Origin of the sequence: Burkholderia sp. Bp9012 (genome assembly GCF_003853825.1) — a bacterium.
Taxonomy (GTDB): Bacteria; Pseudomonadota; Gammaproteobacteria; order Burkholderiales; family Burkholderiaceae; genus Burkholderia; species Burkholderia diffusa.
In genome coordinates, this window is sequence record NZ_QTQA01000024.1 from 1 (window position 1) to 114,786 (window position 114,786).

106 protein-coding genes, 1 tRNA gene and 1 pseudogene (1 of these 108 only partly in view) are annotated in these 114,786 nt (G+C 63.4%); 31 read left to right on the forward strand and 77 right to left on the reverse strand.

The window, feature by feature from the left end:
• Positions 1-257, forward strand: a 257-nt coding sequence (locus DIE11_RS36745; protein WP_221622470.1) for a hypothetical protein, incomplete at its 5' end; no start/stop codon positions are given.
• Here the strand turns inward: DIE11_RS36745 and DIE11_RS27555 are convergent.
• The 3 genes from DIE11_RS27555 to DIE11_RS27565 form a co-directional block, all read right to left on the reverse strand.
• Positions 250-1,554 carry a tetratricopeptide repeat-containing protein gene (locus tag DIE11_RS27555; RefSeq protein ID WP_124486316.1) on the reverse strand — a complete coding sequence of 435 codons (1,305 nt, stop codon included), beginning with the start codon at positions 1,552-1,554 and terminating at the stop codon, positions 250-252. The two genes, DIE11_RS36745 and DIE11_RS27555, sit on opposite strands and share 8 nt — an antisense overlap.
• A 40-nt stretch (positions 1,555-1,594) precedes the next feature.
• A complete protein-coding gene (locus DIE11_RS27560; protein WP_124486317.1) occupies positions 1,595-2,008 on the reverse strand; it encodes a TIR domain-containing protein in 414 nt (137 codons plus the stop codon).
• A 173-nt stretch (positions 2,009-2,181) separates the two neighbouring features.
• A complete protein-coding gene (locus tag DIE11_RS27565) occupies positions 2,182-4,305 on the reverse strand; it encodes a DUF4062 domain-containing protein (protein WP_124486318.1) in 2,124 nt (707 codons plus the stop codon).
• Positions 4,306-4,630: 325 nt separating this feature from the next.
• Between DIE11_RS27565 and DIE11_RS27570 the strand changes: the two are divergent.
• Positions 4,631-5,238, forward strand: a pseudogene (locus DIE11_RS27570) (transposase); the annotation flags it as partial.
• Here DIE11_RS27570 and DIE11_RS27575 read toward each other — a convergent pair.
• From DIE11_RS27575 to DIE11_RS27590, 4 genes are all read right to left on the reverse strand, one after another.
• Positions 5,215-5,442 carry a transcriptional regulator gene (locus tag DIE11_RS27575; RefSeq protein ID WP_260430299.1) on the reverse strand — a complete coding sequence of 76 codons (228 nt, stop codon included), beginning with the start codon at positions 5,440-5,442 and terminating at the stop codon, positions 5,215-5,217. The pseudogene DIE11_RS27570 and the gene DIE11_RS27575 overlap by 24 nt on opposite strands.
• Before the next feature lie 14 nt (positions 5,443-5,456).
• Positions 5,457-5,885, reverse strand: coding sequence for a DNA-binding protein (locus tag DIE11_RS36570; protein WP_185633829.1), 429 nt, complete (start codon positions 5,883-5,885; stop codon positions 5,457-5,459).
• Positions 5,882-6,223 (reverse strand): nucleotidyltransferase family protein, encoded by a 342-nt coding sequence (locus tag DIE11_RS27585; protein ID WP_124486319.1) that lies wholly within the window; start codon positions 6,221-6,223, stop codon positions 5,882-5,884. Before DIE11_RS27585 ends, DIE11_RS36570 begins: the two co-directional genes overlap by 4 nt.
• A gap of 142 nt (positions 6,224-6,365) precedes the next feature.
• A complete protein-coding gene (locus tag DIE11_RS27590; protein WP_124486320.1) occupies positions 6,366-6,581 on the reverse strand; it encodes a hypothetical protein in 216 nt (71 codons plus the stop codon).
• A gap of 338 nt (positions 6,582-6,919) precedes the next feature.
• On the opposite strand from DIE11_RS27590, the gene DIE11_RS27595 reads away from it, so the two are divergent.
• Complete coding sequence (locus DIE11_RS27595) at positions 6,920-7,753, forward strand: DUF932 domain-containing protein (RefSeq protein ID WP_124486321.1); 834 nt, start codon at positions 6,920-6,922, stop codon at positions 7,751-7,753.
• Between the two features lie 1,018 nt (positions 7,754-8,771).
• Positions 8,772-9,203, forward strand: a complete 432-nt coding sequence (locus DIE11_RS27600; protein WP_124486322.1) for a hypothetical protein — start codon at positions 8,772-8,774, stop codon at positions 9,201-9,203.
• 254 nt (positions 9,204-9,457) lie between these two features.
• Here DIE11_RS27600 and DIE11_RS27605 read toward each other — a convergent pair whose 3' ends face one another.
• The 28 genes from DIE11_RS27605 to urtB form a co-directional block, all read right to left on the reverse strand.
• On the reverse strand, positions 9,458-10,471 hold the full coding sequence (locus tag DIE11_RS27605) for a relaxase/mobilization nuclease domain-containing protein (protein ID WP_124486323.1): 1,014 nt from the start codon (positions 10,469-10,471) through the stop codon (positions 9,458-9,460).
• Position 10,472: 1 nt separating this feature from the next.
• On the reverse strand, positions 10,473-10,964 hold the full coding sequence (locus tag DIE11_RS27610) for a plasmid stabilization protein (RefSeq protein ID WP_260437188.1): 492 nt from the start codon (positions 10,962-10,964) through the stop codon (positions 10,473-10,475).
• A 53-nt stretch (positions 10,965-11,017) separates the two neighbouring features.
• Positions 11,018-12,541: an LPD7 domain-containing protein gene (locus DIE11_RS27615; protein WP_124486325.1), complete on the reverse strand. Its 1,524-nt coding sequence runs from the start codon at positions 12,539-12,541 to the stop codon at positions 11,018-11,020.
• A gap of 56 nt (positions 12,542-12,597) precedes the next feature.
• Positions 12,598-14,451 (reverse strand): PriCT-2 domain-containing protein, encoded by a 1,854-nt coding sequence (locus DIE11_RS27620; protein WP_124486326.1) that lies wholly within the window; start codon positions 14,449-14,451, stop codon positions 12,598-12,600.
• A complete protein-coding gene (locus DIE11_RS27625; RefSeq protein WP_124486327.1) occupies positions 14,448-16,166 on the reverse strand; it encodes a type IV secretory system conjugative DNA transfer family protein in 1,719 nt (572 codons plus the stop codon). The genes DIE11_RS27620 and DIE11_RS27625 overlap by 4 nt, the downstream gene beginning before the upstream one ends.
• Positions 16,163-16,537, reverse strand: a complete 375-nt coding sequence (locus DIE11_RS27630; RefSeq protein ID WP_124486328.1) for a hypothetical protein — start codon at positions 16,535-16,537, stop codon at positions 16,163-16,165. The genes DIE11_RS27625 and DIE11_RS27630 overlap by 4 nt, the downstream gene beginning before the upstream one ends.
• Before the next feature lie 9 nt (positions 16,538-16,546).
• Entirely contained in the window at positions 16,547-17,665 is a 1,119-nt protein-coding gene (gene virB11, locus DIE11_RS27635; protein ID WP_124486329.1) for a P-type DNA transfer ATPase VirB11, read from the reverse strand.
• Positions 17,662-18,888, reverse strand: a complete 1,227-nt coding sequence (gene virB10, locus DIE11_RS27640; protein ID WP_124486330.1) for a type IV secretion system protein VirB10 — start codon at positions 18,886-18,888, stop codon at positions 17,662-17,664. The genes virB11 and virB10 overlap by 4 nt, the downstream gene beginning before the upstream one ends.
• Positions 18,881-19,705: a TrbG/VirB9 family P-type conjugative transfer protein gene (locus DIE11_RS27645; protein ID WP_124486331.1), complete on the reverse strand. Its 825-nt coding sequence runs from the start codon at positions 19,703-19,705 to the stop codon at positions 18,881-18,883. Before DIE11_RS27645 ends, virB10 begins: the two co-directional genes overlap by 8 nt.
• Positions 19,702-20,397 (reverse strand): virB8 family protein, encoded by a 696-nt coding sequence (locus tag DIE11_RS27650; RefSeq protein WP_124486332.1) that lies wholly within the window; start codon positions 20,395-20,397, stop codon positions 19,702-19,704. Before DIE11_RS27650 ends, DIE11_RS27645 begins: the two co-directional genes overlap by 4 nt.
• A 203-nt stretch (positions 20,398-20,600) precedes the next feature.
• Positions 20,601-21,296, reverse strand: a complete 696-nt coding sequence (gene virB5 / locus DIE11_RS27660; protein ID WP_124486334.1) for a P-type DNA transfer protein VirB5 — start codon at positions 21,294-21,296, stop codon at positions 20,601-20,603.
• Between the two features lie 16 nt (positions 21,297-21,312).
• The gene (locus DIE11_RS27665; RefSeq protein ID WP_124486335.1) at positions 21,313-22,476 is read right to left on the reverse strand and encodes a type IV secretion system protein; all 1,164 of its coding nucleotides are present in this window, start codon (positions 22,474-22,476) and stop codon (positions 21,313-21,315) included.
• A complete protein-coding gene (locus tag DIE11_RS27670; protein WP_124486336.1) occupies positions 22,473-24,941 on the reverse strand; it encodes a VirB4 family type IV secretion/conjugal transfer ATPase in 2,469 nt (822 codons plus the stop codon). The genes DIE11_RS27665 and DIE11_RS27670 overlap by 4 nt, the downstream gene beginning before the upstream one ends.
• Before the next feature lies 1 nt (position 24,942).
• Positions 24,943-25,263 (reverse strand): type IV secretion system protein VirB3, encoded by a 321-nt coding sequence (locus DIE11_RS27675; protein ID WP_124486337.1) that lies wholly within the window; start codon positions 25,261-25,263, stop codon positions 24,943-24,945.
• 17 nt (positions 25,264-25,280) lie between these two features.
• The gene (locus DIE11_RS27680; RefSeq protein ID WP_254601399.1) at positions 25,281-25,550 is read right to left on the reverse strand and encodes a TrbC/VirB2 family protein; all 270 of its coding nucleotides are present in this window, start codon (positions 25,548-25,550) and stop codon (positions 25,281-25,283) included.
• Positions 25,551-25,669: 119 nt separating this feature from the next.
• A complete protein-coding gene (locus tag DIE11_RS27685; protein ID WP_124486339.1) occupies positions 25,670-26,347 on the reverse strand; it encodes a lytic transglycosylase domain-containing protein in 678 nt (225 codons plus the stop codon).
• A gap of 357 nt (positions 26,348-26,704) precedes the next feature.
• On the reverse strand, positions 26,705-27,550 hold the full coding sequence (locus DIE11_RS27695) for a ParA family protein (protein WP_185633830.1): 846 nt from the start codon (positions 27,548-27,550) through the stop codon (positions 26,705-26,707).
• A 463-nt stretch (positions 27,551-28,013) separates the two neighbouring features.
• Positions 28,014-28,307: a hypothetical protein gene (locus DIE11_RS27700; RefSeq protein ID WP_124486342.1), complete on the reverse strand. Its 294-nt coding sequence runs from the start codon at positions 28,305-28,307 to the stop codon at positions 28,014-28,016.
• Positions 28,294-28,545 carry an AlpA family transcriptional regulator gene (locus DIE11_RS27705; RefSeq protein WP_124486343.1) on the reverse strand — a complete coding sequence of 84 codons (252 nt, stop codon included), beginning with the start codon at positions 28,543-28,545 and terminating at the stop codon, positions 28,294-28,296. The genes DIE11_RS27700 and DIE11_RS27705 overlap by 14 nt, the downstream gene beginning before the upstream one ends.
• 264 nt (positions 28,546-28,809) lie before the next feature.
• A complete protein-coding gene (locus DIE11_RS27710) occupies positions 28,810-29,226 on the reverse strand; it encodes a hypothetical protein (RefSeq protein WP_254601398.1) in 417 nt (138 codons plus the stop codon).
• Positions 29,227-29,420: 194 nt separating this feature from the next.
• Positions 29,421-30,413, reverse strand: a complete 993-nt coding sequence (locus DIE11_RS27715; RefSeq protein WP_409364585.1) for a porin — start codon at positions 30,411-30,413, stop codon at positions 29,421-29,423.
• A 106-nt stretch (positions 30,414-30,519) separates the two neighbouring features.
• Positions 30,520-31,074, reverse strand: coding sequence for an amino acid synthesis family protein (locus DIE11_RS27720; protein ID WP_124486345.1), 555 nt, complete (start codon positions 31,072-31,074; stop codon positions 30,520-30,522).
• The gene (locus tag DIE11_RS27725; RefSeq protein ID WP_124486346.1) at positions 31,071-32,483 is read right to left on the reverse strand and encodes an amidase family protein; all 1,413 of its coding nucleotides are present in this window, start codon (positions 32,481-32,483) and stop codon (positions 31,071-31,073) included. The genes DIE11_RS27720 and DIE11_RS27725 overlap by 4 nt, the downstream gene beginning before the upstream one ends.
• Positions 32,484-32,535: 52 nt before the next feature.
• The gene (locus tag DIE11_RS27730; RefSeq protein ID WP_124486347.1) at positions 32,536-33,714 is read right to left on the reverse strand and encodes an ABC transporter substrate-binding protein; all 1,179 of its coding nucleotides are present in this window, start codon (positions 33,712-33,714) and stop codon (positions 32,536-32,538) included.
• 8 nt (positions 33,715-33,722) lie between these two features.
• On the reverse strand, positions 33,723-34,493 hold the full coding sequence (locus DIE11_RS27735; protein ID WP_124486348.1) for an ABC transporter ATP-binding protein: 771 nt from the start codon (positions 34,491-34,493) through the stop codon (positions 33,723-33,725).
• Positions 34,480-35,214 (reverse strand): ABC transporter ATP-binding protein, encoded by a 735-nt coding sequence (locus tag DIE11_RS27740; protein WP_124486349.1) that lies wholly within the window; start codon positions 35,212-35,214, stop codon positions 34,480-34,482. Before DIE11_RS27740 ends, DIE11_RS27735 begins: the two co-directional genes overlap by 14 nt.
• Entirely contained in the window at positions 35,214-36,287 is a 1,074-nt protein-coding gene (locus DIE11_RS27745) for a branched-chain amino acid ABC transporter permease (protein ID WP_124486350.1), read from the reverse strand. Before DIE11_RS27745 ends, DIE11_RS27740 begins: the two co-directional genes overlap by 1 nt.
• Before the next feature lie 3 nt (positions 36,288-36,290).
• Positions 36,291-37,166, reverse strand: coding sequence for an urea ABC transporter permease subunit UrtB (gene urtB / locus DIE11_RS27750; RefSeq protein ID WP_124486351.1), 876 nt, complete (start codon positions 37,164-37,166; stop codon positions 36,291-36,293).
• 178 nt (positions 37,167-37,344) lie between these two features.
• Between urtB and DIE11_RS27755 the strand changes: the two genes are divergently transcribed.
• From DIE11_RS27755 to DIE11_RS27765, 3 genes are all read left to right on the forward strand, one after another.
• Positions 37,345-37,695, forward strand: a complete 351-nt coding sequence (locus DIE11_RS27755; RefSeq protein ID WP_124486352.1) for a helix-turn-helix domain-containing protein — start codon at positions 37,345-37,347, stop codon at positions 37,693-37,695.
• Positions 37,696-37,759: 64 nt separating this feature from the next.
• Positions 37,760-38,086, forward strand: a complete 327-nt coding sequence (locus tag DIE11_RS27760; protein ID WP_124486353.1) for a helix-turn-helix transcriptional regulator — start codon at positions 37,760-37,762, stop codon at positions 38,084-38,086.
• A gap of 345 nt (positions 38,087-38,431) precedes the next feature.
• A complete protein-coding gene (locus DIE11_RS27765; RefSeq protein WP_311767599.1) occupies positions 38,432-39,868 on the forward strand; it encodes an amidase family protein in 1,437 nt (478 codons plus the stop codon).
• A 41-nt stretch (positions 39,869-39,909) separates the two neighbouring features.
• On the opposite strand, the gene DIE11_RS27770 is transcribed toward DIE11_RS27765, so the two are convergent.
• On the reverse strand, positions 39,910-40,746 hold the full coding sequence (locus DIE11_RS27770; protein WP_124486490.1) for a FadR/GntR family transcriptional regulator: 837 nt from the start codon (positions 40,744-40,746) through the stop codon (positions 39,910-39,912).
• A gap of 231 nt (positions 40,747-40,977) precedes the next feature.
• Between DIE11_RS27770 and DIE11_RS27775 the strand changes: the two genes are divergently transcribed.
• From DIE11_RS27775 to DIE11_RS27830, 12 genes are all read left to right on the forward strand, one after another.
• Positions 40,978-42,237: an acyl-CoA dehydrogenase family protein gene (locus DIE11_RS27775; protein WP_124486354.1), complete on the forward strand. Its 1,260-nt coding sequence runs from the start codon at positions 40,978-40,980 to the stop codon at positions 42,235-42,237.
• 31 nt (positions 42,238-42,268) lie between these two features.
• On the forward strand, positions 42,269-42,547 hold the full coding sequence (locus tag DIE11_RS27780; RefSeq protein WP_124486355.1) for an acyl carrier protein: 279 nt from the start codon (positions 42,269-42,271) through the stop codon (positions 42,545-42,547).
• Between the two features lie 121 nt (positions 42,548-42,668).
• A complete protein-coding gene (locus DIE11_RS27785; RefSeq protein WP_254601397.1) occupies positions 42,669-43,568 on the forward strand; it encodes a 3-oxoacyl-[acyl-carrier-protein] synthase III C-terminal domain-containing protein in 900 nt (299 codons plus the stop codon).
• Positions 43,565-44,512 (forward strand): 3-oxoacyl-[acyl-carrier-protein] synthase III C-terminal domain-containing protein, encoded by a 948-nt coding sequence (locus DIE11_RS27790; RefSeq protein WP_124486357.1) that lies wholly within the window; start codon positions 43,565-43,567, stop codon positions 44,510-44,512. The genes DIE11_RS27785 and DIE11_RS27790 overlap by 4 nt, the downstream gene beginning before the upstream one ends.
• Before the next feature lie 50 nt (positions 44,513-44,562).
• Positions 44,563-46,182, forward strand: a complete 1,620-nt coding sequence (locus DIE11_RS27795) for an acyl-CoA ligase (AMP-forming), exosortase A system-associated (RefSeq protein ID WP_124486358.1) — start codon at positions 44,563-44,565, stop codon at positions 46,180-46,182.
• Complete coding sequence (locus tag DIE11_RS27800; RefSeq protein ID WP_124486359.1) at positions 46,179-47,387, forward strand: pyridoxal-dependent decarboxylase, exosortase A system-associated; 1,209 nt, start codon at positions 46,179-46,181, stop codon at positions 47,385-47,387. Before DIE11_RS27795 ends, DIE11_RS27800 begins: the two co-directional genes overlap by 4 nt.
• 28 nt (positions 47,388-47,415) lie before the next feature.
• On the forward strand, positions 47,416-48,525 hold the full coding sequence (locus tag DIE11_RS27805; RefSeq protein WP_124486360.1) for an acyl-CoA dehydrogenase family protein: 1,110 nt from the start codon (positions 47,416-47,418) through the stop codon (positions 48,523-48,525).
• Between the two features lie 38 nt (positions 48,526-48,563).
• Positions 48,564-49,115, forward strand: a complete 552-nt coding sequence (locus DIE11_RS27810) for a GNAT family N-acetyltransferase (protein ID WP_254601396.1) — start codon at positions 48,564-48,566, stop codon at positions 49,113-49,115.
• Between the two features lie 8 nt (positions 49,116-49,123).
• Positions 49,124-50,152 carry a 3-oxoacyl-ACP synthase gene (locus tag DIE11_RS27815; RefSeq protein WP_185633831.1) on the forward strand — a complete coding sequence of 343 codons (1,029 nt, stop codon included), beginning with the start codon at positions 49,124-49,126 and terminating at the stop codon, positions 50,150-50,152.
• Positions 50,149-51,075: a 3-oxoacyl-ACP synthase gene (locus tag DIE11_RS27820; protein WP_124486363.1), complete on the forward strand. Its 927-nt coding sequence runs from the start codon at positions 50,149-50,151 to the stop codon at positions 51,073-51,075. Before DIE11_RS27815 ends, DIE11_RS27820 begins: the two co-directional genes overlap by 4 nt.
• A gap of 419 nt (positions 51,076-51,494) precedes the next feature.
• On the forward strand, positions 51,495-52,235 hold the full coding sequence (locus tag DIE11_RS27825) for a LuxR family transcriptional regulator (RefSeq protein WP_260430300.1): 741 nt from the start codon (positions 51,495-51,497) through the stop codon (positions 52,233-52,235).
• A gap of 208 nt (positions 52,236-52,443) precedes the next feature.
• The gene (locus DIE11_RS27830) at positions 52,444-53,094 is read left to right on the forward strand and encodes an acyl-homoserine-lactone synthase (protein WP_174937186.1); all 651 of its coding nucleotides are present in this window, start codon (positions 52,444-52,446) and stop codon (positions 53,092-53,094) included.
• A gap of 64 nt (positions 53,095-53,158) precedes the next feature.
• Here DIE11_RS27830 and DIE11_RS27835 read toward each other — a convergent pair whose 3' ends face one another.
• Complete coding sequence (locus DIE11_RS27835) at positions 53,159-53,725, reverse strand: hypothetical protein (protein ID WP_174937184.1); 567 nt, start codon at positions 53,723-53,725, stop codon at positions 53,159-53,161.
• Positions 53,726-54,408: 683 nt separating this feature from the next.
• Between DIE11_RS27835 and DIE11_RS27840 the strand changes: the two genes are divergently transcribed.
• Positions 54,409-54,702: an H-NS family nucleoid-associated regulatory protein gene (locus DIE11_RS27840; protein WP_059620058.1), complete on the forward strand. Its 294-nt coding sequence runs from the start codon at positions 54,409-54,411 to the stop codon at positions 54,700-54,702.
• A 345-nt stretch (positions 54,703-55,047) separates the two neighbouring features.
• Here DIE11_RS27840 and DIE11_RS27845 read toward each other — a convergent pair whose 3' ends face one another.
• The 8 genes from DIE11_RS27845 to fdnG all read right to left on the reverse strand — a co-directional run bounded on the left by DIE11_RS27845 (position 55,048) and on the right by fdnG (position 65,693).
• Entirely contained in the window at positions 55,048-56,301 is a 1,254-nt protein-coding gene (locus DIE11_RS27845) for a site-specific integrase (protein ID WP_124486365.1), read from the reverse strand.
• A 170-nt stretch (positions 56,302-56,471) separates the two neighbouring features.
• Positions 56,472-56,567 (reverse strand) — tRNA-Sec (locus DIE11_RS27850).
• Positions 56,568-56,595: 28 nt separating this feature from the next.
• Positions 56,596-58,521, reverse strand: a complete 1,926-nt coding sequence (gene selB / locus DIE11_RS27855; RefSeq protein ID WP_124628449.1) for a selenocysteine-specific translation elongation factor — start codon at positions 58,519-58,521, stop codon at positions 56,596-56,598.
• Positions 58,518-59,957, reverse strand: coding sequence for an L-seryl-tRNA(Sec) selenium transferase (gene selA, locus DIE11_RS27860; RefSeq protein ID WP_124628450.1), 1,440 nt, complete (start codon positions 59,955-59,957; stop codon positions 58,518-58,520). The genes selB and selA overlap by 4 nt, the downstream gene beginning before the upstream one ends.
• Before the next feature lie 73 nt (positions 59,958-60,030).
• Entirely contained in the window at positions 60,031-60,966 is a 936-nt protein-coding gene (fdhE, locus tag DIE11_RS27865) for a formate dehydrogenase accessory protein FdhE (RefSeq protein WP_174920224.1), read from the reverse strand.
• Between the two features lie 107 nt (positions 60,967-61,073).
• On the reverse strand, positions 61,074-61,700 hold the full coding sequence (locus DIE11_RS27870) for a formate dehydrogenase subunit gamma (RefSeq protein WP_039370262.1): 627 nt from the start codon (positions 61,698-61,700) through the stop codon (positions 61,074-61,076).
• Positions 61,697-62,611, reverse strand: a complete 915-nt coding sequence (fdxH, locus tag DIE11_RS27875; RefSeq protein ID WP_059679246.1) for a formate dehydrogenase subunit beta — start codon at positions 62,609-62,611, stop codon at positions 61,697-61,699. Before fdxH ends, DIE11_RS27870 begins: the two co-directional genes overlap by 4 nt.
• A 10-nt stretch (positions 62,612-62,621) precedes the next feature.
• A complete protein-coding gene (gene fdnG, locus DIE11_RS27880) occupies positions 62,622-65,693 on the reverse strand; it encodes a formate dehydrogenase-N subunit alpha (RefSeq protein ID WP_148093058.1) in 3,072 nt (1,023 codons plus the stop codon).
• 142 nt (positions 65,694-65,835) lie between these two features.
• On the opposite strand from fdnG, the gene DIE11_RS27890 reads away from it, so the two are divergent.
• The 3 genes from DIE11_RS27890 to DIE11_RS27900 all read left to right on the forward strand — a co-directional run bounded on the left by DIE11_RS27890 (position 65,836) and on the right by DIE11_RS27900 (position 69,283).
• Positions 65,836-66,756 carry a YihY/virulence factor BrkB family protein gene (locus tag DIE11_RS27890; protein WP_124628458.1) on the forward strand — a complete coding sequence of 307 codons (921 nt, stop codon included), beginning with the start codon at positions 65,836-65,838 and terminating at the stop codon, positions 66,754-66,756.
• 424 nt (positions 66,757-67,180) lie between these two features.
• Positions 67,181-68,338 carry a porin gene (locus DIE11_RS27895; RefSeq protein WP_124628460.1) on the forward strand — a complete coding sequence of 386 codons (1,158 nt, stop codon included), beginning with the start codon at positions 67,181-67,183 and terminating at the stop codon, positions 68,336-68,338.
• A 471-nt stretch (positions 68,339-68,809) separates the two neighbouring features.
• Positions 68,810-69,283 (forward strand): VOC family protein, encoded by a 474-nt coding sequence (locus DIE11_RS27900; RefSeq protein WP_059599529.1) that lies wholly within the window; start codon positions 68,810-68,812, stop codon positions 69,281-69,283.
• A 139-nt stretch (positions 69,284-69,422) separates the two neighbouring features.
• On the opposite strand, the gene DIE11_RS27905 is transcribed toward DIE11_RS27900, so the two are convergent.
• Together DIE11_RS27905 and DIE11_RS27910 are read right to left on the reverse strand one after the other, a co-directional pair.
• Entirely contained in the window at positions 69,423-69,914 is a 492-nt protein-coding gene (locus DIE11_RS27905; protein ID WP_260437189.1) for an aminoglycoside adenylyltransferase domain-containing protein, read from the reverse strand.
• 174 nt (positions 69,915-70,088) lie between these two features.
• Entirely contained in the window at positions 70,089-70,538 is a 450-nt protein-coding gene (locus DIE11_RS27910) for an HU family DNA-binding protein (RefSeq protein ID WP_011548077.1), read from the reverse strand.
• Positions 70,539-70,849: 311 nt separating this feature from the next.
• Here DIE11_RS27910 and DIE11_RS27920 point away from each other — a divergent pair, with 311 nt between their 5' ends.
• On the forward strand, positions 70,850-71,968 hold the full coding sequence (locus DIE11_RS27920) for an acyltransferase (protein ID WP_124628466.1): 1,119 nt from the start codon (positions 70,850-70,852) through the stop codon (positions 71,966-71,968).
• A 323-nt stretch (positions 71,969-72,291) separates the two neighbouring features.
• On the opposite strand, the gene galU is transcribed toward DIE11_RS27920, so the two are convergent.
• Positions 72,292-73,179 (reverse strand): UTP--glucose-1-phosphate uridylyltransferase GalU, encoded by an 888-nt coding sequence (galU, locus tag DIE11_RS27925; RefSeq protein ID WP_047901323.1) that lies wholly within the window; start codon positions 73,177-73,179, stop codon positions 72,292-72,294.
• 228 nt (positions 73,180-73,407) lie between these two features.
• Positions 73,408-73,551, reverse strand: a complete 144-nt coding sequence (locus tag DIE11_RS36575) for a hypothetical protein (protein ID WP_006479318.1) — start codon at positions 73,549-73,551, stop codon at positions 73,408-73,410.
• 213 nt (positions 73,552-73,764) lie between these two features.
• On the opposite strand from DIE11_RS36575, the gene DIE11_RS27930 reads away from it, so the two are divergent.
• Positions 73,765-74,940 (forward strand): acyltransferase, encoded by a 1,176-nt coding sequence (locus DIE11_RS27930; RefSeq protein ID WP_124628468.1) that lies wholly within the window; start codon positions 73,765-73,767, stop codon positions 74,938-74,940.
• Between the two features lie 419 nt (positions 74,941-75,359).
• Here the strand turns inward: DIE11_RS27930 and DIE11_RS27935 are convergent, their stop codons facing one another.
• The 3 genes from DIE11_RS27935 to DIE11_RS27945 are packed head-to-tail and all read right to left on the reverse strand — an operon-like array spanning position 75,360 to position 81,524.
• The gene (locus tag DIE11_RS27935) at positions 75,360-77,825 is read right to left on the reverse strand and encodes a glycosyltransferase family 4 protein (protein WP_170296471.1); all 2,466 of its coding nucleotides are present in this window, start codon (positions 77,823-77,825) and stop codon (positions 75,360-75,362) included.
• Positions 77,822-79,288, reverse strand: a complete 1,467-nt coding sequence (locus DIE11_RS27940) for a flippase (protein WP_124628472.1) — start codon at positions 79,286-79,288, stop codon at positions 77,822-77,824. Before DIE11_RS27940 ends, DIE11_RS27935 begins: the two co-directional genes overlap by 4 nt.
• 43 nt (positions 79,289-79,331) lie before the next feature.
• Positions 79,332-81,524, reverse strand: a complete 2,193-nt coding sequence (locus DIE11_RS27945; RefSeq protein ID WP_185633832.1) for a hypothetical protein — start codon at positions 81,522-81,524, stop codon at positions 79,332-79,334.
• 492 nt (positions 81,525-82,016) lie between these two features.
• Between DIE11_RS27945 and DIE11_RS27950 the strand changes: the two genes are divergently transcribed.
• The 3 genes from DIE11_RS27950 to DIE11_RS27960 are packed head-to-tail and all read left to right on the forward strand — an operon-like array spanning position 82,017 to position 85,124.
• Positions 82,017-83,081, forward strand: coding sequence for an acyltransferase (locus DIE11_RS27950; RefSeq protein ID WP_124628476.1), 1,065 nt, complete (start codon positions 82,017-82,019; stop codon positions 83,079-83,081).
• A gap of 35 nt (positions 83,082-83,116) precedes the next feature.
• Entirely contained in the window at positions 83,117-84,163 is a 1,047-nt protein-coding gene (gene gmd, locus DIE11_RS27955) for a GDP-mannose 4,6-dehydratase (RefSeq protein ID WP_059524769.1), read from the forward strand.
• Positions 84,150-85,124, forward strand: a complete 975-nt coding sequence (locus DIE11_RS27960; RefSeq protein ID WP_124628478.1) for an NAD-dependent epimerase/dehydratase family protein — start codon at positions 84,150-84,152, stop codon at positions 85,122-85,124. Before gmd ends, DIE11_RS27960 begins: the two co-directional genes overlap by 14 nt.
• A gap of 97 nt (positions 85,125-85,221) precedes the next feature.
• On the opposite strand, the gene DIE11_RS27965 is transcribed toward DIE11_RS27960, so the two are convergent.
• The 18 genes from DIE11_RS27965 to leuC form a co-directional block, all read right to left on the reverse strand.
• A complete protein-coding gene (locus DIE11_RS27965) occupies positions 85,222-86,412 on the reverse strand; it encodes an O-succinylhomoserine sulfhydrylase (protein WP_124628480.1) in 1,191 nt (396 codons plus the stop codon).
• 258 nt (positions 86,413-86,670) lie between these two features.
• Positions 86,671-88,203, reverse strand: a complete 1,533-nt coding sequence (gene purF / locus DIE11_RS27975; protein WP_059599539.1) for an amidophosphoribosyltransferase — start codon at positions 88,201-88,203, stop codon at positions 86,671-86,673.
• Between the two features lie 51 nt (positions 88,204-88,254).
• Positions 88,255-88,749, reverse strand: a complete 495-nt coding sequence (locus DIE11_RS27980) for a CvpA family protein (protein ID WP_059524763.1) — start codon at positions 88,747-88,749, stop codon at positions 88,255-88,257.
• Between the two features lie 6 nt (positions 88,750-88,755).
• Complete coding sequence (locus tag DIE11_RS27985) at positions 88,756-89,577, reverse strand: SPOR domain-containing protein (RefSeq protein ID WP_124628484.1); 822 nt, start codon at positions 89,575-89,577, stop codon at positions 88,756-88,758.
• Between the two features lie 29 nt (positions 89,578-89,606).
• Positions 89,607-90,917, reverse strand: a complete 1,311-nt coding sequence (folC, locus tag DIE11_RS27990) for a bifunctional tetrahydrofolate synthase/dihydrofolate synthase (RefSeq protein ID WP_059599541.1) — start codon at positions 90,915-90,917, stop codon at positions 89,607-89,609.
• A 101-nt stretch (positions 90,918-91,018) separates the two neighbouring features.
• A complete protein-coding gene (accD, locus tag DIE11_RS27995) occupies positions 91,019-91,891 on the reverse strand; it encodes an acetyl-CoA carboxylase, carboxyltransferase subunit beta (protein ID WP_044843820.1) in 873 nt (290 codons plus the stop codon).
• Positions 91,892-91,955: 64 nt separating this feature from the next.
• The gene (gene trpA / locus DIE11_RS28000) at positions 91,956-92,771 is read right to left on the reverse strand and encodes a tryptophan synthase subunit alpha (RefSeq protein ID WP_059599542.1); all 816 of its coding nucleotides are present in this window, start codon (positions 92,769-92,771) and stop codon (positions 91,956-91,958) included.
• 88 nt (positions 92,772-92,859) lie between these two features.
• Positions 92,860-93,711, reverse strand: coding sequence for a site-specific DNA-methyltransferase (locus tag DIE11_RS28005; protein ID WP_059524755.1), 852 nt, complete (start codon positions 93,709-93,711; stop codon positions 92,860-92,862).
• 9 nt (positions 93,712-93,720) lie between these two features.
• Positions 93,721-94,914 (reverse strand): tryptophan synthase subunit beta, encoded by a 1,194-nt coding sequence (gene trpB / locus DIE11_RS28010; protein WP_059599544.1) that lies wholly within the window; start codon positions 94,912-94,914, stop codon positions 93,721-93,723.
• Between the two features lie 55 nt (positions 94,915-94,969).
• A complete protein-coding gene (locus DIE11_RS28015; RefSeq protein WP_124628486.1) occupies positions 94,970-95,671 on the reverse strand; it encodes a phosphoribosylanthranilate isomerase in 702 nt (233 codons plus the stop codon).
• Positions 95,668-96,480 (reverse strand): tRNA pseudouridine(38-40) synthase TruA, encoded by an 813-nt coding sequence (gene truA / locus DIE11_RS28020; protein ID WP_059599546.1) that lies wholly within the window; start codon positions 96,478-96,480, stop codon positions 95,668-95,670. Before truA ends, DIE11_RS28015 begins: the two co-directional genes overlap by 4 nt.
• Positions 96,480-98,525 (reverse strand): FimV/HubP family polar landmark protein, encoded by a 2,046-nt coding sequence (locus DIE11_RS28025; protein ID WP_124628488.1) that lies wholly within the window; start codon positions 98,523-98,525, stop codon positions 96,480-96,482. Before DIE11_RS28025 ends, truA begins: the two co-directional genes overlap by 1 nt.
• Before the next feature lie 514 nt (positions 98,526-99,039).
• Complete coding sequence (gene asd, locus DIE11_RS28030; RefSeq protein ID WP_059466419.1) at positions 99,040-100,161, reverse strand: aspartate-semialdehyde dehydrogenase; 1,122 nt, start codon at positions 100,159-100,161, stop codon at positions 99,040-99,042.
• Between the two features lie 82 nt (positions 100,162-100,243).
• On the reverse strand, positions 100,244-100,363 hold the full coding sequence (locus DIE11_RS37105; RefSeq protein WP_124628490.1) for a 3-isopropylmalate dehydrogenase: 120 nt from the start codon (positions 100,361-100,363) through the stop codon (positions 100,244-100,246).
• A 120-nt stretch (positions 100,364-100,483) separates the two neighbouring features.
• Entirely contained in the window at positions 100,484-101,551 is a 1,068-nt protein-coding gene (gene leuB / locus DIE11_RS28040) for a 3-isopropylmalate dehydrogenase (protein WP_124628492.1), read from the reverse strand.
• Between the two features lie 77 nt (positions 101,552-101,628).
• Positions 101,629-102,279, reverse strand: coding sequence for a 3-isopropylmalate dehydratase small subunit (gene leuD, locus DIE11_RS28045; protein ID WP_059599548.1), 651 nt, complete (start codon positions 102,277-102,279; stop codon positions 101,629-101,631).
• A gap of 64 nt (positions 102,280-102,343) precedes the next feature.
• On the reverse strand, positions 102,344-102,490 hold the full coding sequence (locus DIE11_RS28050; RefSeq protein WP_059450800.1) for an entericidin A/B family lipoprotein: 147 nt from the start codon (positions 102,488-102,490) through the stop codon (positions 102,344-102,346).
• Positions 102,491-102,493: 3 nt separating this feature from the next.
• On the reverse strand, positions 102,494-103,903 hold the full coding sequence (gene leuC / locus DIE11_RS28055) for a 3-isopropylmalate dehydratase large subunit (protein WP_057923944.1): 1,410 nt from the start codon (positions 103,901-103,903) through the stop codon (positions 102,494-102,496).
• A gap of 274 nt (positions 103,904-104,177) precedes the next feature.
• On the opposite strand from leuC, the gene DIE11_RS28060 reads away from it, so the two are divergent.
• Together DIE11_RS28060 and DIE11_RS28065 are read left to right on the forward strand one after the other, a co-directional pair.
• The gene (locus DIE11_RS28060; RefSeq protein WP_124628493.1) at positions 104,178-104,510 is read left to right on the forward strand and encodes a cupin domain-containing protein; all 333 of its coding nucleotides are present in this window, start codon (positions 104,178-104,180) and stop codon (positions 104,508-104,510) included.
• Positions 104,511-104,637: 127 nt separating this feature from the next.
• On the forward strand, positions 104,638-105,363 hold the full coding sequence (locus tag DIE11_RS28065; RefSeq protein ID WP_124628495.1) for a glutathione S-transferase: 726 nt from the start codon (positions 104,638-104,640) through the stop codon (positions 105,361-105,363).
• A gap of 14 nt (positions 105,364-105,377) precedes the next feature.
• Here DIE11_RS28065 and DIE11_RS28070 read toward each other — a convergent pair whose 3' ends face one another.
• The 5 genes from DIE11_RS28070 to DIE11_RS28090 form a co-directional block, all read right to left on the reverse strand.
• Positions 105,378-107,075 (reverse strand): NAD(P)/FAD-dependent oxidoreductase, encoded by a 1,698-nt coding sequence (locus DIE11_RS28070; RefSeq protein WP_124628497.1) that lies wholly within the window; start codon positions 107,073-107,075, stop codon positions 105,378-105,380.
• A gap of 39 nt (positions 107,076-107,114) precedes the next feature.
• On the reverse strand, positions 107,115-107,597 hold the full coding sequence (locus tag DIE11_RS28075; protein WP_124628499.1) for an aromatic-ring-hydroxylating dioxygenase subunit beta: 483 nt from the start codon (positions 107,595-107,597) through the stop codon (positions 107,115-107,117).
• Entirely contained in the window at positions 107,575-108,921 is a 1,347-nt protein-coding gene (locus DIE11_RS28080) for an aromatic ring-hydroxylating dioxygenase subunit alpha (protein ID WP_124628501.1), read from the reverse strand. The genes DIE11_RS28075 and DIE11_RS28080 overlap by 23 nt, the downstream gene beginning before the upstream one ends.
• A 156-nt stretch (positions 108,922-109,077) precedes the next feature.
• On the reverse strand, positions 109,078-109,476 hold the full coding sequence (locus DIE11_RS28085; protein ID WP_059679274.1) for a hypothetical protein: 399 nt from the start codon (positions 109,474-109,476) through the stop codon (positions 109,078-109,080).
• 8 nt (positions 109,477-109,484) lie between these two features.
• Positions 109,485-110,867, reverse strand: a complete 1,383-nt coding sequence (locus DIE11_RS28090; RefSeq protein WP_124628503.1) for an MFS transporter — start codon at positions 110,865-110,867, stop codon at positions 109,485-109,487.
• 138 nt (positions 110,868-111,005) lie between these two features.
• On the opposite strand from DIE11_RS28090, the gene DIE11_RS28095 reads away from it, so the two are divergent.
• Positions 111,006-111,911, forward strand: coding sequence for a LysR family transcriptional regulator (locus DIE11_RS28095; RefSeq protein WP_124628505.1), 906 nt, complete (start codon positions 111,006-111,008; stop codon positions 111,909-111,911).
• A 32-nt stretch (positions 111,912-111,943) separates the two neighbouring features.
• Here DIE11_RS28095 and iaaH read toward each other — a convergent pair whose 3' ends face one another.
• Both iaaH and DIE11_RS28105 read right to left on the reverse strand, forming a co-directional pair.
• Positions 111,944-113,365, reverse strand: coding sequence for an indoleacetamide hydrolase (gene iaaH / locus DIE11_RS28100; protein ID WP_124628507.1), 1,422 nt, complete (start codon positions 113,363-113,365; stop codon positions 111,944-111,946).
• A 122-nt stretch (positions 113,366-113,487) separates the two neighbouring features.
• Positions 113,488-114,786: the 3' portion of an amino acid permease gene (locus tag DIE11_RS28105; RefSeq protein ID WP_124628509.1), read on the reverse strand. 219 nt of this gene lie beyond the right edge of the window; the window shows 1,299 of its 1,518 coding nt (coding positions 220-1,518); its start codon lies off the right edge, out of view; its stop codon occupies positions 113,488-113,490.

Consider the following 114,786-nt stretch of genomic DNA (forward strand, 5'->3'; position numbering starts at 1 on the left):
GCAAAAGGCTGACTGTACTGAAAGGTGGCTCAGATTTACTTCGCGCGAAGTGGCTCATTATTACTTTGCGCCCAACAGCAGTTCAGCTCACTACTGGGGGCGTTGGTTCTCAGCCCACTGATCCGCTTGGGTTTCCCGGACCAGGTCTAGCCGGCGAAATGGAACTGCATTTCGCTGACGAACCGTGGGACCGTCGCGCTAGCTGCAGTCTGACGGCACCTCAAAGAAAAATTAACTGTCCAGAATCGATTATTTAGCACTAGCTTTCTTGCCGCGCCGACCTGCAGGTTGACCGGTTACTCGTAGAACCTCTCGCTTCCCTTGCTCATAGGTATCACGCTCCCATTGCGCAAGATCACCATGTTCGACATACTCGTAAAACCGCTGTTCATACTGAACCGCCTCCGCCTCACGATTCAAACCAAACAGCGTATTGGCCAGCGTCGCGACGACCCATTTTTGATCCGCTCTTTCACCAAACTGGGGAGATTGGACAATTCCAGTTAAAATATCAACGATCTGCTCACGTGCCTTGCGCGCACCCACTTCGTAATACCCCCTTTCCCCCTTACCCCCCTCAATTTCAGCGCGATAATTCATACATAGCGCATAATTTTCACCATTATAATAATCTCTTCTGAACTCAAATCCACGACCATAATACTTGATAGCCAAATTCAATTCAGCCGGATCCTTCGTGATATTCCACAGCCGCTTATGGATAGCCCCTGCTATTCCCAGCGTCTCGGGATCATTAGAATCATCCGGCCCCAGATCATTGATAACCTTCAGCGCGTTAACGAGCGAAGCAATCTCCGACGGGTCCTTGCTCTTGTACGTCGCCAACGCGAGCTGTTGTTTCAGATAGGTCTCATCTGGCTTCATCTCGACTGCGCTCGATAAAAATCGCATCGCATCGACATAACGATCCTCTCGCAACGCGCGCGCCCCCTGGCTCATCATTTCCGAAAACTGCTCTTCACTTGCCTCCGATCGCTGAATCAACGCCTCAAATTGTTCGTCCGACAAGTGCGGCTGAATCAACTTCGGAATAAAGGTATATACGGGACTATCCGGCAGTGGGTTCTCCAAAATTCTCTGGATTAGCAAAGACAATTCGCCGACTGCCCGCCTCGCCTCCTTAGCGCCGATATCCTCCCCCATGTGTTCGTAAGAGAACGTACTCGTATGATTCAAATCGAAATAAAATTTCCCCTTGCTCTCCCTCATGATGATCGTCGAATACGGCCTCAAGGCATGGCGAACACCGAGTTCATAAAGTGCATTTGCATTGCCTGTCGAGATGTCGGCAATCACCAGATCAGCCCTCAGAAGCATCTCGTACATCTGCAAGTCGATATGGCCAGAATGTGAGATCTCGTCTGCTCGCACACACCGCAAACCGGCCTGCTCGGCAGCCGGTCGAATGATTTCCTGATAGGTCGCATTCAGATCGAGCGTGCGCCCTGACTCATAGTCAGTCTTTCTTCCGAACCCCATTACCACGAAGCATAGCTTCGCGTCGCCATCCTTCGTCGCCCCACTCTTTGACATGATTATTTTCCTGTTATTCTTTTCTCACTTACCCCGTACATCAGAGCGCATACTGTCGAATCGACGAGACGATGGAATCCGTATTCCACCGAACCATTTCCTTTGCAGCCAACTGAACCACTTGCGGGGTGCGCTGCTGGCCCCAAGGAACGACACCGATTATCGGCTTACGATAAGCCGCTGCGATTTTAATTTCAGCCTCAATCCAGTCGCTGTGAGCAGCATACATTCCACCAAGAATCAATACGATATTTGAGACGCGAATTTGCTCATCCAGCGCATTAGTCAGTTGCTGCGTTGATCGCACACCAAGAATAGGATTGGTGCGAGGCACAGATGAATTTCTGAATAAGAAATTAGGCGCACCTCGCAACATCTGCTCCAGTCGAGCATATTCGTCGTGATAGCTCCAAGCATGCGAAATAAATCCAACATAGGTTTTCAAAGCTGGCATCATGGTCTCCTTTTAAAATCACCCGTCATCGACAAATAGTTTTCATCAAAAATCCATCGACGCTCGCATATTACACAAAGAAAAATATTATTTTTATCCGGTTTCCTGTCGTACATCAACCGCATGGAGCCGAGTGATCAGGCAACCGTACCTTTCGTTCGAGAACGCTCTTGCTATTTCGCTTCACTCGCATAGGCGGCCGCCCGACTGAGCACTACCTTCTTAGATTCCACCCGTTCCAGTCGGAACAAGCTCACGCCCGATCGGGCGAACTCGCCCTGCTCCTCCAACCACTCCGGTAATGCTTGCGACTCTTCAATCGTTCGCCCTGTTTGCTCGCTAAACCAGTCCCTTTGACTGGCAATCACACGAACCAGGTCCCCCTGACGACCAGAAAACAGGGATGCAAACGGAAACAACAGCCGATTCGATTGCGAAAGCGTACCCTTCTCAAACAGACGCAACGCTTCACGTGCTCGTTCTGTCGAGTGCTTCGCCGTGTGCTGCCATTCCACAAGTTGCCGCCCCAATGCCGCTTGTCGATTGCCGAACCGAGACAGCTCCGCTTTGAGCAATCCGATCTTATCGCGAGTTCCCGTAAGGCGCAGCCGGTACCTACGATGCGCACGATAACCCAAATACATTAACCCGGCGCTCACGAGAAGCATCAGAAAGCCATTGAGCTTACTGCCATATGACCACGAGCGGATTGCGATCAAAAAACCAACCAGTGCGCCGGCGATGCTCCAATAGGTACCCAGTCGAGCGCTCCATCCGACAAGATGACCGTGGTCGACCTCCTGAGCCGCCAGCATGGCCGAGTTGACGCGAACCCTTTCATCCAGTATCAGAATTTCACTATCCAGCTCGAATCGCACCGATCCATTGGTTGGTGTCAGCTTGGCAACGTCCGCCTCTGCTTGCCCAATTAAACTGCGCACCCATTCCTGTTGCCTGGCCACCGACGCCTTCGCTACGTCGATCGCCCGCTTACGCGCGGTGTCGTCCGGCAAGTATCCCGTGGCCAACTGGCCAACCATGGTAGCCAGCTGTCGCTCAGTGACCAATATCCGGACGGCCCCATCGATCAACTGACGACGCAGACTCTCGATGAGTTCATTCGTCTGGGTACGCACCGTCGAGAATAGCGGGTCGACAAACACTTCGCGCAGGCTGGGAAAATACAAACTAGCCGCGCGCTCGATTTCCTTCATCGCCTGGTCTTGCACACCAGTAGCCAGCCAGTTCCGGGCCAGTTCGATTCTCGCCTTTGCATAGCTCGGCGCAGCCTCCACCGCCTGTCGAGCATAGGCCAAAGCCTCATCAGGCTGCCCGGTAATATGCCCTGCACGGGCAGCAAGCATATATGAAGCAGCGGCTCGAAATGGCGCGCCCTCGCCCAATGCTATACGAGCAGCTCGCTCGCTCAGTTCTTTCGCCCGCTCGCAGTCGGGCTTACGCCCCAGATTCACGTACAACGACGCCAGCCAGAAATTACTCATCAAATCCAGCGGGCGGTGCTCCAACGCTCGCTGCAAATGCCGTATCGCACAGCCGTAATCGGCCAGCCCAATTGCTCGATGCGCTTCGACTCGCTGTTCATACGCGGCCACGGCCGCAGGCTGCAGCAGCGCAGCAAGAGGCCCGGAACATTGCGGTGCATCGTCCAGCAATGAGGGACCTGTTTGCTCAGCATCACGAGACTCAAGTGTCGTCACATCAGAGTCATCGAGCGCTTTTCCGTCGGATATTGCATCGAACAGATCGCGATGTTGATCTTCCGGCTCGTAACGGATCTGACCAAACTCCATTGCAAAATGCGCCGCCAGAAAGCTCTCAAAGATCCGATGTGCCATCAGATCCACTGGAATATCAGGCTCCACGAATCCGATCGTATGGCGCTTCTCGATTTCTCGTTGCCATTGCCCGAAGGGCGTTTCGGGATCAACGAACTGAATCTGCCCCCCTCGATAGCGCTCTCCAATGCAAAAAACCAAGATCCGCGTTCCAGCGCCATCGCGAACGGCTTCCTCATATTCGAGATGAGTAAACGACTTTGCACTATCTGGTGCTAATCCACCGTACTCATCACCAAGCAACAAAATCATGTAGTTGGATCGACGCACGTGTGCAAGGCACTCCACGAGCGGCGGATAGTGGTTCACCCGACCATCGTCCAGATCAATCGCGGACAGGTTAAGGTGAGGATAGTTTGTAATTTTTTGTTTTAATTGTGCTCGAAGTTCACTGAAGGTCTCGAATCGCGAAGCAAGAAAAACAGTTTTCTTGATCAACATATATCCCCGGTCTCAATCTCAATTCACACACATCATCACTTTCTTTTTCCGCATTCGATATCGCCACCCCATCCGACAACTGAACCCTTGCGCATAGCGTCAGAATCGAAGCCTCGTCATATAGTAAATATTAACCGCAAATTCGTTCACGCGAAATCTTATCCTTACACAGATGACCTACGGCAGCCGCTCCGACGAGCTAAACTATTTCACGAATTAATGTCACGCACTGGTGTATGTGCACGCAGAGCATGATCAAGCAGCAAGCGGTTGCTGAGCCCACCGACGTCCGATCACCGAGATACTATCTTCGAAGGGAATGCTCGGCTTTGACACCCTGCGATCAGCCTATATGCGCGGAATGAGCGTGCGCGAGACTCAGGGCCATCTGCTGGAACTGTATAGGCTACAGGTGCTGCCCGACGTGATTTCCACGGTCATCGACGAGATGCTGACCGACGTCCAGCAGTGACAGCAGCGCCCACTCGAGGTAATGTATCCGATCGTGTACTTCGACGCGCTGCGACTGAAGTTCCGCGGCGAAGGCACAGTCGAGAACAAGGTCTATCTGCGCTGGGCATCCGTGCCAACGGCCCCAAGGAAGTGCTGGTTCGTGGATCGCGCGGACAGAGGGTGCCAAATTTTGGCCGAAGATCTTCTACGAGCTGAAAAACCACCCCTTGCACGATATCCTGATCGCGGTGGTCGACGGTTTGTGCAACTTCCCCGAAGCGGTCGAAGTGGCCTATCTAGTCGCCCAAATCCAGACCTGCATCGTGCATCTGGTCCCCAATTCGCTGCATCTGGCGAGTTGGAAGAATCATAAGCCGCTGACTGCCTCAAGCAAGCCAATCTACCAGGCCCGCCACGGCCGAGGTAACTGCGTTCAGCGCTTTTGCACAGGACGAGTCAGGTCGTTTTTTTCGTCCAGTCCAAAACCTCTCGAACATAGGCCCATACCACATCAGGCATGTTCCGAAAATCGCTTGTGCTCGCCGGTGCCAACCACTTGTCCAGCGTCTTGATCGGAACGCTGATACGCTCCGCGAACTCCATACGCGTCATGCCGAGTGACGTCATCGCACCGCGGAGAAACACCTGCTGCGTGATCCCAGGAGGCAACTTATTGGCGGCCACTCGTATCTCCTCGCTTATAAGTCCAGATCGGGCGCCGGAGACGCATCTGGATCATCGGGCCTTTGCTCCTGATCAGGCGTCAAAAGCTGCCGCACGACTGCGACGAAATCTTCCGCCTGCGTAACCGCCCAACGCCCCTTGTCAATGGAGATATTACCGGCGCCATAATCTGCGATCCCGCGCAAACTCTCGACTTGTCTGAATGATCGGCCGTATTCGGGCCGCACGAGCCCCTGATTCACAAGCTTTAGACCAAATGCCGCGATCACGCCGCTATGGGTCGCCGGCGATTGCTCAACGACTCCAACACCAAGCAATGCGGCATGAGCGGCGCCAAACATCGCATAGTACGCGCCCTCGCGCCCACCGACTTGCAGCAATACATGGGCCTCTGCCAACGCGCGTACGGCTTTTGCCATATAGTCTGCGGAAGTCATCCTCATAGCGGGATTCCTTCGCGTCGGATGTTCTCGATCAAGACCGGATTGCTGAACCGTTCCGGGTGCTCCAGTTCGTCCTCCCAAATCGGCAGGGCGCCGACCAGCACTCCCGTTTCCAGCAATACGTCAAACGACGTGCCCGCCATGTCCAGCACGATGTCCGTGCGCTCGCCGTGACCGCCGCTCAGGATGACTGCGATATCAGCATCGCTTTCGTCGGTATGCTCGTGACGCGCTCGGCTGCCAAAGAGGATCGCCCGGCGGACCGGGTAGCGTTGCGCGATACGTTTCAGGAACACATCGGCCGCATGAGCGGTTTCAGGATCGACAGCCACGTCCATGTTGCTCTCCTCGACGGGACTTACTGTTATACCCCCCAATGGGGGGGCTTGCAAGACAAATCCCCTGCCGTGACAAATCTCTGTACCTGCAGCACATGAGGGTGTCGACGCCAAGGTCGATGCGCGGTCATACCCCCGGGAACTACTCCAATACAGCCACGCGATACTTCGAGCGCAGCAACAGGTCCGGAACCGGCGCGAGCACATTTGAGTTGAACTGAAGTTCGACGCAAGCATCGATGCCGTATTTTGGTGCTGCGCGATTGACCGCCGCGCATGCCGTGTTCAATTGCGCCTTGTCACCCGACGCCACGGCGCGAACGTCCACTTGCTCGGCTTCGGAAAGAATTTCGCTCACTTTGATCTCCTGGATTCGCCGAGCCCATCTCTCTACGCAGCCCCCAGTCACCCCTGGACATGGCATACACGTGACTCCCGGGTTCCCGCCCTTGACCCGCGACCGTAGCCGATAGCGAACCGGCATCAAGGGGCGCGGGACCGTGTTGCCCGCACCCCTCCCTCGCCTATCTCCTTGACGCCGGTTCGCTATCGACTCCTTCAGTCGCACGGGCGGGAACCCGGGAGTCAGGCGGCAGCAAAGCCAACCCCGAGTTCCACCGGGAGGTGTCTAGCCGCAACGGCAAGGCACGCCTCCATGCCCGGTTCAGGTCCTCAACCTTGACTGTGGAGATTGCCATGCGACTCGCTTCCTCATTCCATTACAGCGCACCGATGCTGCGTGCGGATTCACCGCTCTCGGACGATCAGATTCGCCGCGTCGCCCCGTCCATCTTCGCGGACGGCAAGCACGAAAGCCGCTCCGAGCGCTACACCCACATTCCCACCATCGAGGTGCTGCGCGGGCTGCGCAACGAAGGCTTTCAGCCATTCATGATCTGCCAAACGCGCGTGCGCGATTCCGGCAAGCGCGAATTCACCAAGCATATGCTCCGACGGCGCCATGCCGACCAGATCAACGGCGAGGAAGCCGATGAAATCGTGCTGCTGAACTCGCACGACGGCACCAGCAGTTACCAGATGCTCGCCGGCACATTCCGCTTTGTCTGCCAGAACGGCATGGTCGCGGGCGAGAACATCGCCGATATCCGCGTGCCGCACAAAGGCAACGTGGTGCAGAACGTGATCAACGGCGCGTTCGATGTGCTCGACGGGTTCGAACTGGTCCGAGAACAGAAAGACGGCATGCGCTCGGTTGCACTCGACCGCGACGAACAGCATGCGTTCGCCCGCTCCGCACTGGCGCTGCGGTACGACCCGACCGACGCCGACGCCCCGGCTCTCGTCAGCGAAAGCCAGTTGCTGGCCCCGCGCCGCTTCGAGGATCGCCGCGACGACCTCTGGACCGTCTTTAACCGCGTACAGGAAAACCTGACCAAGGGTGGCCTGCACGGCCGCTCCCGCTCGGGCCGCACGATGTCGACACGCCCCATTACCGGTATCGACCCGAACGTGAAGCTCAACCGCGCGCTATGGATGCTCGCGGACGCCATGCGCCAGATGAAGGCGTAACGACGGGCGGGCGGCGCTTCCGCGTCGCCCGGCTATTCGATTCTGCAGGCAATGGCGGTCGTTAATGTCTAAAAACAAGCCAAACTCGAAATTTCGGCACCCGTCAGAATGTGCTGGACTTGCCTGGAATCCGAAATTCCTTTGTCTCCGCGTGCGAGTAAGCGCGCATTCAAGTGTGTGCGCCCATAAGCACCGAGGTCACACCGCCGATCACGCGATCGATACGTTTCTAAGTAAGACACCGAACCACGCTGAAGTTTGATGCAATCGGGCGTACGCGTTTTTACCGACGCTCACGCAGGAACTCTAATCGATTGATTTAATCCTCGCGGCTTGTCTGTCCTTCCACTTCGATACTGGCGCATCTGATTTGCGTTCGGACGATCGTCCTTTTTGCGCGACACGCAACCTGTGCACTCGGTGCGATTGCTCCCAGCATTCGGTTTTCCTATGGCAACAGATCAACCGATTGCCACGGATCCGCACATGCGGCACGCGCGCTTTTCGCATCGTTGAGTTCGCTTTGCTGTATGGCTCGCACAATTTTCCTGCGCAGGCCGATTCGCCCTTTTTGCAGCCGAGCTCTGTTTTTCCCGTGCAGCGAAACTCACCAAGCCCGTGGGATTAGCGAACCGCAAAAGCAAAGACATGAAAAGGAGGTAACGCAGGATAGGCTTGCGCCGGTTTTGGGCACCATTGCGATGCTCCCCGAAAAATCAAGGCCGATCCGATGTCCCAGGTGTTTTCTAGATCAACGCCCGCAGCGCACGCTACCAAGCACACCAGTGTTGTCCCCATTCGTCCACGGTTTCCCTCACAGCGGGGACCTGATCTCCTCAGCACGCGGAGATTCGCCAACCAACGATCCGCGGACATTTTCGAAGTCGAGATTGTTCGTTCACAGCCTAGCCGTCTATATTGGAAGGAAGGGCAGTCGACACATCACATTTCCCGGTGGCGCCCTTCATGTCGGCAAAGGAGGCGTCCTGATCGGGGCGACAGTCTGGAGGAATGTTCCGTGGAATTTCTTAAACTTGCGATCATCTTTGGTACAGTCATCGCGATTGCAAAGAGCATTCGGCTTTTTAGTCGTCACTCGCGACACCAGTACGGTTACAGCTTCTTCACGGCACGTGGATTTTGGCTTGCCGCAGTCGGTATTAATCTCACATGGTGGGGATACGTCGGATGGGGAACCGCGCTACTGCATCGCGAACCGGCGTGGGCCGGTCTCGTCCTCGTGGCAATGGGACTTGCTGCAGTCATCCGGTTGATCTATGAAAACGTTAGGAACACGGCACCCATATACGGTGTTTCCGGGTCGATCCTGCAACTTGTGCTGTTTTTTCCGGTGGCAGTCTACGGCATCCCGCTTCTCGCGATCACGTTCCTGTTTCTGTTCTTCGTGACGTACAAGGCCGGACCAGCATGGTTTTCCGATCGAGAATGAGCCCAGCGGCGTGAGACTGCAGTCTCAAGTCGAGACACACGGAGCAATATCCTCGGCACTGTTCGAGATTACCGTCAAGCCGGGTCCGACGGATCATCCTGGGGCCAGCATAGAAGATCGCGTCGCATTTGCGAGCAAAAAGGCGCCGCGTACCCAAACGGGCACTAGCTTTCCACACACTCGGGATTTGGCTCACTAATACGATTGCTGCCGATTCGCGGCATGATAGTTATAGCCATCATGCACTCTGGTCATCAGCGTTCCACATCCGGCCTGGCGCCGTCTGAACGCTCTACGGTATCTGGCACCTGACGATCGGGCTTCTCGCCTCTATCATCCGGCTCACGCCCTACCATTGGTCGATTTCGTTGCACCGGCATGGACCCGACGAAGTACGCCATTTCAACGGCCATCGCGCGATCTTCGCGCGCCCCCGACCTCGCCATTGCGTAGGCTATTTCTCGCCAAGCGGCAAATACGCCACCTTGTGCGGCCCATCCTGCGTCCCGCTGCGCATCGGTCGGCATTGATTTCCAGTACCTCGGCGTTTCGCCACGCGCTACCATATGGATGACGGGCTGCTTCGGGTAGCGCTGCGTCACGCCACGCACACGCCGCGGCGTCGCATTCGCCTCGACACCATGCTCACGCAGTTTCTCCGCAAAACGCTCACGCCATCGCTGAAGATCCTTATGGCGGGGATTCAGGCGATGGCCGTCCGGACCACGCACCTGTACGCTCAGATGCACATGCGGATGTGCTTCGTCATTGTGTACGGCAAAAACGTACGCCCTGCCGTCACCGAACTCGAGCATCGCGAAATCTCGCGCCGCATCGCGCACTGCCTTGCGATCCGTTCCCGGTGGCATCGACAGCAGGATGTTGAAAGTCTCGCGGCGCGCGCTGGTCTCGGGGATACCCCACCCACCGAATTGCCAGGTCTTCGCGAGATCGTTCAGCGCCTCCTTACCTTCAATCCGGTCACCGGTCTGATCTTCCAGTTCGATCCTGCCGTTACGAGAGATATAGCGCAGATGTCGACGTACGGCTCCCATACCCTGCGCACTCGTCGCCTTGTTGGTAATTTTGACCATGACTTCCGGGGAGCGCCTGAGCGTGCGGGCGACCTGCGCACGCATGCGAGCGGCAGCGTCGCGAATGCCCACATGCGCGAGTCGCGGCGCTTGCGCATGTCGTAGCGGATCATGAAACAGGCGATCGCCCCAGTTCACGAGCATCGCGTCGATGTAGATTTTCGGGTATGGCATATCAGCGGCTCCATCGATCAAGGTTCGCACGCATGATCGCGGTCGTCGTACGCAGGTGTTCATCAATGCACTTTCGCAACTCCACCCATTCGAACATCAAATCTCGGCGCACTGGCTCGCTTTCGTCGGCACGTGCAAGTTTGCGCAACAAACGGCCGATCTCAGCAAGTCGCTGGTTTGATACGAACAGTGCATTCAACTCGGATTCACCCAACTGCGGTTCCCGGCTCAATTGCGCCCGAACCAACGATACGATCCAGCGATTACTGCGCAGACCCATTGCTGCGGCGCGCCGCTCGACCGCATTCAGCTCCGCCCCGGTTAGTCGTATTTCGATGCGATAGCGAGGTTCCGCAACGACCGGCCGAGGCAAGCGCCACATGGTTGTGCCGGATTCGCCGTCCGCATCGTCGCCAATCGCCGCTGCGATCAACTGACGCACGCCCTCGCCCGCCGTCAAACCTCTGCAAGCGCACCAGTCGTCCCAGCGCAACCTGATTGCCCCGAGTTCGACGCACAAACGCCCGCGCACGACCACGATTCAACTCAGCGAGTAGGTGATGGTCGCGACGGCTCGGCTGGCGTGGGCTCGAGCTCGCGGGCAGGCGTGCGTTCGGGAGCCTGATGCTTGCGACGATTCCGACCCGACGGCGCGCTCGGATCGAATACCTTCGGCGTCGGGACCGGAATGCCTTCGCGCTGGAACGCCGCCAGCATGCGTTCGGCGTGCTGCCGCACACGGGCAACGGAACGCTCACTGAAACCCTGTTCGCGCATGGCGGCAGTCAGCACGGCCACATGCAATGCCCGTTCGGTGCCCAAATGGAGTGCATCGCGACTGCCGTGCAGCTCTGTCTCGTCAACTGGAGCACCGAGTGAATCAATAGATCGGGCTTCGCCATCCCGCGGATAGTCCGGCTTCTGCGAGACTGCAACGCCATGGCCCCGCTGCACGATCTCTACCTGCCAGGTATTGCGATGCACGACCTTCTCTTCTTCACCGACCACCCTTCCTTCGTCATTCAGGATCGGCATTCGCACGGTGACGAGGCGTTTGCCGAGATTATCGAGTGTCACCTGCTGGCCGATCTTGGCATTCGCCTCACGCACCGCACGCTCGAGATCCACACCCCACACGACCTGGTCGACGCCCGCCACATCGCGAAATACCACGTAGTACGAGTCGCTGCGCGCTGGATTGTGCTGATACGGGGCATCACCATGCTCGAGCAGTTCCCCGATGTATCGCCGAGGGATATCGGCTTCGTCGTTTGCAGCGCCGCGGCTGCCTTCAGGAATAGGCGGTTCCGACACCGATGATCGGACCGAAGGGATTGAAGAACCTCCGTTACGATTCTCGCCTACGTTGACTCCGGATGCGCTTGAAACCATGGCCTGACTCTCTGCGAGAGCCGGCGCACTCGCAGCAGTTGGCGCCCCGACTTGCGCGACCACCTCGATGCGATTGTCCAACCTCGCCTGCCGCGCATCTGTCAGCCGCGCCAGATCTGCCGCCTTCGGCTCGTAGCCGATCACTTCAATACCAAGCAGCGTGCCCTGCAACCACGCCTCGCTACGAAACACCTCATGACCCGAAACACGAATACGCCGCCACGATTTCGCGTGCACCATGTCAATCATCGACTCGACCACATCCGGCCGGTTGTGCTCGGTAACGAGGTATGGCCCTAGATCTTCGAACGCAAGTTGATACGGCGCGTCCTTCAGGAAATACTGATTGCCCGCGCGCAAGTAACGCTTGCGTACGCGTTCGGGCGGTTGGTCGAGCGGCATACTAGTCGCGTCCATGTCGGTCGGCGTCCCGCTCGGCGACCGAGTCTCGGCCTGCCTCAATGTAGTGGCATCGTCACGGATTGCCTGCTCCCGCAATCTCGCCCGGGCGGCATCGAACTCACGCCGGCGCCGAGCCGATACCGCCGCTATTGCAGCCGATTCCAGCCTGTCCCGACGTTCGTCCGACGCAGCCGGTCCACCACCGTTGGCCGGCGAATCCTGTTCAATCACGTTGATAACCGGATCGGTTTCGTCCGCGGAAGTTCTCAGAGCCATGTGGCACCTCGCACGCTAGAGATCGGCGTTGAATGTCGGCGCGATGCTGGTATGCCTTATCGGTCGGGCATTGAACCGGCTTCGCGAGACGCTTCCTGTTCCCGCGACTTTTCGAGTGCGGCCGCACGCGCTTCGCGGATGCGTGTCCAAGATCTCGCCTGCAACTGATCGAGCATCGCCTCCAGATTGGGGCTGTAATTCAACTCGCGTGCCGACTTCTTCAGCGAACCGACCATGCGTTCCAGCAGATCGCGCGCCCGGTCCCACGGATAGACCTTCGCCTGGTCGCCGTCATAACCCACTTGCAACTCGGATCCGTTCAACCGGGCGTTTTCATCCATCCATTTCAGACGCTCGGATACAAACGTCATCTGATCCTTGCGGTGGAACACGACACTGCGTGTCGCGACCTGCTGGATCAGATAGTGTTCCGTATTGAACACCTCCCCCCGATAGGGGCCACCGTTTTCGCGCGGCGTCCCCATCTTGAGCGGTGAGCCAAACCGATGTTCCGCTAGCGCCTTGACCTCGTTTGGCACGTCACCCGCGCCAAACAACGGCGCGCCAATTGACGGACGCGTTGACGCGAATCGAGGTGGATCGGCAGCCGATGGCAACGCAACCGGCAGAACGGGCGGAGAGTCCACCGCGGGTGATGCCGAACCGGATGCACTATCCGTTGCCGACACCTCCGGTGTGGCCTGCTTCGGGGCACCGCGCTTTGCAGGCCGGCGACGCGACGTGCCGTCATCTCCTGCCAACAGCTTTTCCTTGACGTTGCTCATTTTCCCGCCCTCCTCATGCTCATTCACCTCAACCACAGTCACACCGGATTCGGTGGAGATTTCCGATTGACCATCTGCCCTTACAACGGAACGGACCATTGCGCGCAGGTATTCGCCGACCGCTTCAAATCCGCTCAGTACCACCATGTCACTGAAGTCGTTCGGTACCATGTCGTGGATGCGTGCATCTGCGGCGAATCGTGGCCAAACCAGATGTGCCCTCGCGTCTTGCGCCGCACGCCGAGCCTGCGCCTCGCCACTACCCAGTTCACCTAGCAGGATCAGCTCCGCGGCGGGGTACTGTTCACGCAAGCTCTGCGCCACCAGCCCCAGATTCCCACTGGACAGCGCCGCCGTCGCAAACCAGCCTGTGGCTCTTGAAGCCGCCAATGCCGTCGCCATGCCTTCCGCGATCAGAACCCGCGAGGGTGCGCTGGCCGGAACCCATATCGGCTCCGTCGTCCAATAGCCTCCCCTCTTCGCGCCGCCAGCTAGGGACGATTTGCGACCGTGTTCGTCGATCAGTTCGAGCGTCGAGATCGATCCATTCCAGACCGGCACGACCAAAACACGTCCATTCAGCGGTAGTTCCTCGCTGACCGGCAGGTAGCCAAGCAGCGCACGCAGTTCAAGTGCATCGAGCTCACGCAGCGTGTATGCAGGGTCAAGGTGCTTACGTACAAGATAGGGATGCTCCGGGCCGACTGGTCTCGCCCACTGCCAGACCGATTCGGCCTCGTGGGCAACAGCTGCGTGACGTGCTTGCAGTTGCGCCTCCTCCCGTACGCGCTGAGCCAACACCTCGGGTGACGCCGCCAGTACGGTAGTCATGCGATCCGGATAATTCGCCCGCTTCAGATCGAAGCCATGCTGACGCGCCTGCCAGAAAAGCGTGGCGAGCGTCTTGCCACCTGATGCACTGGCCGAGCGCCATGTGGTCCGGGCCGCACGCTCGTTGTAGTTGGCTGCCGTCCGACTCCACGCGTCCCAGATTTCGAAGCCCTCGTCACCGAAGCCCTGCTTGAGCGCGAACGCCATATCGACCCAGGTCTGGTAGTCGTCGGCCGGAATCACGGCAAGCGCTGCACGTGCACGGTCCGCATCATGCACATAGGGTGTCGTCATTGCCGGGCTCCCACGACTGGCGAACCGCTCATGGCTGCCTGGCGCGCGGGTTCAACAAAATCGAGCTCAGCCACATCAAGATCGTTTACGCTAAGGCAACGTCTCGCCTGCTCAACCTTACTGAGCGGCACGCCCAGCAGCATGAAATGCCGCTCCACGTAGGCCACAGCCTCCTCCTCGCTGATGTCGGCCAGATTCGGCGGTAGATCACGCGGATTCCACGCCTGCAATACTTCCAGATACTCGTGCGGCAGATCGATGAGCCCCGCACCCTCCGGGTCGAGTTCATCAGGATGCAGATCGCGCAATCGACGCTCGACCACCGCGGAGAAATGCGCCATGTTCAGGGCGCGTACGGACGGCGCTGGCACGACGCGAGACGCAAACTCGGGATCGCGCCAATAGCAAATCTTGTCGGCCAAAATCGGCTTAGTGTTTTCGAGCAAGATGATTTCCTTATCTCGCTCCAGTTCCTTCAACTCCTGCGGCAGCAGCAACGGCCGGCGCTGTTCGGATACATTTTCGCTTGAGCCACCTCGGCCGCCAAAGAATGCATTGGGGCGGCTCACACTGCGCGACTGGTCGGTGAACGTACCGAGCATTTCCGAGTATTCGTTCGCGTCCTTCTGCTCGCGCGGCGCATAGAGGATCTGCATCGCGTGGTTCGTGATGATGGTACGGGCATCGGATCGCCCGTAAACGGATTCAAATTGCGCGATCGATTGCACGATCGACAGCACGCGCAGGTTGAAGCCCGGCATATAGGCAATAGCTCGCGGAAGAATGTGGATCTTTCCGATTGCCGTCATCTCATCGAACAAAAGCAGGCACTGGAACTTGAGCGTAGGATCAGCTTCGGGCAGCTGCTTCGTGTTCAAGTTGATAATCTGCGAGAAGAGCAGGTTCACGATCAAGGCCGCTTCCGACAGATGATCGGGCGTGACACCGATATAGATGGAAATACGTCGCCGCCGCAGATCACGCACATCAAAATCGTTCGCGCTCGTTGCTGCGTCGACAATCGGATTGGCCCAGATCGTCAGCGGCGCATTGAAGGTCGCCAACACGCTCGCCAGCACCTTGTCGTCATTGGACAGGAAGCGATTCAGTGCATCCACGCACGGTCCCGAGAGCAAACCACGATGCCGGACCAGCGCGCGCTGCAAATAGGGTTTGACCGGCATGCCATTGCCCGACGACTGCCGCAGCACTTCTCCCATCGTGACGGGAACATCGGGAGTCGACGCATCCTTGCCGGCCCGGTACGCATCGCGCCATTCGCACAGCAGAAGCACAATGCCGAGGAACAGATTTCGCGCCTGATCTTTCCAGAAACCGTCGTGGCCGCCTGGTGGATACAGTGCATAGCCGATCGCGAGAATGTCGCCCACGCGGAACAAGCCATCGGAGATTGCCGACAGGGGGTTGTAGCGGTGTGTCCGGCCATCTTCGGCAAAAGGATTGAACAGAAACACATCCTGCCCATTCGCGCGACGGAATCCGGCTGTGGCCGCATAGTTTTCCTGCTTAATGTCGAGCACGACCACTGAATCGGGAAAGGTGAGAAGATTCGGGATCACTACGCCGACACCCTTGCCGGAGCGGGCAGGTGCAGCAAGTAACACGAACTGCTGACCGGCAAACCGCAGATAGCGGCCGCGCCATACCCCCACGACAATCGCAGGCGACGTATTGAGGTGGGCTTGCGTCGTCATAGCAACCCCGCCCGCCGAATTTCAGCCTCGTTCGCAAAACGCGCACTGCCATAGAGATGACGTCGACGCGAGCTCACCCATAGCGCATGGACGCCCAACACCGGGCCACCCAACGACACGAACACGCCAAACAGCGCCGCCCCCACCAGCTTGCGCCCGACGTTCGGCATCAGCCCGTCTCGCCACATCAGCACCGCATCGAGCCAACCCCACATTCCCGCGTGCAGCGGATTAATGCGCAGACTGGCATAGAGGAGGAACGACGCAAGCCAAAGGGACGCTGCCAGTCCAGCCATCAAGCAAGCTAGGGCGACCAACGTCATTACAGCTGTCCGAATGCGCTGGCGCAAAGGCGAAGACGGATGGTCCATGGTCGCCCCCTATACAAATGCGGTGCGCGCCTTGCGCCCCGGATCGAACCAGACTTCGGTCATGCCCCAGCGCCTGCAAGTCTGTTTACCCTCTGCGTCGAACACTGGGCGTGATTCCATGTGCACGACGACATCAACTGTCAGGAACAACAACCTCTTGAGTGCGGCATCGTCCCAGGCGGCGGCCTCCGGATGTTCCTTTGCCATCAGCGCGAATCGCTCGATCGCGACGGTCACATTGGGCGCGTGAAAGCTCGTGATCGACCCTGCGTGCCCCGTCGTCAGCAGTTTCAAGAAGTCATAAGCTTCGGCACCACGCAGTTCTGCCAGCAGCACGCGATCCGGACGCATGCGCATCGCGCATGCGATCAGGTCCGCAGGCGTCACCCGCGCGTGGCCATGCCCGCCCTTGCTGTATAGAAGATGTACGCAGTTCTCAATGTGCCGGATGAATAGCTCGCGAACGTCCTCGATCGTCACGACCCGCTCAGTCGCAGGAATCGAGCGGCACAGTGTCTTCATGAAACTGGTCTTGCCGGACCCTGTATTGCCGACCACTGCGATGTTGCGTTTGCCCGTGACAGCGCGCTCGAAGAAGGTGCACCAGTCATGCTCTTCCAGGCACCGGACGAGATTGCGGTCTTCGACGGGCAAGTCCACCAAAGCTGAATCGAGTCCGTCCGGCCTACGCCATACCGTAGCGTCGAACAATCCCTCGTCGCGACACGTATCGAGCGTCTTTTCGTCTGGGGACGGACGGCGGATCGTGACCGACACCGTCCGCGCCTGCACGACAGGCGGAACCACGATCTGGAGACGTGCGTCGTCCGGCAACAGCGCCGACAGAATCGGATGCTGCGACGACACTTCCTGATTGGTCAGGGTAGCGACCGACACCGCGAATGACATCAACCGGTCGAAATCGAGATCGGCGTAGTCGTGGCCGTGCCAGCCAAGCGAGTTCTCGGTCAACACGCGCTGCGGCCGATTAATCACCAGTTCAGTCACATCGGGATCGTCGAGTAGCGGCACGAACGGCCGCATCAGTTCGCGCACGGATGCGTCGTCGGGCAACCGAGCCAGCACCGCATCGCGCGATCCATCTAGCAGGGGCGAATGAATCATCATCGCGTGCCCTCCGGCTGCAGGGCATAAACCGATCCGAAGTCCAGATCACGCGCAATCACGATCGTGAACTCCGCGCCCTGGTTCTGGGTGAGAGTCGGTGGGATACCGATCGTGCTGTCGAGCACGCGCGTGGCCATGTCGTTGCCCTGCTGTTGTGTGCTCTGGAACACCACCGATCCGTTGGTGTTGCCACCGCGAGTCGATAGATAGCCGATCGCGTCCTGGGTAACGCCAAGCAGCATTGCTGCCCCAATGCGCTGACTCCAGTGGTTGTCAATGTAGCCATCGATGCCCATGCGGCCGAGTGCGTCGGCCGCCGGGGAATCGATCTCGACCGTGACACCGTTGGGTGTCTTGATACGGGCCGACAGCACGAATACCCGCTTCTGTCCCGGAGACATGTTCGAGCGATACTGGCTGTTGATCTGCGAACCCCGTTCAATCAGCACGACGTTGCCATCGTCGGAATACACGTTCTTGGTGACCGTGCAGGTCGACAAGCCAGCCTCGGTCGAATCAAACGCCGTATCGCCCGCGCAGTCGATCTTGGCGCCCTGCGCAAGCACCAGACTCCGATTGCCGAGCGTCCCGGCCTGAACACGCGGTGTCACGGTCGGCATCAGCGCCTGAGCAAGCCCACCCCCCATCTGCCCCGAACCTTGCGCTGACGCGCCTGCACCGCCGTTTACGCCGGCGGCAAGCGGGAAAGGTGCACCACCCAACCCCGGCACGCCTGGCCCCGCACCCGCGGGTTCCTGTCCACCGCCCGTTGCAAGCAGTGGCGCATCGTAGTAGCTGCGAGGTGTCGCAGCGTGTGCGATGCGAGCAGGCGTGACCACGCCTGAATTCGATGCGGGGCGTACGGCAATCGCGCTTGCTGGTACCGTTGCCGAAGCGGCACTACCGGCCGACGACGCGGGCAGATCGTTGAACATGCGCCCCTGGGAAGACGTACCTGCCATCGAATCGCGCCGCGCCTTCGATTCAGCATCGTGCCGCGCGAGAAAACCGTGCACGGTCCAGACGGCGCCCACCCCGACGATCAGCACGATCACGATAGGTGTCAGCCACCAGGCGCGCGGGCGTGCACCACGGTATTGCCCCAACGCTGGCATACCGCGATCAGCCGACGCATTTGATGCGCTCGCGTTCTGGCCATCTTCAGACTGACGATCGGCGCCATCGTTTGGCTCAATCACGTTGCGCGGGGTATCGTCATTCATCGTGATGGCTCCGCAGAATGCGCTTCACCCCGTTGACCGTCGTGCCGTCATGAGCCGGCACGCCGTCGATGTCGTAAGCGTCATTCCAGATTCCAACGACCTCCCGTGCGAGCCGCAGCACGAATCGCTTCGCCACCTCGTGCACGACGATCGTGTCACCGTCGATGTGCTTGTCGACCAAGCTTTCCGTACCGTCGTCGGCCACACGGAAAATCGCCGGCATGCGCCGGTTGTTCGGAATACGCAGATACGTAAAACGTCCGTCGTCCCATGCCGCGGTCGGCGCGATGTCGTCCGATCTCGGCATCACCTGCATCGAATACCGAGCGTTACGCACGGTCACCGGCTGCGCTAGGCGCTTCGCAACCAACTCGGCATCCGACTCCCCCGACGCCTGCTTCTCCAACTCGTCCGGATAGACGAAAGTCACGCGATACATCACGCGGTCATTGCCGAACTTCGACTTCAGCGGAAGCACCACAAGATCAAAGCTGTAGCTATGCCGGTCGGTGCGAATTTCGAGATTCGAATCGTGGGCGGCAAGCTGCGGTTTCAAGTACACATCGTGATCGCCCTTGCTCGCGACCACCTGCCAGCCGTCTCGATCACCAGGCGCGACTACCTGAATGTGTTCGTTGGAACCCAACGCGATATGCGTCGCAAAGCCGCGTTGAGCCTCCACGCGCACCACCTCGTCGGCTCGATAGATCACCTGGCGAACGCGCGAGTCACCGTTCCAACCGGGCAGATCAACCGCCCTCGCGCCCCCCACGAACAGTAGGCTCACCAGCGCGATGCCAAACGGAAGCACTCTCATGGCGTGCCTCCTACCGCCGAGGCCGACGGCGTATATTCCGCATCCCGGCTATAGGCCGTGACCTTGAAGCCGAATGGATTGACGATCGCCACGCTCTCACGCGTAAACACGGGCGGCCGGTAGGTATAGGCCAGCGTGATCACGAAGCGCTGCGTCGGCTCGGCATGGGCTTCGCCATTCTTGAACGAAGTCCGTTCGACATGCACAACCGCCCGACCAGGTTCGTCGGGCGGCAGCGTGACCGAGAGAATCCGGATGCGCCGCTCGACGCCAGCACCCAATTGCCGATCCAGTGCATCGGGACCGCTGTAGATGCCACGGAAATCGCGAGCAACCACGTCATCGCTCATCGTGAGCACGCTGTCGTAGTCCATCTGCAGCAGACCCCAGTCATAGCGCTCGCGTGCGCGCACATAAGTCTCGACCCAGTGCTTATCCTGGATTTCCTTCGTGTGCACATGACGGGCGTCGAGCACGTCGATCACCTGGGATTCGCCCGTCAGACGATCGACCTCGATGGGTAGAGGCACGACTCGATAGAACGGCACCATCACTGCGAGTGCTACCGTGCTCAGCACAGCAATGCCAACTGCAGCGTAAGCGACATGCCACGCACGACGTTCGGAGCATTCCTGCAGGTACGTCAGCGACGCCTCAATGTCGAGGACGCGGCCATAATCGTGCGAGCTCATGAGTGATCCCCTGCATCCGGCGGCTGATCTGGATCGGCCGGCACGGTCGCTGGCACGTCAGGCACGGGCGGTACACGATTGACTGGCACGCGATGCAGGCCGTCCGGCAATACGGGCTTGGGTGGCCCACTGCTGCAGGCGGCAAGACTCCAGGCAAGGCATCCGGCGAACGTCAACGAACTCAGTATGGACATGGTGTCGCCTCAGTTTCCGAATGACGCAGGCACCATCTGGTCCTGGAGCCGGTTGGTCTTACCCGCTCGGCTCAGCACCAGTTCACTTTGCTGCTCGGCTACGAGCTTGTCCTCCGTCTCGGCCAGCATGCGAAAGAGCTGCAGTTTGGTCATCTCGTTGCCGACCGCCGTGGATTCGGTCTGAATACGCGCCTGCAATTCCGCGACGCCCTTCGGGTCCTGCGTCGCGTTGATCTGTTGCGCAAGACTCTGGATCTGGTCCAGCTCCCGCAGCTCGGTCTGGTATGCCTGCAGGCCGAACGCCTTGTCCTGGTAGGGTTTGTTGAGCGTGCGCCGGCACAACTGCTGATCCACCCCGGTTTGGTCATCGCAGTCGTAGACCTGACTGGCCGAGCGCAATGCCTGCGCACTACCCGTCAGGCCTGCATAGCCGCCGTTCTGGATCGCGGTATAGACGCTCTGCCAGTTCGACGGTAACGAGTTGGCGACGACCGGATTGCTCAGAAGCGTGCCGAAACCGCGTGAACCAATCGTCGACTGATAGATCTGCATTTCTTGCTGCACTTGCTGCTTGAGTTGGCCCACGGTGGCAATGGCCTGCACAACGTTCTGTGCGTCGTAAACCGGGATCCCTTGCGCGTGAGCGCCAGCGCATTGCGCCGCACACACGAATGCGACAGTGATCCATTTGCTTCGTCCATTCATGGTCGTTACCTCCTGGTCAGCTGTCCTGCTGGCCCAAATTCGCGCGCGCAGCGCGCTGGTAAGCTGGGGCCCCGCCGCCGCCCGACCCAAATCTCCCGCCCGAACCCGTCCGATCGCGAATTTCGCCACCGGAGGGCGGGCCTCGTCCGTTACGGCTAAACGCCCGCCCGATCGCCGTGACGAGGCTTCGCGATGCCATGCCGGCCACAAACGCACCGAAACCCGACAGCGTGGCGCCGCCAGACAAGCCCGCTGCAACCGAAGGCAACTGCCAACCGACCATCGCGAGAAACACCCCGGTCGCAAAGAGCCCAATCGCGGCAGCCGCTGCGGCGGCATCGTCTAGAGAGGCGGAAACGGCTTGCATCAGGGCTGACGAGCCGTCACCGGGTGAACCGCCCGTCGCGTGGAACGAAGTGAGATCGGCCGAGAACGCCGTGAGCGCCATGCCAAGGAAGGCAGCAACCAAAACCTGTAGCAACGCGTAATTGGCAACCTTCGCGGTCCACGCCTCGAAAAATCGCGCAGTGGGCGCAAACGCGGCGCACGCGATGAAGATCGGGCCCAGTCCGAGCACGAGATCGAGTAGCATCCTCGCCATCACGACCTCGAAAGCCAGCACGATCAAAAAAATGGACCCACCGAGCGCAGCAATGAGGCCGCAGAGGAAATCCCCAATCGCGGCGGCCAGACCGCTCGGACTGATTCCCTCATGCGTCGCCTTGTTGAAGTAGGCGTCCATCACGAGGTCGACCTGTTGGTCGTAGCAGTCGAGTGTCTGGTAAATGCTGGTCGCGGCACCCTGTCCGGTCACGGTGCTGCCGTTGGCCGACCCGCATCCCGGATTGCCCCCACCCGTCGTGTTCGCCGCGTTCTGGATTGTCTGGGCCAGCCCGGCCGTCGCGCCGTTGACGGCTGTGACGACCTGCTGCTGGTAGATCCCAGTGCTCAGCGCGAACGCGAGCGTGATCGACACTTTCAGCCCTCGCCAGGCAAAGGCCGGCACCGCCTCGTGCGCTTCGCCGCGCACCACCGCGAAACCATAGGCCAGCACCCAGATCGTGACGCCTGTGGTCACGACGGGCACGAGTGCTCCGGAAAGCGCCGACGATACGGTCGTAACGTAGGTCGACATGCCGTTTTCGAGCGTGCCGCCTACGGCGGTAAAGAGGCCACTCATCGCGCACCTCCCGGCCCGGGCGATGGCGACAAGCGCGAGCTCGCCTGTGCCGCCCGACGCTTCGCTAGTCGGTCATGAAAAACGGGCAGCCAGTCTTTCGGCATATCTCCGACTTCGGCACGGATCGCATCCAGCAGTTCGACGTTGTCGGTCGTGCCGGACAGGACATCGAGCACATCGCCAAGCCCTGCGAGATCGAGTCGGCCGATCGCGGAGCGATGGCCCTGCTTGACGAGGAACAAGCGGCTGCTCTCGCCCAGGTTGCGCACGATATTGAATTCGGCTTCGGTCAGCTTGAAGCCACGCACGTAATCGTCGTAGTCGGCGCGTGGATTCGGCAGGAAGAAAAAGGTCGCGCTCTGCTCGATCAGCGCACTTGCGATTTCGCTTCGCAATACGTCGGCCGGCGACTGGGTATCAAAAATCCCCAGCCCGTTCTGCTTGCGGATTGTCTTCTGCTTGTTCTTCGCAAAATCCGTGAAGACTGGATCGCCGAGCCGCTTCCAGAACTCGGTCATCACATAGATGAAACGTCGCCCGTCGATCAGGTTTTCGGTCCGGTGCAGCAGGTACATCGTCACCGGCGTCGACACCTCAGGGTCGTCCAGCAACTCGGTGTCATCGAAGCCAAACAGTTTCGCGTGCGAGAGATCGATGCGGTCCGTCGGGTTGTCGAGTACCCACCCCAGACGTCCGCCCGCACACCATTTGGCCAGTCGCGCATGCAGGCTGTTTTCGCCTACGTTCGGGAGAAGCTGCCGCACCATCGACAGACGGCGCAGGGACTTGTTCATACGCGCAACCTCTCGTACGGCACGCGAGATGTCGAGTTCGTCCTTTGCAGACAATGGCTCGCCGACGTCGACGAGCTTGCGCACGAGGCGCTCCCAGAATTCGATCACCGGCTCATCCGGTGCCATCTGGAACGGATTCAGCCCGGTGGGTTCGCCGCGACGGAACACGGTATGGGTGCCGCCCATCGCACGGATCGCGATCTCCGTGCCGCGATCCTTGTCGAACAGCACCGCCGTAAGGTCATACTTGGTCGCCATCGCGAGCAAGAACAGTTCGAGCACCGTCTTGCCGGCGCCTGCCCGGCCGATGATCTGCGTGTTGGCGAGTGCCTTCTCGTCGAGTGAGTCCTGCTTATCCGGTGTCGCGTGGAAGTTCAGATAGAGCGGCTGGCCGCTGGGTGTCTTGACGATCGTGATTGCCTCGCCCCACGGATTGCCTTCGCGCTTGCCAGTCGCGAAGTTGTGCAGGCTTGCCAGACCACAAAAATTGCGCGACGTGAGCATCGCTTCGCGCGGTCGATAGCGCCAGTTGGCCGGTAGTTGCGCAAACCACGCCGCATCAGCCACAAGATCGATCAGAGCCGTCTGGAACCCGGCATCGGCCAGTTGCGTTCGGGCCTTCGCGACACTTCGAGACACCTCATTCAGCGAGTCACCGAGCACTGCCAGCGAATAGTGATACTCGCCAAGAACGAAATTCCCGTTAATCAGATCATCGAGGGCGCGGTCGATCGCGTCGACTTGGGACAGGGCAACGTCCTCACCGGCGATAAGCTGATTGCGCTGCCGCTCCAACGCCTCTTTCGCCGTGGGTTTATCCAGAATCGTGAAGCTCTGCGTCTCGATATATTCGAAGTCGCCGTACAGCAGACCATTGAGCATGCCCGGTTCGGTGTCTTCCGGATAATCCTTGAGGTCGAGCATCGCCGCGAACCGCGTTGCCGTCGGCATGCGAATCTCGATTTTCTCGGCCCCCACAAAGAGCCGCGAAATGGGTAGCGCCTCTCGGATCGTGCCAGCTGGCACCGGCTCAGGTTCCCAGACACCGTTGACCAGATAGCCGAGCAGTTCTAGCGCTGACGAATAGCGGCGCGAAGTGGTCACGATGGGACTCGGCCGGCGATAGACACCAAGCGCGACCGGTTCATAGGGTTTCAGGCTCGATTCGACCTGGGCGGCGAGTTCCGACATCACCTTCAGTGCATCGAGCTGATCGCGCCGGATGTCGTCGCGCGTGCGGCGTGCCGCGCGGCTGAAGACACGTCCGAGGCGGGTGCGATTGGGCCGGTAGACCACCGTCAAATACAACTCGTTGGCCATCATCCGATAGCCGGCAAAACTCGCGTAGTAGCGCGTTGCCAGGTCCTCGCAGAAGTGGTTGTCGTACTGCGTCGAGAATCGGTCCGACACCCGTCGGCGCAGACGATGCGACCACAGCGCCACATGGCCGCCCGCCAATCCGCGCACAAATTGGTTGAACCCATCATGTCGCGCGAGGATGTCGGCGGGATCGGCCGCCTCAAACGCAATCCCGGCGATCTTCCAGATCTGCAGGTAGTCGCCTTCGCGCGTCTTGATGACGTGGTCGGTCACATGTGTCGAGTACGGGATATAGCCGGCAAGCGGCACTTCCCGACTCGCGACGGATCCGACGTGCGATTTGCGCGGCATGTCACCCCCTCCTCTTCAGGCGTACCGGCACATAGGCATGTACACCCCAGAAGCGGCGATTGCCCTGACGCAGCGCCATGCGAACGCGTCGCACGTGCTGGGCAAGCCGTTGATCGTCATGGCGCGTCGTCACCCGCATCGCGACGAACACCGGGATCATCAAAAGGAGGATCGCGACACCCAGCGCAGGGCTGGCCAGCAGTGCCCAGATCGCCGGGATCAGCATGCCGCCGCCGACCATCAGGAAGGGCACCAGTGGCACCCCCCAGAGCATCGCGGGACGCGTGCAGCCTTTGAATACGGGATCCTTGAGCGAATACATGGTTCGGCGCCCCCGGATCAGCTCGACGGAATCAGCATGCCGGCGATGACGGTCGCGCAACCGACGAATAGACCGCCGATAAACACGTTCGCGATATCACCGAACCGGGCGTGCTGGAACATCATCCGAAAGCCCGCCCAGATGATAGAAATCGAACAGATCACGCCTCCGACGCTCAGCAGCGTCGTCTGGATCGTGTTGAGCAGCGTATTGACCTGTGAGAGTTGTGCGCAGGCCGGAGACGCGAACATCAGGGACGATGTGGCAAGAATGATCGTCAGCGCCATCTTTCGGTCAGACAGCAATCGCATCGCTATTCTGACCAATCTCCACAATTCAAATCGCATTCCTAAATACATGTTCGGATCCTGTTCGATCTATCGCTGATTATTTCGTCAACGGCGAGTTAGAACACCACCGCGCTACTGTTCGGTTTGAGCCGCTCCTGGGTGTCGGGCGAAGCGGCGCTCACACCGTCATGATCCCGCCGCGATAGCTTCCGAACCTCAGGTTCAGAACGGAGAGCGCGAATCGGCGCTGCAGAATCGATCGGTACGACGGGAATAGGTGCAATTGCCGGAACGAACGAATCAGAGGACGCTTGCGCCGCTGCGCTCTCCACGACACGCTGGACGTAGCCCGTCTGGTAGCCGGTCGAGAAATTGCCGCTCGCATAGCAAGAAAGGCTTGCGCGTAGTGCAGCCTGTACATCAGCCCTATAATCGGTCCGTGCGTGGAACTTTCCGGTCGTCACCGCCGCTGTAAAACAGCGGCGGAGAATGGCGGCGCCTGCTGCCAGGTTGCGACAAGGCTTGAATGCGTTCTCGGCGGTCAGGCCAAAGGTCGGCCAGTTCGCTCGATTCACCTGCGTGAGCCCGACACTGAAATTCCAGCCGCCCGCCTCCAACGCGCGCACCGTCGCGACCGCTTCGGCAATATTCGATGGCTGTCGACGAAGCTGCCCGTGAACGATGCCGATCGCGTAGGGATTGAATCCCGATTCGGTGCGCACGATCGCCGCCATCGTGACCGGGGCGATCTGCGGCGCGCAATAGTGCACGAGCGACAAGAAATCGAGCGGCATTATCGATTCCCCTCTCCTGGGCGAACGACCTGCTGCAGGAGATGCACTGCTGACGTCGCAGGATAGTGGGTGGCATGTGCGTTGTTGCTTGCCGCTCCGTTCAACGTCCCAGCTGTAGCAAGATCACAGGTTGGAACAGGATCGCCGTCTCGCAGCGCGGCCCATAGTCTCTCGATTGGCGGCACGCATTCGGCGTACTGCTCCGGGCCACCGGGATTAGACAGACACAGCCTCACCTGACAACCCCAATCGTCCGCTCGTGCAACGTCGGACCACGCCATCGACACGCCAAGCGCAACCGCAAGCGACAGCACGCGAGGCCACACGCTTTGTCGCACGTCCGAAGGTAACGCGGAATTACGCATGGCACACCTCGACTATTTCCGACTGTAATGCCGGTTCATGCGCAGAGAAGAGTCGACGAGCGAGCACATCGAAACACACGCGCATGGCTTGCCATTCGCGATTAGCTGCCAAGTCGGCCGAACCGAGGTCCATAATCGAGACCCCGTTCGCCTGCGCCTGCGAGATGGTGTCGAGCCGAGGTAGCAATAGATGGCCGCTTGGACTCTGATCATGCGGAACAAGCCATGCGGCCACGCAGGCCTCGAGCCGCTTGAATCGAGTCTCCTGTCGCAGGCTCGTCTCGACGCAGTTGGGCACGATGCCGATAAAGCACAAGGAGGGATTGAGCCGGGCTCGGACACTACGCACGCCATTGCTGCCATTGACGAATTCGACCACCTGCTCGAGCATGTCAGGCGACAACAGAACGGGACTGATCAGCGCATCCACGAGCGCCGCTGCACAAATGGATCGCGAATCAGGCCACGGCGGACTATCGATCAGGCATACGTCAAACAACGGCGCGACTTGGGACAGTAGATGTCGCAAATTGGCGTAGCAACGCGCGCCGACCGGATCGTCTCGATACGCAATACCCGCGATGGCGTCCGCAGCAAGCACGCCTATGCAGGATCCGGCCGAATCGGGCAGTCTGTCAGACCTAACATTCGGCGCCCCGCACTTCATCAACCGTGCGCTTGCGCCGCGTGTAAGCGAAATGGCACTACGCGCCGGCTCGGCCAGATCAAGCACCAACACACGATATCCACACACAAGACGAAGATAATGGGCGAACTGACACACCACTGTCGTTCTGCCTGTACCACCATGGGCCGAAGCCACCAGAAGCGATTTCATGGTCGTCATTCCTCGGATGTGGCTCCGAGCATCGACGTCCCTTCATGGAAATGAGGGCTTGCGGCATGCGGAAGGGTCGCGACGTGTTCAACAGGAACACACCAGAAATCAAAAAAGCCTGCGATTGCAGGCTTTCTCACGAGCGCTACGGCACATTACGCCATCACACAGACATCAATGCTGCGGGGCCGCTAACGCGTACTCGGTCGTGCTGCGCACGTTGACCGGATCGGATTGTTGGCTTCACTGTAGGTCAGCCAGCACGCCGATTCAAGAGCCGACATGCGTCGACGAGATGACACGATATCCCTATCATGCCGTGGTGCTTCTCGCTATTCCTATATTTATTCCGCGTTCGGGGTGAACGCGATCTTGCTCACGGCGGACCTACACGAGGCGAGCGCGACTCATGCCACACTAGCGCCCGTACTATGGAAGTCGCCGAACATTCCTCCCGCGAACGTCACTGTTGGATCTCGCCTTCTGCAAGGGCACGGGCAAGCGCGGACCGTGCCGCATGGAGTTCCAGATCGAAATGTTGACGCGGATGGCGGGCAATCTTCAGCCGTCGACACACGACTTCCCGACTCGCATGCCAGAGATAGACCATTCGCAGCAGGTCCCGATTTCGAGGCGTCAGCGTTCGCCACGCTCGGGTCACATACTCGGCATCAACGGGATCATGAGCACCACGATTCGACTGCCCCCAGTTGCGAAGACGCTCATCAAGCGACGGCGGCGGCTTATCGTTTTTCATCGCTGCCGTCCTGCTCTTCAGGTTCGCGCGCCTGCGACGCTCGATATCGTGCAGGATCTGCCAAGAACTGTTCGATATCGGCCGCCCGCCACCCTACCATTCGCCCGCCAAGCGCGATCGCGCGGGGAAAAGTTCCGTCTTGCATGCGCTTGTAGATCGTCGACCTCGATAGACCCGTGCACTGCTCGACCTGTCGTCGGCGCAAGATTGTCCGCGTTCCGTCATCATTCCAAGACATGATTCGCCCTCCATATTCGGCACAAACGTGGCCGGAAGTGAAGAGCATTCAAGCAGCGAAGATGACGATGGTCCAAACCCGTCGTATCGACGGGACATCCCGTCGGTTCAGCGCGGAATCCCGGCGGAAATCGCGGATGGTATGACCGAGGCGCGGTGCGAGGTCATCGTGCGTTGATGCAACGTCCACGCGGCGGCCTACTTCGCAAACTCCCCATAGGCGGGAAAGGTGATCTCCGGGTGCTCTACGCGAGACTTGTCGGTCTCACGACGCCGCGCTCGACGCCGTAATGGGTGACGCGAACTGCCCCGTCATCAGTCGTTGGAGCTTTTCCCAGGCAGCGCAGTACCTGTGCATCGGCACGGCCGCCAACTGTTCGTCATGAACAACCAATATCTGCTCGATCGTGGACTGCTCGCGATCGAGCAACAGCCAAGCTGCACCCTGCTCCGCACGAGCAATGCATGCATCCAAAGCGGCCTCGGCTTGCCGATACATACTCAAATCCGCGCCCGGTCCGGTCTCGCTGCGCATATAAAACGCGAGATAGACGACCCGGAGCAGACAACTGATTTGCTCTTCTCCTCCATGTCCGGCCCGCACCGCGGCCAGCGCCATATGATTTTCGAGGGACAGCGCACGGACCTTCGCGGTCGGCAATGGCAGGAGATCGCCTTTCATAAGCGGCTTGCGACCCGAGCGTCGGACTTTCGGCAAAACCATGAGCCATGAAGTGTTCATAATGATGTTGAGACATGATACCGCGAGCCTCACATCAAGCCGAACGCAAGCTGCCGTCTCGAACTCCAGCGAGCGGTAGGCTAAAAGCCGGATACCCACTCCGGCGATGTTCGGCTCTGACGGTTCAGTGCTGCTCAGAACTTGATCCGCATCCCGGCACCCACGCTGTTGCCAGTCGACACACCTGTGATCGTGTCATAACGCCAAGCTGCATACACATCGGTCCGCTTCGACAACGGGTAGTCATAACCCAGCGCGACCGTCGACCAACGGATACGATCGCCTACCGACGGTCGCCGCCGCGTTCCCGCCCACGACATCAGTACGCTTCCTAACCCTATCCGAACGCTTGCCCCCAACTGCACCGTATCGTCCGTGACGTGATTGTTGTTGTCCACGCGCTCGTACTGGGCGAACAGCTTGACCACACGCAACCGATACGCGCTACCGACCATCCATGCGGTCTGCGCGGTGGCGCCGTTGAGAAACAGCGATGCCGTATGCAAACTCTGCATGGCGGCCGTCGCGGAAAATGGACCGGCGAAGTACAACACGTTCGCGCTGTAGTTGGCTTGCCCGGCATGGCCGGCAACGCCGGCATTGCTGTACAGCAGGCTTCCGGACAAACCGGCAACCTCAGGGGTCTGATAAAGGAGCGAATTATCGATCGCCGTGTCGCTCTGGAGTGACGCAGCACCCAGGGCCGAGCCAAGAAAACTATGTACGACAATCGGCGAGAAGACGAACGAATTGCCGAATGGATTGAACAGCAGCGTCGACACGAACAGTGGCGCGGTATTGCGCCCCAGCGTCAACGCTCCGAAATTCCCGCTCAGACCAACGAAGGCATTTCGCCCAAAAAATGACTGTCCAGGAAACGAGCCGACCTGGCCGCCGTTGATGCGATAAAAGCTCTCGAGCGTGAAGATGGCCTTCATACCTCCGCCGAGATCTTCCGTACCGGACATCCCCCAATACGAAGTCGTCATCCCGCCAGAGCCGACTTGCCACGCATAGCCGGTTGCACCGGCGGGATGCACTTCGCCAACGAATGCGTCCGCGAGCCCATACAGCGAGACCGATGATTGCGCATGCGCGATCCCGGCACATGTGCACACGCCCAACATTACAGCCAACTTACCCGCGCTTCCCCGAAGTCTTCTTATCTGCATGATGTCTCCTTCCTCATTTTGATTGTTTGTTCGTGTCGTGCCGTATTGGCATCGACACTGTTCAGTCCGGTCGCACACGCGCGAGCGGTCTACCGCTGTCGGCCAGCGCGATCGCCACCACGATCTCGTTCGGCGCTGGTGCATCGGCGAGCGTCAGCGAGACCGTGTCGAAGTGGTCAAAGCTCCACATATCGGTGCTGCCGTGCAGCGGAACGTCCACACAGGTCCCTGGCGCACCGCGCTTGGTGACTGACGGGATCAACGACGTGGCGCCGGGCAAGCTCTCGCGCATGGCCTTGCCCATGCGGGGATGCAAGATCGCCGCCGCACATTCGAGCGGTACCTCGCTGCCCACAAGCGCTGCCTTGCCGTAGGCCTGAATTGCCGACGGCGGGACATCCAGCGCCCATCGCGCGCGGCCTGTGAGCAGCGTGCCGAGCTCAGCGCCCAATTCATAGAGCGACTCAAGCGTCGCAAGCGGCTCATCCGCTCGCCAGCCGTCGAACCGCAGGACCGCCGCCACGACGACTTGTCGATGCGGCGGGTCAACCGGTACGTGTAGTTCTGCACGTCGCTCGGCCAGATGAACCAGGATCTTGGCAATAGGCGGACTCACGTGCGCACCTCCATGTCCTCGATCCGATCCCGGATCGCTTCAGGCGGAGCCGGAAACGGACCACGTGCGCACTCGTACGCCCGTGCCGCGCGCAGCACCAGCGCATCACCCCCCGGTGGCCCGATGATCTGTAGCCCCGTCGGTAACCCGCCAGGCAAACCACACGGCACGCTCGCCGCCGGCAACCCAGTCTGGTTGCACCACGACGTCAACGGGGGTGCCATGCGCGAGTGCTCAGGCCGTCCCTGCGCGAGTGGCGGGGCACAATGGAATGTCGGCGTGAGCAGTAGGTCGTAGTCTTCAAAGAACGCGGCCATCGCGACCGTGAGCGCGTGGCGCGCCTGAAGCGCATCGACGAAGGTCGAAGTGGGGACGCTATCGCCCGCCTCGGCCAGCGCACACACATCTGGATCGAGCTGCGGCCGCGCCGAGGGAGGAAGCTGCCGAGCCCTTTGTGCAAAGAAGACGGCCCACTGGATTGCGTGCATGCGGCTCTCCAGATAGCCGTCAAGCGGCTTCACAGCCGTTTCCTCGACATGTGCCCCGAGCGCCTCGAACAGACCCACCGCCTGAAGGACGCTCGAGATGATGTCCGGCTCGACCTGTACCCCCGCAGGTGCCGGGCAATAGGCAATGCGCAAACCGGCAATGCCATCGTCCAGACCGATGCGCAAATCGGGGCAAGCAGAAGCCAGTCTTCGCGCATCGCTCTGGCGGGTCATCACGGTCAGCATCAGCGCCGCGTCGCTTACGCAGCGGGCGATCGGTCCAAGGGTCGACAGGTGCGTCCAACTCACCGCCGCGCCGGCTGGCACTCGGTTGAACGACGGTTTCATTCCGACCACCCCGCTCCAGCAGGCTGGGACGCGGATCGAGCCGCCGCCGTCGGTGGCCAGCGACAACGGCCCCATGCCGAGCGCAACCGCAACAGCTGATCCGCCGCTGCTCCCGCCGGACGTGAGACGCCGGTCCCACGGGTTACGGGTAATGCCGGTGAGCGGGCTATCGGTGACGATCTTGTTGCCGAATTCCGAGGTCGTGGTCTTGCCGAATAGCAGCGCGCCAGCCTGTCGCAGTCGCCCGACCGCGGGTGCGTCATCGGCCTCCGGCGCACTGGGTGACGTAAGCGATCCATATCGGGTAGGCAGTCCGCGCACGGCGACAAGGTCCTTGACCGAGACCGGCACGCCATCCAGCAATCCACATGGCTCCCCGCGCATCCAGCGTCGCTCCGACTCGCGGGCGGCGGCCAGAACGCCGTCCTCGTCGAGGCTGCACACGCCGTTGACAAGCGGATTGAAGAGCGCGACCCGGTCCAGAACCGCGCAAATAACCTCGACGGGCGAGAACGAGCGGCGTCGGTAGCCGACCATTAGCTGCTCGACGTTCATTTTCAGCACTTCATTCATATGCAATCCTTAATAAATGAGAGAAATTAGAACGCGTTTGACTGCCTCATGCCTATCCCTCGCACTGCGGTGGAATCGGTCCGGCCGAGTCCAAAACCGCGAAACTATTGTCCGACAGTGCGCGTCCGATACGGGTTTGGCACAACACATGGTCGCCGTCCTGGCTCACGCCCGCCTTGCCACGCGGCAGATTTAACGAAACACCCGGCAGCGCGGCTTTCACGCGGGCAACGTCAACGCTGCCGGCCGCCTTGACAGCCGCTGCAAACAGGCGAAGTCCGGCATACGTGCACTCACCGTGCGGTAGCACCACGGCCAACTGCCCTAACCGAGGGTCGTGTGGGCCAGCTTCATGTGCCGTGTAGTGCGCGAGAAAGTCCCGGTTCTCCGGGTTGTCGATGCTCATGAAATACGAGGACACTCCGATGATCCCGGTCGACGCGCCGGTGGTTGCGATCGACAGCGACTCGTGCGCAATGTCAGTCACCAGTTGCGGTTTCATGCCGAATGAGCGGTACTGTTTGACGAAGGTGACCGGGTCGTCGCCGATGCTGTGCCAGACGATCTGTGGGCGCTGGCTTGCGATCTGCTGCAGCACCGCACCATAATCGCGTGTTCCGAACGGCAACCAATACACGTTGAGAAGCTGCCCGCCATAACGCTTCACCGCTGCCTGCAGTCTGGGCACCAGCACCTTGCGGTTGCTGCCGATGTCCGAGACCACTGCGCATACCGTGCGACCACCCTTGCGCATCAGCCAATCGATCAGTGGGTCGACGCGCTGGTTGACAGTCAGGCCCGTAGTGAACAGATTCGGATCGCAGCGCCCCTCGTCGAAGTTCGGGTAGATCACGAGCCGCCCAGCGGACTTGGCGGCCTGCATCGCTGCTTCGCGCTCGGACGGTAGCACCATGCCGGTCAGGACCGCGACCTCATCGCGCATCAACAGCTGCCGGGCCTTCTGCAGCGTCACGGCAGTGGACATCTGGGTATCCTCGACGCTCAGTTGCAACGGGCGCCCCAGCAATCCACCGAAGGCGTTGATTTCGTCGACGGCCAACTGTGCGCAGTTGCGGTTGGTCTCGCCCACGCGGGTGAGCGGACCGCTCAAAGGCGCGAGCAGGCCGATCTTGAGCGGCGTGGTGGCCCGTACCAACGATGGCATAGCAGAAGTGGTGAGTGCGCCGACGGCACTGAATAAGGCGGTTCGGGTAAAGGTGCGACGATTCATCGTAGTCTTCATCGGGTGAGGTCCAGGTGGGAATGCATCGAATGTAGTGAAGAGATTGAAGACGTGTCAGACTCGGCGGCCGGCGACAGGTATTGTGCCAACGGATGGGCCCCCGCGGCACCGCTTCGCGGCTCGATGCGGCCGGCATGGGCAACTCGCCCGTTCTTGAGCACGATGCAGCGCTGCGCGCTGCGCAGCACAAGGTCAAGGTTCTGCTCGACCAGGAGCACGGCGAGCTGCGATCGGCGGCACAACGTTGGGATGACCTCGCCGATCAGCTCGACCAGATTCGGCTGCACGCCGTCGGACGGTTCATCCAGCAACAGCAGTTTCGGCCGACCGCACAGCGCGCGGGCAATCGCGAGCACCTGTTGCTCACCTCCGGACAGCGTGCCGCCGTGCTGCGAGAGTCGCGACTTGAGAATGGGGAAATATTCGAACACCTCGTCGAGAATCGCCCCACCACCCGCAGCCTGCGTGCCCATCATGAGGTTCTCGCGCACGGTCAACTTGGGAAAAATCCAGCGTCCCTGAGGAACCAATCCGATGCCGCGTCGGGCGATCGCATGGGTGCGCAAGCCGTTGAGGGATTGCCCCTGAAACCGCACGTCGCCTGTCACGCGTGGCAGCAAGCCCATGATCGCTTTGACCAGGGTCGTCTTGCCGACGCCATTACAGCCGAGCACGCCAACAACTTCGTTTGGCCCGACGTCGAGGTTGAGTTGATGCAGCACTGCAACGTCGCCATATCCGGCAGACAGATTCTCAATGTGTAGCATGACCCGCTCCCTGACCGAGATAGATGCGCCGGATTTCTTCATCGCGCGCGATGTCCGCATAGGAACCTCGTCGAACGATCTGGCCGCGGTGCATGACCCAGGTCTCGCACCGTAGCGCCTCGACAAAGCTCAGGTCGTGCTCGATCGCGAGTACCGCGCAGCGCTCGCGCAGACGGTGAATCAGGCATACGAGCCGCTGCGCATCGGCGACCGACAGGCCGGCGGCCGGCTCATCGAGCAAGAGCAACGCGGGTTGGCACATCATCGCCATGCCAATCTCCAGCCACTGGCGTTCACCATGCGGCAGGGTCATCGCACGTAAGTTGGCCTGGTCCGACAGTCCTATCTCGTCCAGAATGGCGTCCGGATCCGGCATCGGCGTGTCCCGGTACGAGGCAACACCGAGGCCCGCGACGACGAGGTTCTCGCGCACGCTCATTGAAAGAAAGGTGTTCGTGCCTTGAAACTTGCGAACCACGCCGCGTCGACAGAATCGGTGCATCGGCCGACCCGTCATACGCTCACCGGCGAGGTACAACTCTCCGGCCCCCGGCGCGATTGCGCCGGACAACAGCCCGACCAAAGTGCTCTTGCCAGCGCCGTTCGGGCCAATTACGCACAGCAGATCGCGTGAGCCAATCGACACGTCGACGTTGTCGACCGCATGAATGCCACCGAACGCGCGCTGCAACCCTTCACCCTTTATCAGCGGCGTATCCATTACCGGCCTCCTTCCACGCGTTCGGCACGACGTAAGGGGCTACGTCCCCGTCGAATTCGGTCGATCCGGCGTGCCCCCGCGATCAAGCCACCGAGTTGTACGCCGTTGGGCAGGAACAGCACGCAGCAGAGGAACAATGCGCCGAGCACGAGCGGCCATCCGTCGGTAGTTGCGCTCGATACCGTTTGCTTAAGCAACGTCAACCCGACGGCGGCGAGCACCGGACCACCGAGCGTGCCTTTACCGCCGATCGCCACCCATAGAATGACTTCGGTGGCCAGCACCGGCGAGAACACATCGGGCGCCACTACCCCCGAACAGGCAGCCATCAACGTTCCTGCGATTGCGGCAAGTCCAGCCGATGCGACGGACACCAGCAAAAGGTGCCCGGACGTGTGATAACCGCACGCCTTTGCCCGCCATTCGTTCGTCGCGATCGCGGTCAGGACTTTGCCGTACCGGCTGCGGCATACGAGCCAGGTCGCGACGAGCAGTACGGCAAGCACGGTCACGACCGTGTACCAGGACCCGCGCGCTCCGCTCAAATCGAGCGTGTGCCCGACCAGTGAGAAGGACAACCCCGGAATGCCGAGGAGACCCGTGTCACCGCCCGTGACCGACTGCCAGCTTGTCGCCAGTTGCTGGACGACAATCAGCACGGCCATGCTGATAATGGCGAAAAAGTGTAAGCGCACACCGGCAAACAACAGGAAATAGCCCAACACGGCCGCGACGACCACGGCACAGACCAGTCCCACGATCACTCCGACGGCGGGCGTCTGTCCATATTGCACGGTAGCGATTGCGAAACCGTACGCGCCGAGTCCGAAGAAGGTTGTATGTCCGAGCGTGAGTACGCCAGCCCTACCCCACAACAGGTCGTAGCTCAGTGCCAACAGTCCCATGATCAGCGCATCCCGCACGGTCGAAAGCGGATAACTGCCCAGGCAGAACGGCAAGATCAATGCGGCAGCAACAATCGCTGCGCCGATTGCCATCGGAGAGATGTCTTCGATACTGATCGCTGGTTGAAACAACCAGCGGCGCTTACTCGCAAGAAATTGTTGGAGCATGATTCAACCTTTACCGTGGAACTGATGAGCGGCGCTGAAACCGGGCAACAGGCCCTGCGGCCGAAAACGGATCAGAACGATGGACAGAATCAGCACAATCGCTGAGGCTAGGGACGGATCGACGCGATAGCTGAGCAGCGTTTCAGCTGTGCCGACGAAGGCGCTACCCAGCAGACTGCCGGCGATCGAACCGATACCGCCCAACACGATCACGAAGAACGCCTTGGCCAAATAGGCGACGCCAAGATGGGACTCCACCGATGTCATCGGCGCGACAAGGACGCCCGCCAGCGATGCGAGTGCGGCACCGCCACAGAACGCCAGCCGGTTCAGCCGCCGCGTGTCGATACCGACTGCCTCCGCCATCGCTGGGTGCTGGATCACAGCACGCAGCTGAATTCCGAAGCGTGTATAGGTGAATAGCAGCCAGCAACCGGTCGTCACCACCGCTGCAACGCCAATCACGAAGAGTCGATACGCCGGATAGCTGCCCCCCGGCACGGGAATCGCCCCCTCTAAGGGCGCGTACACCAGCATCGGATGTGTGCCGAAAACTAGTTCGAAGGCTTTCTGGACGATTAGGCTGATCGCGTATGTCGCGAGCAATGTGTCGAGCGGACGGTCGTAGAGCAACCGGATCACGAGCCGCTCAAGGAACCATCCGAACACCGCACCAACCACCGGCGCCACAAACAATGCGAGCCAGAACGCATGCGGCCCGCCCAACGATTGCGCCACTGCCAACGTGTAGGCCCCGATCGTCACCCACTCCGCGTGTGCGAGGTTCACGATGTCCATCAAACCGAAGATGATCGCGAGACCCAGCGCGATTAGCGCGAGGATGCTCACGTAGCTGAGGATGTTCAAGATTGTCGCCATCGTCCAAAGTCCGTCATGTCATGTCCGCCGCCAATCCTGTCCAACTCGAAAGCTGCGGAGTCCTCGTTTCACCAAGCAGAGAAGTCATCACTTCGCCGCCATCCAACTAAGGAATTCTTAGCTTTTAGACTAAGAAATACTTAGTAAAAATCCCACAATAAATAAAGAAACTCTTAGGATGCCTCGATCTTCATCGACATCCGCTGTTTTCCCCAAGCGCCTGAAACAGGCTCGCCTGCGCTCGGGCCTCACCCAGGAGCAACTTGGGATCGCAGCGGGAATCGACGAATTCTCCGCAAGCGCGCGCGTGAATCAATACGAAAGCGGAAAGCACACGCCCAAGCTGCAGATGGGGCAGCGGCTGGCCATTGCACTGCAGGTTCCGACAAGTTTCCTTTACGAAGAAGATGACCTTCTCGCAAGTATTCTCGCGACTGCGGCAAGGCTGTCTCGCGAAAAGAGAAAGGCCCTCCTCAAGAGCGCTGAAGCGTTGACGCAGACTATCCCCCTCACCTCCAAGACCAAGTAAATTTTAGTCGACAGACTAAGAGTTACTTAGCAAAAACTGCGCGCCTTTCCCGGACACTCTGTGCATGTCCAGCGATGCCACCTCTGCCTCCGTGTTTCCCAAGCGCCTGAAACAGGCTCGATTGCGCTCGGGCCTTACACAGGAACAGCTCGGCATCCAGGCTGGCATCGACGAATTTTCCGCCAGCGCCCGCGTTAACCAATACGAAAAGGGCAAACATACGCCCACGCTTCAAACCAGCCAACGTCTGGCGCGCGCGATGCTGGTCCCCACCAGCTTCCTCTATGAGGACGACGACCTGCTCGCAAACCTTCTTGCCATCGCCGGCCGACTGAGCAAGGAAAAGAAAAGAGCACTTGTTGCGAGCGCGGAAGCACTCGCGCAGGAATAGCGCTCAAAGTCGCCCCTCATCGGGCGCATCACAACACCCTCTGTGCCGGCAGCGACACCACACACCCTCCCAATACGCCCCGGTTCCCTCGAGCAAACGACGCGTCGCCGATTTCGGTGACTCGACACCTTGCGCCCCGAAATGCGCGGCATGTCACGGATTCTGCGTCTTCGCTGCGGATCACGCTGGCGCATCACCTATTTATTATCATAAATCTACGCTCACCACGGTCACTCGTCAACGTGCCCCGTCCAAGCGTTTACCCGGAATCTCCCCCGCTGACTGGATACCCCACAGCTTGACAAACTCGGCCGATCACGTCTACCGTTAATTTATGATAATTAATTGGAGAATGACATGGGAAGCGACTTATGCGGACTGACTGCGTGGGAACTTAGCGGGCTGTATGCGAACGGACGGACATCGCCCGTCGATGTGATGAAGACCACCTTGGAACGGATCCAGTCATTGGATCCGACGGTCAACGCATTCTGCCAAGTCGCCGATGAGGCTCTCGAATCGGCGCGGGCGTCCGAGGCGCGCTGGCAACGTGGCGCGCCCCTCAGCCAACTCGACGGCGTCCCGGTCAGCATCAAGGACAACATCGCCGTTGCCGGACTCCCCACGCGATACGGGTCGCGGGCGACGATGCCTGAAGCCGCCGCATCCGATAGTCCCAGCGTGGCGCGCCTACGTGAGGCGGGGGCAATCTGCTTTGGCAAAACGACTATGCCGGATTTCGCACACAAGATCGTCACCGACAGTCCCCTCACCGGCACCACGCGCAATCCATGGGACCGCTCGCGTACGCCGGGTGGCAGCAGCGGAGGTGCCGCCGTTGCCGTTGCGCTCGGAATGGGTGCAGTGGCCATCGGCACGGACGGTGGCGGATCCATTCGCATCCCAGCCTCCTTCACTGGCGTCTTCGGATTCAAGCCCAGTTTTGGGCGCGTGCCCCACGCACCTCGCGGCCCCTTCGGTCTGCTCAGTCATGTCGGACCGATGACACGTTGCGTTGAGGACGCCGCTCAGATCCTAACGATCATCAGCCGCCCGGACAGCCGCGACTGGTACGCTTTACCGTTCGAGGGAGCAGACTATGCGCGCGGGCTGTCATGCCTTCCCGTTCCGGGCGGTATTCGTATTGCGTGCAGTCCCACGCTCGGATTGCCTGTCATCGCCGAGGCTGCAATCCACGATGCTGTGGTACGAACTGCAGCGATGTTTCGCGAACTTGGTGCACTCGTTCACGTCGCCGATCCGCCTGGTGTCGCGCAATGCAATGCGGTCCACACAACACTTTGGCGCGCATGCTGCCGTCAGCTCACGGACGGTATGACCGACAGGTGGGCAGAACTCGACCCGTCGCTGCAGGCATACGCGCAAGCCGGCAACGGCATCTCGCGGGGTGAGCTATTGGGTGCACTGATCGAACGGGAAGAACTGGGCGCCGCCGTCAATGCGTTTTTCGAGCGACACGATCTCCTCATCTGCCCGGTGTATCCCGACGTGGCCCCCTCACTTACCGAAGCAAGTTCAAACGAAGCGTCGTTTCCGCATTTCACGGCTTGGTGCAATCAGCTGGGACTGCCGGCGGCAAGCCTCTATGCCGGGATGACTGCCACGCGCCTGCCCGTCGGCATCCAGATAGTAGGCGGTCGCCATGCCGATGCATTGGTGTTGTGGGCGAGCCATATGCTCGAACGCGCGTTTGGGCGCGCCCCGTTCGGCGAGCTGACACGCGAGCTCTCCGCCGCTGCGGCCGGAGCAACGCCTGCCTAACGAGCCAGGAGCCGAAGTGGACTGGATCTCGCCTACATGCTCTAGCCGGCGTCACGATCGGAACTCAGGTCCAACTCCGAGTCCAGCACCAGCTTCTGCTGCAGCGCGGCGTGCACTGTGCGCAGTTGCGCATATGCCTCGTCCATGTGCTCGGTCATGAGCGCCGCGACCGCTTCGGCATCCCGGCGTCGCGCGGCGTCCAATATCGCACGGTGCGCGGCAACCGTGTGCCGTCCAAATGCCTGATAGTCCTGCTGCGTCACGTTTCCCGCCACGATCACGAGCGTGTGCAGCATCTGGTTGATGATTTGGCACAGGCTACGCAGAAACGCATTCGGATGCGCGGCAGCTAATACATCGTGGAAGTGAATATCCTCGTGGCGCTGGTCAAGCGCCTCGGCGTGACGCGCTTCGAACGGCTCACAAACGGACACACTGCGCTCGAGCGCTTCAAAATCCGCGTCTGTTAGATGGGGGACCGCGCCCGCAGCCACCATGGGTTCCAGCGTGCGGCGCACCGCATAAATGTCCTCGAGCGTGACGCTCTCGAAAAAGAGATAGTTCTGCAGCGACTGGAATGCCCGGGCCAGCGGCACACGTGTGATCGTTGCCCCGCCATCCGGCCCGGTACTCAGGCTCACGAGCCCTTGTATCTCTAGGGCTTTGAGCGCGTCGCGCATCGAGCCTCGGCTGACATTGAACATTTGCTGAAGCTCAGCCTCCTTGTTCAAGCGTTTCCCTGGTCGCGCCTGCCCGTCGTTAATCCAACGCTTGATCTGCTCGGCCACTTGGTCGCCTCGCTTGATCGCGCGCGAGCCTCGTTTATCCGGCTGCGCCGGCGGCATCTTCTTTTCGGTTGTCGGTTTTCGCCCTGCCATATCGGTCATGTCCGTCGTTGGCCATTCACTGCTGTATCCCGGCGCCATTATCAGGCATCCGCGCCCGACACGGCCAGATTTCCGGCTCCATGCAAGCCTCCCTCCCAACGTTGGGAGTAGCCGGGATAGTGCCCAAGACCTACGCTGCAATCCGAACGCCATGCGTCGAGTACCGATCACATCCGTGCATGTCGGTCACTCGATATTGGTTGCCATCAGGAGAAATCCCTCATGTCAGAGTCGGTGAAGTCGTCTCAGGTGCAATCCACGCTTGCGACAATCCGGGCCAACCTCTCGGCCGACGGGCTGGAACTGGATCAGCTTGCAGCACGCATGCGTTTGCACGGCCCCGAAGCCGACCGGACACGGCAGATTCCAGATGCAGTTTTTGCACCCTTGGACGTACCTGCGCTGAACTTGAATCTCGTTCCAGCCGCATACGGCGGTTGCATGGACGTGCAATCACTGATGTCGCGCACCACACTGATGGAATATCTCGGGTACGCCGACGCGGCGCTAGCGCTCGCTCTGCCCGGCCCTGGCCTCGCAATGCCGCCCGTCCTCGCACTCGGCAGCGGCGAGCAACAGACCCACTTTTTCAAACGATTTCGCAGTGACACACCGCGCTGGGGTGCGTTTGCTATTACGGAGCCCGACTGCGGCTCTGATGCGACCGCGATGCGGACCACCGCTCGCAAGACGGCACGCGGCTGGGTACTGAACGGTACCAAGTGCTTCATCACCAACGGCGCACGCGCGGACGACGTGATCACGTTCGCCACCATCAATCGGCACGCTGGTCGCTTCGGCGTTCGAGCGTTCCACGTCGATCGCAATATCCCGGGCTTCTCCATCGATCGCGTCGAGCAAATGGTGGGGCTGCGCGCCAGTCAGCTCGCAGTTCTCTCCTACAACGACTGTGAAGTACCTGACGACGCGCTCCTCAGACGCGGTGACGAAAAAACCCTCGACGACGCGTTTTCGGGCGCACAACACGCATGGGACTACTTCCGCCCGCTACTGTCCGCGGTCATGGTCGGCGCATGTCGACGAGTACGCGACGATCTCGTGGCCTACTTCGAAGCAGGCGGACATCCTGTGAATCAACGCCAGCGCACTGCCGATGTGAACGGAGCTCTGCTCGATATCGATCGGCAAATCACTACAGCCCAGTTGCTCTGCCGACATGCGGCGTGGAAAAACGATCAAGGAATGGCCACTTCGGTGGATGCGTCGATGGCCAAGGCGTATGCGTCTCAGGTAGCCGCCCACATCACCCGAGCGGCGATCGATTTCGCCGGCCTTGACGGTATCGCTGCCTTTCCGTCGCTCGAGCAAAGCTATCGCGATGCAAAAGCCTTCGACATCATGGAAGGCACCGGAGACCTGCAGCGGCTCATGATTGCTCGCTCCGCACTACGCTCGGCATCTCTTCCCTGGGAGGCCATCCCTTCCGCGTCGCACCGCTCTACAGAAGCGCACCCATCCTGACCCCGTCCGAAATTCGCACTGGAGATCGTTCATGGCAACCCACCCCGCCTCTCCCAGCTCCGCCAGCGTGTCCGAGACAGTAAAAGCCTGCTTGCTATCGGTACTTGGCAGCACCCTAAGCACCGATCTCATCGTAGATGACACCAATCTCTTCGATGTCGGCGTGGACTCGATGAATATGACGGACTTGCTGCTGCAACTCGAGCAGCGCTTTGGCTTCACGCTGGCGCCCGAAGATCTATCCGCCGATCTGTTCCTGCGCTTCGGCAATCTCGTCTCGTTCGTCGAATCCCATGCGTCCCTCGACTGACTTCACTGGCGCCGAACCGCGCATTGTCGCCACGGCACGATATATCCCACAGCACGATGTCCCGGCCGATGCACGTATCGAACCATTCATGGTTTCGGGTGGGTCCGCACGAGAGGACGTGATGCAAGCAGTGTATGCCGATACGCTGCGGTGGCGCGACAGTGGTGCCCCATTCGGCGTGGCCGGTATTCCGTTGCCGCAAGCATCACGAGCTACTGATAACCGGGTCGCTGTGGAACCCGACCAGACATTGTCCGACATGGCACTTGCTACCGTGCGAACGCTGCTTGATTCGTCGTCTCATATCGATGCGTCCACCCCCGATCAAATCATCGTATGCACAACGAGCTTCGAGCATGATCTGGCATTGTCGTGTGCCTGCCGTCTCCACAGCGAACTTGGATCAAGCCGAGCACCGTTGGCGGTTGGCCAGCTTCAAGGCGTGTCGTTCCTGATGGCGTTGGATATCGCCGTGGCGATGATGGCGGCTGACATCCGACTGAATACCGTCGCGATTGTCGCCGCGGAACGCTGGCGCCGGCCGTTCTCACGTCGGATCGGTGCACTGATCGACATGAGTGACGGGGCCGCTGCCGTACTGATCGCGAAACACCCCGGCCCCGGATGGTGCGTGAGAGGGCTCACCGTACGGACACCGGGAATCCCACCTCTCGCAAGTGAGCGCGAACCCGCCTACCTATCGACGCTCGCGGACGTCATTAGCGAGACGTGTGCAATCGCAGGTGTGCAACCTGCCAATGTCGACTGGGTACTTCCGGCGCCAATCGATACTCGACTGGCTCACGAAACCAATACACGTTGCGGACTGCGGCCCGAACGGGTCTGCCACATACGTATGGACGCGTCCGGTCATTTCTGCGCCGCCGACACGCCTGCACGGCTCGACGCGCTGCTGCGGTCGATCGACCCTAGCGAGGGACAACATGCCCTCGTTTGGTCCACCGGCTTCCAAGGGCAGGCCGGCTGCTCTCTCCTTGAATTTCGCGGAGGTGGATCATGATTGCGTCGCAAGAAAATAGCTCCCTTGCGCTGTCTGGCATCGCATTCAGTCTGCCGGATCGAACCGTGGATGCACATCGCTGGGCGGAGCGATGTGGCCAGCCGTCGACGCGTGCGCGTGCACTGATCGAAAACGGTGTAACGCAGTTCCACGACGCGGCCGGCGAATCCCCCGTGACGCTTGCCGTCGACGCCATATCGTCCCTGCTGCGCGATACCAGAACGGCGCCTGAAACAATAGATGCGTTCGTGTACACGCACACGATTCAGACCAGCGTTATCGCGCCCCCAGCAAGTACTGCCCAACAGATTCAGTCCCAAACAGATCTAAACCGTGCGCTGGCATTTTCAGTCACGCAGCAGCACTGCGTCTCGCCAATGGCCGCGATCCGTGTATTGCAGGCGCTCGCCATGCGACGGCCCTCCATCCGGCACGCGATTGTGGTCTGCGCCGATGTGATCGGATCTCACTGCGACCGACTGCGAGCAATCCAGGATCTTGCCCTCCATAGCGACGGTGCCTGTGCGCTATTGCTCGAACGAGACGGTCATCGAAACGCCATTGCGGGCCTGCACGTGTACACAGACGGACGATCCTTCCGCGGCACCGACGAAGATCTGCAGCCGGTTCCCGACGATCGGTACTACTGGTCTGCATTCACCACCATGCGGGCCGCCATCCAACAAGCAGGCATTACGACACGCGAGATCACGCATGTACTGCCTCATCACGCGAATCTGCCGGGCTGGTCCAGGCTGATGGCAATGCTAGCCATCCCTCATGAGCGCCTTTTCACGGCGAACTTCGCGCCAGTCGGCCACGTCTTTGGCGCCGATCCCTTCATCAACTTCCAGACCTGTTCGAACCGGGAACCGGGTGGTTGGTCGCTGCTGTTTTCGTGTGGTCTCGCTGGCTGCTTCGGTGCCATGGTGGTCCGCCACTGATCACCTGAACGATTTCCTTACAACGCTCGACATTCGATCCGGATACCATCATGAGAAACGTCCTCGACCTCGTGCAAGCCGCTGCAATCCGCACACCAGACGCGGAAGCTCTCGTCTGCGGTTCCGCCCGAGTAACCTATCAGGACCTGATTCACCGCGCGCGAGGCATGGGCAATGCACTCTACGCGCTTGGACTCACGGCCGGCGCGCGCATTGCGATCTATCTGGACAAACGTGTCGAAACCGTCGTGTCGATGCTTGGTGCAGCTGCCGCGCAATGCGTGTTCGTTCCGATCAATCCGCTCCTCAAACCCCAACAGGTCGCTCACATCCTGCTCGACTCCGGTGCCGATTGCCTGATTACCAGCGCGCTGCGCGCGCGGATCCTTGACGAACATGGTCTTACCGGCGTTTCCAACACAATTATCGTAGACGATGCCGGCTCCGCGAGCCGACATCTCCGAACAACAACCCACGTTCAAAGCTGGCCCGAGTCCGCAAGCGGAAATCGCACGGAACGGGATAGTGAAAAGCCACTGCACTCACCGGCATGGGCCAATGTCGACACTGATCTGGCCGCCATCCTGTACACGTCAGGCTCGACCGGACTGCCAAAAGGTGTGATGCTAAGCCACCGAAACCTGCTCGAGGGTGCCTGGAGCGTTGCCCATTATCTGAACCACGCCTCATCCGATCGAATCCTCGCCGCCCTGCCGCTCAGTTTCGATGCTGGCCTGAGTCAGCTCACATCCACCTGGGCCATGGGGGCCACTGCGGTGCTCATCAATTATCTTGCGCCGCAAGATGTCATTGATGCCTGCGCGAGCGAACGTATTACAGCAATCACAGGCGTGCCGCCCTTATGGATGCAACTGGTTCGTGCGGCTTGGCCCGAAACGGCACGCCAGACATTGCGCTACTTCGCGAATACCGGCGGCAGGCTTCCGGCGCCTGTCTTGCAGCAACTCAGGGCATTGTTTCCGCAGGCCAAACCCTATTTGATGTATGGCCTGACCGAGGCATTTCGCTCAACTTTTCTCGATCCCTCAGAGGTGGACCACCGCCCCGATTCAATCGGAAAAGCCGTCCCTAACGCCCGGATTCTGGTCGTGCGCGATGACGGCTCGCCTTGTGGACCCGACGAAACCGGAGAACTGGTCCATATCGGAGCCTGCGTCACGCTCGGTTACTGGAACGACGCGACGCGCACAGCCCAGCGCTATCGACCTTCGCCCGAACTGAAACCGGGCGGCGCACCACGAGATCGTGCGGTCTGGTCAGGTGATCTGGTACGGAGAGATGCAGAAGGATTCCTGTACTTCGTCGCGCGCAACGACGCGCAAATCAAGAGCTCCGGTTACCGCATCAGCCCTGAAGAGATCGAAGAAGTCGTTCATGACAGTGGCCTTGTCACGGAAGCGGTTGCCTTCGGCATCGCTGACGATGAACTCGGAGAAGCCGTCGTCTTGTTGGTCGTGCCGGCCGCCACGGGCTTCGATGCTCAAACGCTTCAGATCTGGTGTGCGGAGCATCTGCCGCGCTACATGGTGCCGCATCGCATCATGGTTCGCGAGACGGTTCCACGCAACCCCAACGGGAAATTCGATCGGGCCGTATTGCGCGCCGCCTTCTCGAGCCCTGACGCCGCCTCCGAAGTGAGGCAGTCGTGAACGGGCTGTTTGGGGAGCACAACGGCGTCCTCACCGTCGGCGGCGTCGAGATCAATCGCTTGGCCGACCGCGCAGGGCGCACACCGTTCTTCGCCTATGATCGCGCAACGCTCGACGAGCGAGTATGCACGCTGCGCGATACGCTGCCAGCCGGTATCGACCTACATTACTCGATCAAGGCCAACCCGATGGCCGCGGTCGTCCATCACCTCGCGCCACAGATGGACGGGTTCGACGTGGCATCGGCTAACGAGATGGCACTTGCGCTAAATGCGGGCATGCCCGCAGAACTGATTGGCTTCGCCGGCCCAGGCAAGAGCCGCGACGACTTGCGTCGCGCCGTCGCGAGCGGTGTCAACATTCACCTCGAATCGGTCACCCAGTTGCACCTCGTGACAGCACTCGGCTGGGAGCTGGGTGTGCAGCCGAAGGTCGCCATACGAGTCAACCCGGACTTTCACGTCGATCACAGCGGCATGCGCATGGGTGGCGGGGCCACCCCTTTTGGGCTCGATGCGGAGCAGGTGCCCGAGCTACTGCGCGAGCTTGATGCTAGAGAAGTGACGTTGGCCGGTTTTCACATTTTTTGGGGATCCCAGTGTCTGCACGCCCCGACCGTCATCGAGGCTCACCGGAAAAGCGCAGATCTCGTCGTGAGATTGGCCGCTGGCCTGTCGCTCGCTCCGCAATACGTGAACTTCGGAGGCGGTTTCGGCATCCCCTATTTCGCGGGGGAAACACCACTTGACCTCGCTGCGGTCGCCGATGCCATGCACGATTGGCTCGGCGTATTCCGCGATCGTTTGCCGAACACACGCACGACCCTGGAACTTGGACGATACCTGGTCGGAGAAGCCGGCATCTATGTGTGCCGCGTCATCGATCGCAAGGTATCCCGAGACCGAACGTTCCTGATCACCGATGGCGGCCTGCACCACCACCTGGCTGCATCCGGGAACTTCGGGCAGATCCTGCGCCGCAATTTTCCGGTCGCGATCGGGAATCTCCAGACACAAGCCCCTACGGAGCGTTGCCACATCGTTGGATGCCTATGCACGCCGCTCGACCGGATCGCCGATGACGTGCTGCTTCCCAAGGCTCACATTGGGGACTTTGTGGTCGTCTTCCAGTCGGGTGCGTATGGACGCTCGGCCAGCCCTGGGGACTTTCTCGGCCACCCGAATGCGATCGAGATGCTCGTCTGACCACCCTCGTTCTTTGTGGAGGATTGTGATGTTCTCCCCTGATTCCTTCCCGTCGGGGCCGGCCCCGGCGCCGTGGGCACTGACCGATGATCAACTCAACCTCTATATCGCGAGCCAACGCTTCGCGCGCGACCGACTGGAGCCGTTGCTTACCGGTTCACCCAGCGTAGCAGCATGGCAAGAAACCGTCAGACTCGCAACCGCAACACTTGATCTTGGAGCAATGGTCCTACCCGAGGAACACGGCGGCCTGGGAATCGACCGTCACGGTCTAGCACTTGTTGTCGAAGCGCTCGCCGCTGGACCGCTTGAGCGTGCATTGGAGTTGACGCTGACCGCACCCGCGCTCATGGTGCTCCGGACGCACAATGCGCTCGGTCCGGTTTTGGCTCGGCCTGTTCAGGCGTATTTCGATGGCACAACAGCGATCGCGCTGTCCGTGCCCGGCATCGACAACGCAACAATATGGCAACTTGGTCCACTGGGCAGCGCGATGACCCTCACCATGCGAATAGATGACAAGCGACGCCTCCTCCTCACCGAGCGTCCGCGTCATCAGCGATCTTCGAGATCGACAGACATCGCCACGCTCGGCGCCCTCGTGTTGGAGCAATTGCATTCTGACGAGGCCGTGGCCGAAACGCCGCTCGCCGTGATTGCGCGAGCCGACTGCGATAGCACTCCTCCCGCGCAAACGTACCTGACGGAAATCGGCCTCTATCTCGCTGCGCTCTCGACGGGCGCCATGCAACATAGCATCCGGTTCGCGTTCAATTACGCGGCGACTCGGCAAGCGTTCCGAAAGCCGTTGGCAAACCATCAACTCGTCGCGGCGCGATTATCCGACATGCTGATCGCCGCCCATGGCACCCATCTTTTTTTGCAAGCGATCAGTGCAGCCCGCCCGTCGGCGCCAGTCGCGCTGGTCCGTCAGTTACTGCGACACGCCGCGGCCGAGTCGGTCAACGTCAGTCGTGAATTCGTGCAGCTTTGCGGCGGCCACGGTTATGTTGAAGGCCTCCCGCCGGCAGCCCGCTTCCAGACCAGCCATTGGTTTGCCCAACTCCTGCTGCGCGTCGATACAGCGCTCGGCTGGCTCTCGGAGCCGCGGGACGCGAATGAGGAGGTCGACGTATGAATGGCTGTGCCCCTACGGATGGCACGCTTCAGCCCTCAATGGACAACGCTGCATCACATGCAACGTCCGCCAATTGCTGGTTACGCGAACCAGGGCCGAATGACATCGACGACATCGTCGCCTGGCTCGCCCAGCCGACCATCAGTCGGTGGTTCGACTTCGGGCTCGGCCGCCAAGCCCTGCCCGCATTGGCGGTGCAAGCGATGGTCCATAGCAGACAGCATCGAATACGCGTGTTCGGTTCGGTTGGCTATGCAGTGCCGAGCGGTGTGGTCGCCGTCAGTGACGTCACGCATCGCTTCGCGACGGGCTCATTCTGGATCCTTCGCGATCGGTTGCGGCCAATCTGCGTCAATATGGCTTACAACGCCGCGACATACCTCCTTCATGAAGCGTTCGCCCGTGATCGGCTGCGGTGCATCACAGCATGGGCTGTCGAATGCAATGTTCCGTCGCAACGTCTACTCGCGCGCTTGGGTTTTCGTCTGATCGGACTGCAACGAGACTGTCATCTCGTCGATGGCACGCGCGTCGGGCGGCTCCTTTATGACCTGCTGCCCGAGGACCACGCGCTACCACGGGCACCATGAATACCCCCATGATCACGGCACTTGCCAGCTATGTGCCGAGCACAGCCGCAGTACCTCGTGGGTGCGAAATCGAGCCGACGCGTGGTGCTTCGATACGGTCCGGTTGGCACGCTTGGGTCGCGTCGTGGCAAGCCGATTACGCGCCCCACCCCACAAAGAAAGCGGCTGCAACCAGAAGCGCTGCAGTCAACGCAGCGGCGGACGAAACTCGTTGTGTGCCTGTTGAGCGCGATACCGATCTATCCGGGCTCGCCGCCAAAGTAGCGCAGACAATATGTGCAGCGCGACCAGCCAATGCAGCGCCGATCGATATTGCAATGTTCTGCCACAGTAGCCTCAACGAGCATGTATCCACAACGACTGCTGGACGCTTGCGCGCAGTAATCGGCGCGCCCTGCTTCCCGTTCGCCGTCTCCCAACAGCAGGGAGCCTCCACGTTCACGGCGCTGCAGCTGGCCAGCGATCTGCTGATTGCTGAGCCCGAAATCCACACCATCTTGATCGTCGCTGCAGAAAAATGGTGTGCGCCGTTTTCGCGACGGACCGATCAGGGAACTGTGCAGGGCGACGCGGCCGGTGCCATCATGGTGGAGCGCTCCGGACCCGCGTCTTGCGGACTGAAGGTGATCGACGCGCGCGCCAGCCGCCTCCACCGGCTCGCGACACCCGCCCCGCTCTCGAGCCAAGATATCCGCACAGATTGGGTTCCGGCGCTGCGATCGACGATCGACACGATACTGCTCCGACACGAGCTTGAACCGAACGATGTTGGCACCGTCGTAGGAGCAGGAATAGATCCGCAACTTGATGAAGCTATTTGCCGACATCTCAGTCGCCGTCTCATTGAATTTTCCGACCACCGCCACGCCTATCTAGGCGCAGCCGAACCTATCGTGCAGCTCGCCGATGTACTCGAATCTCACGACCTGCCAGTGTGCGAGCGAATCCTGACGTGGGGCGTCGGCCTAGGCGGCTTCGTCGGTTGCGCATTGTTCGAATCACATGGCAGGCCGCTCGTATATCTCAACCCGCCATGAGCGTATCCATCGGGATTGTCCATACCGCTTACTACCTACCTGAGCCGGTCGATGACGTTCGCAGCTGGGGCCAACGAACGAAACAGTCCGCCGAGACCATCAAACGCCTCGAAGAAGCGGGGGTGCGCGCCTTCTACGACGCTCGGGGACACACTGCGCTCTCGCTAGCCACTAACGCCATCAAATCGCTCATTCATGCGACCCAGCTTGCGCCCGACACGATCGACTTTCTTGTCTACGTTCATACGCTTCAAGGCAGCGTCGCCCCACCGCCGCTGTCCTTGCCACGCCTGCTATGCGAACACTTTAATTTCGAGCAGGCGGAGGCATTCTCGTTTGCGCAACAGCATTGCGCCTCATCACTGGGTGCGCTACGGATCATTCGCGCGATCTTTGCCGCCCGTCCGGCCATCAACCGCGCCCTGCTGGTCGGCGCCGACGTCATGCCCCTCGCAAGCGACCGGTCAATAGCCGGGGCCGGATTGCTCAGCGACGGCGCATGTGCTGTGCTCGTCGAACGCGATGCTTCTGTCAATCGATTGATCTCGCTGGCGTTTCACGCGAGCGGAGAAGGTTGGCGCGGCACACTGGAAGAAGATGAATCGCGTTTCGCAGCTCAGTACTTCTTTGCGGCGCGTCGACTCGCGACGCAAGTCAGCGCCGAAGCAAATGTGCCACCGGCAGAGATTCAGCGCATCTTGCCTTCCCATCTGGATCTGCCAACCTGGCGCCGAATTGTTGCATCGCTTGGTCTTCCAGCACGATGCCTGTTTACTGACAACTTCGCCCGCATCGCACATGTGACGGTCAGCGATCCATTCATCAATCTCGTCGACTGCGACGATCTGATTCCCGGTAAGCCTTTCCTACTATGCGCCCGAGGAGTGGGAGGATTTTCCGCAGCGGCGCTCTTCATTCGCTAACAGGATCGTTGAATTCAGGAAATTTCGCCGATGGCGCGGCACGTGATCGCAAAATACATCGCAATATCGTTCCTGTTCCGGACAGTGACTTTAAAAATAAATCACGTATTAAACTATTACAATCTATTGGATGACGTTCTGATCCCATCCATTAGACTCCACACTAGCTACGCGCCCAACGTCCATCACGACGCAACTTCCGGCGTCCGCCATAGCATAGCGGGTGCGCGGGCATTCAGCGCCTCACTACCATACTGTTTGTCCGAGTCGCCACCACCGACCCGACGCCCTGCTCCAGAATTTTTCTCAAATACCACTAGGCAATAAGCGAGGTATAAGTCATGAGAACACGATTTCGGCACCGCACACACAAAAAAGCATCCAAGCCACCACCGTGGAATGTCACATTAGCCACTCGAATGGCGTCCATTCTGTCCCTCTTTACCGATGCAAAGGATATTTCCTCGCTTTCTGACTTACTTGGCAATGCGGTGCTTCCATTGGGTTTTCCATGTTACGCCGTCACCCGGATCTCCCTGACTTGCATTCGCTCTCGACCCAGCATGTCTATGGAGGCAATTTGCTCGCATTATCCCAATAACTGGGTGCAGCACTATCTACAGCACGACTACGGCCTTGTCGATCCCGTACATCGAGCGGCTTTTACTTCTTCGGGACCTTATCACTGGGGTGATATTACCGACTTGAACCACGCTGAGCGACATGTGCTCGTGGAAGCATGCGACGCCGGACTCAAAAATGGGCTTAGCATTCCAATTCGTGAGGTTGGCGGCAGTGTTTTGCTCATCAATCTATCAGGCCGGTCATCCCGTATCAATGCAGAGACGAGCCGGCAGCTCGCGAGCGTAATCAGCACTCTATTTCATTTGGAGCTGGATCGGTTCGCCCCTCCCCACCCGAAGGTACTCGTTGAGCTATCTCCACGTCAGCGTGAGTGCCTTACATGGGTCGCACAAGGAAAAACATCGCCGGACATCTCCCTGATCCTCGGAGTATCCCGCCATACAGTCGAATACCATATCGCTGAAGCAATGAAGGTCCTGAACGTAAATAGCAGAATAGCAGCTGCCGTCATTGCCGCCCATTACGGCCTGCTTGATTATCCCGTTATTTCAGACAAAGAATTTCCCGAAGAATGAGCAGGCATGCTACCGGTATGACTTAACCATGCCCACAGATCTCTCAAATCCCATATATTGAATAATTCTGGACAAGCTGGAGATCTTCAATCTTGCACTGATAATACGCGGCCAATATTCATTTTTGCCTCCCCCCCTACCTAACTAGTTCCAGCTTTTGTTTCGACTTGATACGGTAGCGCCCATCACTAAACGATGGGGAACACAAATGCCACTCATTATCGCCGGCAGATTGATCGACTTGCCACTTGAGCTTCGTGAAAGACTTGGCACGTTCCGATATGACGTTTTCGTCCGCCGCCTCGGCTGGCCATTGCCCGACATTAAGGAAAATGAAACCATCGAGTGGGATCACTTCGATGGCGAAAACACCGTTCAGATTGTTGCACTCACATCCGAACGACAGATATGTGGTTGCGCACGCCTAATGCCAACTACCTCTCCGTACCTGCTCCGAGAACTGCTTCCTCGATCGTCGAACCTCGACCTTCCCTCCTCACCCACCATATGGGAGCTATCACGGTTCTCCGGCTCGGACATGCAACTCTTTCCCTATGTCATGGCCGTCGCTGCATCACTCGGCGCGAATCGCATCATCGGTGTCGTCACCCACGCCATTGCACGACTGTACCGCCGCTTTGGCCTTGATCTGCAATATTTTGGACCGCACCAGGACACAGCTACCGCTCCGTTCCTGACCTGTGCGATTGATCTCACCCCCGCCACGTTCGCCAGCCTTGGAGCCAACCTCGACAACCTCCGATCATCAATCACATGGCATCAGTCGCTCACACCGAATGTTCCGGGCTCGCCGGGGAGGCGGCCATGCGCTAGTCGTTGCTCAACAGACATGCGATAGCCGTTCTTCCCGGCAGGGGCCGTCGCGCTCCGCCGAGATTGGCACTCGGCAGCCAAGGCCACGACTAAGATGCGGATCGCCGGCTGTGATGCCGATTATCCGCATCCTTTACCCAATCTGGCCGGATGGCGGATGCGTAGGCCTGACCGGTACGCGAACCTTCGCCGCTTGCCTGTGCGCGCAGTCCGAGACGTTCATCAATGGCATGAGCGACAGTCGAAGATTTTGGCAGGCGGCCGTCATCGCAGTCCGCCCAGAACACGTGCATCGCGTCGAACAACACTGAGAGGATCGCGGTCAGGTAAGGCAGCCGAACGACTACACCGCCTCCCATTGAATCGCCATCAACAGGACCGTAGTGCTCGCTCGGCACGTCGGCCGGCAGATCAATCCGCAGCGCATCGAGCTCACGCTGCAATCGCTCTTCAACGCAATAGTGCGCGGTCGCCGAGTTCGTCAGGACCTTCCCAAGCTCGCACAACTTCTCGTCTTTCAGTTGAACGCATCTTGTGAGACGACGAATCCGTGCTTCGGCGAGTCGCAAGCGAATCTGCAAAGCCTCGCATTCGCAGGCCGGTGCCAAGCATGCGTTTGTATCGCTGGATCGCCAAACATTATCGCGTTGCTCCATAGCAGGCCTCGCCTCGAACGTGGCGATATGTACTCCACACACCGCGAGAAATCGGATCGCTGATACACCGAACTGACTGGACGCATCGCGCCGGCGCAAATCGGTGAGTCTTTTTTCGTTCCTTCTCGCAACAGTGTCAACTGTGAAGATTGGGGGGCACTGATCAGCGCGCCTGCGAAGTTGAACAATATGGAAAAACGAAACACTCCACCACAACATCGGCGCGGAATTGGTCTGTCAGTTGCACGAGATCACGCGCGTACGGAAAAAATAACGCGGCATGTCTGAAGTTTTCCGCTTGGGCAGAGCCGGCGATCTCAAAATAGGCCTCCTCATTGTCCGCCCAACGCAATCCAATGGAGACGGCCCAATGCGCCGCTCGCAGATCAGAGCGGCAAGCGCCCGTCGTCGTACCATGGGCGACCGCCCAACAAGCCACTTATGATCGTCGGCAATTCGCGTACCCAACCGCAATAGTCCAATGTACGGCTTCGATTGTTCCCAGGTCGGCGGCCTCGGAAGCGATAAATGGTCGACTCCTGGTCCAAACGATGAGAAAATCGCGCAATCATTCCCATTGCGCTGCCGACAATGACATGTCGCAGACCCGATACGTCGCGCCGAATTGGACTCTTCGAAGCGACCATTTCAATACTGTTTCTTTTAACCACGTGGAGTGAAGAATGGCCACCTATCAAGAGTTGAAAGCCAAGGCTGATGCACTGCTCGTGCAAGCGGAAGAAGCTAGGCAGGCCGAACTAGAGACCGTGCTCGAAGAAGTTCGCGCCCGTATTCAAGAGTACGGTCTCACGCCGGAACAGGTCTTCGGCCGTAAGCGCACACGTAGCGCGAATGGCAGCCAACCCGCGACGCCGAAGTATCAGGATCCGAAAACGGGCAAGACGTGGAGCGGGCGTGGCCGCGAACCGTCATGGATCAAGGGTAAGAAACGTGATCGCTTCTTGATCGCCGAATGATCACCGCAGCGTAGCGATCGGCCGCCAGACAGATTCACTGGGCCAGCAGCTTCACGCTGCTGGCCCAGTGAATCTGTATCAAGCCGCGCCGGCCTAAGCGATTCCGATCCGCCTTAGCTGCCCCGACGTTGAAGACACCCCGCGGCCCTACGGAATCCGTGTTGTTCGTTTCGGCGGCGAGTCTATTCCACACATAGCATCGATACGGCCAGATGTCGATGAATTCGGCCTGCATTGCATTAGGATCAAGCAATATACCGACGACACAGCCTCGCACTCGCGATATCGGGCACGTGCAAACCGCCCCGGCCCGGAGCAACGTTTTAAAACAGAAGCAACGTCGATTTAGGCAGCGAACGTTTGCGGCATGACCGGCGCCATTGACTCTTCAAACATGCGTCCGCTTGAACAATACGCGCCCCAGTCTTCCATCATGAGCCGCCGTCTTTCGAGCTGATCGCGACGCCGATAAGCCGCTATCGTCTGCGAAGTAATGATGTGCGCCAAGGCTTCCTCTGCCAAAGAATCCGGATAGTCGGTGTATTCGGCGACCCAGTCACGAAATGTCGACCGGAAACCGTGCACGGTGATGCCGGAGTACGACATGCGCTTCAGCAGGGACAGCATTGCCATGTTCGACAGTGGGCGCCCTTCCGTGCAACCGGGAAACAAATATCCATACTTCGCCTTCGGCAGCGCATTGCGTACAATTTCGACGGCCCGCTTGCAAAGTGGCACGCGCAGCGGCCGACCGCTCTTCGTGCGATCTCCCGAGATACTCCAGACACGGTTGTCGAGATCAAACTCCTCAACCCGCGCAAATCGCGCCTCGTTCGTGCGAGTCGCCGTCAGGACAAGCAAGTGCAACACTCTTGCCGCCCGTCGCGGGCGTTGCTCCAATTCCCGGATGAATGTCGGGATGTCCTCCCAAGGCAACGCAGCATGATGCCGGACCTGCGAGCGCTTCTTCGAGCGCGGCAATACTAATTGCAGATGGTCAACGTATCGCGCCGGGTTACTGCCGGTTCGGTGCCCCATCACGGTCTCCGCGTCCAGGATCGCCTTGATGCGCCCCCGTACACGGCGCGCCGTCTCTGCCTTTTTGGTCCAAATCGGCTGCAGAATGCGGACAATCATCGCTGTGTCGATGTCGCGCACACGCACATCGCCAATGGTGGGATAGGCGTAGGTCTTGAGCGTATTGCCCCATTGCTGACTGTGCTTCCGGTTTCGCCACTCCGGTTCGTGCGCTCGAATGAACGCTTCAGCTGCCTCACGGAACGTCACGTTGGCATCGATGGAGATATCGAGCAATCGCCGACGCTGCTCTTCGCGCCGCGCGAGGATGGGATCAATCTGGTCCCGAACCATCTCGCGGTACTGAGTGGCCAGCTTTCGCGCTTCACCAAGCGAGACTCGCGAAAGCGGTCCGAGGCCCATTTCGCGTACTCGCCTGTCGAGCGTGAAGCGAAACACCCACGAGCGCGCGCCACTGCCGGCAATCTGCATGAAGAGGCCACCGCCGTCGGCATAATGTCCCGGATCCACCGCCTTCGCGACACGCAGCGCGCTAAGCCGATGCAATTGTCGTCCTGCCATGCCGCCCTCCTTTCCTACCCACAAAACCCATGTCGCTACCCATGTTTCGTGAGGAAATTGTGGGGGACGCGGCCGGACGTCGCAAGCATGCCGTTACCCACAAAACCCAGCAAAATCATCGGCTTGCGCACTTTCAGGGGAAGATCACGGAACGCCGCGGAAGCCCGGCATGGCGGAAGGCAGCAGGAGTCGAACCTACCCGGGAGTGTCTGACACCCCCAACCGGATTTGAAGTCCGGCCGTACCACCAGATACGAATGCCTTCCGTGGGAAAAACAAAAGAACGACGAGCGCCTACGCCTGTATACCCACCCAACCGCTATCAGGCCGCAGGAAGTGAAGATCGCGGTGGAAGCGAGTATACCCAACCCGATCGAAGAATTCGAGAATCTGGATCGCGCGCTTGCGGCCGAGCCCGGTCGCGTCGCGAAACGTCGCCGCATCGAGCCCGCCGCCGCGCGTCGGGGCGAGAAGCGCCACCAGCCCGGCCAGCTCGCGCACGACATCCGCGTGATAGAACAGGTCGCGCACGACCTGGTGCACGTCGCCGCGTCGCGCGAGCTTGCGCAGCAGCGTGCGCACGGCATCCTCGGCCGCGCCCGTGTCGCGCGCCAGGTCGCGGACCCACGGCGGATCGAAGCGCCCCGCACGAATCAGCGGCAGCAGTTGCCGCGCCAGCGCTTCCTCGCGCGCATCGAAACTCACCGAATGCGACGGCAGATGCAGCCACGGCCCGCTTCGCGCAACCTCCCCGCCACCCACCAGCGCATCGACCAGCGCACGCCACAGCGCATCGCCGACGAGCGGCGCCGCCATTCGCCGCAGGCGCGCCGCATCGAGTCCCTGCTCGTCCGGCATGCGCTCGTGATACGCGCGCAGCGTGTCGATCGCCCGCGCCTGCAGCGTATGCCAGTGTGCACGCGCGATCACCGCGCCGTCGTTCGACGCGCGCTCGCGCTGGCCGATCGCCAGGGCGTCGTCCGGCAACGCGAGCGCGCCGGGCGCGAAGCCCGTCAGGTGCGTGAGCATCGTGCGTGCGATACCGAGCGGCGCCTGCGCAAGCAGTGCATCGAGCCGCCCTTCGTCGAGCCATGCCGCCAATGCGTCGAGCCATGCGCGACGCGCGGGCGTACGGCGTTTGCGTGCGGGACCGAACGGGTCGAGCACGCGGCCGCCGCCGACGGTGCGCGTCGCCTGCGGATTGCGGACGATGAAGCGATCGCCCGGCAGCGCGAACACGGGTTCGTCGAACACCAGTTGCACGCGCATCTGCTGGCCGGCCGCGAGCGTATCGCCGTCGAGCAGCGCGACGTGCGCGACGCGATGCAGCGTGCCGAGATGCACGTGCAGCGGCGCCCAGTGGGTCAGCGTGAGCCCCGCATCGGCCAGCAACTTCAGGTCGACGTCGAGACGCGGCGACGTCGCGACGAGCCGCGCGTCCGCGACGGTATCGCCACGCTCGACGTCCGCCTTGTCGATGCCGGCCAGGTTCAGCGCGCAGCGCTCGCCCGCGCGGCCCGCGCCGACCGGCCGGTTCTGCGCATGGATGCTGCGCACGCGCGCGGCGGCGCCGGTGCGCACGACCGCGAGCGTGTCGCCGGTCGCCACGCGGCCCGCGAACGCGGTACCCGTCACGACGGTGCCCTGCCCGGCGAGCGTGAACACGCGGTCGACCGCGAGCCGGAACAGCCCGTCGTCGCGGCGTGCACGCCACGCGAGCGCCGCATCGGCGAGATGACGCTTCAATGCGGCGACACCCGGGTCGTCCGCGCGCGTCGCGCAGGTTTCGAAGATCGGCGCGCCGTCGAGCGTCGTGCCGTGCAGCCACGCGGCAATCTCGTCGCGCACCGCCGACAGGCGTGCGGCGTCGACGCGATCGCACTTCGTCAGCGCGACCGCGCCATGCGTGACGCCGAGCAGTTGCAGGATCGCGAGATGCTCGCGGGTCTGCGGCATCACGCCGTCGTCGGCGGCGATCACGAGCAGCGCGAAGTCGATGCCGCATGCGCCGGCCGCCATCGTATGAATCAGCTTCTCGTGGCCCGGCACGTCGATCAGGCCAAGCACGTCGCCATTCTCGAGCGGCGTGTACGCATAACCGAGCTCGATCGAGATGCCGCGCGCCTTCTCTTCCTTCAAGCGATCGGTATCGACGCCCGTCAGCGCGCGCACCAGCGTCGTCTTGCCGTGGTCGATGTGCCCTGCGGTTCCGACGATCATGCAGCCGGCCCCGCGACCTGCACGCATTGCGCGACGAATGCCGCTTCATCGGCCGCTTCGAGGCAGCGCAGGTCGAGCCGCAGCGCATTGTCGGCGATGCGGCCGATCACCGGACGCGGCCATTCGCGCAGTTTCTTTTCGAGTTGCGCGAGCGCACGGCCGCCGCGCTTGCCGTCCGACGTGCGCACGACGAGCCCGGCGCTCGGCAACTGATCGACCGGCAGCGCACCGCTGCCGATCTGGCTGAACATCGGCTCGACCGTCACGTCGAAACCGCTGTCGAGGGCGGCCTGCAACGCCGGGCGCACACGTTCGGCGGCCTCGGCGATATCGCGCTGCGACCGCGTCAGCAGGCGCAACGTGGTGAGCCGCTCGCGCAGGAACTCCGGCGCCCGGTAGAGCCGCAGCACGGGTTCGAGCGCGGCGAGCGTCAGCTTGCCGACGCGCAGCGCGCGCTTGAGCGGATGTTTCTTGATCTTCGCGACGAGCGCGCGATCGCCGACGATCAGGCCGGCCTGCGGCCCGCCGAGCAGCTTGTCACCGCTGAACGTGACGAGGTTCGCGCCGGCCGCGACGGTCTCCTGCACTGTCGTCTCGTGCGGCAGGCCCCATTGCGACAGATCGGCGAGCGTGCCGCTGCCGAGATCGACGGCGACGGGCAGCCCGTGCTCGCGCGCGAGCGGCGCAAGTTCGGCCAGCGTCACTTCCTTCGTGAAGCCGCTGATCGCGTAGTTGCTGCAGTGCACCTTCATCAGAAGCGCGGTGCGCGGGCCGATCGCGTCCGCGTAGTCGCGCAGATGGGTGCGGTTGGTGGTGCCGACCTCGCGCAGCCTTGCGCCCGCGCGGCTCATGATGTCGGGGATGCGGAATGCGCCGCCGATCTCGACCAGCTCGCCGCGCGACACGACGACTTCCCGCTTCGTCGCGAGCGCGGACAGCGCCAGCAACACGGCCGCCGCGTTGTTGTTGACGACGGTCGCGGCTTCCGCGCCCGTCAGTTCGCACAGCAGATCGTCGATCAGGTCGTCGCGATCGCCGCGACGGCCCGTGGCAAGATCGAATTCGAGGTTGACCGGCCGCGTGAGCACGTCGACCACCGCGCGCACCGCGTCGTCGGGCAACAGCGCGCGCCCGAGGTTCGTGTGCAGCACGGTGCCGGTCAGGTTGAACACGGTACGCACCGCGCCCGCGCTCTGCGCGGCCAGCGTGCGCGCGACGGCTGCGGCGATGCGCGGCTCGTCGAGCGGTTCGGCGGCCGCCGGATCGTGCTGCGCGGCGGTACGCCAGCGTTCGAGTTCGGCGCGCACTGCGTTCAGCACGCGCGTGCGGCCATAGTCGGCGAGCAGCGGTTGCAGCGGCGCCGACGACAGCACACGCTCGACCGACGGCACGCGCGCCAGCACGGCGTTCAGTTCATTCAAACCCGGTTCGGTCACGTCGTGATGGCTCCAGTCTCATGCTTCGCAGTCGGCCGGCGCCGGCGCTCGCGCACCGCCCCGGCGACTGCCGTCAATCCGCTTCCCGCGAGACGTCCGGCCACAGCAGCGGGTTCGGCGAACTGCGCTGGTAGCCGGCCTCGTTCATCAACAGGTCGAGCGTGAGACTCGCGAGATCGTCCGCCAGCGGCTCGAACTCGTAGTCCTTGTCCTGATAGCCGATCTTGCGATAGGTCTTGCACTCGTCGCACGATTCGGCCTTGACGGCTTCGCTGCCACCCTCGATCCCGTGATACGCGATGCCCTTCGTCGAGTCGCAATGCGAGCACTTCGTGCGCACCATGTGCCACTCGGTCGTGCACAGCCCGCATTGCAGGAAGCGGTAGCCCTGGTACTGGCCGCCGACCCGCACGACGCTCGCGACCGGATGCGTGCCGCACACGGGGCACAGCCCCGGCTGGTCGAGGTACGGAACGTCGGCCGGCGAAACGCGGCTGGCGAGATCCGTCCAGACGACCTGTAGCGCCGCCATCAGGAACGGCGCGGTGGCCGGGTCGACTTCGGCGAAGCGCAGCGCGAGGACCGCGTCGGCCTGCGCGTCGAGTTCGGCGGGCGCCATCAGGCGCAGCCGGTCGAGCAGCTTCGCGAGCTGCGGGTTGACCAGCCCGGCGCCTTCGACCCGGTCGAGCAGTTCGTACAGCACGGCGCGCCAGCGCGGGTCGCGCTCGCCGCCGAGCGCCGGCACGAGCGGCATCGAATGCTGCTGAGCACGTGCGATCGCTTCCTTCGACGGCAGCGGCAGCTCCAGCGTCTGCAGCGTCGCGTGCTGCGCATCGGCGACGGTGGCCATCAGCCGCAGGTAGCCGCTGATCGGGTTCAGGTCGGCCAGCTTGCGCAGCCGCGCGGCGCGGGCCGAGAACGCGGTGGCGCGCTCCGGCAGGCGAAAGCGCGGGATGGCCGAATGATCGAGTGCCGAGATCTCGGTCGGTTCGAGAATGCGTTGTGTCACAAAAATGTCTTCCAAATAAACAAGCGCCGACAGGTCGGCGCTTCGGGCGGTTCCGACGGCTGACGGGCCGGCCCGCCGCGATCGGCGAGCCACCCCGCTCCGGTGCGTTATTTCACGCTTTCACGGAACCACTTCGGGTGATGCTTGCGAGCCCAGCCCAGCGTGACGGTGCCGCGCACCATCGCGCCGATCGAGCCCTTCACCCACAACGCCGCGTAAATGTGCACGATGATGCTCGCGATCAGCACGAAGGCCGCCACGGCATGCACGACAGCGGCCGCGCGGATCACCCCGATCGGGAAGTAGAACGAGAAGTAGCGCCGCCAGATCACCACTCCCGACAGCAGGAGCAGCAGCAGGCACGCCACCAACGTAAAGAATAGCAGCTTCTGCCCGGCGTTATAGCGCCCGACAGGCGGCAGCTTGTCTTCCTGGTTGGTCAGCACGTCGCCGATCTGCTTCAGCCACTGCCGGTCGTCCGCGTCGAGCGCGTTGTGGTGCCAGAAGCGCACCACCAGGATCGCGAACGACACGAACATCACGAGGCCGACGAACGGATGCAGGATCCGCGTCCACTGGCCGCCGCCGAACAGTGCGGTGAGCCAGAACATCGACGGATGGAACAGCGCGAGCCCGGACAGCGCGAGCAGCACGAACGTGATCGCGGTGATCCAGTGGTTCGTGCGCTCGTTCGCCGAGTAGCGGACGATCAGGTTGGGGTCGTCGTGCTTCATTTTCCGTCCTCCTTGATGCGTCGCGCCTCGTCGCGGGCGGCGGCTTCCTCGTCCTCGCTGACCTCGTTCGGACCGACCCGGGTGTAGTGGAAGAACCCGGCCAGCGCAGTGAGCGCGAGACCGGCGACCGCGAGCGGCTTCGCGATGCCCTTCCACAGCTTCACCATCGGGCTGATCGACGGATTGTCGGGCAGCCCGTGGTACAGCGACGGCTTGTCCGCGTGGTGCAGCACGTACATCACGTGCGTGCCGCCGACGCCCTGCGGGTCATACAGCCCCGCATGCTCGAAGCCGCGCTCTTTCAGGTCCTCGATCCGCTCGGCCGCGTGCTGCTTCATGTCCTCCTTGGTGCCGAACACGATCGCGCCCGTCGGGCAGGTCTTCACGCAGGCCGGTTCCTGGCCGACCGCGACACGGTCGGAACAGAGCGTGCACTTGTACGCGCGATGATCCTTCTTCGAGATCCGCGGAACGTTGAACGGGCAGCCGGTCACGCAATAGCCGCAACCGATGCAGTTCTCCTCGTGGAAATCGACGATCCCGTTGTTGTACTGCACGATCGCGCCCGGCGACGGACACGCCTTCAGGCAGCCCGGATCCTCGCAATGCATGCAGCCGTCCTTGCGGATCAGCCACTCGAGGTCGCCTGCCGGGTTCTCGTATTCGGAGAACCGCATCACCGTCCACGAGTGCTCGGACAGGTCGGCCGGGTTGTCGTACACGCCGACGTTGGTGCCGACCTCGTCGCGCAGGTCGTTCCACTCCATGCATGCCGTCTGGCATGCCTTGCAGCCGATGCACTTCGATACGTCGATCAGCTTCGCGACGCTCCCGGTCACCGGTTCGCGCACCGTGGGCGGTGGCGTCGTGGTGGCCGAGACGCGCTTGATATCCAGCGATTGCAATGCCATCTCGTCCCCCTTACGCCTTTTCGACCTTCACCAGGAACGACTTGAATTCCGGTGTGTACGAGTTGCCGTCGCCTACGGACGGAGTCAGGGTATTGGCGAGATAGCCAGGCTTCGTCAGCCCCTTGAAGCCCCAGTGCAACGGGATGCCGACCGTCTGGACCTTCTTGCCCTCGATCATCAGCGGCTTGATCCGCTTCGTGACGAGCGCGACCGCGACGATGTAGCCGCGCTTGGACGACACCTTCACGCGATCGCCGTGCGCGACGCCGACTTCCTTCGCGAGATCTTCGCCGATCTCGACGAATTGCTCGGGCTGGATGATCGCATTCAGCCGCGCATGCTTGGTCCAGTAGTGGAAATGCTCGGTCAGCCGGTAAGTCGTCGCGACGTGCGGGAACTCCGACACCTTGCCGAACGACGCGCGGTCGTCCGGGAACACGCGGGCAGCCGGGTTGTTCAGCGCCTGCGGGTTGTCAGGGTGCAGCGGATTCGCCGCGAGCGGCGTCTCGAACGGCTCGTAGTGCTCGGGGAAAGGACCTTCGTTCATCCCCGCGCGGGCGAAGAAGCGCGCGACGCCTTCCGGGTTCATGATGAACGGACCCATCCCGTTTTCGGGCGGCTCGTCCGCCTTGAAGTCCGGCACGTCGGCCCCCTTCCACGCACTGCCGTTCCAGCCGATCAGCTTGCGGGTCGGGTCGAACGGCTTGCCGGCGACGTCGCACGACGCGCGGTTGTACAGGATCCGCCGGTTGGCCGGCCACGCCCACGCCCAGTTCAGCGTCTGGCCGATGCCGGTCGGGTCCGAGTTGTCGCGCCGCCCCATCTGGTTGCCGGCCTGCGTCCACGCACCGCAGAAGATCCAGCAGCCGCTCGCGGTCGTGCCGTCGTCCTTCAGCTGCGCGAACGCGGCGAGCTGCTCGCCCTTCTTCACGAGCGTCTTGGTCGGATCCTTCGGGTCGGGCAGATCGGCGAGCGCCTTCCCGTTGAACTCCATCGCGAGCTCTTCGGGCGTCGGGCTTTCCGGGTTCGCATACGGCCAGGTCAGGTTCACGATCGGGTCCGGATACTTGCCGCCGTCCGTCTGGTACATCTTGCGCATGCGCAGGAACAGCCCCGCCATGATCTCGAGGTCGCTCCTCGCCTCGCCCGGCGGCTCCGCGCCCTTCCAGTGCCATTGCAGCACGCGGCTCGAACTGACGAGCGAGCCGTTTTCCTCCGCGAAGCACGTGGTCGGCAGACGGAACACCTCGGTCTGGATCTTCGACGCATCGACGTCGTTGTAGTCGCCGTGATGCTTCCAGAACTCGGAGGTCTCGGTCGCGAGCGGATCCATGATCACGAGCCATTTCAGCTTCGCGAGGCCTGCTGCCGTCTTCACCTTCGACGGCGCCGCCGCGAGCGGGTTGAAGCCCTGGCAGATGTAGCCGTTCATCTTGCCGGCATTCATCAGCTCGATCGCCTGCAGCAGGTCGTACTGCTTGTCCAGCTTCGGCAGGTAGTCGTAGGCCCAGTTGTTCTCGGCTGTCGCCGCATCGCCCCACCACGACTTCATGAAGCTGACGTGGAAAGCCTTGTAGTTCTTCCAGTAGCTGAGCTGGTTCGGCCGCAGCGGCAGTTGCACGCGCTTCTTGATGTAGCCGTCGAAATCCTGCTCGGCCTGCATCGGCAGCGTCATGTAGCCCGGCAGCAGGTTCGACATCAGCCCGAGGTCGGTCAACCCCTGGATGTTCGAGTGGCCGCGCAGCGCGTTCATGCCGCCGCCGGCGATGCCGATGTTGCCGAGCAGCAGCTGCACCATCGCGCCGGTGCGGATGATCTGCGCGCCGATCGAATGGTGGGTCCAGCCGAGCGCGTACAGCACCGTGCCGGCGCGGCCGGGAACGGCCGTCGTCGCGAGCATTTCGCACACCTTCAGGAATTTCTCCTTCGGCGTGCCGCACGTCTGCTGAACCATGTCCGGCGTATAGCGCGCGTAGTGCTGCTTCAACAGGTTGTACACGCAGCGCGGATGCTGCAGCGTCGGGTCGACCTTCACGAAGCCGTCGTCGCCGCGTTCGTAGTCCCAGGTCGATTTGTCCGGGTACGCGTGTTTCTCCGCGTCGTAGCCGGAATAGATGCCGTCGTTGAACGCGAAATCCTCGCGCACGATGAACGAGAAGTCCGTGTAGTTCTTCACGTACTCATGCTGGATCTTGTCGTTCGTCAGCAGATAGTTGATCACGCCGCCCAGGAAGACGATGTCGGTGCCGGTGCGGATCGGCGCGTAGTAGTCGGCCACCGAGGCCGTACGCGTGAAGCGCGGGTCGACGACGATCAGCCGCGCCTTGCGGTGCGCCTTCGCCTCCGTTACCCACTTGAAACCGCACGGATGGGCCTCGGCTGCATTGCCGCCCATCACGAGAATCACGTCCGCGTTCTTGATGTCGACCCAATGGTTCGTCATCGCTCCACGGCCAAACGTCGGGGCAAGACCTGCCACCGTCGGGCCATGTCAGACACGCGCCTGATTGTCGAATGCGAGCATCCCCAGACTGCGGATGGTCTTGTGGGTCAGGTAGCCGACTTCGTTGCTGCCCGCCGACGCGGCCAGCATGCCGGTCGTCAGCCAGCGGTTGACCTTCGCGCCGTCTTCGGTCGTCTCGACGAAGTTCGCGTCGCGGTCGGCCTTCATCAGCTTCGCGATCCGGTCGAGCGCGTCGTTCCACGAGATCGGTTCCCACTTGTCCGAGCCGGGCGCCCGGTATTCGGGATGCGTCAGGCGGCTCGGGCTGTGGATGAAGTCGATCAGGCTCGCGCCCTTCGGGCACAGCGTGCCGCGATTGACGGGATGGTCGGGATCGCCTTCGATATGGATGATGCTCGGCTGTGCGTTCTTCGCGCCGTCACCGAGGCTGTACATCAGGATGCCGCAACCCACCGAGCAATAAGGGCAGGTGTTGCGCGTTTCGACTGTGCGCGCCAGCTTGTACTGTCGGACCTCGGCGAGCGCTTCCGTCGGAGAAAAGCCCATCAGGGCAAGACTCGATCCGGCAAGCGACGTGGCCGTCACCTTCAGGAACTGGCGCCTGGACATTTGTAGCATGATGGTCTCGGCGTTTTTGTGGGGTGAGGTGAAACTGAAAGGAATTATAGACAGTTCAGGCAACTATGATCGAATCCTCGGATCAATACCGATGTGTCTGATCCCGCCGATGTCCTTGCGTCAAACGCCCAACCGAACCGTCATGAAACGACAGATTACGTCCGAAGCCACCCGTCTCGCACAACAACAGGCCAACTGGGCACTCAACGCGTTCAAGCGCTTCTCGTCCGACCGCTGCTCGGCGATGGCCGCGAGCATCGCGTTCTTCTCCGCGTTTTCGCTCGCGCCGACGCTCGTGATGGTGATCGCCGTGGCCGGCTGGTTCTACGGCGACGACGCCGCACGCGGCCAGGTATTCGAGCAGGCGCATCAGCTGATCGGCGACGACGCGGCGGCCAGCATCCAGACGATCGTGCAGAACGCCCATCGCGCGGGCCAGCGCGGCGGAATCGCGACGCTGATCTCGTTCGCCGCGCTCGCGATCGGCGCGTCGGCGACGTTCGCGTCGCTGAACACCGCGCTGAGCGTGATCTGGCCGAGCACGGAAAGCCGCTGGTCGAGCATGCTCGGGCTCGTGCGCGTGCGGCTGGTTTCGTTCGGGCTCGTGCTCGGCGTCGCGTTCCTGCTGATCGTGTCGCTGGTGCTCGACACCGCGATCACGTTCATCGGCACGTGGCTGCTCGGCGATTCGCCGTACGTCGCGATCACCAACCTGCTGCAGTTCTTCGTCGGCATCGCAGTGCTCGCGGGCGCGTTCGCCGCGCTGATGAAGTTCCTGCCCGATGCGCGCGTCGCATGGCGCGACGCGATGACCGGCGGGATCGTGTCCGCGATCCTGTTCTCTGGCGGCAAGAAGCTGTTCGCGCTGTATCTCGCGCGTGCGGGCACGGCAAGCGCATTCGGCGCGGCCGGATCGTTCGCGGTCCTGCTGATGTGGCTGTACTTCTCCGCGGCCGTGCTGCTGCTCGGCGCGGAATTCGCGGCCGCGCGCGGCGATGCGCATCGGCGCGGCGGCAGCGATGCGGCCGTGTCCGCACAGACGGATCGCGCAAGCGGCGACTGAATCCCCACGTATTGCTTCCCGCGCACCGCGCGCATCGTATCGCCGCCCGACGCGACCGCCGCCCTTTGCGCAACCACCCGGCCCCGCCGCGCATTTCTGCACGTTGATGCGCTCTTTACATAGGCAGGCGATGCGCGCTGCGAAGGCAAACGTTTGCATGCCTCGATTTCCGTGCGCGAACCCGCGAAACTTGCCCTTCTCCTGCCGGGCGCATCACCCGCTGCAACAATCGCAGCGCAGCAATTGTCAACTATTTCAAAAAGAGGAACAGTCCTTGATGTGCTTGATATATATGGACTTTTTCCCGCTGTTACCTTTTCGAGACACTTTATTTTTTAAGCTTTCTTGCATGTATGGCACTGAGCTATTCTCCAATCCGCAACAAATAACGAATGACGATTCATTTGCGTGGAGATACTCAACGATGAAGAAACTCGCACTCTCGACCCTCTCGCTCGCCCTGCTGGGCGCCGCCGGCGCTGCTCACGCTCAGTCGAGCGTCACGCTGTACGGCGTGATCGACACGTCGATCGCATGGGTTCACGGCAACAACGGTCAAGCCAACAACTCGTGGCAAATGCTGTCGGGCAACCTGCAAGGCAGCCGTTGGGGCCTGAAAGGCGCTGAAGACCTCGGCGGTGGCCTGAAGGCGATCTTCCAGTTGGAAAACGGTTTTGATCCGGGCACCGGCCACCTGAACCAGGGCGGTCGCATGTTCGGTCGTCAGGCATACGTCGGCCTCGAAAGCAACCAGTACGGCACGCTGACGCTCGGCCGCCAGTACGACCCGCTGGTCGACCTGGTCCAGGCAGTCACGGCTGACAACTACTTCGGCAGCGTGATGGCAACGCCGGGCGACGTCGACAACAACGACAACTCGCTGCGCGTCAGCAACGCAATCAAGTACACGTCGCCGGTCTGGGCAGGCTTCCAGGTCGAAGGCATGTACGCCCTCGGCGGCGTTGCAGGCAAGACGGGTTCGGGCCAGACGTGGTCGGTCGCAGCTGCATACAACAACGGCCCGGTCGGCGTTGCAGCAGGCTACTTCTACGCAGCCAACCCGTCGCCGACGACGGCTGTCGGCCGCGCAGGCTGGGGTTCGACGACGTCCGACGCGATCTTCGACGGCCCGATCAACTCGGGTTACGCAACGGCGAAGTCGATCGCCATCGCGCAAGTCGCAGGCCAGTATGCTCTCGGCCCGGTGACGTTCGGCCTCGGCTACAGCAACGCACAGTACAAGCCGGACGCATTCTCGGGCTTCGGTTCGACCGAAAAGTACAACACGGGCCGCGCGTTCGTGACGTACCAGGTCACGCCGCCGCTGCTGCTGGGCCTCGGCTACTCGTACACGAAGGCGAGCGGCGACACGTCGGCGAAGTACCACCAAGTCGGCGTTGGCGCGGACTACTCGCTGTCGAAGCGCACGGACGTCTACCTGGTTGGCGCATACCAGCACGCGAGCGGTACGCAGCTCGTCGACGGCGTGCAGCAGAGCGCGCAAGCGTCGATCGCTTCGTACGGCTTCGCCGGCAAGAGCTCGGCCGAGCTGGTCGCGGTCGGCATTCGCCACAAGTTCTAAGAAGTACGTTTCCGGTGTGCATGGCGTCTCCGACGCCATGTCGCCGAACTGCAAAACCAGTCACCGGCTTCGGCCATGGCTGGTTTTTTTTCGTCCGTTGCAGGCGGCGCCGTGGCGGGCGATGGCCGCGGTCGGCACTCTGGGTACGGCAACCGGCCGGGAGCGGTTCCTGAGCCGCCTGTCGCGCGCTGGAAGCCTGTCCGGAGGCATCCGGACACCCCTCGCTGTCCGATGGCTGCATACGGCCGGTCAGGCGCACGCCGCCGCGCGGACCACGCCATATCCCTCTTGACGCGTGACAACGGGATCCGGCCTCGCAACGGATGCTTGTCCGTGCACCCTTGCCGATTTCGATGCCGTGACGCGAAGCACTATGCTTCGACGTGTCGATTTCGACGGCCTTCGCCCGTCGTATCGATGGCGGCACGCGGATTGCGCCGTCCCTCATCGACATCCGACAGGAGACGCTCCATGACGATTCAGAAGATCACGCCGTTCCTCTGGTACGCGACGGAAGCCGAAGAAGCCGCGGCCTTCTACGCCGGCATTTTCCCGAACTCGCGCGTCGTGCGCGTCACGGCGGTAGCCGGCACCAGCGGCACCCGGATGGTCGAATTCGAGCTGTTCGGCCAGCCGTTCATCGCGATGAGCCACCCGCGCACCGAGACGTTCAATCACGCGATCTCGCTGATGGTCAGTTGCGCCGACCAGACGGAACTCGACCGCTACTGGAGCGCGCTGCTCGACAACGGCGGCACGGCCGACGGCTGCGGCTGGCTGCGTGACCGCTTCGGCGTCTCATGGCAGATCGTGCCCGACGCGCTGATCCCGATGATGGCCGACCGCGACGAGGCCAAGGCGGCGCGCGTGGCCGCGGCCATGATGCAGATGACGAAGTTCGACGTCGCCACGCTGAAGGCCGCCTACGCCGGCACGGCGGGCTGACGAAGCACGCGCGCTGCGGCCTCCTTCGCGCGGGCATCGGCACGCCTGTGGAGCGCGTGCGATACGCGCGTGATCGCGGTCGTCGATGCGGTTGCCTCGCACCGCGATGCAATCGCGGGCAGCGGCCGTTCGCGCGCTGCTACGCCGACAACATGGCTTCGACGATCCGTCGCACGGGACGCACGAATGCGGCGACCGGTTCGCCCGACAACAGCATGTCGGCAGCCTCACCGCCGCCGCGCAGATAGACGGTACGCGCGGCCGACAGGACGGGCCGGTACGTGTCGGGCAGGCGCGTCGGCGCTCGCGTCGCGGCGACATCCTTCGGCGCGATCCCGCCGGTTGCGGCGCTGTACCAGATGCGTGCGATCGCGAGCACGACGTTGCATTCGTCGCCGCGCCAGTCCGGCTCGGCATCCCACTGCGCAACCGTGAAGTCGCTTGCGGGCACCGCGTCGAACCATGCGGCCGCGCGCGACCCGCGCAGCGCAACGTCGTGCTGCCGCACCTTGGTCAACAGAATCGCCAGATCGTGATCGACGCACGCCGGCTCGACGATACCCGCGCGACACACGCGCAACGCGTGGCGATGCGCAGCCGCGCGCCGGCACGAACACGACGATCCGGCCATCCGTGCAAGCGCCCCGCAACACCGGATGCGCATCACGTCATGCCGTATCCGCGCCATGCGATGCCGACGCGGCCGCGCGATTTGCGCGGCGCAATAAAAATCCCCGCACGCTTTCGCGTACGGGGACCGTCGGACATCGCAACGGCCGCCGCATTCGGCGACCGTTACGCGGCATTACGCAGCCGCGTCCTTCAGCTTCTTCAGCGCACGTGCCTTCACGCGCACGCTGGCCGGCTTTGCCGGGAACCAGCGCTCTTCGCCCGTGAACGGATCCTTGCCGAAGCGCTTCTTCTTCGCCGGCACGACTTGCGCCGTGATCTTCAGCAGACCCGGCAGCGTGAACTCGCCTGCGCCCTTCTTGTGAACCGAGCCCAGCACGACGTTCTCGAGTGCGACGAGCACTGCCTTGACCGCCTTCACTTCGACAGCTGCGCGCTCAGCGATGTGCGTTGCGAGCGATGCCTTCGTGAACTTGTCCTTCAGCGGCGTCGGAGCAGCCGGTGCTGCCTTCGCGACAGCCTTCTTGGCCACTACTTTCTTCGCGGGCGCAGCCTTTTTGGCAGCCACTTTCTTGGTGGCCGGTGCGGCAGCCTTCTTGGCCACCTTTTTTGCGGAAGTCGCCATGTTTCTCCTACCAGGTGTGGTCGTTGGATACACGAAGCGTGCAACGCGCGCGCTTCAACGCCGGATTCTACAAGCGCCTTGACGCTTCGTGGAGTACTTTTATGCGTTTTCGCGGGGTTTCCCGCAGGTTTTGTTGCGCGCGACCGACTTCGACGGCACGCCAGCGTCTGTTTACGCATGGAACGGGCATGCGCAAACAGACCCTGGCATCGAAAAACGCCTTCACGTATACGTCCAAACGCGTCCGATCGCGAATTACGTTCGATATTTGCGCACCTATACTGACTTCGCTCAGTGCCCCGGATGCCTTCATGCGCGAAGTCAGATACGTCAAAGGACTCGACGGCCTGCGAGCCATCGCCGTCATCCTCGTTTTCCTGTCCCACAAGGGCCACGTCCTCGCTGTCGACGTGGGCAAGCTCGGTGTGTGGACGTTCTTCTTCATCAGCGGATTCCTGATCGTCGGCGAACTGCATCGCAATCGTCAGGCGATCGAGTGCGGCGCGATGACGCGCCGCCATGCGCTGGCGCTGTTTCTCGCGAAGCGCGCGCTGCGGATCTTTCCCGTCTACTACCTGCTGCTCGCCGCGCTCGCGATCGCGCACGCGCTGTTCTACCAGCGCGGCGTCGATCTCGGGCTCGCGTGGCACGCCACGTTCCTGTCGAATTACTGGATCGGTGTCGTCAAGGACGGCTGGCCGGGCTCCACGTCGCACTTCTGGAGCCTCGCAGTTGAGCAGCAGTTCTATCTGATTGCGCCGCTCACGCTGCTCGCGGTGCCGGCCGCACGCCACGTCGTGCTCGGCGTCGCGGCCGTCGCGCTCTGCGCGTTCGCGCATCTCGCGCTCTACGCCCTCGACGCATCACCGGTGCTGATCTACGCGTTTTCCCCGTGGAATTTCGCGCTGATCGCGCTGGGTGGCGTCGGTGCGATGGCGCTCGCCGATCGCGGCCAGGACGTCGTCCGCCGCATTCCGCCCGGCTGGCTCGGCGCCGCCGGCGTCGTGTTCTTCCTCGCACTGCCCGCGTTCACGATGCTGCCGGACGTCGTCACGGGGCTCGCGGATCTCGGCCTGTCCGCGTCACTCGGCGCGCTGATGCTGTGGATCGTCACCGAACCCGACCATCCGGCCGTGGCACTGCTCGACTGGGCACCGCTCGTCTATCTCGGCACGATCAGCTACGGCTTCTATCTGTTCCACAACCTGATTCCGGCACGTTTCGGGGAGATGCCCGCGCTGTTCGCGCACGTGCCGATGCCCGCAATCGTCCGGGACGTGCTGCCCGAACTGTTGCAGTTCGCGCTCGCCGTGCTGCTTGCCCATCTGTCGTGGCGCTATCTGGAAAAGCGCCTGCTCGACTTCAAGAAGCCGATCGCCGCGATGCTGGACCGGTACTTCGTCGCGCGGCCGAGCACGTCGCCGCGCTGAGCGTGATACCGGCACGGACGCGACGCAGCCGGTAAGCAACCGTCGCTCGTCAGGCCGCAAGCGACCGGCGCGTCGGCACCGGTTTCATCACCGCGATGTCCCGCATCCGGCGCACCGTGCAACGCGCTCGAGCCGACATCACCGTCTGGCGGCATACCAGAATCGTCGCGCACGCACCCGCTGGAATGCGCCCGAAATCAGTATCGCCGCTCACCCGCCGCCGCACGCCCGCGCTTCGTCCACACGCAAAAAAGCCCCGACGCACGAGGCAGCCGGGGCCAACGGAACAACCACCACCTGAAACAACGGAGCAGCGCGGCTGCTTATGCGACAGCAGCCAGCGCGGGCAGACAGGTACGCAGGTACGCCTCGAATTCGCGGCTCACTTCCGGATGCTGGAGCGCGAGTTCGACGGTCGCCTTGAGGTAGCCGATCTTGCTGCCGCAATCGAAACGCGTGCCGTAGTAGCGATACGCGAGCACCTGTTCGTTCGCGAGCAGCGTCTGGACCGCGTCGGTCAGCTGCAACTCGCCGCCGGCGCCCGGCTTGAGCTTGCGCAGGTGATCGAAGATCGTCGGCATGAACACGTAGCGGCCGACCACGCCGAGGTTCGACGGCGCGTCTTCCGGCGCCGGCTTCTCGATGATGCCCGACAGCTTGATGATGTCCTCTTCCCACTCGCGGCCTTCGACGACACCGTACGAGCGGCTGTCCTCGCGCGGGATCGTCTCGACCCCGATCACCGAGCTGTGATAGTGGTCGAACACGTCGACGAGCTGCTTGAGCACCGGCTGTTCGCCGTGCAGCAGGTCGTCGGCGAGAATCACCGCGAACGGCTCGCCGTGCACGAGCTTTTCCGCGCACAGCACCGCGTGGCCGAGACCGAGCGCTTCCGGCTGGCGCACGTAGAAGCAGTTCACATTGCTCGGCTTGATGCCGCGCACGAGTTCGAGCAGCTTTTCCTTGCCGCGCGCCTCGAGTTCGGCCTCGATCTCGTACGACTTGTCGAAGTGATCCTCGATCGCGCGCTTGCTGCGCCCGGTCACGAAGATCATCTCGGTGATACCGGCGTTGATCGCTTCCTCGACCGCGTACTGGATCAGCGGCTTGTCGACGACGGGCAGCATCTCCTTCGGGCTCGCCTTCGTTGCCGGGAGGAACCGCGTGCCGAGACCGGCGACGGGGAACACGGCCTTGGTGACTTTCAACATGTTCGCATCCTGGTTGCGTTGACTGCGCCGCGTCACTGGACGACCCGGCGCGATTGTTTTTCGAACGGCATATCGAGAACCGCAGGCACGGCCAATTCCACTCCGCTCATTTTCGATATGGACCTATTGCCCATGTTTCCGGAAAATGGATAATCCGCGCACCCGGTCGATATTGCCGAACCCAGCGCCGAAACATAAACAAATTACCGATTTTCCGGATACAAATTCTTACGATTCGAATTCCTCGATATACGGGACGCCGCCCCGCTCGAGGCCCGGGCGAATCGGCTCGTTCTTCAGCGCCTCGCGGTACGCCGACAGCACGGCCATGACCAGCAGTACTGCCGCGCTCGCGATCCAATGCATGTCCATCTTGCCGCTCCTTGCATCAATCAACTGGAGCTTCAAACTATCAGAAAAAAATCGGCAAATAATTGTGGCGGCGACGGAACCGCTTTCAGACCGGAATAAAACCACCATCTGAAACATCATTATTTCCCGGCAAGATTTTTTTATTCATTCGATCGAATTCTTGCGCATTACGATTGGACCATCCCCTTCATCCGTCGCAAGGAATCGAATCGCATGCAAGCTTTCAGCGGATCGTCTTTGACCGCGCCACCCGTCGCCGACCACAAGGAACACGTGATCGACGCGATGCGCGGGTTCGCGGCGCTGCTCGTCGCCTATTTCCACTGCCGCCAGGTCGTCTGGGTCGGCATGCAGAGCTTCCATCACGCTTACGGTCATGCGCTGAACCCGAGCGTGATCGCCGGCTACCTGACCTTTCCGTTCGCGTGGGGCTCCGCCGGCGTGCCGATCTTCTTCGTGATCAGCGGCTACTGCATCCACCGCAACGCGGCGCTCAAGCTCGCGGCCAACCCGGCGTACCGGCTCGACGCGCCGAACTTCTGGGCGCGACGCTTCGCGCGCATCTACCCGGTGCTGCTCGCCGCGCTGCTGTTCACGCTCGCGATGGACGCGGTCAGCCTGCAGATCGCGCCGGTCAGCCACAAGATCCGCGACGTCGGTCTCACCGCGTTCCTCGTGAACCTGTTCTCGCTGCAGGGCGTCGCCGGCTACACGTACGGGTCGAACGGCGCGCTCTGGACGCTGTCGCTCGAAGTGCAGTTCTATGCGATCTACCCGCTGCTGTTCGCGCTGCGCCGCCGGATCGGCATGCCGGCCATCGTGGCGGCCGTCGCGCTCGTCAACGTCGCGTCGGCGTGGCTGCTCGAACGGCACGACCTGCAGTTCTTCACGTCCTACTGGCTGTCCTGGACGGTCGGCGCGTGGATCGCCGACCTGCGCGCGCAGCCGGCGCGCGGCACGGCCGCCGTGCCGTCGCGCGCCTGGTATCTCGCGGCCGCCGCGCTGCTGGCCGCGGGCTGCGGCGCGTTCCATTTCGGCCAGTACGGCGCGTTCCAGCTGTGGGCTGCCGGCTTCGCGTGCTTCCTGTACCGCGCGCTCGCCTGCCCGCCGCGCCCGACGCCGCTCTTGCGCGTGCTCGGCTGGTTCGGCGACTTCAGCTACTCGCTGTACCTGATCCATCTGCCGCTGTTCGTCTGCCTCGGCTCGGTGCTGTTCCACTCCGAACTGCAACTGTCGATCTGGCCGTCGATCGCGTTCATGGCCGCCGCGATTCCGGTCGCTTACGTGTTCTACCGGCTGTTCGAGCGCCCCGCGATGATGTGGTCGGCCAGCCTGAAGCCGACGCGCGCGGCCCGCGTCGTGGCACCGGCACCCGAACGGGCTGTCTGAGCGCGCCATTACCGGCGCTCCCTGCCCCCCGCGCGGCCTCAAGTCGTGCGGGGGCATTTTCATGGGCGTGACGCACGCGGGGGATGCATTTGCGCGTCGGGTGCGGCTGGTATGACGCACCGAAGTGCACATGCGGCGTCACACGCCGCCCGGGCGGCTGCACTACCCGTCGCATCGCCCGCCCCCTCGCCGGCCTCACCGCATGGCCTAACGGCGTTCCGTGTAGCAATGCCGATCCAGGCGGCGAGGGTTCCCCCAAGGCCCCGTGCGGGAACGCATCACCAGCTCGCCTCCGGCAACCCGCGCCTGACGCGTATCAGGCTCCCGCCCGCCCAAAAAGCGGAACCCTCATGCAGCACACCGCCGCATGAGGGCCCGTTTCCCGGCGCATGGCGTCGATTCGCGCCGCCGCACCGCACCTACCGCTTCTTCGCCTTCGCGGCCTTCGCCGTATCCGCGAGGATCTTCTCGACCCGCTCCACATAGGTCTCGGTGCCGAACCGGCGCACCGCGGTCGCCCGCCCGCTCGCGACGAGCCGCTCGCGCAGCGCGGCGTCGTGCCGCAGCCTGCCCAGCGCATCGGCCAGCGCGGCCGCATTGCCCGGCTCGCACAGCAGCCCGTTTTCGCCGTCCTCGATGATCTCGACGACTCCGCCCGCGCGGGCCGCGACCACCGGCCGCCGTGCAAGCATGCCCTCGACGATCACGCGCCCGAACGGCTCCGGCGTGATCGACGTATGCGCGACCACGTCGACCGCCTTCATGCACGCGGCCACGTCGCGCTGGAAGCCGAGGAAGTGCACGCGATCGTCCATCCCGTGACGCGCGACGATCTCGTGCAGCTGCGCCGCATATTCGTCCTCGCCGAACAGCGGTGCGCCGACCAGCACCACGTGCATCTCGGGATGACGAGCCGCGGCCTCCAGCAGCAGGTGCTGCCCCTTCCAGTGCGCGAGGCGGCTGAACGAGCCGACCAGCCATGCGTGCTCCGGCAACCCGAAGCGCGCGCGCAGCGCGGCCTGGCTGGTCGTGTCCAGCGCGTCGAACGGTTCGGCCGAAATGCCGTTGAACACGACGTCGACGTGCTGCGGCGTGAAGCCCGTCAGCGCACGGAATGCCTGCGCGGACGCGTCGGAGTTCGCGATCACGCGCGTGACGCCGAACCGCGCGCAGTACTTGATCGCCATCAGCTGCTTGCTCCCGAAATGGTCGCCGCTGACGATGTCGCGCAGGTGCCAGACCACCGGCTTGCGCGCGAGCCGCCCGGCCAGCGCCGCGACCACCATCGCGCGCTGCGTGTTCGCGTAGATCACCTCGGCCCGGCGGGCGCGCCGTGCGACGTCCCGCACGAGCGCGAAAAGCTGCTTCAACGCGCCGGCCGACACGCCGCCCTGCTTGCGTACCCCGGCGAGCGCGCCCTGGTCGAGCACGTCGACGCGCGCGCCGATCTCGTCGAGCGCCGCGCGGAACGGGCCGTCGTCGAACAGCACCACGTCGGCGTTCGCGCGCATGTGCTTCATGATCTCCAGCAGCGACAGCTCCGCGCCGCCGAGCACACCGCTCTGGTCCAGCACGAGCGTCGCCGGGCCGCGCGCGGGCGGCATCGGCGCGACGGCCGTGCCGCGCTGCGCGGTCGAGCCGGGCAGCGCCGCCTCCACATAGTCGAGAAAGCGCCGCCGGAACGTGTCGGCGGAGAAGCGCTCCGCATTCGCGCGGCACGCGTGCGGCGTGAAGCGCTGCGGCGCGCGTTCGAAATCGTCGACCGCCGCGACGATCGCGTGCGGCGTCTGTTCGTCGAAGAACAGCCCGGTCGGATTCGCGTGCGAGCACGGTTCGAGCACCGTCTCGAGCGCACCGCCCTTGCCGTATGCGATCACGGGGGTGCCGCATGCCTGCGCCTCGACCACCGAGATCCCGAAATCCTCCTCGGCGGCGAACACGAACGCCTTCGCGCGCCGCATCCGGTCGTGCAGCACCGCGAACGGCTGATAGCCCATGATCTCGACGTTCGGGCCGGCCTTCGCGCGGATCTTCTGCATCTCGGGGCCGTCGCCGATCACCACGAGCTTGCGCTCCGGCGTGCGCGAGAACGCTTCGACGATCAGGTCGATCTTCTTGTACGGCACCATCCGCGACGCGGTCAGGTAGAAATCGTCCTTCGCCTCGTTCAGCGAGAAGCCGTCGACGTCGACCGGCGGGAAGATCACCGCGGCGTCGCGGTGATACACCTTGCGGATGCGTCGCGCGATGAACGCGGAGTTCGCGACGAAGCCGTCCACCGCATTCGCGGTGCGCGTGTCCCAGTTGCGGATGTAATGCAGGATCATCCGCGCGAGCAGCGACTTCGGCCCGTGCGTGAGGTTCGACTGTTCCAGATACTGGTGCTGCAAGTCCCACGCGTAGCGGATCGGCGAATGCACGTAGCTGATGTGCATCTGGTCCGGCCCGGTCAGCACGCCTTTCGCGACCGCATGGCTGCTGGAGATCACGAGATCGTAGTCCGACACGTCGAGCTGCTCGATCGCGAGCGGCATGAGCGGCAGGTAGCTGCGGTACTTGGTACGCGCGAACGGCAGTTTCTGGATGAACGAGGTCGTCACCCGCTTGCCGCGCACGAACGCGCGATCATCGAGAAAATCGACGAGGCTGAACAGGTCCGCGTCGGGAAAGCACGCGACGATCTGTTCGAGCACGCGCTCGGCGCCGGCGTACGTGACGAGCCAGTCGTGGACGATCGCCACGCGCAGCGGGCGCGACGCATCGCGTGCGCCCGCCTGTGCGGCCGGTTCGGCCCGGCGCAGCGCGGCGGTGTCGCCGGCTTCGGCCACGGCGGCACCGGCCGTGGCGAGGTTCAGGATGGCGTGTTCCGCCAGATCGCGATTCATACGGTTTTCCTCGCATTGAGACGGACGAACAGGTCGCGCACCAGCGCGCGCAGAGCCGGCGTCATCGTGAACGACCACGCAAGGTTCAGCACCAGCACGACCGCGCAGAGGCCGATCGACTCACCGAGCCCCGACCACGCTTGCGCGAGAAACAGGCTCGCGAGCAGGAAGGCGAGATGCGCGAGCATGTCGAGCACGATCGCGCGCATCCGGATCGCCGACAGGTAAAGCAGCACACCGTAATCGACCAGCGCGCGGGTCGCGACGACCACCGCCGCGCCGATCAGCCCGAAGTGATGAATGCCGAACCACAGGCCGCCGACGAAGAACGGCATCTCGACGAGCCCGGCGAACGCCGCCCGGGCCGGATTGACCTGCGACTGGATCAGGATCCGCGTGACGCTCGCCTGGCCGACGAGCCATACGCTGATCACCAGCACGCGCCCGACGGGCGCCGAATGCGCGGCGAGATCGGCGCCGACCCACAACGTGAGGAACGGCGCGAGCGCGAAGATCGCGATGATGCCGACCGGCGTGAACACGCCGTTCAGGAATTCGAGCGACTGGCGCGCGAGCGTGTCGGCATGCTCGCGGCCGACCGCCGACAGGCGCGGAAACAGCGTGCGCACCAGCGCGTTCGGCAGCATGTTCAGCCGCGTGACGAGGTTCTGCGGGACCGTGTAATAGGTGACGAACTTCGCGCCCATGCCGGCGCCGAGCATCACGCGATCGAGCGTGTCGGCGATCATGCTCGTCGTGCTCGCGATCAGCATCCAGCCGCCGAAGTTGAACAGCCCTTTCGCGGTGCCCCACTGCGGCGGATCGATGCGCCGGATCCCGAGCACCTTGATGCTTGCGTGACCGAGCATCACCGCCGCGATCAGCCGCGCGACGACGGCCGCGGCCAGCACCGTCTGCAGGTTCGGCGCGATCCACCATGCGGCGCCGAGCGGCAGCAACTGGAACAGGAACGTGCCGATCGTCTGGTTCGTGTTGAACACGCCGAACCGTTCGGCACCGTTGATCGCGCCGGCGAACACCCACGACACGTTCGCGAGCGGAATCGCGAGCGCGAGCCACGGCAACGCGAGATACACCTCGTGCTGCATCGCCGCCGACACCTTCGTGAAATACGCGGTGTAGACGAACGCGCCGAAATAGATCAGCAGGCCGCCAACGATACCGGTGCCCAGGTTCAGCCAGAACGCGCTCCAGAAGACCCGCGCGCTTTCGTCCGCGTTGCCGCTCGCGAGCGCCTTCGAGATGTGGTTCTGCGCGGCCATGCTCATCCCGAGATCGAGGATCCCGAAATAACCGATCAGCGTCCACACGAGGCTGACGACGCCGTAGCGTTCGACGCCCAGTGCGTGGATATACGCGGGCACCGTCACCAGCGACACGAAGGTCGGCAGGATCAGCCCGATGAAGTTGATCGAAACGTTCTTGAGTATGCCTTTGTCCATGCTTCTGCCTTGTGTGACGCCAACGACGACGGCGCGCCGCCCGTCACGGTTTCCAGCGATACATCAGCACCTTGCCGCGCGCGTCTTCCTCGACGAACACCAGGTATTCGCCGTTCTCGCGCCGGAACGCGCTGATGCCGAACGGCACGTCGACCCAGCCCGACGCCTTGCCGACCTCCGCGCCCGGGCTCATCACGCCGACTTCCTTGCCGGTTTCCTTGTCGTACACGTGGATCTTGCCGACCGGCTCCACCGTGAAGATGTAGCGGCCCTCGACCGTGATGCCGATCAGGTCGAGGATCGGCTTCGCGTCGAGGTGCCACGGCAGCGCGACCGTGTAGCGCACCACCGGCGAGCCGGTCGACCACTTGTCGAAGCGCACCAGCACGCGGCCGACTTCCTTGTTGATGCCCGGCTGCGGCGGCGCGTCGGCCGTGTAGCCCGTCACGTACAGCGTGTCCGTCTGCGGCTCGTAGATCGCGCGGCGCAGCTGCGTGAACGGCTGCGGCATCGGATAGGTCGTGACCTTGTCGTACGAGTAGATCGGGTTGCCGGCCTTGTCGATGCCGCCGTAACTGAAGCGGTGTATGCCGCGCACGTCGCTCGTGCGCCAGATATCGCCCTTCGTGTCGACCCACCAGCCCCAGCCGCCCGCCTTTGCCTTGCCCGTCGTGTTGGTCGTGAACTCGTCCTCGTCGAGCCGGCCGTTGCCGTTCGCGTCGCGCCAGATCCAGTCGCCACCCGGCGGCTTGTTCGGCACCTTGTCGACCGGCCGCGCGCGGCCCGCGATCAGGCCCGACGGAATCGCCACCTCGCCGTCGCGCTTCGCATCGAAGCGGTAGATCTTCAGGTGATCGGCGTACATGTCGGTCAGGTACAGGAACGTGCGGCCGTCGACGCGCCGCGCCATCGGCATGCCCGGATACTGGTCCGTGTGGAACACGGGGTCGTCCGGATACTTGAAGCGGTTCGACAGGAATCCGACATATTTCCAGTCCTGGCCCGGCGGCTTCGACAGGTCGAGCTCGAAGCGCTTGTTGCCCGTATACACGCTGTTCGGCCGCGCGGGGTCGAGCCACGCGCCGTCGACGAACAGCAGCCCCTGCACCTGCCAGCGGAGCTTGCCGTCCGGCGTGTAGCTTTCCAGCACCGCGCCGAGCCCCGCGCCGATCGTGTCGTGGCGCGGCCCGGTCCCGTTCATCGACACATAGATGTTGCCGGCGCGATCGACGCCCACGCCCGTCAGCCCGTTGAAGCGCTGCGGCCCCGGACGGCCAGGCACCGGGCCCGAGAAGATTCCGCCGCGCTCGCCGAGCGTGCCCGACGGCGCATAACCCTTGCCGCCTTTCGAGAAAATCAGGATCTGCTGGCGCGGCCCGTTGTCCGCGACGAGCACGCGCCCTTTCGCGTCGACCGCCACGTCCACCGCATCGGTACCTTCCGGCAGCGGCGGCGCGTCATCGAGCTTGCGGCCGTCCGCACGCACGTGCACGAGATGCGCGGGCCCGCCGATCGTATCGGTGAGCAGCCACAACGTGCCGTCGCCGGCGAGCGCGATGCGGCCCGGCTCGTGCGCACTCCACGTGGCCTTCTTCTGCATCGTCTCGGCGTCGTACACGTCCACCGCGTCGTGCGACGGATTCGTCGCGAACAGCGTCTTGTCGTCGGCCGCGAGGCCACCGACTTCCGCCTTCGCCTCGCCCACTTCCGACCGGGCCGGGGCCGGCACCTCGTTGACCATCATGAAGCTGGCGGCCATCCGCGCGCGACCGGCATCGGCACGCCCGCCAGGCGCGACCTGCGGCGCCGCGCGGAACGGCGCCGGCTGCTTCATGTCGCCGATCGTGCGGCGCGAAATGCCGAACCACTGCTTGCCCTTGTCCGGCCAGATGCCGGGCGACTGCAGATGGCCGCGCTCGTTGCCCACGCCGATCGCGACGTACGCATACTTGCCGTTCACCGCGACCGCGTTGCCGCCGAGGTTGCCCCAGCCGTGCGTGCCGCCGGCGAAACCGAGCATCTTCCCGTCCTGGTAGACGCTCGCCTCGGCGCCGCTCTCGTCCCACGGCGCGTTCGTATACACCTTGCCGTCGGGTGTCACCGCGATCGCGCGAATGTCGATCTGCGTCCAGCTGCCGTCGCCATAGCCGAACGTGTTGCCGATCCACGACGTGGTCGCGGGCAACACGGTTTCAGCCGGTGCGGCGCTCGCGGACAGCGCCGCGCATACCGTCATGCCAACCAGAATCAGACGTCGCAATGCGCTCTCCAGACTCGATACGGAAGCGACCGGCGCCGCGGCATGCTGCCTGGCCTGATGCCCTGTCGCTAAATAGGTTTCAAACGTCGCGATGCAGGTTACAAGCAAAAATAATCACAAGAAATTTGGAAATATTTGGGGATGTTTCGAGCTGAAATATCGAGCCGGAACAACGAGAAATTGGCCCGGCAAAGCGGAAATATCGACCGCCTTTCGCGCGGCGACCCGTAGAAAATGCCGCTCCGGCCCGCGCGCCGGGGCGCGTAGCCTGCAAACCTTTCATGTTGCGATTGAAACAACCGGCATTCGAATGTTTTCAGCCGGATAAATGACATGCGTTTTTTTGCCGATTTCTTTTCCCTAGAATCGATTTCGATTCAATATTTCATTTAAACGCATGCATTACGTTCACGCATCGGATGCGCGGCGCGCCGCGGCATCGGCCGCGCGTCGCGAAGGAGCGGCGCGATGACGGGCATTTCGCGCACCACCGACCTCGCCCCGCCGCAACACGGCCGCATCGTGCAGCTCGACGGGCTGCGCGCGATCGCCGTCGGCGCCGTGTTCCTCCAGCACGCGCTGAAGGCGCCGCTATGGATGGGCGTCGACCTGTTCTTCGTGCTGAGCGGCCTGCTGATCACCGGCATCCTGCTCGATCGCAAGGCGCGTGGACAGTCGTACTTCAGCCACTTCTACGCGCGCCGAGTGCGCCGGATCCTGCCGCCGTACGTGCTGCTGCTGATCGTGTCGACGCTGCTGTTCGGCGCGAGCTGGCTGCCGCACTGGCCGTGGTTCGCGTTCTTCTCGACCAACATCGGACTGTCGCTCGGCAGCATCGGCCACGACAGCCTGAACGTGCTGTGGTCGCTCGCCGTCGAGGAGCAGTTCTACATCTTCTGGCCGTTCGTCGTGCTGTGGTGTTCGGAGCGAGCGCTGCTGTGGATCGCCGCCGCGCTGATCGTCGCGGCGCCCGTGCTGCGCGCGATCGCGACGCCGTGGTTCGATTCGTTCTGGCCGATTTACTACCTGACGCCGTTCCGCATGGACCTGCTCGCCGCGGGTGCGCTGCTCGCGATCGTGCTGCGCCGCGACCGGCGCGCGCTGGAGCCGTTCTATCCGCTCGCGATCGTCGGCGCGCTCGTGTCGCTCGCGATCCTCGGCTGGCTGCACCTGTCGTTCCCGCGTTTCCGCGCGGCGAACACGCCGCTGTCGAACGCCGCGCTCTACAGCATCTCGCTGCTGCTGTGCACGTCGATCGTCGTGATCGCGCTGCGCGGACGCGGCCTCGTGCAGCGCGTGCTGACGAACCCGCTGCTCGTGTACGTCGGCACCGTCAGCTACACCGTCTACCTGATTCACCTGAGCGTGCTGTACGCGCTGTGGCCGTTGCATCTGAACCGCTTCGTCACGGCCGCGCTCGCCCTCGCCATCACGCTCGCGTACGCCACCGTGAGCTGGTACGGCTTCGAGCGGCGCCTGACGCGCGGCCCCGCACGCACCACGGTGCCCGCCGCCGCGCGCACGACAGCCTGACTTTCTCAATCCATCGATTCGACCAGGACATTGCCATGAGCCAAACTCGCAAGAAGGCCATCATCACGGGGATCACCGGGCAGGACGGCGCCTACCTGACCAAGCTGCTGCTCGACAAGGGCTACGAAGTCACGGGCACCTACCGCCGCACCAGCTCGGTGAACTTCTGGCGTATCGCCGAGCTCGGCGTCGATACGCACCCGAACCTGTCGCTCGTCGAGCACGACCTGACGGATGCTGGCTCGAGCCTGCGGCTGCTCGAACGCACGCAGCCCGACGAGCTGTACAACCTGGCCGCGCAGAGCTTCGTCGGCGTGTCGTTCGATCAGCCGGCGACGACCGCCGAGGTCACCGGCATCGGCCCGCTGAACCTGCTCGAGGCGATCCGCGTGGTCAGCCCGAAGACGCGCTTCTACCAGGCATCGACGTCCGAGATGTTCGGCAAGGTGCAGGCCATTCCGCAAACGGAAACGACCGCGTTCTACCCGCGCAGCCCGTACGGCGTCGCGAAGCTGTACGCGCACTGGATGACCGTGAACTACCGCGAGTCCTACGACCTGTTCGGCTGCAGCGGCATCCTGTTCAACCACGAATCGCCGCTGCGCGGCCGCGAGTTCGTCACGCGCAAGATCACCGACACCGTCGCGAAGATCAAGCTCGGCAAGGCGACCAAACTCGAGCTCGGCAACCTCGACGCCAAGCGCGACTGGGGCTTCGCGCTCGAATACGTCGAAGGGATGTGGCGAATGCTGCAGGTCGACGAGCCCGACACCTACGTGCTCGCGACCAACCGCACCGAGACCGTCCGCGACTTCGTGCAGATGGCGTTCGCGGCGGCCGGCTACCAGATCGAATGGACCGGCAAGGGCGAACAGGAACGCGGCCTCGACGCGTCGAACGGCAACGTGCTCGTCGAAGTGAATCCGAAGTTCTACCGCCCTGCCGAAGTCGACCTGCTGATCGGCTGCGCGGACAAGGCCAAATCCAAGCTCGGCTGGGCGCCGGAAACGACGCTCGAGCAGCTTTGCCAGATGATGGTGGAAGCGGACCTGACGCGGAATCGTCACCATGACACGTACTGATGCCGGACGCTCGTCGCGCCGGGCATTCGTCACGGGCCTGACGGGCTTCACCGGCCGCTACATGGCGCAGCGCCTCGAGGCGGCCGGCTACGACGTGTGGGGCACCGTGGCGCCCGGCGCGGCGCGGCCGGACGATCCGGCGTTCGCGAACTGCACGCTGCTGCCGGTCGACCTGCTCGACGCGCAGGCGATACGCGCGGCGGCCACCGATGCGCGACCCGATGCGGTCGTGCATCTGGCTGCGCGCGCACACGTCGCGCAGGACGAGCCGTCGCAGACTTACGCGGTCAACATCGTCGGCACGCGCAACCTGCTGGCCGCGCTCGCGGGTCTCGATCGCCGTCCGTCGGCGGTGCTGCTCGCCAGCAGCGCGAACATCTATGGCAATTCGACGGCCGGCGTGCTCGACGAAACCGTCTCACCCGCCCCCGCGAACGACTACGCGGTCAGCAAGCTCGCGATGGAATACGCGGCGAAGCTGTGGGCCGACCGCCTGCCAATCGTGATCGCGCGGCCGTTCAACTACACCGGCGTCGGCCAGGACGAGGCGTATCTGCTGCCGAAACTCGTGTCGCACTATGCGCGCAATGCGCCGCGCATCTCGCTCGGCAATCTCGACGTGAGCCGCGATTTCTCCGACGTGCGCGACGTGACGACCGCCTATCTGAAGCTGCTCGAAACCGCGCCGGCCGGCGAGACGTTCAACGTCTGCTCGGAGCGCGCGTATTCGCTGAAGGAAGTGCTGGCGATGCTGTCGCGGATCGCCGGCTACGTGATCGACGTGACGATCGATCCACGTTTCGTCCGGCACAACGAAGTGAAGCGCCTGAGCGGGTCGCGCGACAAGCTGCGGCGCGCGGTGGGCGAGCTTCCGGTGACGCCGCTCGACGACACGCTGCGCTGGATGATGGAAGCGATGCGTGACGTGCCTCGGCCCGCGCAGGCCGGGCACGCCGGCTGATTGCGTCAACGCGCGCGGCGCCGGCCAAAAAACGACGGGCCGCTCGATCAGATCGAGCGGCCCGTCGTCATGTCGGCCCTGTAACCTGCCGCCGCGCTCAGCCCGCGAGACCGCGCGCGAGATCGTTGCGCAGGTCGCCCGCGTTTTCCAGGCCGACCGCGAGGCGGATCAGCCCTTCGGTGATCCCCGCGGCCGCACGCGCTTCCGGCGTGATGCGGGCATGCGTCGTCGTCGCCGGATGCGTGATCGTCGTGCGCGTGTCACCGAGGTTGCCGGTGATCGAGATCAGCTTCGTGCTGTCGATCACGCGCCACGCATTCGCGCGCTGCTGCTCCGGCGTGTCGCCCTTCAGCTCGAACGACACGATCGCGCCGCCCGCCTTCTGCTGGCGCTTCGCGAGTTCGTGCTGCGGATGCGATTCGAGCCCGGGATAAAACACGCGCGCGACGGCCGGATGCGAATCGAGCCAGCGCGCGATTTCCAGCGCGTTCGCCGACTGCTTCTCGACGCGCAGCGACAGCGTCTCCATCCCCTTCAGCAGCACCCACGCGTTGAACGCCGACAGCGTCGGCCCCGCGCTGCGCACGAACGGGAACACCTTGCCCATGATGAATTCCTTCGAGCCGACCAGCGCGCCGCCGAGCACGCGGCCCTGCCCGTCGAGGAACTTCGTCGCCGAGTGCATCACGACGTCCGCGCCGAGTTTCAGCGGCTGCTGCAGCACCGGGCTGCAGAAACAGTTGTCGACGACGAACAGCGCGTTCGCGGCCTTCGCGATCTTGCCGATCGCCTCGATATCGGCGAGTTCGGTCAACGGGTTCGACGGCGTTTCGAGGAAGAACATCTTCGTCTCGGGCCGCACCGCTTCCTGCCATGCGTTCAGGTCGGTCGGATCGACGAAGGTCGTCGTGATGCCGAACTTGCTGAAGATCTGCGAGAACATCCCGAGCGTCGAGCCGAACAGGCTGCGCGAGCTGACGAGGTGATCGCCCGCCTGCAGGGCGGACATCACGACCGACATGATCGCGGCCATGCCCGACGCCGTCGCGATGCAGGCCTCGCCGCCTTCGAGCGCGGCGAGACGATCCTGGAACATGGTGACGGTCGGGTTCGTGAAGCGCGAATAGGTGAAATAGTCTTCCGAATTCGCGAAGCGCTCGGCCGCCTCGGCCGCGCTCGTGAAGCAGAAGCTCGACGTGAGGAACAGCGCTTCCGAATGCTCGTTGAAGTTGCTGCGCAACGTGCCCGCGCGCACGGCGAGCGTGTCGAAGTTGAGGGAGTCGTCCATGTTCCGTTTTCCGTATTCGAGGGTCGCGCCGCAGGTCATGCTTCGGGCGCGAACCCAGCCACAAAATCAGGCCAAAACAAAAAGCCCGCTATGCGTCGGCATCAGCGGGCTTCGGTGCGGTACGACAGCGATCGACTCGGGCCGGCTGCCGCCGGCCTTCGCTTTAGCTGTTTTGGGAAGTCGCCCCGCGTCCGCAAGCTGAATCAAATCGACGCACGGCGACATCCTATCACGCTTCGTCGGAAGCGTGCGGCTGCATCACTCGACCGACAGTTGCAGGTTCATCTGCGAACGCGCGGCATCGCCGGCCGTGTCGCGATCAGCCTGCGACGCCGGTGCGAGACGCGCGCGCTCGATCGCATCGAGGTACTCGGGCGTCACGGCGCCGGTGATGTAGTTGCCGTCGAAGCACGACGCCTCGAATTGCTCGAGCTTCGGGTTGATGTCGCGCACCGCGCGGCGCAGGTCGTCGACGTCCTGGTAGATCAGGTGGTCGGCGCCGATGATCTTCGCGACTTCCTCGTCGGTGCGGCCGTGGGCAACCAGCTCGCCGCGCGTCGGCATGTCGATGCCGTACACGTTCGGGAACTTCACGGGCGGTGCCGCCGACGCGAAGATCACCGACTTCGCGCCCGCATCGCGCGCCATCTGCACGATCTCGTGCGAGGTCGTGCCGCGCACGATCGAGTCGTCGACGATCAGCACGTTCTTGTCCTTGAACTCGATGCTCATCGCATTGAGCTTCTGGCGCACCGACTTCTTGCGCACGGCCTGGCCCGGCATGATGAAGGTGCGGCCGACGTAGCGGTTCTTGAAGAAGCCTTCGCGATACTCGACGCCGAGCTTCGCGGCGACCTGCATCGCGGCCGGACGCGACGAGTCGGGAATCGGCATCACGACGTCGATCGGCACGTTCGGCAGCTCGCGCTTGATCTTCTCGGCGAGGTAGTCGCCCATGCGCAGGCGCACGTTGTAGACGGGCACGCCGTCGAGGCACGAATCCGGACGCGCGAGATACACGTATTCGAACATGCACGGATTCAGCGTCGGGTTCTCCGCGCACTGCTGGCTGTGGAAGTTGCCGGCCTTGTCGATGAAGATCGCTTCGCCCGGCTGCACGTCGCGCACGAATTCGAACCCGATGCCTTCGACCGCCACCGACTCAGACGCCACCATCCACTCGGTGCCGTGTTCGGTCTCGAGCTTGCCGATGCAGAGCGGGCGAATGCCGAACGGATCGCGGAACGCGAGCAGGCCGTAGCCGGCGATCAGTGACACGATCGCGTACGAGCCCTGCAGGCGGCGATGCACGCCCGCGACCGCCTTGAACACCGCGGCCGGATCGAGCTCCAGGCCCGTCGTCGACAGCTGCAGCTCGTGCGCGAACACGTTGAGCAGCACTTCGCTGTCGGAATTGGTGTTGATGTGCCGGCGGTCGATCCGGAACATCTCGTCCTTCAGCTGTTCCCAGTTCGTCAGGTTGCCGTTGTGCGCGAGGATGATCCCGAACGGCGCGTTCACGTAGAACGGCTGCGCCTCGGCTTCGCTCGACGCCGAGCCGGCCGTCGGATAACGGACCTGGCCGATGCCGAAGGTGCCGGGCAGGCTGCGCATGTTGCGCGTGCGGAACACGTCGCGCACCATGCCGTTCGCCTTGTACATGTGGAAATTGCTGCCATCCGCCGTCGCGATGCCCGCTGCGTCCTGACCGCGATGCTGCAGCAGCAGCAGGCTGTCATAGATCAGCTGATTGACCGGGGATTGGGAGATAACGCCTACGATGCCGCACATGGCATGTCCTTCAGAATGACAAAATCGGTTCCGTCCTGCCCGGCCGCGTCGTCACACGCGTACGTACTGGGCCATGCCGTCGGGCAGGAGCTGCTTCAGCTCATGCACGCCCTGTTCGGCGAAAGGACGCAATAGCGCATTGCGCCAGAAATCCTGTTTGGGCAATTCGGTCAGCCCGGCCGCCGCGACCAGCAGCACCACCAGCACGCAGCCGCGGACGAGCCCGAACATCATGCCCAGCGAGCGATCGACTCCGCCGAGGCCCGTCGCCTGCGCGATCCGCGACAACAGCGCGTTCGCGACACCCGCGACGAACACCACGCCGATCACGATCAGCGCGAACGCCAGCACCCACTGTGTCAGCGCACCGCCCGGCCAGTTCGCCGGGATATATGGCACCACCAGTCCGACATAGCGGGCCGCGATCGCAATCGCCGCGATCCAGCCGATCAGCCCGAAAATCTCCGAGACGAAACCGCGCCACGCGCCACGCAGCGCGGACAACGCGATCACCGCCAATACAGCGTAGTCGAAAGCCGTCAGCATCGCACGTTACTGCGTGAGTCCGGCTTCGCGCACCTTCGCAATCGCGGCGGACGCCGCCGCGCGATCCGCGAACGGGCCGGCACGCAGCAGTGTAGCCGTGCTGCCGTCCGCCTGCTTGCGATGCTCGACATATGCGGGCACCCCCGCCGATTTCAACTTGGTGGCCCACGAACGGGCCGTCGTGTCGTCCTTGAACGAACCGAGCTGCACCGCGAAGCGCGCACCGGCCGACGATGCGTCGCCGCCGTCGGCCGCTGCATCGGCGTTCGCGACCGTCGCGGGCGCCGGCTTCGGCGCGGGTGCGGCCGTGGCCGGCTTCGCAGCGGGCTTCGGCGGCGTCACATTCGCCGTGGCCGTCGGGGCCGTGGTATCGGGCTTCGCGGCCGGCTTGGCCGCATCCTTGGCCGCCGGCGCGGGCACGGCCGCCACGGCGACATCGGATGCCGGCGGCTCGTCATGCGCGACGCCCGCCTGCACGTCGGACGCGTCGTCGTCGCGCGGCGCGACCGCCTGATGCGCGGGCCGGTTCGGGATGTCGATCGCGATGTCGTCCGTCACCGGCTTCGGGTGCGAATCGAGCACCATCGGCAGCACGATCACCGCGGCGACGACGAGCGCGATCGCGCCGACGAGACGCCGGCGGGCGCGTTGCTTTTCTGGAAGGGTCGGATCGAGGAGCAGTGCGTCCGATTCCGGACGCTCGGTGCGGCGCGTGCGTCGCTCGACGCGTTCAGTGCGCTCCGTGCGCACGTTCCGGGAGGCCCCGGTACGACCGCCGCGCCGCGGGGGCGCGTCGTCGTCTTTCTTGCCGAACGAGAAAATTCCCATGAATGGCTGAGTCCGAAACTGCCCGTCAGTCAGTGTTGCTGCGATTTCCGGTAGGCCATCACACCTGCCACCGTATGGAAACTGCCGAAAACCACGATTCTATCATTCTCGGATGCTCTTTTTAGTGCATCGCGAAACGCTTCGGCGGGCGACGCGAACCGCGTCACGCTCGAATCGGCCCCCTCCTCCACGCCAACCTTGCGCAGCGCGGCTTCGAGCTGCTCCGCGCTCGCCGCGCGCGGCAGCGGCAGATCGGTCACGCACCAGTGGTCGACCTCGCCCTTCAGATGCCGCAACACGCCGTCGATGTCCTTGTCGTGCATCGCACCGAACACCGCGTACGTGTACGGGAAGAAGCCCATGTTGCCGAGATTTTGCTCGAGCACGGCCGCCGCATGCGGGTTGTGCGCGACGTCCAGCACGATCGCCGGCTTGCCGGGCAGCACCTGGAAGCGGCCCGGCAGCTCGACGTTGGCGAGCCCGAGCCGGATGTCCTGCGCGGACACCGGCAGCACCGGGCGCAGCGCCTCGAGCGCGGCCAGCGCGGCCGATGCATTGATCAGCTGATTCGCACCGCGCAGCGCCGGATACGCGAGCGCCGGGTAGCGCTTCTCGCGACCGAGATAGCTCCACTGCTGGCGCTCCGCGCCTGCCTGCGCCTCGTAGCGGAAATCGCGGCCGACGAGCCACAGGTCGGCGCCGATCGCTTCGGCGTGATCGATCAGCGTTTGCGGCGCGGCCGGATCGCCGCAGATCGCCGGCTTGCCGGCACGGAAGATCCCCGCCTTCTCGAAGGCGATCTTCTCGCGCGTGTCGCCGAGGTATTCGGTGTGATCGATGTCGATGCTCGTGACGATCGCGCAATCGGTATCGATGATGTTGACCGCATCGAGCCGGCCGCCGAGGCCGACTTCGAGGATCACCGCGTCGAGCCCGCGCGACGCGAACAGGTGCAGGATCGCGAGCGTCGTGAATTCGAAGTACGTGAGGGACACGGGCTCGGGCAGCGACGTGCGCGCCGCCTCGACGGCTTCGAAGTGCGGCAGCAGCTCGGCGTCGCTGACCTGCTGGCCGTTCACGCGCGCGCGCTCGCCGAATTCGAGCAGGTGCGGCGACGTATGGCAGCCGACCTTGTAGCCCGCGCGCACGAGGATCGTCTCGAGGAACGCGCAGGTCGAGCCCTTGCCGTTCGTGCCGCCGACGGTGATGACGGGGCACGCGAATTCGAGCTGCAGCGCCGCCTTGACCTGCCCGATGCGGGTCAGGCCCATGTCGATGCCGACCGGGTGCGCGCGTTCGAGATGCGAAAGCCACGCGTCGAGAGTGGGAAAAGTGCTCATCGGATCAAATCTGGATCGGGGACCGCCACTACGCCAAAAAACGAAGCGCGCCGCCTGACGCTGAAGCCAGGCGACGCGCAGTGTTCACAACCTCGCGCCGATCAGGCCAGCGCGTCGGCCGGTTGCCGCTGCAGCAGCGCGAGCAATTGCGCGATCTCGTCGCGCATCTTGCGGCGGTCGACGATCATGTCGATCGCGCCCGTCTTCAGCAGGAATTCCGCGCGCTGGAAGCCTTCCGGCAGTTTCTCGCGAACCGTCTGCTCGATCACGCGCGGGCCGGCGAAGCCGATCAGCGCCTTCGGCTCGGCGATCACGACGTCGCCGAGGAATGCGAAGCTCGCCGACACGCCGCCCATCGTCGGGTCGGTCAGCACCGAGATGAACGGCAGCTTGGCTTCTGCCAGCTTGGTCAGCATCGCGGTGGTCTTGGCCATCTGCATCAGCGACAGCAGGCTTTCCTGCATCCGTGCGCCGCCCGACGCCGTGAAGCAGATGAACGGCACTTGCTGCTCCAGCGCATTCTGCGCGCCGCGCGCGAAACGCTCGCCGACGACCGAGCCCATCGAGCCGCCCATGAACGAAAACTCGAAGCAGGCAGCGACGACGGGCAGCGTATGGATCGCGCCGCCCATCACGACCATCGCGTCGGTCTCGCCCGTTTCGTCCATCGCTTCCTTCAGACGATCGGGGTACTTGCGGCTGTCCTTGAACTTCAGCGAGTCGACCGGCACGATTTCCTGGCCGATTTCATAGCGGCCTTCCGGATCGAGCAGCCCGTCGAGACGCTCGCGCGCACCGATGCGCATGTGGTGATCGCACTTCGGGCACACGTGCAGGTTCGCGTCCACGTCGTTGCGGTACAGCACGGCCTCGCAGGACGGGCACTTGACCCACAGGCCTTCCGGAATGCCCTTGCGGCTTTTCGGGTCGGTCTGCTTGATCTTCGGCGGCAACAGTTTGTCGAGCCAGCTCATCGTATGGTTTCCTGTTCCGTGGCGGGGCGGGCCGACCGGCCCGTTCCCGCTTCCTGTGTTGTGTTTATCGCGCCGTCTTGCCGGCGCCGTCCAGGGCGGCGCGCAGCTCGGCGATGAAAGTCTTCAGCGCGGCGACGGCGCCTTCCGGCGCGGCGCTCTCGAGCAGTTGCACCAGCCGGCTGCCGATCACGACGGCGTCCGACACTTCGGCCACCGCGCGCGCCGTTTCGGCGTCGCGGATGCCGAAGCCGACGCCCACCGGAACCGGCACGCGCGACTTGATGGCCGGGATTTTACCCGCAATGCTCGAAACATCCAGATTTCCGGCGCCGGTCACGCCCTTGAGCGACACGTAGTACACGTAGCCGCTCGCGATCTTGCCCACGTCGGCGATGCGTTCGTCGGTCGACGTCGGCGCGAGCAGGAAGATCGGATCGATCTGCGCGGCGCGCATTTTCTCGGCGAACACGCCCGCTTCCTCGGGCGGATAGTCGACGACGAGCACGCCGTCGACGCCGGCCGCCTGCGCCTCGGTCGCGAACGTGTCGACGCCCATCCGCTCGATCGGGTTCGCATAACCCATCAGCACGACGGGGGTTTTCTGGTCGGTCTCGCGGAAGCGCTTCACGTCGGCGAGCACGCTCTTGAGCGTGACGCCGCGCGCGAGCGCACGCTCCGACGAGCGCTGGATCACCGGGCCGTCGGCCATCGGGTCCGAGAACGGCACGCCGAGCTCGATGACGTCGGCGCCGCCTTCGGCGAGCGCGTGCATGAATTCGACGGTTTTCGCGGGATCGGGGTCGCCGGCCGTGATGAACGGGATCAGGCCCTTGCGGCCTTGTTCGGCGAGTGCGGCGAAGGTCTGCTGGATACGATTCATGGCAATTTTCCTTTGTCGACCGGAGTTAGCGCTTCAGCGCTTACTCCGGTCCCATGCAAAGCAGCGATCGGCACAGCGGCGGCGCGACTCACGCGCACGCCGGCGTGGCGAGCGCGTTCACGCGCTCGTGCGCGATCGCGCAATAACTTTCGTTGATCTCGTAGCCGACGAAGTCGCGCCCCTGCCGTGCGCAGGCCACCGCGGTCGTGCCGCTGCCCATGAACGGATCGAGCACGCGGCCGCCCGGCGGGCAGCTTGCGAGCACCATCCGCTCGATGATTTCCAGCGGCTTCTGGGTCGGATGATCGACGCGCTCCGCGTGCTGCCGGTGCAGGCGCGAGACCGACCAGACGTCCTTCGGGTTGTAGCCCATCTCCAGCCACTTGCTGCCTTCGAACAGCTTGCGCGAGCGGGCCTTCTTCGTGTCGGCGTCGTACGGGATGCGGACCGGATCGAGATCGAAGTAATACGCCTTGGAAACCGCGAAAAAGCCGATGTTGTCGTGCACCGACGTGAAACGGCGCGTCGTGCCGCCCATGCTCGGCACGCGCCGGTCCCAGATGATCTCGTTGACCATCGTGAGCTTCGTCTTCAGGAAGCTGAAGATTTCCGGCGCGTACTGCCACGTGCAGAAGATGTACATCGACCCGCTCGGCTTGAGCTTCGGGATCGCGAGTTCGAGCCACTCGCGCGTCCACGCGAGAAAATCGTCGCCCGAGCGCTTGTCCGAGTCGTTGCCATAGTCCTTGCCGAGCCCGTACGGCGGATCGGCGACGATCAGGTCGATCGACGCATCCGGCAGGCGCGCGGCTTCGGACATGAAATCGCGGTTGTGCAGCTCGATCCCGGACGGCAACGCGCACGGCACGGCGACGGCAGACTGCACCGCCTCCGCTTCGCTCGCGGCGCCGCCGCCCGGTTGTTCGATCAGGTCACGCATCGGTCGGGGTCAGAGCGCGATGCCCGATCGCTCGGCGACCGTGTGCATGTCCTTGTCGCCGCGGCCCGACAGGTTGACGAGCAGGATCTTGTCCTTGGACAACGTCGGCGCGAGCTTCACGGCGTACGCGATCGCGTGACTCGACTCGAGCGCGGGGATGATCCCCTCGATCCTGCAGCAGTCGTGGAACGCCTTCAGTGCCTCTTCGTCGGTGATGCCGACATACTGCGCGCGGCCGCTGTCCTTCAGCCATGCGTGCTCGGGACCGACGCCCGGATAGTCGAGCCCGGCCGATACCGAATGCGTCTCGATGATCTGGCCGTTGTCGTCCTGCAGCAGGTACGTGCGGTTGCCGTGCAGCACGCCGGGGCTGCCGGCGATCAGCGACGCCGCGTGACGGCCCGTGTCGAGGCCATCGCCGGCCGCTTCGACGCCGATCAGCTGCACCGACGTGTCGTCGATGTACGGATAGAAGATGCCCATCGCGTTCGAGCCGCCGCCGACGCACGCAATCACCGCGTCCGGCTGCCGGCCGGCGAGTTCCGGCATCTGCACCTTGCACTCGTCGCCGATCACGCGCTGGAAGTCGCGCACCATCGCCGGATACGGGTGCGGGCCCGCGACCGTGCCGATGATGTAGAACGTGCTTTCGATGTTCGTGACCCAGTCGCGCATCGCTTCGTTCAGCGCGTCCTTCAACGTGCGCGAACCCGATTCGACCGGCACGACCGTCGCGCCAAGCAGCTTCATCCGGTAGACGTTCGCGGCCTGGCGGCGCACGTCCTCGGCGCCCATGTAGACGATGCACTCCATCCCGAAGCGCGCGCAGATCGTCGCCGTCGCGACGCCGTGCTGGCCGGCGCCCGTCTCGGCGATCACGCGCTTCTTGCCCATCCGCTTCGCGAGCAGCGCCTGGCCGATGACGTTGTTGATCTTGTGCGCACCGGTGTGGTTCAGGTCCTCGCGCTTCAGGTAGATCTGCGCGCCGCCGAGCATCTCGCTCCAGCGCTGCGCGTGATAGATCGGCGACGGACGACCGACGAAATACTTCAGTTCCCGCTCGTACTCGGCGACGAAATCGGGGTCATGACGGAATTTTTCATACGCCGCGCGCAGTTCGTCCAGCGCGTGAATCAGCGTTTCGGCGACGAACACGCCGCCGTACGGGCCGAAGTGGCCGTGATCATCAGGAAGGTTGTACATGGTGTCACTCTCGATCGGTCGGCGCGCCCCGCTGTCGGGGCCGCACCGGCTTGCATCACCCGGCGTCCGCTTCGCGCACCGCGCGTACGAACGCCGCCATCCGGGCGTGATCCTTCACGCCCTTCGCGCCGTCCACTTCGATGCCGCTCGAGACATCGACAGCAAACGGACGCAACTGGCGGATCGCATCACCGACGTTTTGCGCGTTCAAGCCACCACTCAAAACGGCCCGATGCGCGAGCTCTGCGGGAATAAGTGACCAATCGAAGACCTTGCCGCTACCGCCGTAGTCCGGCACCAGGGTGTCGAACAGGAGGCCGCGCGCTTTCGAATAATGAAGAGCCGATTCTACCAAATCGGCCGGCTGCGTCGAGGGGCCGACGCGCACCGCGCGCAACCACGGCAGGCGCGCCGCGCGGCCGAGGGCGTCGCACTGCGCGGGCGTCTCGTCGCCGTGGAATTGCAGCATCGTGAGCGGCACGTCGCGCACGACCGCGTCGATCTCGGCTTCGGTCGCGTTCACGAACAGTCCGACCACCGACACGAACGGCGGGGCGAGGCGTGCAAGCTCGGCTGCCTGCGCGATCGACACCGCGCGCGGGCTCTTCGGATAGAACACGAGGCCGATCGCGTCGGCGCCGAGCGCGGCGGCGTGCAGCACGTCCTCGGGCCGCGACAGGCCGCACAGCTTGATGCGCGTACGCGGTGCGAGGCCACCCGCGGCGGGAGTCGAAGAAGACACGGCGTGATTCGTCATGGTTGTGGGTCCAGGTCGGCCCAGACGCTGCTCCACGGCACGCTGCCGAGCTGCGCGGGCGGGACGGCGAATTCCGCCGGGTAGCCGACATGGGCGAGGTACAGCCCGTCGGCCATGAACGTGGGCGCGGCGAGATTGCGGTCGCGCCCGGCCAGCACGTCGGCGAGCCAGTCCGCCGGGTAGCGGCCGCGGCCGACTGCGACGAGGCAGCCCATCAGGTTGCGCACCATGTGGTGAAGGAACGCGTTCGCGCGGAAGCGGAAATGAATGAAGTGGCCCGCACGCCGCACGTCGATCTGGTACAGGTGTTTGACCGGCGTTTTCGACTGGCATTCCGACGACCGGAACGACGAGAAGTCATGCTCGCCGATCAGGTGCGCGGCGGCGGCGCGCATGGCGTCGTCGTCGAGCGGCGTGTGGATCCAGCCCGCCCGGCCAGCCAGCATCGGCGAGCGCACGGGATGTACGTACAGCGCGTAGTAGTAGGTGCGTTCGAACGCCGAGAAACGCGCATGGAACGTGTCCGGCATCGGCTTCGCCCACTGCACGGAAACGGTCGGCGGCAGGAACGCGTTGGTACCGCGCACCCACGAGAAATCCGCGCGGTCGAGGTCCGTGTCGAAATGCGCGACCTGCCCGAGCCCGTGCACGCCCGTATCGGTCCGTCCCGCGACCGTCGTATGCAACGGCACGCACGCGAATTCGCCGAGCGCGCGCTCGAGCGCGTCCTGCACGGTCTTGCCGTGCGGCTGCGCCTGCCAGCCACAGAACGCGGCGCCGTCGTACTGAATCCCCAGCGCGATCCGCATCACGCCTCGTCCGCCAGTTTCGCGAGCAGCGCGCGCGCATCGTCGCGCGTCGCGGCGTCGTTCGCATCGACGACTTCCTGCAGCAGCGTGCGCGCGCCGGATAGGTCGCCCAGCTCGACGTACTCGGATGCGAGATCCAGCTTGTTGCGCGCGATGCGCGCAAGCTCCTCCGGTGTCAGCGCGGGCAGCACGGCGCCCGGCGCGGACGGCAGGTCGAGATCGAAATCCAGTTTCAACGCACCGAACTGCGCGCCGCCGAGCGGCGGCAGCGACGACGGCGCGGATGCGCCACCCGCGTGCGGCGCGGGCGTTGCCGCATCCGGATCCCAGTCGAACTCGTCGTCCTGGTCGGCCGGGTGTTCCGGTGCCGGATCGTTCGCACCAACGGGCGGGTGCGACGCGGGTTGACCGTTAGTTGCGATTCGATCGCTTTCGGCTTGATCTTCCGGGGCGGCCGGCTCTTCCGCCGTACGCGGCGGCAGCGGCATGTCGAGGCTGTTCAGCGCGCTGATCGCGTTCTGCATCAGCGCCGCGTGCTGCGCGTCGTGCGTCGCCGGCGCGGCAGGTGCTTCGATCGGCTCACCCGGGGGCGTCTCCGCGATGGGCTGCGCGTCGTGCGGTGCCGCCTCTGCAGCGCCCGCCAGCGCGGCAGGCGCTTGCTTTTGATCGTCTTGCGTCGTTGCCGCTTCCGGCGACGAAGGCACGTCGAGATCGCGCGTTTCGGCCACCTCTGCCGCTACCGCGGCGGCCGAAACGAGATTCACATCGGCGGCTGCGTCGCGTGCGACCGGCGTCTCGGGAAGAATCGGCGGCACGGGTTCGACGGACGACGAGGCGCTGGTATCCGAAGCAGCCGCCCCGCCGGATTCCGGAGTGAGCGCATCGGCGCGCTGCGCTTTCCGGCGCTTGCGCCAAGCAAACCCGGCCGCGAGAACGACCACGGCCGCGCCGGCCGCCGCGGCCGGGCGCCAGTCGATCTGTTCGGAACCACGCACGGACGGCGTCGCCACCACGGGCACGGCCGGCTGCACAGATGCCGATGCCGGCTGCGCCGCACTGGCGGCCACGCCGGACGCCGCCTCGCTCGCGGCGGGCGACGACGCGGCAGCAGATGCGCCGTCATTCGCAGCGGGACGGGGGGCAGCAGGCGCCGGCGCGGGTGCAACGTTGTTCGTCGCGGCCGGCTTGCCAATGCCGTGTTTCTGCAGCTCCATCAGCACGCGGTTCTTCAGCGCGAGCAGTTGCTGCAGGCTCGACGGCCGCGGCTGCGATGCGCCCGCGATGGGTGCTGCCGCGGACGGTTCGTGCATGCCTTGAGCCGGGCCGCCCTGCGCGGGCGGGATGGCGGCATCGCTCGCGGACGACGGGGTCGCGGACTGAATCGCGCCGCTCCACACGTGCGGCCCGCTCGCACCGGCCGCAGGCGCGGCCGGCTGAACCGGTTCGACCGTCGACGCGCCATGCGCGGCGGATGCTGCGGACGCGCCGGTCGAAGCCGACACCCCTGCCGCGACCGCCGCCGCGACGCTTGCACCGCTGACCGGTGCCGCGTGCGCAGCCGGTGCGGCCGGCGCCGTTTGCGCGGCCGACCCCGGATGCGGCGCGGACGCACCATGCTGCCCAGCCGCGACCGTACCCGACGCGGCGGCCACCGCGGATACTGCCGATGCACCGGAAGCACCGGCCGCCGCGAGTGCCGCGCCCGTCGCGTCGAGCGCCGGCACCGTCAGCGTCGCGCCGACTTTCAGGCGGCTCGGATCGCGCTTCATGAACGCCTGCGGGTTGGCGTCGAACAATGCGCGTCCGGCGCGCGCGAGCACGCCCGGATCGTGCGACTGCGTGGCCGCCTTCGCGAGATCGTTCAACGACTGGCCCGGCTGGACCGTCACGGTAAGCGGCGCGGGACCGCCTGCGGCGGAAGCCGGCAGTTCGACGGCGCCGGTCGCCCAGGCCGACGCGGCCGCGCCGAGTGCCAGGATCGCCAGCGCGCCACGCACGGCGCGCGACAGACGGGACTGACGCGGAAACAAGGAAATTCGGGACATCGTAGACTCAATCGCCGCGCGCGGGCGCGGCTCGGATTCGCGTAGGGAAGCGTCAATAAAATCGCCGCAGAAATGCAAAAGCGTCGCGCAGAACGCGACGCTTTTGGCGACTCCGCGCGTCGTAACCGCATAGTTTACTTCACGCGATCGGGTTCCGGCCGAATTCGTCGCCGGCGGATGCGGCCGTCCATGCCGGTGCATCGGCGCGACCGTTACCCGCACCGCGCCGCCGGCGCGCGAATCGCGCGACGGCCACGCCGATCCTCACCATCAATCGCGCACGGCAGTTTTATCAAAAATGGATCATCAATCAATGAAAATTGTGGCAACCGCATCGCCCCCGACATGAATTCATGTCCGTATGGATCGCGTCCCGTCCCGCTCACAAGCGTCTCGGAGTTTTCGCGCGTATGCCGCGGCGCCAACCAATAAAAAAAACGCCTGCCGCCCCGCGAAGGGCTGGCAGGCGTTTCGCGGGGCGCGCCGACGGGGCACGCGCGGCGCAGCCCGATTCTTACTTGTCGAGCAGGATGCGCAGCATGCGGCGCAGCGGCTCGGCCGCGCCCCACAGCAGCTGGTCGCCGACCGTGAACGCCGACAGGTATTCGCCACCCATCGCGAGCTTGCGCAGACGACCGACCGGCACCGTCAGCGTGCCGGTGATCTTCGCCGGCGACAGGTCGCGCATCGACGCTTCGCGCTCGTTCGGCACGACCTTCACCCAGTCGTTCGCCGACGCGAGGATGCCGTTGATTTCGTCCAGCGGGACGTCCTTCTTCAGCTTGATCGTCAGCGCCTGCGAGTGGCAGCGCATCGCGCCGATCCGCACGCACAGCCCGTCGACCGGGATCGAACCCGGCTCGCCCATGGCCGGCTTGCCGAGGATCTTGTTGGTTTCCGCGCCGCCCTTCCACTCTTCCTTCGACATCCCGTTGCCGAGATCCTTGTCGATCCACGGAATCAGCGAACCCGCGAGCGGTACGCCGAACTGGCTCGTCGGCATTGCATCGCTGTTCATCGTCGCGAGCACGCGGCGGTCGATGTCGAGAATCGCGGAAGCCGGATCGGCGAGCTGTTCCTGCACCGAACCGTGCAGCGCGCCCATCTGCGACAGCAGTTCACGCATGTTCTGCGCGCCCGCGCCCGATGCGGCCTGGTAGGTCATCGCCGTCATCCAGTCGACGAGGTTCTCGCGGAACAGGCCGCCGAGCGCCATCAGCATCAGGCTGACCGTGCAATTGCCGCCGACGAAGTTCTTCGTGCCCTTGACGAGCGCGTCCTTGATCACGTCGAGGTTGACCGGATCGAGGATGATGACCGCGTCGTCCTGCATCCGCAGCGACGAGGCCGCGTCGATCCAGTAGCCGTTCCAGCCGGCCGCGCGCAGCTTCGGGAACACGTCGTTCGTATAGTCGCCGCCCTGGCACGTGATGATCACGTCGCACTTCTTCAGCTCGTCGACGTTGGTCGCGTCCTTGAGCGTAGTCTCGTTTTTCGCGAACGACGGCGCCTTGCCGCCCGTATTGCTGGTGCTGAAAAACACCGGCTCGATCAGGTCGAAATCACCTTCTTCCTGCATGCGCTGCATCAGCACGCTGCCGACCATGCCGCGCCAACCTACGAGACCTACGTTCATGACTAACCCTTTGAATGGAGCTTCCCCGCCATTTCCGCCCCCGGCGTGACCGCGCGGGGAAACAGGCGGGCACGACGGACGATCAGCGTTTAATGATCGTTTTCGTGGTAATGGTTTTCGTGATGACGATGGCGCGCGTACCCACACGGGCAGTGTTGCCGTGGAGTTTCAGGACCGGGGAGATCAGGGAAATCAGCGCCATCGTTCGAGTCTACACAAAGCCGGTTGGCCGCACAACGGCCAACCACGCGCGAACCGGCCGATTTCGCGGCCCGTTCGCGCCCTTTCCACAATTCACTGCATTACTGCATTGCCGTGCGCGTTACAGCGCAGCGACCACCGCGTCGCCCATCGCCGCCGTGCCGACCTGCTTGCAACCCGGCGTCGCGATATCGCCCGTGCGATAGCCTTGTTCGAGCACCGTTTTCACCGCGCGCTCGATGCGATCGGCCTGCTCCGCGCGATTCAGCGAGTAGCGCAGCAGCATCGCGGCCGACAGGATCGTCGCCAGCGGGTTCGCGATGCCCTTGCCCGCGATGTCCGGCGCCGAACCGTGCGACGGCTCGTACAGGCCCTTGTTGTTCTTGTCGAGCGACGCCGACGGCAGCATGCCGATCGAGCCCGTCAGCATCGACGCTTCATCCGACAGGATGTCGCCGAACATGTTGCCGGTCACGATCACGTCGAACTGCTTCGGCGCCTTCGCGAGCTGCATCGCCGCGTTGTCGACGTACATGTGCGACAGCTCGACGTCAGCGTATTCCTTCGACACGTCGATCATGATGTCGCGCCAGAACTGCGACGTTTCGAGCACGTTCGACTTGTCGACCGACAGCAACTTCTTCGCGCGCTTTCGCGCGGCCTGGAACGCGACGTGCGCAATGCGGCGCACTTCCGGTTCCGAATAGCGCATCGTGTCGAAGCCTTCGCGCTCGCCGGCGAACGGGCCGTCGGGAGCAGCGCGCACGCCGCGCGGCTGGCCGAAGTAGATGTCGCCGTTGAGTTCGCGCACGATCAGGATGTCGAGGCCCGCGACCAGCTCGGGCTTCAGCGGCGACGCGTCGACGAGTTGCGGATAGCAGATCGCCGGACGGAAGTTCGCGAACAGCTCGAGATGCTTGCGCAGCCCGAGGATCGCCTGCTCGGGGCGCAACGCGCGCTCGAGCGAGTCGTACTTCCAGTCGCCGACCGCGCCGAACAGGATCGCGTCGGCTTCCCTCGCGAGTTTCAGCGTCGCGTCCGGCAGCGGATGGCCGCTCGCCTCGTAGCCCGCGCCGCCGACCGGCGCCTGTTCGAGTTCGAACTTCTCGTCGAGGGCGTTCAGCACCTTGACCGCTTCGTTGACGATTTCCGGACCGATGCCGTCGCCGGGCAGCACTGCAATCTTCATGCGTTATTCCTGACTGGGTAGGTATGAATGGCAGGTCGGCGAGCGCGCCTCATGCGCGCGCCCGCCCGGAGGCAATCTCAGCCGACCAGCTTGTTGTTGAGCCACGGCTGCTTCGCGAGCCGCTCGGCTTCGAACTGGCGGATCTTGTCCGCGTGACGCAGCGTCAGGCCGATGTCGTCGAAACCGTTCACCAGGCAGTACTTGCGGAACGCGGTGATGTCGAACGCATACTCGCGGCCGTCGCCCGTGCGCACGACCTGCGCGTCGAGGTCGATCGTCAGCTGATAGCCGTTGAACGCGTACGTCTCGTTGAACAGGTGATCAACCTGCTGCTCGGTCAGCACGATCGGCAGCAGCCCGTTCTTGTAGCAGTTGTTGAAGAAAATATCGGCGAAGCTCGGCGCGATGATCGCGCGGAAGCCGTACTGCTGCAGCGCCCACGGCGCGTGCTCGCGCGAGCTGCCGCAGCCGAAGTTCTTGCGTGCGAGCAGCACCGATGCGCCCTGGTAGCGCGGCTGGTTCAGCACGAAATCCGGGTTCAGCGGGCGCTTCGAGTTGTCCTGGCCCGGCTCGCCGTGATCGAGGTAACGCCATTCGTCGAACGCGTTCGGACCGAAGCCCGTGCGCTTGATCGACTTCAGGAACTGCTTCGGGATGATCGCGTCGGTGTCGACGTTCTCGCGATCGAGCGGCGCCACGACGCCGGTATGCACATTGAATTTTTCCATGATCCGTCTATCCGGTTGAGGGCCGGCATTCAGCCGGCGCACATCGACAAATTCTCGGCGGATGTCACTCCGCGGCGCGCTGCAGCGCGTTGCCGGCGGCATTGACGTCCTGGCCGAAGCCTCGGACGGTATTGCAGCCCGCAAGGCCAAAGCCCAGCCCCGCGAGCGCCAGCGCGGCAACCAGCCGCGCGATGAGCTTCGATGCCGTCACGCGTTACCCCAGCTTGCGAATGTCGACGAAATGGCCTTCGATCGCCGCCGCCGCCGCCATCGCGGGGCTCACCAGGTGCGTGCGGCCGCCCGCGCCTTGCCGACCTTCGAAATTGCGGTTCGACGTCGATGCGCAGCGCTCGCCCGGATCGAGCCGGTCGGCGTTCATCGCGAGGCACATCGAGCAGCCCGGCTCGCGCCATTCGAAGCCCGCATCCGTGAACACCTTGTCGAGGCCTTCGCGCTCGGCCTGCGCCTTCACGAGGCCCGAGCCCGGCACGACCATCGCGAGGCGCACGTTCGACGCGATGCGGCGATTCAGCTTCTTCACGACGTACGCGGCCGCGCGGATGTCCTCGATGCGCGCGTTCGTGCACGAACCGATGAAGATCTTGTCGACCTTGATCGACTCGATGGGCGTGTTCGGCTCGAGCGCCATGTAAGCCAGCGCGCGTTCCATCGCGTCGCGCTTGACCGGATCCTTCTCGCGCTCGGGATCGGGCACGCGACCGTCGATCGACGTGACCATTTCCGGCGACGTGCCCCACGTGACCTGCGGGACGATCTCGGCCGCGTTCAGCTCGACGACGCGGTCGAACTGCGCGCCTTCATCGGACTTGAATTCGCGCCAGTACTCGACGGCCTGATCCCATTCCGCGCCGGTCGGCACGAACGGACGGCCCTTCAGGTAGTCGATCGTCGTGTCGTCGACGGCGACCATGCCCGCGCGTGCGCCGGCTTCGATCGCCATGTTGCAGACGGTCATCCGGCCTTCCATCGTCAGCGCACGGATCGTCGAGCCGCCGAATTCGATCGCGTAGCCCGTGCCGCCGGCCGTGCCGATCTTGCCGATGATCGCGAGCACGATGTCCTTCGCGGTACACCCGCGCGGCAGGGCACCCTCGACCTTCACGAGCATGTTCTTGCTCTTTTTCTGCAGCAAGGTTTGCGTCGCGAGCACGTGCTCAACTTCCGACGTGCCGATGCCGTGCGCGAGCGCGCCGAATGCGCCGTGCGTCGACGTGTGCGAATCGCCGCAGACGATCGTCATGCCCGGCAGCGTCGCGCCCTGCTCCGGCCCGATGATGTGCACGATGCCCTGGCGTACGTCGTTCATCTTGAACTGCGTGATGCCGAAGGCGTCGCAGTTCGCGTCGAGCGTGTCGACCTGCAGCTTCGAGACCGGATCGGCAATGCCGTGGCTGCGATCCGTGGTCGGGACGTTGTGGTCCGACACGGCCAGGTTCGCGCTGATGCGCCACACCGGGCGGTGCGCGACGTTCAGCCCTTCGAACGCCTGCGGGCTCGTGACTTCGTGCAGCAGCTGACGGTCGATGTAGAGCAATGCCGTGCCGTCGTCCTCGGTGTGGACGACGTGGGTATTCCACAGTTTGTCGTAGAGAGTCTGTGCCATGGGTATGCGGGGTCGTTGTGACTACAAGCCTTGCGGATGCGGTCGATTATGCCACGCAGAACGCGCCACGGCGCAGGCCAGACGCGAAAAAACCCATTAAAAACAGTGATTTGGCTGGTAGTGCCAATACCTGTATCGGCATTACCAGCCACACGGCGGCATCGGACGCCGCGACGCCCCGCGCTCGCGATGTTCGCCTCGAGGCCGGTTCCGGCATACGATGGGACGACGTGCATTCGCACGTCCCAACGGTCCCGACCCGGAGCCCACGACGATGAAGCTCGGCATCACCCCATCGCTTGCCCGCCTGGACGACGAAGGCACGCTGTTCACGACGCTGTTTCGCCACGGCACGCTCGACGTCGAGCTGTACCGTCCGCGCGGTGAGGACCTGCAGACGCCGCATACGCGCGACGAGGTCTACGTGATCGCCGCCGGCACGTCCCGCTTCGTCGTCGACGGGCGCGAATGCAGCGTCGCGACGGGCGACGTGTTGTTCGTCCCCGCATTCGCGTCGCACCGTTTCGTCGGTTTCTCCGACGATTTCTCGACCTGGGTGTTCTTCTACGGCCCCGAAGGCGGCGAACGCGACGAGCGCGGTGCGTGACGCGCGGCAAGCACCGCGCTTCCCGCACGATCTCCTAGACTGTCTATTCGCAACGGGCGGCGCGGCCGCCCTCCCCGCCATCACGATGCGCGCATCGCCCGGCGCATCGCCCGGACAGGAGCACGGCATGCAATACGAACTTTATTACTGGCCAGAGATCCAGGGCCGCGGCGAATACGTGCGGCTCGCGCTCGAGGCGGCCGAGGCCGACTATGTCGACGTGGCGCGCGAATCGGGGCGCGGCATGGGCGTATCGGCAATGATGCGGCTGATGGACAGCACGAAGACCGAATGCGTGCCGTTCGCGCCGCCGTTCCTGAAGGCCGGCGATGTGCTCGTCGGACAGACCGCGAACATCCTGCTGTTTCTCGGCGCGCGGCTCGGGCTCGCGCCCGACGACGAAGCCGGACGGCTGTGGGTGCATCAACTCCAGCTGACCGTCGCCGATTTCGTCACCGAGATCCACGACACGCATCACCCGATCGGCAGCGGCCTGTACTACGAGGACCAGAAAGCCGAGGCCGCCGAGCGCGCGGCCGATTTCCTCGCGCACCGCCTGCCGAAGTTCCTCGGCTACTTCGATCGCGTGCTCGAGCAGAATCCGCACAAAGGTGGCTATATCGCCGGCGGCGCGCTCAGTTATGCGGACCTGTCGATCTTCCAGCTGATCGAAGGGCTGCGCTACGCGTTCCCGAAGGCGATGCAGCGCGCGGAGCGCAAGGTCGAGGGGCTCGTCGGCCTGCACGACCGCGTTGCACGGCATCCGCCCGTCGCGCGCTATCTGGCGTCCGCGCGCCGCATCCCGTTCAACGACATGGGGATCTTCCGGCACTATCCGGAGCTGGACCGGTAGCGCCGGACGCCACGTCAGTCGCCGTAGCGATAGCGGCTACGCATCGCGTCGAGCGGATTGCCGTCGGCGAGCGTCCCGCCGAGACTGCGGATCACCGCGCTCGCCGCGTTGATCGCGGTCTGCACCGCGCCCTCGATCCAGCCGCCCGTGAACGAGCAGCAGCAGCCGGCCAGGTAGATGCCTCGGTCCGACGACGGATCGGCGGCCGTCTGGAACTGATAGAACAGCGCCTGCGAGTGAATGTCCTCGCCCGGATAGTTCAACTTGAATGCCCCGAGCGCATAGCGGTCCGACAACCAGTCGTGGCTCGTGACGTTGCGCGCGTAATCGTCGTCGAGCGGACGCAAGTGTGCGGCGAACGCCGGCGAAACAATGCCGATCTCGGCCACGAGACGCTTGAACCGCTCGACCTTGTCGGTGAGCGACAGGATCTTGTGCGAATCGTCCTCCCACGTGTAGCTGATCAGCACGACGCCGTGCGCGTCGGGATCGTCGGGCGCGTAGTCGAGACAGTAGATGCCGCGCGCCAGCGTGTCCGTCTGAATGTTGTGCGGCAGCCCGTGCTTGAGCCAGAACTTGTCGCGGGTCAGCACGAACAGCTTCGACGAGCTGACCATGTGCGTCTCGTTGATCGCGCGAACGACGTCCGGTGCGAACAGGTTCGCGATGCCGGTGATGCCCATGCCGACCTGCATCGCCCGCGTCGTGGTCGCGACGATCACGCGGTCGAATATGTGCGTCGCGCCGTCGTCGAGCGTGAGCGCAAAGGTGTCGTCCGGCTGCTTCGCCACGTGCCGCACGGCCGCATGGACGATGCAATCGCGTACCCGCACGCCGTGCCCGCCATCGTCGAGCAGTCCCTGCGCGAGCGCGAAGATGCCGGCCGGGATAAGCCGCTGGTCGACTTCGAGCTCGTTGACCACGATCCGCAGGATTTCGAGGAACGATGCGCGATAGACCGGCTGGAAGCCGCCCGAGCCGATGCCGAGCGTGCCGAACAGGCGCAGGTCCTCGCCCTTGCGCCAGCGCACGCCGCCTGGCGGCGTCGCGCCCGTGAAGATCTTGACGATCGCCGAGTAGAACGACTCGTCGCCGAATCGGTCGATGTACTGCTGCCAGCCATGCCGCGCGTCGTCGTAGCGATGCGCGCGCAGCAGTGCTGTCAGTTCGGCCGGGGCGGGCAGCTGCGTGCCGTCGTCGAGCCGCACGCCGTCGCGAATGAACGCGCGCCAGCCGCGGTCGACGCGATCGAACAGCGCGGGAGGCGCATCGCCCGCGGGCCAGCGGTACGCACGGCCCTGATAGTGGATCTCGGTGTCGACGATGCCCGGATCGGGAAACGCGGATGCACTGTCGACGCCGAATCGCTCGAGATAGTGGTAGAGCGCGGCCTGCGACGGCGGGAAACGCATCGCGCCCATTTCGGCGAGCAGGTGCGGATGGTCCGGATTGATCGACTGCGACAGCAGGCGCCCGCCCACGCGCGCGCGGTTCGCCTCGAACACGACGACCTGCCGTGCACCCGCGCGCAGCAACTCGCAGGCGGCGACGAGACCGCCGACGCCCGCGCCGACGATCGCGATCCGCGCGTCGCGTGCGCACTGCGCCGGCAGCGTGCCGAGGTGCCCGCCGGTGCGCGACAGGAAGGCGCCGTAGTCGTACAGCGTGTCGATGTACGGCAACGTGTGCGTCAGGAATTCAGGAGCATTCATGTGGTCGGGAACGAAAAAGGACGTGCTGGACGCACGCGGTCAGACAGGCAGGTGGATGCTGCCGTGCGGCGCGTCGGCATTGACGAGATCGACACGCTTCACGCGGATGCGCAATGTGTCGTCGCATACCGCGAGTTCGTGCGTGTACCAGCCGGCGAACAGCGTCTGCTCGTCGCGTCGCGTTTCGACGTAGTGAAACGGCGTGCGCAGCACATAGGCGCCGCGCCCGTGGTCGGCCCGATCGACATGCGGCTGCTGGAGCAGATGATGACCGCGACTCGCCGGCTGCTGCGAGAACGTCCGGCGTCCGGCCAGCCGCTCGATGCGGATGCGCAGCAGCAGCCGGTCCTCGTCCATCAGCGCGCCGTGCAGCCCGGTGTCGGGCTGATCCGGCGACAGCGGCATCCAGTAACGCGCGTCGTCCGCGTAGAGCGCGAGCCATTCCTCATAGCGCCGCTCGTCGAGCAGGCGTGCCTCGCGATAGACGAACGCGACGAGCTCATCGTGCGGAAATGCGCACATCTGCGGCCTCCTGCGTCGATACGGGCGTGATGTACTGCAGCCATGCCCGGAACTGATTGCGGATCTGCTGCTCGCTGGTGCCATTCGTTTCCGACGTCGGCTGCGCGAATTCCTGGGGATCGAACAGCCGCCCGACATGCACCCAGTCGCGCGCCTGCGTGGCGAGGCCGCGCTGTGCGCGTTCGTACATTTCGAGATCGTCGTGCGCAACGATCGACGTCGGCGCGTTGATGAGGCGGTTGTAGGCGAGCGTGCGCTCGAACAGCGAATCGGGCGCGCCGACGAGACGAAACGACCACGACTCCACCAGCGTGCGGTCGACCGCCAGCGGCTTGAATACGCGCAGGATCTGGATCGGCCCTTTCACCATCGCATTCGGAAACAGCACCGTGTTGTGACGCACCTCGCCCAGAATCCGCGCGGCGCGCGCTTCGCCGTAGGCCGCGGTCATCTTCTCGTGATAGCCGGGAATCGGCGTGTAGCGCGCGTGAATCGAATCGGCGGTGCCGGTGTGACCATGTCCGTTGGGCCACACGCGCAACCCCATCTGCTCGAAGAACGCGTGCGGCTGGATGAACGGCTCCAGCAGCTCGACCGCCATCGGCTTCGCCTGCTGCGTGCCGTCACGCTCCCACACGCGCACGGCCGTGCCGGCCGACGACTCGTGCGCGACCATCGGATGACAGGTGTCGGTCTGATTCTCGACCAGCATCTTCCAGTTGCATTCGTGCACGTAGCGGAACACGCCGCCCGCGACTTCCACGCGCCCTTCCGGCGAACGATCGACGAGGTTGTCGAGCGACGACAGCGCGTTGCCGAAGTACGCATCGAAATCGACACCGGACTGACTGAGGCGGCAGAACACGAAACCGCGATGCTCATGGCTCGCGCCGACCGCCTGCATGCCCTTGCTCGCCTCGCACGATTCGAAGGCCGTGTTTTCGTAGCCGCGCCGCAGCGGAATCGCGTAGAGGCTGCCGTCGGTCCGGTACGACCATGCGTGGTACGGGCAGCGGAAGAATGTGCCCGCGTTGCCGCAGGCATCCGTCACGAGCTGCGTGCCCTTGTGCGAACAGCGGTTGTGCAGCACCCGCACCGAACCGTCGACGTGGCGCACCATCACGACCGGCTCGGCGCCGATCGTCGTCGTCACGTAGTCGCCCGTGGCCGGAATCTGGCTGACGTGGCCGACATAGACCCAGGTGTTCCAGAACAGATGGCGCATCTCCAGCTCGAAGATGCGCGGCGACAGATAAAGGTCCTTGTGCACCTCGGTATCGCGCACGAGCGAAGCCACCGCATCGGTGAACGATGGTGCCGTCATGCGCGCCCCCGACTGCGGACGCGATGCGGCCGCGCGTCCTCGCGACGCGCAATGTCGATTGCTTTTATTGTCATCTCTCAGGTTCTGGTTGGTATGCCGCTCGGAGGAGCGTGTGCCTGCCGCCGCGCGACGGGCGGCAGGCGTTGCGGGTAACGGTCAGCCCGTCACCGGCGTCTCATGCAGGCGCAGCCAGCCGATGCGGCCATCCGTGTCGCGCTCGAACACGACGGTCGAACGGCGCACGGTTCGCCGCCCTGCCGCGTCGGTCTGCGTCTCGCGATAGGCGATCGTCGCGCCACCCTGCCACGCGCTCACTTCGTGCAGTTCGTCGATCGCGATCCGCAGGCCGGGCCGCGCGCCGAAGCCGCGCGAGAACAGGATGTCGATATCCGCGTAGTCGAGCGCATGGCCGTGCAGCGAGATCATCGAGAAGTCCCGCGAAAACCGCGCGAGCAGCGGCGCGAGCCCGTCGCGCGCCGCGCTGCCGGACAACCATTGCTCGATGTCGACGTGTGCGTCGACCACTTCCTGGAAAAACGGGTTTGACGAATTCATCTCGAAACTCACGAACGTTGAGAAGCCGCACGCCCGGCGGGCGCACGGTGCGCGGCGAGGCGCGCGACGAACGGCAGCGGCAGCAGCGTCGCCAGGGTGGCCAGGCCGAAACATTGCCGGTACGGCAGCGGCCCGTCGTCTCCGTGCAGCGACAGCAGGAAGTTCAACGCGCTGCCCAGCACCGCGACGCCGAGGCAGAAGCTCAGTTGCCGGTTGATGTTCCAGAGCGCGCTCGCGTCGCCCATTCGCGCGGCGGGGACATCCAGAAACGCCGCGCTTTGCGACGTGCTCGTGCACATGCTGGCGCCGAGCCCCATCGCGACGAACGCGAGCACGCGCCCGGCCTCGAAACCGGCAAGCGGGGTCGCGAGCAACGCGATCCCAAGCGCGTCGATCGCGATCCCGCACATGAACAGCGGCTTCGGCCCCCACTTCGGGAAACAGCGGCGCGTCGTCGCGATCGCGACGAACGACGCGATCGCCCACGGCACCATCAGCGCGCCCGTGTGCGTCGCGCTGAGTCCGAGCGCGTTCTGCAGATACAGGGCGGCGACGAGGTTCACGCCGGTGAACACGCCCGGCACGCACAGGTAGACGATCAGCCCGATCCGCAGCAGCGGCTGCGCAACCAGGCGCATGTCGAGCAGCGGCGCAGCAGCCCGGCGCGCGTGCGCGGCATACGCACCGCCGGCGACGAGCGCGATCGCGAGCGCAACGAACACGTCGCGACCCGCGCCCGGCTGTCCCGCGAACGTCAGGCCGAGCAGCAGCGCAACGAGCGCCGCGGCGCTCAGCCCGAGGCCGCGCACGTCGAGCGCCGGCGGGCTGCCATCCGGTTCGTCGGCCGGCAGCCACGCGAACGCGAGCATGCTCGTGACCGCGGCGAGCGGCAGCATGCCGAAGAAGATGGCCCGCCACGACACGCGATCCACGACCACGCCGCCCAGCGCCGGCGACAGCGCCGGCACGAGCAGCGCGACCATCATCACGATCGACGTCAGGTGCGCCCGCCCATCGGGCGGATACGCGCGATAGGCCATCGTCTGCCCGACCGGGATCAGCAATCCGCCGCCGAGCCCCTGGATCAGCCGCCATGCCAGCAGCGCGCCGATCGACGCCGACAGGCCGACGCCGAGGCTGCCGAGCGCGAACAGCAGCAGCGACGCGATCAGCAGCCGGCGCTCGCCGAAGCGTCGCGCGAGCCACGTGCCGAGCGGGATCACGACCGTCAGCCCGAGCACGTATGTGTTGCCGATCCACGCCAGTTGCGCGATCGACGCGTGCAGCTCGCGCTGGATCGTCGGATAGGCGGCGTTGATGACGAACATGTTGGCGAGATCGATCGCGAACCCGAGCAGGTAGACGGCGGCGATTTTCGAGCGATCGGTCATGGCGGCGGAAAACGAACGAAACGCCGCAGTGTAAGGTTCGCCGCGCACGTCGATAAGCCCGGCCGGACGGCAAGACTGGTCGAAAAATTTTGACAATCAGGGCACCATGTCGGTTTTCCGTCTCGTATCCGACACGCCATGGTGAGTCTCGATCGTTTCGCCGTCTTCCGCGCCGTCGTGGAAGCAGGGTCGTTTACGGCCGCCGCCGCCCAGCTGAACCAGGCCCGGGCCGCGGTGAGCTTCAACATCAAGCAACTGGAGGCCGAACTCGGCGTCACCCTGCTCACGCGCACCACGCGGCGCGTCGAGCTGACCGACGCGGGCGAGCGCTTCCATGCGCGCTGCCTGCGCGTGCTGGAGGAAGCCGAAAGCGCGATCGAGGATGCGCGCAGCGAGCATGGCGGGATGCACGGCGTGCTGCGGGTGACGTCGACCGTCGAGTACGGAACGATGGTCGTCGCCCCCGCGCTGCACACGTTCATGCAGCGGCATCCCGCGCTGCGCGTGCGGCTCGAAACGCATGCATCGCAGGTCGACCTGGTGCGCGAGCGCGTCGACGTGGCGATCCGGCTCGGTCGCCTCGAACAGTTCCAGGATCTGCCGTACCGCGGCGCGTGCCTCGCGACGTACGAAGTGCGACCCGTTATCGCGCCGTCACTGCTCGCCGCGGCCGGCCTGTCGCACATCGAGTCGCCGGACACGCTCGCCCGGCTGCCGCAGCTCGGCCATACGCGGCTCGAGCGCATCGCCACGTGGCCGCTCGCCGATCGCGACGGCAACCCGCACGCGTTCCGGCCCGGCGCCAAGCCGCGCGTCGTGGTCGACAACGCGTCGGTCCTGCGCGTGCTCGCGCGGCAGGGCAGCGGTGTCGCACTGCTGCCCGAATGGCTCGTGCGCGACGATCTCGCGAGCGGCGCGCTGGTCGATGCGCTCCCCGGCTACCGGTTCCCGCCGCAGGCAGTCTATGCGCTGTACCCGTCAACCCCGCACGTACCGCAGAAAGTACGTGCATGGGTCGACTTCATGAAGGCATATCTCGCCTGAACGCGGCGTGAACGCGGCAGGAGCGCGGCGACTCACGCGCGCGCCGAATCGTCCCGCAGCAGCGCGTCGATCCGCCGGGCGATCGCGAGCAGACGGCGATCACCGCCCCATGGCCCTTCCAGCATCAGCCCGACCGGCAGCGCCGTTTGCGCGGAGCGTCCGGCCGGGATCGAGACGGACGGCACGCCGGCGAGCGTCGCCGGCGAAGTCTGGCGTACGACGCGCGCGAATAGCGCCGCATCCTGCGCAGCGGTCATCGCGGCCGTGTCGTCGAGCGACGGCGGCTCGCCCGGCACCGTGGGCATCGCGATGCAGTCGACCGGCGTACCGAACGCGTCGTCGTACCAGCACACGAGACGCTGACGGCACGCGATCGCGTCCGCATACGTCTGCGCATCGACCGGCGCGGACACGAACGAACGGAAGATCGCGCGCACGTCGTCGCTCGCGATCCGCTCGACGAACATGTCGAACGGGATGCCGAGCCGTTCCGTCGCGAAACGGCGCCAGTATCGGTTTGCCTCGTATCCCGCGAGCGGAAAGCCGCATGCTTCGCTGGCGTCGTGCAGCGGCATCGCCGGCAACGGCACGAGCGTCGCGCCGGCCGCCGCGAACGACGCGAGCGCACGCTCGATGCAAGTAGCGACGCCCGGATCGAGCTCGTCGAAATACGGTGCACCCGGCACGCCGATGCGCAACTGCGGCCATTCGGGTGCGGTCGCCGTGCTATCGTCGCGCGTCAGCACCGCGTCGAGCAGCAGCAGATCGTCGATGCCATGACCGATCGGCCCCACCGTGTCGCGCGTGGGCGACAGCGACAGCACGCCGTGCGCCGAATAGCGCTGCGCGGACGGCCGCAATCCGTAGACACCGCAGAATGCGGCCGGAATCCGCACCGAGCCGCCCGTGTCGGTACCGAGACCGAACGGGATACCGGCCGCGACGGCCGCCGCCGTGCCGCCGCTCGACCCGCCGGCGATATGCCGCGGATCATGCGGATTGCCGACTGCGCCGAAGTGCCGGTTGCCGCTCGTGATGCCGAACGCGAGCTCATGCATGTTCGCCTTGCCGAGCGGCACCGCGCCGGCGTCAAGCAGGCGCCGCACGGTCAGCGCGTCCGCGGCCGCCCGGTAGCCTCGCACCGCCGGGCTCGCGCCGAGCGTCGGCATCCCGGCGGTATCGAGGTTGTCCTTGATCACGAAAGGCACGCCGGCAAGCGGCAGCGCGGCGCCTTGAGCGACGCGCGCATCGACGTGCTCGGCCTTGCGGCGCGCGAGTTCGCCATCGACGTGCACCATCGCATTGAGCGGCGCGAGCGCCGCGAGACGCGCGAGCGCGTCGTCGGCGAGGTCGACAGCGCGGCGCTCGGCCGTGCGCACGGCATCGGCAAGCTCGTGCACGCAGGCGGCGGAAACGAATGAAGGGGAAGAAACGCGGTTCGGCTGTGTTGTCATGTTGTGTGCTGGACGCGGAATCGATCGGGAAACGCGCAACGTGCCGGAGGCCCTCTCCGACACGCAGCGCGAACGGGATGGTATCCCGGCCCGCGGCCGCACGCACACGATGCGCCGCGCGACTACTGCTCGCGCGTTTCCCCCGCGTCGCCGACCGGGCGCGTCAGCCACGGCCCGATCTCCATCTCCTCGTACCGCACGAGCCGGCTCTTGCGCGCGCGGCGATACGCCCACCAGATCGCGACGAACAGCGGGATCCATACGTAGATCGACAACACTTCCATCCAGTCGATGCGGGCAGCGAAGAACGCCTGGTAATCCTGCCCGAGCGAGATCACGATGCAGATCGCGATCGCGGACAGCGGCCCGAACGGGAACCACTTCGCGCGATACGGCAGTTGATCGAGCCGGTAGCCCTGCTTCAGAAAGCCCTTGCGGAACCGGTAGTGGCAGACCGCGATGCCGAGCCACGCGATGAAGCCGGTGATGCCGACCGTATTGAGCAGCCACAGATAGATGCGCTGGTTGTTGGTCAGCGACGTGAGGAAGCACAGCCCGCCCACCGCCATCGTCGCGTAAAGCGCATTGCGCGGCACACCGCCCGGCGACAGCGTCGCGAACATCGCGGGCGCACGGCCTTCCGCCGCGAGGTTGTACAGCATCCGCGTGGCCGCATACGTGCCGGAGTTGCCTGCCGACAGCACGGCCGTCAGAATCACGAGGTTCATCGCGCCCGCGGCGAGCGGAAAGCCCGCATGGCTGAACACGAGCGTGAACGGGCTCACGCCGATGTCGGTCACGTCGCTCTTCAGCAGGTTCGGGTCGGTGTACGGCACCAGCAGGCCGATCACGAAGATCGCGAGCACGTAGAACAGCATGATCCGCCAGAAGATCTGCTTCACCGCGCGCGGGATCGTCTTGCGCGGGTTTTCAGATTCGCCGGCCGTGATGCCGACCAGCTCGGTGCCGAGAAACGAGAAGCCCGCGATCAGCGCGACGCTCATCATCGCGTGCACGCCGCCGACGAACGGCGCATCACCGGTCCTGAAGTTGCGCCAGCCGACCGGTTGCCCGTTGCCGAGCAGGCCCGCCGCGATCAGCAACCCCGCCGCGATGAACGCGATCACGGTGACGACCTTGATCAGCGAGAACCAGTATTCGGATTCCCCGAAGCCGCGCACGGACAGCGTGTTCAGCAGGAAAATCAGCACCAGGAACCCCGCGCCCCACCAGATGCCCGGCACGGCTGGAAACCAGTAGCGCATCACGATCTGCCCGGCGACGAGTTCGATCGCGATCGTCACTGCCCAGCTGTACCAGTAGGTCCAGCCGAGCGCGACGCCGAAGCCTTCGTCGACGTACTTCTCGCCGTAGATCGCGAACGAGCCCGACACCGGCATCAGCGCCGCCATCTCGCCGAG

What these genes read in the sequence shown, in the direction of transcription:
- DIE11_RS27555 (WP_124486316.1), bottom strand. Translation starts at nt 1,554, where the DNA reads ATGTCAAAGAGTGGGGCGACGAAGGATGGCGACGCGAAGCTATGCTTC.
- DIE11_RS27560 (WP_124486317.1), bottom strand. Translation starts at nt 2,008, where the DNA reads ATGCCAGCTTTGAAAACCTATGTTGGATTTATTTCGCATGCTTGGAGC.
- DIE11_RS27565 (WP_124486318.1), bottom strand. Translation starts at nt 4,305, where the DNA reads ATGTTGATCAAGAAAACTGTTTTTCTTGCTTCGCGATTCGAGACCTTC.
- DIE11_RS36570 (WP_185633829.1), bottom strand. Translation starts at nt 5,885, where the DNA reads ATGAGGATGACTTCCGCAGACTATATGGCAAAAGCCGTACGCGCGTTG.
- DIE11_RS27585 (WP_124486319.1), bottom strand. Translation starts at nt 6,223, where the DNA reads ATGGACGTGGCTGTCGATCCTGAAACCGCTCATGCGGCCGATGTGTTC.
- DIE11_RS27595 (WP_124486321.1), top strand. Translation starts at nt 6,920, where the DNA reads ATGCGACTCGCTTCCTCATTCCATTACAGCGCACCGATGCTGCGTGCG.
- DIE11_RS27605 (WP_124486323.1), bottom strand. Translation starts at nt 10,471, where the DNA reads ATGCCATACCCGAAAATCTACATCGACGCGATGCTCGTGAACTGGGGC.
- DIE11_RS27615 (WP_124486325.1), bottom strand. Translation starts at nt 12,541, where the DNA reads ATGGCTCTGAGAACTTCCGCGGACGAAACCGATCCGGTTATCAACGTG.
- DIE11_RS27620 (WP_124486326.1), bottom strand. Translation starts at nt 14,451, where the DNA reads ATGACGACACCCTATGTGCATGATGCGGACCGTGCACGTGCAGCGCTT.
- DIE11_RS27625 (WP_124486327.1), bottom strand. Translation starts at nt 16,166, where the DNA reads ATGACGACGCAAGCCCACCTCAATACGTCGCCTGCGATTGTCGTGGGG.
- DIE11_RS27630 (WP_124486328.1), bottom strand. Translation starts at nt 16,537, where the DNA reads ATGGACCATCCGTCTTCGCCTTTGCGCCAGCGCATTCGGACAGCTGTA.
- virB11 (WP_124486329.1), bottom strand. Translation starts at nt 17,665, where the DNA reads ATGATGATTCATTCGCCCCTGCTAGATGGATCGCGCGATGCGGTGCTG.
- virB10 (WP_124486330.1), bottom strand. Translation starts at nt 18,888, where the DNA reads ATGAATGACGATACCCCGCGCAACGTGATTGAGCCAAACGATGGCGCC.
- DIE11_RS27645 (WP_124486331.1), bottom strand. Translation starts at nt 19,705, where the DNA reads ATGAGAGTGCTTCCGTTTGGCATCGCGCTGGTGAGCCTACTGTTCGTG.
- DIE11_RS27650 (WP_124486332.1), bottom strand. Translation starts at nt 20,397, where the DNA reads ATGAGCTCGCACGATTATGGCCGCGTCCTCGACATTGAGGCGTCGCTG.
- virB5 (WP_124486334.1), bottom strand. Translation starts at nt 21,296, where the DNA reads ATGAATGGACGAAGCAAATGGATCACTGTCGCATTCGTGTGTGCGGCG.
- DIE11_RS27665 (WP_124486335.1), bottom strand. Translation starts at nt 22,476, where the DNA reads ATGAGTGGCCTCTTTACCGCCGTAGGCGGCACGCTCGAAAACGGCATG.
- DIE11_RS27670 (WP_124486336.1), bottom strand. Translation starts at nt 24,941, where the DNA reads ATGCCGCGCAAATCGCACGTCGGATCCGTCGCGAGTCGGGAAGTGCCG.
- DIE11_RS27675 (WP_124486337.1), bottom strand. Translation starts at nt 25,263, where the DNA reads ATGTATTCGCTCAAGGATCCCGTATTCAAAGGCTGCACGCGTCCCGCG.
- DIE11_RS27680 (WP_254601399.1), bottom strand. Translation starts at nt 25,550, where the DNA reads ATGGCGCTGACGATCATTCTTGCCACATCGTCCCTGATGTTCGCGTCT.
- DIE11_RS27685 (WP_124486339.1), bottom strand. Translation starts at nt 26,347, where the DNA reads ATGCCGCTCGATTTCTTGTCGCTCGTGCACTATTGCGCGCCGCAGATC.
- DIE11_RS27695 (WP_185633830.1), bottom strand. Translation starts at nt 27,550, where the DNA reads ATGAAATCGCTTCTGGTGGCTTCGGCCCATGGTGGTACAGGCAGAACG.
- DIE11_RS27700 (WP_124486342.1), bottom strand. Translation starts at nt 28,307, where the DNA reads ATGAAAAACGATAAGCCGCCGCCGTCGCTTGATGAGCGTCTTCGCAAC.
- DIE11_RS27705 (WP_124486343.1), bottom strand. Translation starts at nt 28,545, where the DNA reads ATGTCTTGGAATGATGACGGAACGCGGACAATCTTGCGCCGACGACAG.
- DIE11_RS27710 (WP_254601398.1), bottom strand. Translation starts at nt 29,226, where the DNA reads ATGAAAGGCGATCTCCTGCCATTGCCGACCGCGAAGGTCCGTGCGCTG.
- DIE11_RS27715 (WP_409364585.1), bottom strand. Translation starts at nt 30,413, where the DNA reads ATGTTGGGCGTGTGCACATGTGCCGGGATCGCGCATGCGCAATCATCG.
- DIE11_RS27725 (WP_124486346.1), bottom strand. Translation starts at nt 32,483, where the DNA reads ATGAATGAAGTGCTGAAAATGAACGTCGAGCAGCTAATGGTCGGCTAC.
- DIE11_RS27730 (WP_124486347.1), bottom strand. Translation starts at nt 33,714, where the DNA reads ATGAATCGTCGCACCTTTACCCGAACCGCCTTATTCAGTGCCGTCGGC.
- DIE11_RS27735 (WP_124486348.1), bottom strand. Translation starts at nt 34,493, where the DNA reads ATGCTACACATTGAGAATCTGTCTGCCGGATATGGCGACGTTGCAGTG.
- DIE11_RS27740 (WP_124486349.1), bottom strand. Translation starts at nt 35,214, where the DNA reads ATGGATACGCCGCTGATAAAGGGTGAAGGGTTGCAGCGCGCGTTCGGT.
- DIE11_RS27745 (WP_124486350.1), bottom strand. Translation starts at nt 36,287, where the DNA reads ATGCTCCAACAATTTCTTGCGAGTAAGCGCCGCTGGTTGTTTCAACCA.
- urtB (WP_124486351.1), bottom strand. Translation starts at nt 37,166, where the DNA reads ATGGCGACAATCTTGAACATCCTCAGCTACGTGAGCATCCTCGCGCTA.
- DIE11_RS27755 (WP_124486352.1), top strand. Translation starts at nt 37,345, where the DNA reads ATGCCTCGATCTTCATCGACATCCGCTGTTTTCCCCAAGCGCCTGAAA.
- DIE11_RS27760 (WP_124486353.1), top strand. Translation starts at nt 37,760, where the DNA reads ATGTCCAGCGATGCCACCTCTGCCTCCGTGTTTCCCAAGCGCCTGAAA.
- DIE11_RS27770 (WP_124486490.1), bottom strand. Translation starts at nt 40,746, where the DNA reads ATGGCAGGGCGAAAACCGACAACCGAAAAGAAGATGCCGCCGGCGCAG.
- DIE11_RS27775 (WP_124486354.1), top strand. Translation starts at nt 40,978, where the DNA reads ATGTCAGAGTCGGTGAAGTCGTCTCAGGTGCAATCCACGCTTGCGACA.
- DIE11_RS27780 (WP_124486355.1), top strand. Translation starts at nt 42,269, where the DNA reads ATGGCAACCCACCCCGCCTCTCCCAGCTCCGCCAGCGTGTCCGAGACA.
- DIE11_RS27785 (WP_254601397.1), top strand. Translation starts at nt 42,669, where the DNA reads ATGCAAGCAGTGTATGCCGATACGCTGCGGTGGCGCGACAGTGGTGCC.
- DIE11_RS27790 (WP_124486357.1), top strand. Translation starts at nt 43,565, where the DNA reads ATGATTGCGTCGCAAGAAAATAGCTCCCTTGCGCTGTCTGGCATCGCA.
- DIE11_RS27795 (WP_124486358.1), top strand. Translation starts at nt 44,563, where the DNA reads ATGAGAAACGTCCTCGACCTCGTGCAAGCCGCTGCAATCCGCACACCA.
- DIE11_RS27805 (WP_124486360.1), top strand. Translation starts at nt 47,416, where the DNA reads ATGTTCTCCCCTGATTCCTTCCCGTCGGGGCCGGCCCCGGCGCCGTGG.
- DIE11_RS27810 (WP_254601396.1), top strand. Translation starts at nt 48,564, where the DNA reads ATGGACAACGCTGCATCACATGCAACGTCCGCCAATTGCTGGTTACGC.
- DIE11_RS27815 (WP_185633831.1), top strand. Translation starts at nt 49,124, where the DNA reads ATGATCACGGCACTTGCCAGCTATGTGCCGAGCACAGCCGCAGTACCT.
- DIE11_RS27820 (WP_124486363.1), top strand. Translation starts at nt 50,149, where the DNA reads ATGAGCGTATCCATCGGGATTGTCCATACCGCTTACTACCTACCTGAG.
- DIE11_RS27825 (WP_260430300.1), top strand. Translation starts at nt 51,495, where the DNA reads ATGGCGTCCATTCTGTCCCTCTTTACCGATGCAAAGGATATTTCCTCG.
- DIE11_RS27830 (WP_174937186.1), top strand. Translation starts at nt 52,444, where the DNA reads ATGCCACTCATTATCGCCGGCAGATTGATCGACTTGCCACTTGAGCTT.
- DIE11_RS27835 (WP_174937184.1), bottom strand. Translation starts at nt 53,725, where the DNA reads ATGGAGCAACGCGATAATGTTTGGCGATCCAGCGATACAAACGCATGC.
- DIE11_RS27840 (WP_059620058.1), top strand. Translation starts at nt 54,409, where the DNA reads ATGGCCACCTATCAAGAGTTGAAAGCCAAGGCTGATGCACTGCTCGTG.
- DIE11_RS27845 (WP_124486365.1), bottom strand. Translation starts at nt 56,301, where the DNA reads ATGGCAGGACGACAATTGCATCGGCTTAGCGCGCTGCGTGTCGCGAAG.
- selB (WP_124628449.1), bottom strand. Translation starts at nt 58,521, where the DNA reads ATGATCGTCGGAACCGCAGGGCACATCGACCACGGCAAGACGACGCTG.
- DIE11_RS27870 (WP_039370262.1), bottom strand. Translation starts at nt 61,700, where the DNA reads ATGAAGCACGACGACCCCAACCTGATCGTCCGCTACTCGGCGAACGAG.
- fdxH (WP_059679246.1), bottom strand. Translation starts at nt 62,611, where the DNA reads ATGGCATTGCAATCGCTGGATATCAAGCGCGTCTCGGCCACCACGACG.
- DIE11_RS27890 (WP_124628458.1), top strand. Translation starts at nt 65,836, where the DNA reads ATGAAACGACAGATTACGTCCGAAGCCACCCGTCTCGCACAACAACAG.
- DIE11_RS27895 (WP_124628460.1), top strand. Translation starts at nt 67,181, where the DNA reads ATGAAGAAACTCGCACTCTCGACCCTCTCGCTCGCCCTGCTGGGCGCC.
- DIE11_RS27900 (WP_059599529.1), top strand. Translation starts at nt 68,810, where the DNA reads ATGACGATTCAGAAGATCACGCCGTTCCTCTGGTACGCGACGGAAGCC.
- DIE11_RS27905 (WP_260437189.1), bottom strand. Translation starts at nt 69,914, where the DNA reads ATGGCCGGATCGTCGTGTTCGTGCCGGCGCGCGGCTGCGCATCGCCAC.
- DIE11_RS27910 (WP_011548077.1), bottom strand. Translation starts at nt 70,538, where the DNA reads ATGGCGACTTCCGCAAAAAAGGTGGCCAAGAAGGCTGCCGCACCGGCC.
- DIE11_RS27920 (WP_124628466.1), top strand. Translation starts at nt 70,850, where the DNA reads ATGCGCGAAGTCAGATACGTCAAAGGACTCGACGGCCTGCGAGCCATC.
- galU (WP_047901323.1), bottom strand. Translation starts at nt 73,179, where the DNA reads ATGTTGAAAGTCACCAAGGCCGTGTTCCCCGTCGCCGGTCTCGGCACG.
- DIE11_RS36575 (WP_006479318.1), bottom strand. Translation starts at nt 73,551, where the DNA reads ATGGACATGCATTGGATCGCGAGCGCGGCAGTACTGCTGGTCATGGCC.
- DIE11_RS27930 (WP_124628468.1), top strand. Translation starts at nt 73,765, where the DNA reads ATGCAAGCTTTCAGCGGATCGTCTTTGACCGCGCCACCCGTCGCCGAC.
- DIE11_RS27935 (WP_170296471.1), bottom strand. Translation starts at nt 77,825, where the DNA reads ATGAATCGCGATCTGGCGGAACACGCCATCCTGAACCTCGCCACGGCC.
- DIE11_RS27940 (WP_124628472.1), bottom strand. Translation starts at nt 79,288, where the DNA reads ATGGACAAAGGCATACTCAAGAACGTTTCGATCAACTTCATCGGGCTG.
- DIE11_RS27945 (WP_185633832.1), bottom strand. Translation starts at nt 81,524, where the DNA reads ATGACGGTATGCGCGGCGCTGTCCGCGAGCGCCGCACCGGCTGAAACC.
- DIE11_RS27950 (WP_124628476.1), top strand. Translation starts at nt 82,017, where the DNA reads ATGACGGGCATTTCGCGCACCACCGACCTCGCCCCGCCGCAACACGGC.
- gmd (WP_059524769.1), top strand. Translation starts at nt 83,117, where the DNA reads ATGAGCCAAACTCGCAAGAAGGCCATCATCACGGGGATCACCGGGCAG.
- DIE11_RS27960 (WP_124628478.1), top strand. Translation starts at nt 84,150, where the DNA reads ATGACACGTACTGATGCCGGACGCTCGTCGCGCCGGGCATTCGTCACG.
- DIE11_RS27965 (WP_124628480.1), bottom strand. Translation starts at nt 86,412, where the DNA reads ATGGACGACTCCCTCAACTTCGACACGCTCGCCGTGCGCGCGGGCACG.
- purF (WP_059599539.1), bottom strand. Translation starts at nt 88,203, where the DNA reads ATGTGCGGCATCGTAGGCGTTATCTCCCAATCCCCGGTCAATCAGCTG.
- DIE11_RS27980 (WP_059524763.1), bottom strand. Translation starts at nt 88,749, where the DNA reads ATGCTGACGGCTTTCGACTACGCTGTATTGGCGGTGATCGCGTTGTCC.
- DIE11_RS27985 (WP_124628484.1), bottom strand. Translation starts at nt 89,577, where the DNA reads ATGGGAATTTTCTCGTTCGGCAAGAAAGACGACGACGCGCCCCCGCGG.
- folC (WP_059599541.1), bottom strand. Translation starts at nt 90,917, where the DNA reads ATGAGCACTTTTCCCACTCTCGACGCGTGGCTTTCGCATCTCGAACGC.
- accD (WP_044843820.1), bottom strand. Translation starts at nt 91,891, where the DNA reads ATGAGCTGGCTCGACAAACTGTTGCCGCCGAAGATCAAGCAGACCGAC.
- trpA (WP_059599542.1), bottom strand. Translation starts at nt 92,771, where the DNA reads ATGAATCGTATCCAGCAGACCTTCGCCGCACTCGCCGAACAAGGCCGC.
- DIE11_RS28005 (WP_059524755.1), bottom strand. Translation starts at nt 93,711, where the DNA reads ATGCGTGACCTGATCGAACAACCGGGCGGCGGCGCCGCGAGCGAAGCG.
- trpB (WP_059599544.1), bottom strand. Translation starts at nt 94,914, where the DNA reads ATGTACAACCTTCCTGATGATCACGGCCACTTCGGCCCGTACGGCGGC.
- DIE11_RS28015 (WP_124628486.1), bottom strand. Translation starts at nt 95,671, where the DNA reads ATGACGAATCACGCCGTGTCTTCTTCGACTCCCGCCGCGGGTGGCCTC.
- truA (WP_059599546.1), bottom strand. Translation starts at nt 96,480, where the DNA reads ATGCGGATCGCGCTGGGGATTCAGTACGACGGCGCCGCGTTCTGTGGC.
- DIE11_RS28025 (WP_124628488.1), bottom strand. Translation starts at nt 98,525, where the DNA reads ATGTCCCGAATTTCCTTGTTTCCGCGTCAGTCCCGTCTGTCGCGCGCC.
- asd (WP_059466419.1), bottom strand. Translation starts at nt 100,161, where the DNA reads ATGAACGTAGGTCTCGTAGGTTGGCGCGGCATGGTCGGCAGCGTGCTG.
- DIE11_RS37105 (WP_124628490.1), bottom strand. Translation starts at nt 100,363, where the DNA reads ATGGCGCTGATTTCCCTGATCTCCCCGGTCCTGAAACTCCACGGCAAC.
- leuB (WP_124628492.1), bottom strand. Translation starts at nt 101,551, where the DNA reads ATGAAGATTGCAGTGCTGCCCGGCGACGGCATCGGTCCGGAAATCGTC.
- leuD (WP_059599548.1), bottom strand. Translation starts at nt 102,279, where the DNA reads ATGGAAAAATTCAATGTGCATACCGGCGTCGTGGCGCCGCTCGATCGC.
- leuC (WP_057923944.1), bottom strand. Translation starts at nt 103,903, where the DNA reads ATGGCACAGACTCTCTACGACAAACTGTGGAATACCCACGTCGTCCAC.
- DIE11_RS28060 (WP_124628493.1), top strand. Translation starts at nt 104,178, where the DNA reads ATGAAGCTCGGCATCACCCCATCGCTTGCCCGCCTGGACGACGAAGGC.
- DIE11_RS28065 (WP_124628495.1), top strand. Translation starts at nt 104,638, where the DNA reads ATGCAATACGAACTTTATTACTGGCCAGAGATCCAGGGCCGCGGCGAA.
- DIE11_RS28070 (WP_124628497.1), bottom strand. Translation starts at nt 107,075, where the DNA reads ATGAATGCTCCTGAATTCCTGACGCACACGTTGCCGTACATCGACACG.
- DIE11_RS28075 (WP_124628499.1), bottom strand. Translation starts at nt 107,597, where the DNA reads ATGTGCGCATTTCCGCACGATGAGCTCGTCGCGTTCGTCTATCGCGAG.
- DIE11_RS28080 (WP_124628501.1), bottom strand. Translation starts at nt 108,921, where the DNA reads ATGACGGCACCATCGTTCACCGATGCGGTGGCTTCGCTCGTGCGCGAT.
- DIE11_RS28085 (WP_059679274.1), bottom strand. Translation starts at nt 109,476, where the DNA reads ATGAATTCGTCAAACCCGTTTTTCCAGGAAGTGGTCGACGCACACGTC.
- DIE11_RS28090 (WP_124628503.1), bottom strand. Translation starts at nt 110,867, where the DNA reads ATGACCGATCGCTCGAAAATCGCCGCCGTCTACCTGCTCGGGTTCGCG.
- DIE11_RS28095 (WP_124628505.1), top strand. Translation starts at nt 111,006, where the DNA reads ATGGTGAGTCTCGATCGTTTCGCCGTCTTCCGCGCCGTCGTGGAAGCA.
- iaaH (WP_124628507.1), bottom strand. Translation starts at nt 113,365, where the DNA reads ATGACAACACAGCCGAACCGCGTTTCTTCCCCTTCATTCGTTTCCGCC.